The following is a 115343-nucleotide window of genomic DNA, read 5'->3' on the forward strand; positions in this document are numbered from 1 at the left end:
GTATCGAAGGAGCGGTGACGGGCCGCCTCGACCACATCTGCGGCGGTCCAGATCGACTCGTCACCCATGACCGCCATCGACGTCGACCGGAGGAGGGTGGCCGATGCTGCGGCTGACATCCTCGGGAGCGGCTGCTCGACCGCAACCACGCCGAGTGCCGCCAACCCCTCGAACGCGGTTGCCGCCTCCTCGGGGTTCCATCCCTCGTTGGCGTCGACGGTGATCTGGACATCCGGTCCGGCGGCGCTGCGGACCGTGGCCACCCGGGCAATGTCCTCTTCAACCCCGAGCCCCACCTTCACCTTCAGCGTGGTGGCTCCCAGGCCGGCGGCGTCGGCCGCCATGGCCCCCACGGTCTCGACGTCCCGCGCCGGGAGCACCAGCTTGGTGGTGATCCCCGTGCGGTAAGCGCCCCCCAGGAAGGCATGGGCGGGTATTCCGAAGTGGCGTCCGGCCACATCCAGGCAGGCCATCTCGACAGCCGCCCGGAGAAATGGCCGGTTGCTGACCACCCCGTCGATCCGGGCGGATACGTCGGCCCACTGGAGGGGATCGGCGCCGAGGAGGGCCTCTCCCAGAGGACCTCTCAGCAACCTGGAGGTCTCCAGCGCTTCCTCCCCGTTCCATCGTGGGTCGCAGGTGATCTCGCCGAGTCCCGTCCTTCCCGGACTGCACTCGATCTCGAGCACGACATAGCGGCTCGCCTTCACCGATCCGTGCGCGGTCCTGGGCAGGAAGCGGGCCAGCCGGGGAACCTCGACGGGCGTGGCTGTGATCCCGGTTATGCGCAAGAAACCAGCTGTCCGATCCGCTCCGGCGGGCTCAACCGGTGTCTTTGTAACGTTCCAGGGCGTCCCGATCCAGGCGCACACCCAGCCCGGGGCCTTCAGGTGCCACAGCGACGCCCGCTCTCACGTCGAGAGGCTCGGCAATCACATCACCCTCGTAATAGAAGGGGCTGAGGATGTCCGCCGGTACGCGCCGGTCGAATCCGGGGGTCGAGGCTGCGATGTGGATGTGGGCCGCCAGCGCTATGCCGAGTTCCAGGTTGGATCCGATGGTCCACCCGAGACCGAATGACGTGGCCACGGCCGCCACCCGCCTGGCGGCGGCTATCCCGCCGGCCATACCGACATAAACGGACAGGATGTCGCATGACTCGTTCAGCGCGAGCAGCGCCGCGTCCTCCGGTGTACCGGCGGACTCGTCGGCGACCACCGGCATCCTGACCTGCCGCCTTACCTCGGCCATGCCTGCCAGGTCCCGCGCCGGTACCGGCTGTTCCATGAACGAGACGCCCAGCGGGGCGATCTGACCGCCGGCCTGGATGGCCTCGCCGCGGTTCCACCCCCCGTTCGCGTCCACACCCAGTACCACGTCGTCACCGATCGCCGCCCGCACCGCCGCCACCCGGGCCACGTCAGCTCCGACACCGCCCCGCCCGACCTTGACCTTCATGGCCGTGAAGCCCTGCTCCACCGCCCAGGAGGCGACCTCGGCCGCGTGGTCCGGCTCTCGACCGGTCACCGAGAACTTGGTCGGAATCCGGGGCATGACCGGCCCGCCCAGCAACCGATGGACGGGTAGCCCTGCCGCCTTGCCGGCAATGTCCCACAGCGCCATCTCGACCCCGGCTTTGGTGAAGTGATGGCCCGCTATGGCGCCGTCGATCACCGGGTGGAGCGCCTCTGGCGACCGGGGATCGAGGCCGGTGACCGCCGGTCCTATATATGTCTCGATCACGTGCCGGGCGGTTGACGAGTCCTCGCCGCTCCAGACCGGGGTGCAGGACACTTCTCCCAGCCCCACCAGGCCCTCGTCGGTCTCCACCTCGAGGATAAGGAAAGGCGAACGCTGGTGAGTCCCGCTGGCGCCGGCGATTATCCGCTCCTCGACCATAGGCACGGCCACCGCCGTGGAACGTATCCGCTCGATTCTCATACAACGGCCTCCTGGTTCGACTCGTCCTCGAGCCCCAGCACCTGTAGCGCCGGGCGCCGGATGATCCCTTCGATGACCTCCTGAGGGATCGGTGGCCAGCCTGTTCCCGCCGAATCGTTGACCGCACGCAACGCCTCGGCGGTGCCGGACGGCGTGGCGAAAGGGAAGTCGCTTCCGAATAGGAGCTTGCCGGTGACCCGGTACTCCATCGCGGACCGCAACGCCATATACAGTTGGAAGGGCCTGGTGTGCAGGGCGGAGATATCAGCGTACAGGTTGGGGTGCTTGCGGATCACCGCCATCGTCTCCTCGCACCACGGGTGGCCGAGATGGGCGATGAACAGCCGCAGATCCGGACAGGCGCGGGCAACATCGTCTATCAGGAAAGGTCTGGCCCAACGCAGCGGCGCATCCGAGACGAAGGTGGTGCCCTGGTGGCACAGCACCGGCAGTTCGAGCTTCTCGGCGTGACGGAACAGGGCTATGGCTTGGGGGGAGGTGGGATCGAAGTGCTGGTATATGGGTCCCACCTTGAGACCTCTGAGACCCAGTTCCGAGACCGCGAAGGTCAACCGGTCCAAGGCGTCGGGCCGGTTGGGATCGACGCTTGCGAACCCGATCAGCTTGCCCGGCTGGGACGCCACGTACTCGCTGACGTACCGATCGGGCACCACCATCCCCACCGCCGGGGCATCCATCGCCACCACTATCGCCCGGTCGACGTGTTCCATGGCCACCCGGTGCGCATCCAGGTCGTCCTGCGGCCAATTCATCTCGCCCCAGGCCCGGACCATCTCAGCCACGAATCTGGGGCTGAAGTGATCGCGGGAACCGACGTGGGTATGGGCGTCGACGATCATGTTGGGCGGACCTCAGGCAAGCGCGCCACGCCGTGCGGTCACGTATCTGCTCGGAGGGTGCTGAAAAAGGCGGGGATGGACCCTCGATGGCCCGTGGTGCCCTGGCATGCGGTCTTGTTGCCGAGTTTCGGGCCAACCGGACATTTTTCAGTACCCTCCCAGTGTCGCCGCCACGGCCAGGTACACGCGGGCGGAACCGGCCAGATGGTCGATCCAGACCCACTCGTCCGGGGCGTAGTACCAGGCGCCCACGCCGTAGACGACCGTTTCCAATCCGGCCGCCGCCAGATCCGCCGCGTCGGTGACGAACGCCTGGCCGGGCAGTTCGTTGGTCACTCGCGGGGCATGGCCGACGATGGCGGTCTGCGCGGCCGATATGGCATCTACCAAGGCACCCGACGTGGCTCCCAGGAAAGGCTGGTGTAAACCGATGATCCGTACCCGGTGGCCTACGTCGTCCGGCACCACGCTCTGGACGATGTCCAGGATCTCCTGCCTGACCGTGGTCCGGTCCATCCCCGGGACATACCGGAGATCGCCGGTGATGGTCGCCGACTCTGCCACGGCCGCAGGCGAACTGCCGGCCTTGAGTTCCCCGATCAGCAGGCGGGGCAGGTCAGGTAGCCGGGGTTCCGGTTGGTGCGCGAACTCGTGGTCGACGAGCTTGTCGTAAATTGCCGCCGCAGGGCGGAGGGTATCGACGGCCGACTCCATGCGGGACACGTGCGCGGGAGACCCCGTCAGGGTAATCTCGAACTTGAATGCCCCCCCGTTGGCGGTGTGGATGTTCAGATCCGAGGGCTCCCCGCAGATGCCGTAACCCTCGCCGGGTCCTTCGGTGGCCAGCGCGTACTTCGCGCCGAGCCCGATGCCGTCGTGATACATCGTCGCGTGCAGGATCAGGTCACCCGGAAGTCGGCGGAATCCGGCGGCGGCTTCCACGGCAGCCACCATCGCCGCTACCCCTCCGAGCATGTCCGTGATGCCTCCGCCGTACAACCTCCCGCCGGATTCCCAGGGGCTGTGGGCGCTGTGGGTCCAGTCGGAGGGGTACACCCCGGCATCGATGTGACCCTGCAAGACGAGAGGTGGCCTTCTCCCCTCGCCCCTTACCCGCGCTATCACGTTGGGTCGGCCGGCTACGACATCCGCCACGTGAACGTCCGCCCCGGCGCGCTCGAGGGTCTCGGCGATGATCTCGGCTCGCGGACCCTCGGCCTGGGGATCATCCGACGGGACGCTGCACAGTGCTCGAGCGATCTCGACCACCCGCCGCGTCTCGACGGCGGCGGCGGCGCGTTCGAACCGGTGGTTCATGTTCTCTCCCTTTCGTCCGGAGCGCTTGGCGCGCTCGGCGAGCCCTCGTAGAAGTCGATCATGGCAGCGGCCACCGCCTCGGTTCCGACCTTCAGGAATGTGTGGCCCAACTCCTCGGATGCGGCGGCCGGGCTGTCGGTGAATCCCTCGGTCTCCTGCCAGCTTCCCGGACGTTCGACCCGCACCGGCACGTCAATGGAGCCGATCGAGGAGACCCAACCAGGCCGATGGGGTCGGGGTTCCCGCACCAGGGAAGGATCCAATGCCAGCATCAGCGACGTCTCGAAGGCGCCCGCATGGCCCGGCAGGCGTCCGATGTCGCGGGCGCCCGCCGCCGCGAGCTCCTCAGCCGCCAGCTGCCACCACGAGCACGCCGCCACTTCCATGCCCTCCTCCAGTGCGAGATCGCGAGCGGCCAGACCGATTACCTCGTGGTTCCCGCCGTGGCCGTTGACTATGAAGAGGCGGCGGAAGGATGCGTGGGCGATGGACCGCCCGATGTCCATAAGGACTGACAGGAATGTGGATGCCGTGAGCGACAGGGTGCCGCCGAACGGTATGTGGTGGGGAGAGGATCCGTACCAGAGGGTAGGGGCCACCGACACGGGGAACCGGTCCGCCACCATCGCCGCCGCCGAGCGGGCCACGTATTCGGCGCCCATCGAGTCCGTGCCGACCGGCAGGTGTGGTCCGTGCTGCTCGGTGGCGCCCACCGGCAGGACCAGCACACCGTCCCGGGCAATCGTCCGCGACTCGACACGCGTCAACTCGGCGAAGAGCAGTTTCACCGGGAACTCTTAGCTTGGATGGTCAACGTTCGCACCGCTGCCACCCGGAATACTCGGAACGGGTGCATGCCCATCGACCTGGAGCACGCACTCACGACACGACCGGGATACCGAGCCCGGCCGCATGAGGCTTCGACTGGACCGAGGCCGGTCTCTCCCGTTGTAGCCACTCCAGGGCGATGGCAGCCCGGCGTACCTTCTCGCGAGCGTTGGCGATGGCGGTGCCCACGGTATGACCTCCGGATGGGTAGACGCCGCCGGCGTTGGCCAGGCCCATCTTTGCATGCAGCGGAGCCCCTACGGCCACGAAGTCGGCGATCTCGTGCCCGCGGACAACGGGTCCCATGCTGTCCGGGGTCTCTAGATAGAGGTCGATCGGTATGGATGCAGCCGACCTGATTTCCCAGAGTTGCTCCAGCGTCACGTCGGCGGGGATGTTGACCGACCCGGCGCCGATCTCCTCGAGCATGCGGATGGATGCCGGATTCGAGACTCCCATGTAGGCCGAGATCTTCCATACCGTCTCGCTCGGGAGGTCGCCATCACGCTGCATCCGGGTGAGGACCGCCAGCAGGCCCAGGTCACCCACTAGAAAGCTGCGGATCCCGGCTTCGGTAGCCCTGAAGATGTCCGCCGCCGCGTACCGAAGCTGGCGCATGCCTCTGATCTGGGCGAACTGGCTGCGCCCGTCCTCCGACCGGCTGAAGGCCCCCACGTCATAGCCGGCTTTGGGTCCGGTGAACAGGCACACCTCGAGGCCCGTCTCGGCGCCGATTGCGGCCATTTCCCGGATTTCGCCCTCCTCCAGCAGCATGCCCCCGCTGCCCTGAGAGACGCGGTTGACGGTGAGGTCGTAGCGATCGGCCTGTTCAACGACTGCCGCTAGCACCCTGGGGCCCTCGACGCTCGGGATCTCGATCCGATACTCGGCGCCGTCGGGGAAACGGCGGTCACTGTCCACCGGCTTCCGTGCGGCGACCAGTCCCTGCCGGCGGAGCGCTTCTTGTATCTTCATTCAACCCTCCACAGGTGTTGCGCGCGTCGCAACGGCGTTGCGTGGCATGATTATTGGAGAATTGCCTGGTGGCGTCAACCAGGCGCTTGTGAGGCATGCACAGCACCCAACCGCCCGAGGCGTCTCAGGCGGAAGCGGCATGCCCGGAAGGAGGTACACGTGGAGCCCGTCCGCTGTGGCGTGGTGGGTGTCGGGATGATGGGCTCGGTTCATGTCCAGGTCCTCGACGCGCTGCCCGACGCAGATCTGGTCGCATGTTGCGACCTGGATCCGGGCGTTACCGACAGGTTGCCTTCCGGGGTGCGTTTCTACACCGATCTGGATCATCTGCTGGGAGGCGAGAGTCTCGAAGCGGTCTTCGTCTGCACCCCTCAGGAGCATCACCTCGCGGTGGTAGGCCGCTGCCTGGAGGCCGGACTTCCGGTTTTCTGCGAGAAGCCGATCGCTCATGACCTGAACGACGCCGATGCCATAATCGGGATTGCCCGGAAGGCGGGCGGACGGCTGGCGGTGGGACACACGATGCGTTTCGAGCCCGACTACGTCGCTCTGGCCAGGAGCGTGCACAGAGGGGACATCGGGGATCCGGTCAGCTTGAGCGCCCGGCGCAACGTGCCGGCATTCGAGGGGCGCCTCCTGGCACACCGGACGACGCTGCCCGTCGAGGTGGGCGTCCATGACCTCGACCTGCTCCGGTGGCTGGCGGGGGACATCGCTCGGGTTCAGGCCATGCCGGCGTCCACCGCCTCGCTGGGGGAGGGCGCGGTGGACGCGGTCGTGGCAACCCTGCGTTTCGCGGGCGGAGCGGTCGGGTCGGTGGAGTTCAACTGGGTCATGAACCACCGCTCCGGGCTGGCGGGGGACTACCGGCTGGCCGTCTTCGGCACACGCGGGGCCGGATACGTCGAGATGCGCGATCCGGTGACCAGGGTCTATTCCCTCGAGGAGAATAGGTGGCTCAGGACGCACGGTGCGTTCGACGTGGGTGGCACCGTGGCGGGTTCGGTCGCCATCGAAGACCGCCACTTCCTGGGCTGGGCCCGGGGCATCCGGGAGTGGCCGGTGTCCTTGGAGGACGCCAGGGCGGCGCTGGAGGTAGCACTGGCGTTGGACGAGTCTTCACGGAGCGGTGAGCCGGTGGATGTTTCGTAACAGTCGTCCCTGAAAGGAGAAAGCTGTGAACTACTCGGTGAGGGTCCTGAGCGTGGGCGAGTCGCTGATCGCGGGACCCGAGGTCTTCTGGATGAGCCACTGGGACAAGATGTACCCGCTGGGGTTCAACGTGACCTTGATACAAGGGGGAGGGATAACAGCTCTCGTCAACACATCGCCTCCGGACGACACCACGATGGTCGAGGAAGGTTGGCCGAAGATGCGGTACCTCCACGACGCTCCGAAGGGTGATCTGAAGAGGCAGCCGGAGCACTACATGACCGGTGCCCTCAAGACGGTCGGCCTGACGCCCGATGACATCACCCACGTCTTGCTGACCCCGTTGGAGCTCTATACCACCGGGACTCTCCACAAGTTCAGATCGGCCCGGATCTGCATCGCCAAGCGGGGCTGGATCCACTTCCACACCACCCATGACCACCCCCACGACGACCGCTGGCGGTCGATTCCCAGGGACACCCTGGTGGATCTCGTGACCGACAGTTGGGACCGGGTGCGCCTGCTGGAGGACGAGGACCAGCTCGCTCCGGGCCTGCGCACCTGGTGGTCGGGGGCCCATCACCGGGAGTCGATCGTGGTGGAGGTGGACACGGCGGTCGGAATGGTCGCCATCTCCGACTCGTACTTCTTCTACGAGAACGTGGAGGATGGCGAGATGCTGGGGTTGAGCGAGAACATGTACGAGGCGCTCGACTGCTACGCGAGGGTCCGGGCGACGGCTCGGCACATCGTCCCTATCCACGATGTGAAAGTCTTCGACCGCTATCCGGGCGGGGTGATCGCGCCATGAACCCGCCGACGTCCCGGCCGTTACACGGCATGGACCATGGTTGATCGCAAGAGGAGGTGATTCCGTGATAGTCGATGTCCACACCCACATAGGCTGGTACCCGGATCACTGGTCGGAGGAGGCGGCCCAGGAGGCCCTGGCATCCAAGCTGGTCAAGATGAAGCAGTCCGGGGGTGAGGTCCACAGCGCCCACCTCGACCTGCATTCCTACGATTCGCGGCCCGCGGACCATTGGGAGGCTGCGGGACCGGCCGACAAGGTAGTGGTGTTCGGGATACAGGCGGAGCCCACGGGGATCGTCGTCCCCAACCGGCTGATCGCCGAATACGTGGCGACCCATCCGGACAAGTTGATCGGCTGGGCGTCCGTGAACCCGACCGCGCCGGACGCCATCGACCAGTTGACCCACTGCGTGGAGGACCTAGGTTTGGAAGGCCTGAAGCTCGGTCCCACCTACCAGCATTTCGATCCGACCGATCGCGCCTACTGGGACTTCTTCCGCAAGTGTGCGGGATACGGCATCCCGATCATATGGCATCAGGGCACTACCTTTCCCAGCCGCGCCAGGCTCCGTTGGGCCTTGCCCCTTCAGCTGGAGGACGTGGCCATGGCGTTTCCCGAACTGAGGATGATCATCGCCCATCTCGGCCATCCTTGGGAGGAGGATGTCGTCGCCCTGATCCGCAAGTCGCCCAACATGTACGCGGACATCTCGGCTGTCCACTACCGGCCGTGGCGTTACTGGCAGGCGATGGTCACCGCCATGGAGTACGGAGTCGACCACAAGCTGCTACTTGCCTCCGATTACCCCTCCGGCACCATCAACAACGTGATCAACGGCCTCAGACATATCAACGACATCGTCGAAGGCACCCGGCTCCCGACCATTCCCGAGGAGATCCAGGACGCGATCATCTACGAGAACTGGCGACGGCCCTTCCCGGACTGGGAGTGACCGGCCCGAAGGCCGGATTCAACCTTCTGCCGCTGGGGTATCGAGGATCGAGAAGTCGTACATGCCGACCTGGGCATCCTTGACGTCCCTCGGTATCTGGTAGTGCGAGGGTGGGTTCCCGTCCCGCTCCATGGTTCCGGGATCCCGGCCCAGGAAGTCGTGCAGGACGCCGCCCGAACTATGGCGGGGTGGGGGGATGCCGAGCACGTGCGCGATGGTCGGGGCGATGTCCTTGAGCCAGGCGGGACCCAACAGATCCGGATCCCTCCGGTACCCGCGGCCGGCGGGACCTCCCACCATCGCCAGGATCGCCATGTTCGACGAAAGAGAAGTGGAGGCGGTGGGGAGGACGTGGCCGTGGGCGGCGGTCTCCGGTGGGGGATGGTCCGAGAACACCGGCGATGGCGCGTCGCCGTGCCAGTGGGGCGCCACGTCGCTCTCTATCGCCGCGTCGATGATCTCGGAGTCGATGTGGGCTTCCGTGTCCCATACGTAGCCGGATTCCAGGATGACCAGGATGTCACCCGCGTCGGGACCGTACCACCCGAGCAGCGCGGCCTCCCGCTTCGGTAGCGCCAGCGCGATCGGGGTCTTGCCGGTACCGGGATCGACCAGGGTGCGAAGATCCCGGATCACCTCTGCCATCACCGCCCCGGCCTGCTCGGGCTCAAGCGCCGGGTTGAGGCGTATCTCCGGTGCGTTGAGGCGGTCGGGGACGTAGACCTGGGTCCGGTCCCAGTCAGTGTTGCCCTCGTCGATGGAGCCATCCGCGTCCACGAGCACCGTCCGTCCGGTCTCCACGAAGTAGCGGCGGAAGTTGATCATCCGGTCCACGGGCAGGTTGCCGTGGTCGGCAACCAGGATGAGCAGGTCGTCGCCTTGGAGGCCTTCGAGGACGATGCCGAGCGCCTCGTCGATCATGTCCAGAGCGTCGTGGATCACCTCCAGGTGTTCTTCCGCTCCGTCTGCCCGGTAGTGGGGCCACTCGGGGTCCACGTGCCCGAGGTGCAGGTGGTTGACCCAGTCCAGCCAGTGCCAGTGGAATCCCACCAGCGAGCACCCGTGGCGGTCCAGCAGCTCGAGCATGGCGCGGGCGAACCAGCGGATCTGGTAGCGGGCCTCGTCGGCCATGGTTTCGTAGTCGGCCGCGCCCCCGAGCGCGGCGATCTCGCTGACGTGTTCCTGGTAGGGCCCGAGCTGCCGGGTGAGGGCGTCGAGAATCCAACCGGGTTCGGAAGGTCCGTTGACCGGCAGCACCTGGCTGCGCCACAGGTGGAACTCTCCGGTGCGTGGGTCGCAGCGGATCAGCCGTATCCGCGTCCGTCCGTCAACGGAGGCGACCGGGACCACGAACCAGTCGCTCCATTCTCCCGCGGAGGTGGCGGCCAGCAGGTCGTTCCCGTCGCGGGAGAGGCTGAGCACGATGCGGTCGTACCGGTCATCGCCGGTGACGGCGAACGGCACCTCGGTGACGGCGGCGCCCACCTTGGCGACTATCTCCAGCGTGCCGGTCCGGGGCTCCAGACCGCCTCCGAGATTGGTCCATCGGGACTGGGACTCGAAATCGACCCGGCGGGAGATGGGGAGGTAGGCGTCGGTGCAGTATCCCTGACCCGACACCAGTTCGAAGGGGGTCTGGCCGTAGTCGGGCAAAGCGCAGCCGTCGATCACGAAGCCGTTCTCCAGGCGGGACGGCCACGATGCCGGGTAGTGCACCAGCCCGACCTTCAAGCCGGCCCGGTCGGCGGCCTCCCACAAGGTCTCGCTCTTCAGCGCCGAGGAGTGGAAGCTGGTAAGCCATCGGCCATCGGGCAGGGACACCTCCCAGCTGATCACTCCGTGCGCGCCGGGATCCGCCCCAGTGGCGATGGTGGCCCAATTGGTGGGTGTCCAGGCGGGCCAGCAGGGGATGGCTTCTGACACCGCACCTTCACCGTGGAGGACCCGCTCCAGGTTCGGGTAGGTACGCAGGCCCATCAAGTGCTCGGTGAGGGGCAGGATCATCTGGTCGATCCCGAAGAGCAGCACCCGCGTCATCGCACGGCCCGGCGGGCGCGGGAAGGTGAGGTCACGAGAGGAGCCGTTCGAGGACGTTCCGGGTCACCTTCGAGACCTGGTCGTCGACCGCGATCGAGCAGGTGTAGGAGATCGAACCCACCGAGAAGACCTCCCCACCGCTCGCCGTCCGATGATGGACCATCTCCGCTCCGCCGCCGTCGGGATTGGTTCCCTTGGCGATCAGCCTGATTCCGGGCGGGGACGAGGGTGTCCGCTTGTCGGTCTCGTGCCCGGACGCGCCGCCGGGCGCCCGCCGGTCGAGCGACTCCGTGCCGAAAAGGTCACCTTCGGCGAGGCCGGTACCTGCCAGGGCCCAGTGCGACGGGTCGATCACCTGGTAGGGGGCGCCCGTCTCGTAGCCCGTGTGGGTGGTCACCACGCCGGTCAGGTGGGCTTCTGACTCGTGCCGGGTCCCGAACCGGCTCTCGTAACCGGGCGGGCGCTTGCGGTGGTCGTTGTTCCGCACGGTGATCGTTGTCCGGTCCAGGAACTCCACCTCGCAATTGAGGCTGTTGCCCCCCAGCACCATCAGCTTCCCGCCGCCGTCAAACACCCACGACTTCACCTGGTAGTACATCTTGGCCGACCAGTACTCGGGATGGGTGCTGACGATCAGCACCTCGTAATCCTCAAGGGGCATCTCGTCGAAATGCAGCTGCGTCTCGGCGTAGTAGTCGTAGCCGAACCCTTCCCGCTCGAGCCATCCGAGCAGGCGCCATTCGGCGGGCGCGACGTGTTCCTCGCCCCGGCGTTCCATGGGATCGGTGATGGAACCGTGCTCGGATGTCATGTTGAGCGGCTCCGGGCGGTCGAACGACAGCGGGTCGTACTCATCCGCTATCCACGGCTGGAGGGCAGGGTCCGTGTAGTACACCTCCTCCTGGCGGAAGTTGTAGTGAGGCCGGGGAGAGAGCTTGATGGCGGATACGTAGTTGCTGCGCCCGCCGTAGTGGTTGTAGCAGTTCCAGTTGATGTTGGACGCGAGGACGGCGAGCGGGTGCCGCGGTTTCCGGGGGGCCACTATCCACGGGAACGAGAAGAAGGCGCCGGTCGCGTCCTTGGCGTGGAAGTAGTAGAGACCCGATCGCTCGGGCGCCTCCACGTACACCCTGGGGTCGACCTCGGGGAACGAGTAACCGTGGTCGCTCCACTTCACGCCCTTCTGGGTCAGGTCGCCGTCCGGGAGTATCTGGGCATAGGCGCCGCGAGGCTCGTCATCGAAGTGACCCAGCTTCGAGATGAACTCACGCTCCCACCCGTACCGCCAGAGGCTCACCACCGAGTTGTACGGCGAGTGGAGGCGGACCTGACCCACCTCCCCGGATCTCGTCCACTTGGGCCACACGTAACCGCTGAGGTTGTCCGACAGCAGCCGGAAGTGGTGGATCCGGCCCTCCACGACCTCCATGTCGACCCACTTGGGTGTGAAGCCCGGGCAGGTCAGGTAGACGCGGTAGGCGCCGGGTTCCACGCCGGCATGAATCGATCCGGATGCGCGGGAGCGGGCCCTGACCGAGGTCTTACCCCTCGTGAACTCCACATCGACGTTCGGGATCGCGACGTAGAACTCGTCGCTCACGTATCCGACCAGCACCATCCACCTCCGCGGCTCCCACCGGAGCGCCGGCTCCGAGCCCTTCTCATTATGGCGGACAGCGCGCCGGCGGACCCGTCCGGAACGGTCCGGTATTACTGGACAGCTTCGTGTTTCCTGGTCAGGAGTCGGGCCGGGTTGGTGACCAGCAGCTTGTCGATCAACTGGTCGCCGACCTCGTAGGTCAGCTTCATCCTCGGTACGACCCGGGCGAGGACGTGGTTGTAGCCGAACCCGCCATAGCGGAGCAGGTAATGCTTCTTATGCATGTCCTGGGCCATGATCAACTGATCCTCGAAACCGTCCTCGGCCAGGGCGAGCATGGTCTCGAGCTTGGCCTGGTCGCTCTTGGACTTCCAAGTGGGTTCGAAGTAGCCGTCCTGGCCGAAACTGTCGAACCCCACCAGCGGTCCGCGCTCCAAGACGGCCCTGTGGTAGTCGAGATCGGTGATCTCGTCGAGGTGGGAGAGAGAGGTCCGGTCGAGGGGTTGCCCCTCCTCCTCGAGTATGTCGAGGATGCGCAGCACGACCTCCAGCGCAGGAGGGTGGCAGTGCACGTTGATCGCCGTGTCCGTCTCGACCGCGACGCGGGCGGAAGCCCGCAGGACCCGCTCCTCCACGTCGAACAGCGTCTCCGACGTGCCTATCTCTCCGATGATTCCCGGACGGATCGATGTACCTCCTATGCCTTCTGTCACCTCGCGCCGGAGGAACTCGGTCAGGTCGGACACGCTCATATTCTCCACCCACGGGGGATGCAGTGCTCGGACATAGAAGCCGGTACCGGCCACGATGTGGAGATCGAGGTCGGCGGACAACCGGGCCAGGGCCTCGGGCGCCGGGCTGAGGCCGATGGTCGTCAACTCCACGATCGTGCCACCACCCGCCCGCACGTACTCACCGACCTCCTCGGAGATCAACTCGTAGTCGTCATCGGGGCTCTGGACCAGATTCTGCCGGTAGGCCGACTGGTTCCAGCGGCTGATCCCGGCCAGACGCACCTCGAAGGGCCGGTCGGCGGCCTCGGAATCGATTATTTCAGGGGACGGACTCCAGGCATGGCGGGAGTCGACGAAGATGTGCTCGTGGGTCATGGTCGGGCCCAGCCCCGACGGGCTGATGGGCCCCCGGACTGTCATCACGTGCGGCATGGGCACCTCCGACACGGCCATCGTCCGCGCCATCCTATCCGGGGGCGCTCCATCTATGCCGAGGACGATCCTGTCCCGTGGATCGGCGGGCCCGGACATCCGAGCCTCTCAACTCGCGGAGGGTGATGTGAACCCGATGACCGTCCTAGCTAGTAGCGGACCAGGCTCCGGATGCCTTCTCCGATTTCGAACTGGTGGAGAGCGCCGTTGATGTCCTCCTGGTCGATCTCGGCGGTGATCAGTTCGTCCAGCAGGAGTTTGCCGGCCTTGTACAACTCGACATAGCGGGGGATGTCGAAGGCGGGCCGCAGCGAGCCGTAGTAGCAGCCCAAGAGCTTGCGCTCGTCGATCAGAAGGCCCATGTCGACGGTGAGTTCGGACCCGTACGGTGCGACGCCCACCTGCACGGCCGTGCCTCCCCGGCAGAGCGAACGGACCGCAGTGGCCACGGTCTCGGGATCGCCGATCGCCTCCACCGCCAGGTCCACCCCGAGTCCGCCGGTCATGGCGATGAGGGTCTCGGCCGTCTCCACTTCGGAGGCGTTCACCGTATGGGTGGCGCCGAAGCGTCGGGCGGCTTCGAGCTTGTGCTCGGCGATGTCGACTCCGATTATCTTCCCGGCGCCCCGCAGCCGCGCTCCCTGGATGGCGTTGAGTCCGATGCCCCCGCAGCCGATGACGGCGACGCTGTCGCCGAGTTGCACGTTGCCCGTGTTGACGACAGCTCCGACCCCGGTGGAGACGGCGCAGCCGATCACGGCGAGGGGCTCGAGGGGAACACCGTCCGGGACCGGGATCGCTGCCGGAGCCGGCACGGTCACCTCCCGAGAGTAGGTGGACAACATCATGCTGTGGCTGATCGTCTCGCCGTTGCTGCCCGTGAACCGGCTGGTCCAGTCTTGCAACCGCCCCTCCCAGGAGGGTCCGATCGCGGTCATGCACAGCGCAGGGCGTCCTGTGGCGCAGTACCTGCATGTGCCGCACGGCGCAACCCACGAAAGGACCACACGGTCGCCGACCTGGACGGTCGAGGGGCCGGGTCCGACGGCGGCCACGATGCCGGCTCCCTCGTGGCCGCAGATGAGCGGCAGGTTGACGGGAATGTGACCCTGCACCAGATGCAGATCGCTGTGGCACACGCCGCTTGACACCATCCGGACGAGAACCTCGTTGGCCTTGGGTTCTTCCAGTTCGACCTCTTCGACGACCAGCGGAGTGTTGAACTCGCGCAGCACCGCTGCTCTTGTCCTCATCCAGATCCTCCTTGCACGGAGCGCTGCCTGGGGCGTACCTCACGCCGCTGCTTGCGGACCTGAGTGGTCTGTCTGGCAAACGACTTGGCGTGCTCTGCTTGCCATCGACGTCCCTCGCTGCGTTCCGCCTCCTTGACGTACCGCTGCGGGTACGCCTTCGTCGGCGGGCCTTGCGAGGAACGCCGCTGCCGTCGCATTTCGCGCCGCCGCTCACCCGGCAGACCACCGGATAGCCTCCCGCAAGCGTAGGCGATGTCGCATAGCGAGGGAGGACTACTGAATGAGATACGGGATCGGCGCCGTCAACTCACTCCTGATCGATGACTCCACCGCCATGCCCGACATCTACCGGCTGCGGAAGACCGCGGCTACGACTTGCTGACCCTGATCGATCACGTCCTGCTCGCCGACCCGGCCGCTAGCCCCGATTATTCATGGATGGGGGTTTGTGGGGGAGCTCGGAATGGGTGCTTCGTGGTCCTGACCGGGGGCTATAGCCATTTGACAGCCCCATCTTCCGGCCGGGTGTGGAATCAACCGCCGGGTGAAGGGTGGCTGCTCGCGAACGATGTCGTTGAAGTGGCCTGAATCGGGTTGGTGTGCTGGGAACAGGAATAATCAGGACTAGTAAAGGACCAGGCTCCGGATGCCTTCTCCACGGTCGAACTGGTTGAGCGCGTCGTTGATGCCGTCCTGGCCGATCTCGGCGGTGATCAGTTCGTCTACCAGGAGTTTGCCGGCCTGGTACAACTCGACATAGCGGGGGATGTCGAAGGTAGGCCGCAGCGAGCCGTAGTAGCACCCGAGGAGCTTGCGCTCGTCGAGCAGCAGGGTCATGTCGACGGAGACCTCGGTTCCGTATGGCGCTATCCCGACCTGCACGGCCGTGCCGCCCCGGCGAAGCGAACGGACCGCAGTGGCCACGGTCTCGGGATGGCCGATCGCCTCTACCGCCAGGTCCACCCCGAGTCCGCCGGTCATGGCGATGAGCGTTTCCGAGGCCTCCACCTCCGAAGCGTTCACGGTATGGGTGGCGCCGAAACGTCGGGCCGCTTCGAGCTTTTCCTCGCTGATGTCGACTCCGATTATCTTCCCGGCGCCCCGCAGCCGCGCTCCCTGGATGGCGTTGAGTCCGACACCCCCGCAGCCGATGACGGCAACGCTGTCGCCGAGTTGCACATCGCCGGTGTTGACGACAGCTCCGACCCCGGTGGAGACGGCGCATCCGATCACGGCGAGGGGCTCCAGCGGAACATCGTCCGGAACCCTGATCGCGGCCGAAGCCGGCACGGTCACCTCCCGGGAGAAGGTCGACAGCATCAGGTGGTGGCTGATGGTTGTCCCGTCGGGGGCTGTGAAGCGGCTCGTTCCGTCGTAGAGTTGGCCCTCGTAGGAGGGTCCGATGGCGGTCATGCACAGGGCCGGGTTTCCTGTGGCGCAATAGTTGCAGTTGCCGCACGGCGAGACCCAGGAGAGGACCACCCGGTCGCCGACCTGCACGGTGGACGGTCCGGGCCCTACCGCGGTCACGATCCCGGCGCCCTCGTGGCCGCAAATGATCGGCAGGTTCACGGGGATATGGCCCTGCACGATATGCAGATCACTGTGGCATACCCCGCTCGACACCATCTCCACCGAGACCTCGTTGGCCTTGGGTGCTTGCAGCTCGACCTCCTCGACCACCAACGGGGTGTTGAACTCGTGAAGTACCGCCGCTCTCGTTCTCATTCCCGATCCTCCGTCTCCAGTGGTACCCGTACCGGAAGGTAGCCTCCTTAAGGCTACGGGATGCGGACTGGAGGAGCATGCAAAATGAAGTACGGGATAGGCGCCGTCAACTCACTTCTCATCGACGATCCCACCGCCATGCGTGATGTCGCCCAGGCAGCCGAAGGTCTCGGCTACGACTTCCTTACGCTGATCGATCACGTCCTGCTCGCTTACCCGGCCGCGGACGGGACGCCCCGGGCGCACTATCCGGCCCGGACCCCCTACCACGACATCCTGGTTGCTCTCGGGTATCTAGGGGGTGTCACGACCCGGATCGCGCTGCGTTCCGCAGTGGTGATCATGCCTCAGCGGGGTCCCGCGGTCGTCGCCAAGCAGGCGGCCGCTGCGGACAGCCTCTCCGGAGGGCGTCTCGAGCTGGGGCTCGGGATCGGATGGCACCTGGAGGAATACGACGCCCTGGAGGTTCCCTTCACGGAGCGGGGCCGGCGGATGGACGAGGGAATCGAGTTGATGAAGCTGCTCTGGACCCGGGACCGGGTCGACTTCGACGGGCGCTTCTACCGGGTTGACGGCATGGGAATGGAGCCGAAGCCGGTGACCCGGCCTCACCCGCCGTTGTGGTTCGGCGGCACGACCCCACCGGTTTTCCGGCGGGTCGTGGATCACGGTGTGGGCTGGTTGTCGAGGCCTGTCCAGACGGTGGAGGAGATCGGCGCCTGCTGGAAGGAGATCCGGCGTCTCGCCGGCGAGGCGGGTCGGGACGCGGACGCGCTCCGCCTCCACGTCTCGGTGGGCCTGGGTCCGGAGGAGACCACCGATCAGATAGTCGGCAACGTGCGCAGGATGATCTCGGTGGGAGCGACGGATGTCTCGTTCTTCACCAGCTACATGCCCGGCATCGAGTCCGCCGGTGACCACATCGCTCAGCTTGAGCGGGCCATGTCCGACGTTGTGCCGGCGGTGGACGCCGGCCCGTAGCCGCCTCCTCCACTGGTCTCCACCCTGATGATCGACCCGGGTTCCAGAGAGGAGGAGGTCTTCGAGGCTGTCGATACGACCTGCCCATCGGGCCCGAGGATCGTCACCCTGGTGGGGCGGGCGTCATCGCCCCCTCCCACCCCCTCCGGCCGGTGCTCCTCGATGGCCTGCTCGCAGTAGAGGGTGGCGATCTGGGGGACGTCGAGGATCTGGTACTCGCGACAGATCCCCAGGCCGCCGGGCAGCAGGCCCTCTCCGGACGAGTCCTCGACGAGTTCGCTCTTGAGTATGCGGACCGAGTACTCGGTCTCGGCCACCTCGACCGGTAGCAGCGCCACGTTGGACATGTAGGTGTCCACCCCGTCGATTCCCCTTCCGTGGTCATGCGCGCCGGTCCCGCCGCCCACCACCTCCATGAGCACCGCGGTCTCGCCGGTCTGGGGGGATCTGCTGCCGATCTGCAAGCCGAAGAAGGTGACGCTGCTGCTGGCCACTGCCCGGGCCGGCCACAGATCCGAGGCTGTCCGGATGAGGGTGTCGGCGACCACCTGGCAGGTGTTGTGCCGCACGGAGACCGCCGCTGGGAACCGCGGATTCAGGATGGTTCCCGACGGGCACGTGATGGTGACGGGCGCCAGCAAGCCGTCGTTGGAGGGGATGTCCAACCCCACCATGGTGCGGACCAGGTAGGCCACGCATGCCCGGGTGCTAGCCCAGGGCACGTTGAGCGCGCCGTCCACCTGGGGGGACGACCCGGTGAAATCCACGTGCAGCGCCCGGCCGGTCTTGGCGAGCCGCACGCGGATCGGTACGGGGGCGCTGCCGAGTCCGTCATCGTCGAGATGGCCGGTGCGTACGGCTTCTCCATCGTCGAGGTCAGCCAAGGCAGAGGCGGTCTGCCGGGCGGTCCGGTCGAGAATCTCGGCGAACGCGGCGCCCACCTGGTCGGGTCCGTACCGTTCCATCGTGCGCAATAGCGCCCTCTCTCCTGTGAGACAGGAGGCGTGCTGGGCCCGCAGGTCGGCCACCAACCCGCGGGGTTCCCGCACGTTGGCGGCGATCATCCGGACCAGGTCCCGGTTCTCCTCGCCCCCTTGGTAGAGCTTGATGGGCGGGAAGATCAGACCCTCGGCGAACAATTCCCGGTGGTGGGGCGCCAGCGTGCCGGGTGTGGGGCCGCCCAGGTCGACGTGGTGGGCCGTCGATCCGGCCCACCCGACCACCCGGCCGTCCGAGAAGACCGGCATGACCAGGTTCAGGTCCGGCGTATGCATGCATCCCATGTACGGATGGTTGAGCAGGAAGGCGTCGCCCGGCTGCACGTCGCCGGGGTCCGGATACTCGGCTCTGCAGGTCTGGACGGCTAGCGACATCGCTCCCAACTGGGCGGGAATCCGCTCGTCCTGAGCCACCGATTCGCCTCCGGGAGCGAAGATGGCGCAGCTGAAGTCCTCCATCTCCCTGATGATGGGGCTGTGGCTGGAACGCTTGAGGATCATCGCCATCTCGCGAGCGGCGTGGCGGAGCCGGCTGTGGATCAACTCGTAGGTGACCGGATCGAGGTTCTTGCTAGGAGGGTACTGAAAAATGTCCATCTGGCCTGATAGTAGGTAATGAAGACCCAGTTCAGGGGATCACGCGCCAACCTATCCCCGTCTTTTTCAGCACCCTCCTAATCGGCCGCCTCCCGGATGATCAGGTTCTGGTATCGGTCCACGCGGGTGGACTGCCCGTCGAGCACGACGGTCGTGGCGTCCGGTTGCTCGACTACGCACGGCCCCGCCAGCCGGGCGCCGGGACCTAGATCATCGCGCCGGTAGACGGGAACTTCGGCGGGACGAGGCATCTCGCGCAGCTTCATAAGGCGTTTCGCGACCGGCGTGGGGCTGCGGAAGGACTCGCCGGTGGGCCGGTCGGCGCCGACGGCGAGGGATCCGAAGGCGGACATCCGCAGGGTCACGGCCACCACGGGCTCATCCGATGTATGGCCATAAAGCGAGCCGTGGATGTTACGGAACTCCGCGCACACCCCTTCGGGGCTGAGCTCGGTGGACGCGACCGGGACGTTCAACTCGAAGCCCTGCCCCCGGTAGCGGCAGTCGATGGATGGCTCCACGCGGACTTGACGGTCCTCTATCCCGTCCGCCCGGAGCCGGGCACGTAGTGACTCCCCGGTCGTTTCGAACCACCGGGCGATGTCACCGATGGAGGAATTGTCGACGGTGGTCAGCACCGTGGCCGACTCGTCGATCCTGAGGTCCGTCGCCAGCAGGCCCGCCGCGGAGAAGAGGCCGGGGTGCCGTGGGATGACCGCCTCCGGCATGGACAGGTCCCTGATCAGCCGGCCGGCATGGAGCGGCCCGGCCCCGCCGAATGCCACCAGGGCGTACCGCCTGGGATCCTCACCTCGATCTATCGAAACTCTCCGGATGGCGGCCTCGAGATGGGCATTGGCGATGGCCAGCACGCCTTCGGCCGTGGCCTGCGGGTTCAGCCCCAGACCGGCGCCCACTCCGGCGATCGCATCGAGGGCCGCTCCCCGGTCCAGGGTGAGGCTGCCGCCCAGAGCGGTCAGCTCGCCGAGGGTGCCGGCCACCAGGTGCGCGTCGGTGAGGGTGGCGTTCCGACCCCCTCGCCCGTACGCGGCAGGTCCGGGATCCGCTCCGGCGCTCGCCGGACCGACCTTGAGGGCGCCCGACCGGTCGACCGCGACGATGCTCCCGCCTCCGGCTCCAGCCGAATGGATGTCGAGGGACGGGGACAGTATCGGGTGGGATTCGATGTGCCGCATCGGGGACACGGAAGCCAGCCCGTTCCGGATCAGGCAGACATCCGCCGACGTACCACCGATGTCGAGGGACAGCAGGTGCGTCCGCCCGGTGGCCGCTCCCAGGGCCACCGCTCCCGCGACGCCGGCCGCAGGTCCGGAGACCAGGAGCTTGTGAGCCTCGCCCTCCGCCCGCGCCGCCGGCACGCCTCCCCCGTTGGACTGCATAACCAGGAAAGTCCCGGGGATTCCGAGGTCCCGTATCCCATCCTCGGCTCGCTGCAGGTAGTCCCGGACCACCGGACGGAGCCCGGCGTTGACGGCCGTCGTTACGGTCCGGGGATACTCCCGGAACTCGTTTGCCACCTCGGAGGATCGGGAGACCGCCAGGCCCGGACACGCGGCCTCGAGGGCGTCGGCGAGCGTGCGCTCGTGGCTGTCGTCCAGGTAGCTGAACAGGAAGGAGATGGCGACCGCCTCCGGATCCCGTGACGCGACCTCGTTGACGGCTCTGCCGGTCTCCGATGCCGTGAGGGCCCGGACGGTTCCGGTTGCGGTGACACGTTCGTCCACCTCGATCCGATCACCGCGCGGAATGAACTCCCTCGGGCGGCTCTGGCGCAGGTCGTACGCGTCGGGACGGGAACCCGAGCGATAGGTCAATATGTCGCGGAATCCCTTGGTCGTGAGGAGGACAACCCGGGCCAGCATGTCGTTGATGACCGCGTTGGTGGCGATGGTGGTGCCGTGGAACACCAGGGACACCTCCTCGAACGCCATCCCGCGACGGCCGAGAGCCGAGAGGGCGTCGAGCAGGCCCAGTGCCGGATCGGCGGGGACGGTGGGCACCTTGGCCGTGAGCCGCTGCCCGATCCCGTCGTCTGCGACCACGTCGGTGAATGTGCCACCGATGTCGATGGCGACGGTCCATGTCATCCGCAGGAACTCAGACCGGCCAGGCCCTCTCGTTGTAGGCCATGTCCCAGAACATCTGCTCCAGGCGGCTGCTGGTGCGGAAGATGTCCTCGATCCTTGCCAGGTCCGAACTGCTCATGCCCTCGCAGAGTCGTTCGAGCTTGTCCTTGACCTCTTCGAGCGTGTCCCAGTACTCCTGCCCTCCGAAGAACTCGATCCAGGTGCGGTAGACCTGGTGATCCGGAGCATCGGCCAGCCGTTCCCTGCCGATCTCCCCGTAGCTCCAGGCGCAGGGTGTCAGCGAGGCCATGATGTCGGCGGCTCGACCCTCGTAGGCCACGGTCAGCAGGTGGCGGGTGTAGGCCAACGTCCCGGGCTCCATCACCACCTCTTCGGTCGCCCCCGGAACCATCTGGCGGACCTCGTCGAGCAGCTGGCGGTTCTTGGGTAGCTCGAAGTCGACGATGTTGCTCACGATGGCGGCGAAGTCCCGCATGGTGTCCTCATCATCGGCCTTCGCCACACCGAGGGCCATCGCCCTCGCCAGCTCCCTGAGGAAGACGATGTTCTGGCCGATGTAGAAGGCGAACTTCCGCTCCGGAAGGGTGCCGGCGGTCAGTTCATCCACGAACGGATGGCTGTGCAGCTCGTGCCAGATGTCCCTGCAGCTGTCTCGGAGCTTTTCGCAAACGCTGCTCATCGACCGGCACCTCCTCCGATGCGCCGGCCGCCGCCGAAGCCTGCCGGACCGGTCGTGGTGTTGTACTCGTATCCAAGGGCCATGGGCTCCTCCGCCCACGGGCGGTAGAAGTCGAACAGGTACGGCTCGACCTCGAACGCCAACTCGGCCCACCGGGCCCATGGCTCCTCCAGATCGAACAGCCCCCTCGCTATCGCCTCGTTGTACTCGTCCCGGATCTGCTGCTCGTTGATCGTGGTAATCACGCCGTTGTCGAGGACCACCTTCCCGGCGACCAGCACCGTCTCGATGTCCGTGCCGTCGGCCCGGTCCAGGATCACGTCGAGCACCGGGCTCACGTAGAACCGCGCCGGTCTCTCGAACACCCGCTTGCGGTCGAGGATGAGCAGGTCGGCGTCCTTACCCACCGCCAGGCTGCCGATGCGGTCCTCGGCGCGGGCGGCCCGCGCCCCGGACGTGGCCGCGGATCGCAGGAGCGCCTCGGAGTTGAGCCGGCCGTGCTCGGGTTCCGGCCCTCGGGGCAGCCGCTGGAGATAAGCGCCCAGGCGAACCTCCTGGAGCATGTCGTCCCGCTCGGAGAAGGAGATGGCATCGGTACCGAACGCCAGCCCTCCACCTGCGTCAAGGATGTCGCGGACGCGGCACACCCCGGTGCTCAGCCGGAGGTTCGAGCCGGGGTTGCTCGCCGCCACGGCGCCGCTGTCGGCCAGGATCTCGATGTCACGGTCGGTGGCCCACACGAAGTGTGATAGCGACACATCCGGCCCGAGGAGGCCGATGTCATCCAGCCGTTGCATGGCCGTGACGCCGAAGCGCCGGATGTTGTACTGCATCTCCGACCGGGTCTCCAGGCAATGGGTCATGATCCCCGTGTCGTAGTCGGTGGCGATGGCCCGGCAACGGCGGTAGAGGTCGTCGGACACCGCCGGGGTCCAGTCCGGCGCCAGCAGGACGCGAAGCCTGTCGTCCCGGCGGTCCCAGGTCGCGGCTGCATCCTCATAAGCGGCTATGACGTCGTCGCTCGGCAGGGCGTAACCCATCGGTGAGTTACGCACCTCCTCGGCCAGCCCTTCGGGCAGTCGGGCCAGGAAGTCGTCGTTGGCCTCGTGGACGTAGAGGTTCTCATCGCGCAGGGTGATCCCGAGCCCGGTACGCATTCCCAGGTCCTCGTACGCCTGCAGGGCGTTGTCCATGCCGAAGTTCTTAGGACCGGGGCGGCCGTAGAAGGCATCGACCGTGGTCGTGATTCCTCCCCGGACCGCGGTCATGAGCGTGACAAGGATCGCCTTGTACATGATTTCCTCGTCCATCGGCTTGAAGACCGGATGGACGTAGATGTTGGCCCGCTCGAAGAGCATCTCCCAGAGCCCGGGGCCCAGCGCCGACTCGGAGTGGTAGTGGGAGGCCACGAAGCCGGGCATCACGAAGTGGTCCTGCGAGCCGAGGATGCGGTCGAACGGCCCCTTGGTCTCGAGTTCGGCCCTCGGTCCGGACTCCACGATCTTCTTGCCCTCGACGATCAATGCGCCATCGGTGATGAACGCTTCGTCGGCCAGCGTGACCACCGGGTTGCCCACGATGAGATATCGCGACATATGTCCCGTCCTTTCGGCTCGTGCCTCCCCGGGCCTGCACCGGTGAAGCGCTGACGTCTCTCCCGGACCTGCCGATATGGTCCGTCATGGCGAGCTTACTTCGGGCTTGGGAACGGCGTCTTGAGGAGGGTGCCGGAAAAGACGAGCAGGGGTTGGCCCGCGATCCCGCGACCTGGGTTTCGTTGCCGGTGTCGGGCATGGCGGACGGTGCTCGGGTTAGGGTATCGACGTTGCCCGGAGTCCAGAGGAGGGCGCCAATGCAGATCGATATGCACACCCATGTGCTCGCATTGGCGGCCGATCCCGAGTTCTCGGTGGAATACGGCCGGGAGGGTTCGCTCTGCATATACCGCAGTGCGGGGTCCGTGCCGGCGCATCGCATGCCCACGGAGGACGAGTGGGAGGAGAGTGGCTTCTCCCGAAAGGGTTGGCCGATCATCGGTGGCGCCGAATCCATGCGGGACCACCCCGGATTCGACAGGATCGTCCTGCTGTCCGTGTCGCCGCAGTGGCTCGACGGCCGTTTGATAGGAACGGTCGACCCGACGGGCATCAGCGGCGTCGAGGGTCCGCCTCACCCCGAGAAGTGCAACGACTACATAGCCGGGCTCGTGCGGCAGGACCCGGAGACCCTGGTCGGCTTCGCTTCGGTGAACCCCGCCTACCAGGGACCGGAGGCGGCGGTGGAGGAACTCACGCGGGCGGTCCGCGAGCTGGGATTGTCCGGAGTGAAGCTCTACCCGATGTACCAGCACTGGTCGCCCGACGATCGCGAGCTGGCATTTCCCGTCTACCAGTGCGCTCTCGACCTGGGGATCCCGGTGATGTTCCACCAGGCCGGATCAACGCGTATCGACGCCTCCCTCGGCCTGGGGCGGCCCGCGCTCCTCGACGATGTCGGCCGGGAGTTCCGCGACCTGGTGGTGATAATCGCCCACATGGGAATCCCGTGGCAGGACGAGGCGCTCTTCCTGCTCACCAAGCACCCCAACTTCTACGGCGAGCTCTCCTACCTGATCGCGGCCCTCAGCCCGAGGGAGCTGTTCACGTTCCTACACAAGGCAGAGCCCTTCTTCGTTCCCCTGGAGAAGCTGTTCTTCGGATCGGACTATCCCGGGTTCCTCTACGACCCGGTGGTACTGCGCGACAAGCTCCTCACCATCAACGACCATGCCGAACCGCTGGGACTCGATCCCATACCCCGGTACAAGCTCGAGGGCATCATGGGAGACCACGCGGCCGCAGTCCTCGGCTGGTGACGCAGCAGGTACAGCCGGTGGCTCCTCCTGGTTCCTGGCCGTCCGCCGGCTACTTGCTACTGGGTCGGTGGTGGTGTAGTCGGTAGACGCGGCGGGTGTTCTCTCCGAGTATTTGGTCGATTTCGTGTTGGGGGATGCGGTAGCCCAGTTGTTTGGCCCATTCGGGGAGCATGCGGAATTGGTCTACCCATTGTTTGAGGGTTAGGGAGACTTCTATGCCGGCCATGTCGGAGCCGAAGAGGATGCGGTCGGGTCCGATGCGGTCTCTCATCCATACGATTTTGCGGACTAGTTCGTCGGGGGAGATCCAGTGTTGCCATAGGCTCATGTCGAGGTGGACGTTGGTTTTGTAGATGGCGACGGAGATGGCTTCATGCGCCCAGGTTTCGTAGCGGGCGGAGTGGCCGAGGATGAAGCGTAGGTCGGGGAAGTCGGCGGCGGCTGAGTCGACGTAGATGGGGTGTCCGTATTTTGATTTGTGTCGTCCTGCGGAGTGTCCTTGGTGGAGGAGTACGGGTAGGTCTCTTTCGAGGAGGAACCGGTAGAGGGGGTAGACGACGTTTTCGTCGTCGGGGTAGAAGCCGTTGGTGGGATACAGTTTGAGGCCTATGGCGCCCCATTGGTCTACTGCGGTGGTGAGTATTTCGAGGGCGTCGGGGCGTCGGGGGTCTACTCCGCAGAAGGTGTAGAGGCGTCCGGGGTGTCTTTTGGTGGCTTCGGCGCAGAGCCGGTTCTTTTCTGCGATGGGGATGACGCCTTCTTCGCCCAGGCCGACACCGTGGTCCATGGGCATCATCACCGACGCGTCGACCCCGGCCTCGTCCATGCGAGCAACCGCCTTATCACCCGTGATGTCCGTAGCCTCCGCAACCCTCGCATGCAGGTAGGAGGGATCCGACTTGGGCGGGTCGTACCAGCGCACCTGCCTCGCCCATGAGGCATCCATGCCGGACCTCAGGTTGACAGGGTTCCAATCATCACCCCGGATGTGCATGTGGCAATCCACCACGAGAGCCCCGCTCATGCTGTCCATCCACCGTCGACGAGGAGGTTCTGCCCGGTCAGGTAGGAACTCATACCCGATACGAGGAACAGGGCCGCGCCGACCATCTCCTCCGGCCGGGCGATGCGTCCCATGGGCGTCCGCTGGAGGATGGCCGACACGTTGTCCTCGACGGCGAGATAGTCACGGGTCATTTCGGTTCTCACCCAAGCAGGACTGATGCAGTTGAGCCGCACCTTGGGCGCCCAATGGTCGGCGAGCACGGCGCTCATGTGGATCATGGCCGCCTTGCTCGCGCTGTAGGCGACCTGGGCGCCGTCGCTCACCACCCCTGACAGCGATGCAATGTTGACGATCGAGCCTCCATTCCCATCCAGCATGCGGCGACCGACCTCCCTGGTCAGGAAGAAGGCGCCCCGGAGGTTCACGTCGAACAACGCATCCCATTCCGCCGGACTGATCTCCAGCGCGGAGGAGCGGTTCGTGGCCCCGGCGGAGTTGACCAGGCTGTCCAGCCCGCCCTTCCACCGCCACGCCGCCGCTACCGCCGCCGCCGTGGCCTCGAGATCGGCGATGTCCGCAACGAGCGGAAGAAACTCGCCCCCTCCGGCGCGTATCTCGTCCCCGAGATCGTCAAGGGCGTCGGCGGAGCGGGCCAGGCCCACCACAGAGGCGCCGGCCGCGGCCAGACCGATGGCTATGGATCGCCCGATTCCCCTGCTGGCGCCGGCCACCAGCGAGGTGGCCCCCGCTTGATCGGGCCGCAGGGTCTCGAATTGCCCCCAATCCGCCACGAGCGCCCTCCCTGACCTCCGATAAGCTGGGATCGGATCTCAACCAGCGAGGAAAACCCTAATGGCCTTGTTCGACGAGTATGAAGACTACGACGCGCTCGGCCTGGCCGCCCTCATCCGCGACCGCCGGACCACGCCCGGAGAGTTGCTCGACGTGGCGCTGGATCGGGTAGCGACCAGGAATCCCGGCGTCAACGCGGTCATACACCTCATGGAGGACGCGGCCAGGGAGACCATCTCCCGCGGACTTCCTCCCGGGCCGGTATCGGGGGTTCCCTTCATGCTCAAGGATCTTCACGCGCTCTGCGCCGGCGAACCCACTAGCAACGGATCCCGCCTCTACCAGGGGAACGTCGCGGACCATGACAGCACCATCATCGCCCGGTACCGAGAGGCCGGCCTACTCCTCTTCGCCAAGACCAACACGCCCGAGGTCGGGATCAGCGGCACCACCGAGCCGGTTCTGCACGGGCCGACGCTAAACCCATGGGACAGGTCCCGCAGCGCCGGAGGGTCGAGCGGCGGAGGCGCGGCGGCGGTGATCACCGGCATGGTGCCCGTCGCGCAGGCAACCGACGGGGGCGGCTCGATCCGCAGTCCGGCCGCCAACTGCGGGCTGTTCGGTCTGAAACCGACCAAAGCACGGACACCGGCCGGTCCCGACGCGGGGGAGGGATGGAGCGGCCTTGCCACGTACCATGTCGTCTCCCGCACGGTGCGGGACAGTGCCGCCTTCCTCGACGTGGCCCACGGACCGGAACCCGGCGACCCCTACACCGCGCCCGTACCCGATCGCGACTTCCTGGCCGAGGTCGGCAGGGACCCGGGCAGGCTCCGCATCGCTCTGTGGACCGAGGGCCTCTGCGGGGAACCCGTCGACCCGGAGTGCGTGCTGGCTACGGAACGGGTCGCCGGCCAGCTGGCGGAACTCGGTCACACGGTCACCCCCGCCGTGCCTCCGGTCTCGGGGGCCGAATCCCGCCGAGCGATAACCACGATCCTCGTGGGGCATACCGCCAACCACGTCACGCTACGGCTGAATGCGCTGGGCCGTGCCCTCCGGAGCGACGATCTGGAGAACATAACCCGGCTGGCCGCCGAGGAGGGGAACCGTCTGTCGGCGCGTGACTACGCCAACGCCTTGGTGATGGCTCATCGCACCGGCCGTCAGATGGCCGGGTTCTTCGACGAGTACGACATCATCCTGAGCCCCACCCTCGCCGATCCCCCCCTCCCGCTCCGCGGCCTCGACATGATGGGGGACGATCTGGACGTCTACATGGACAGGCTGTGGGGGCACATGGCCTTCACCCCGCTCTACAACCTGAGCGGTTGCCCCGCCGCGAGCCTTCCGATGCATATGACACCTGACGGTCTCCCCGTAGGCGTCCAGATCGGCGCCGCCTTCGGCAACGAGGCCCTACTGTTCCGCCTCGCCGCCCAACTCGAAGAGGCCGACCCGTGGTGGGATCGCCGGCCCCCACCGCTGAACACGGAAAACTGACTCTCCGATCACGGGTAGCCGGTTCTCACCGGCCACCGTTTCTGGTCACCGTCCGCTGTTTCGGTGGTGGTGTAGTCGGTAGACGCGGCGGGTGTTCTCTCCGAGTATTTGGTCGATTTCGTGTTGGGGGATGCGGTAGCCCAGTTGTTTGGCCCATTCGGGGAGCATGCGGAATTGGTCTACCCATTGTTTGAGGGTTAGGGAGACTTCTATGCCGGCCATGTCGGAGCCGAAGAGGATGCGGTCGGGTCCGATGCGGTCTCTCATCCATACGATTTTGCGGACTAGTTCGTCGGGGGAGATCCAGTGTTGCCATAGGCTCATGTCGAGGTGGACGTTGGTTTTGTAGATGGCGACGGAGATGGCTTCATGCGCCCAGGTTTCGTAGCGGGCGGAGTGGCCGAGGATGAAGCGTAGGTCGGGGAAGTCGGCGGCGGCTGAGTCGACGTAGATGGGGTGTCCGTATTTTGATTTGTGTCGTCCTGCGGAGTGTCCTTGGTGGAGGAGTACGGGTAGGTCTCTTTCGAGGAGGAACCGGTAGAGGGGGTAGACGACGTTTTCGTCGTCGGGGTAGAAGCCGTTGGTGGGATACAGTTTGAGGCCTATGGCGCCCCATTGGTCTACTGCGGTGGTGAGTATTTCGAGGGCGTCGGGGCGTCGGGGGTCTACTCCGCAGAAGGTGTAGAGGCGTCCGGGGTGTCTTTTGGTGGCTTCGGCGCAGAGCCGGTTCTTTTCTGCGATGGGGATGACGCCTTCTTCGCCCAGGCCGACACCGTGGTCCATGGGCATCATCACCGACGCGTCGACCCCGGCCTCGTCCATGCGAGCAACCGCCTTATCACCGTTACCGTCGGCGGCCACACTCCAAGCCTTCGCGAAGTACTCGGGGTCGGACTTGGGAGGGTCGTACCAGCGCACCTGCCTAGCCCAGGATTCGGCCATACCCGAGGACACGTTCATCGGGTTCCAATCGGGTTCCATGATGTGCATATGGCAGTCCACCACCAAGGGCATGGTCACTCCTCTCTTGAACCGCTCCCCGTCAGGGGCGGATGCTTGGCGTTGTATACGGCCGCCGGCTCCAACGGTGTCCGGGCCCACGGGCGGTAGAAGTCGAGGACGTAGGGGTCCACCTCCCATCCCAGGCGCACCGACTCCGGGTCTGGGTCGCCTCCCATGATGCGCGCAGCCGCTTCGGTGACGTAGTCATGCACCCGGCTGTGCGGAATGCGGGTGAACTCGCCGTCGTCGAACACGATCTCTCCGGCGACCATGACCGAGGCCACGTCGGCGGAAGAGGCTCGGTCGAGGATCACGTCCAGGGGCGGGGTGGACGCGTAGCGTTCCTCCGGCCAGAACAAGCGGTCGCGGCTCAATACGACCAGGTCGGCTTCCTTGCCGACGCCGAGCGAGCCGAGTTCGGACTCGAAGCGGATCGCCCGGGCGCCGTTCTCCGCCGCGGCTCGCAGGACGGCTTCCGAATCGAGGCGCCCGACCTCGAGCAATCCCGGCGTTCTCTGCAGGTAGGCGGCGAGGCGGAGCTCCTGCAAGAAGTCGCCGGAGTCGGAGAAGGAGATGTTGTCGGTGCCGAAGCACACCCGCCCGCCGCGGTCCATGATGTCCCTCACCCGCGCTATCCCGGTGCTGAGCCGGAGGTTGGAGCCGGGATTGTTGACGGCCACCGCTCCCGTATCGGCGAGTATCGAGATGTCCTCGTCGGTCGCCCAGACGAAATGGGAACACGACACGTCGGGCCCCAGCACCCCGAGATCCGCCAGGCGGCGCATGGCGGTCTTGCCGTCGCTCTCCAGCGCGTACATCATCTCGGAGCGGGTCTCGAGCACGTGCGTCATGATCCCCGTTCCGAACTCATCGGCGAGGCGGCGGTTCCGGACGTAGAGCTCGTCCGAGCACGCCGGCGTCCAGTCCGGGGCGAGCAGTATCCGGATGCGGCCGTCCCGGTGATCCCACCGCGAGACCAGGTCCCGGTAGGTGGCGAACACCTCTCCGGTCGGCCACGCATAACCCATCGCCGATGCGCGCACGCGGGCAGCCAGATCCTCCGGGAGCATGGCGAGGAACGACTCGTCGTCGGCGTGGACCAGGGTGTTCCGGTCCCTCGTCACCACACCGAGGGCCACCCGAACTCCGAGGTCCCGGTAGGCGGCCAGTATGGCGTCGTACCCGAAGTTGGGCAGACCGGACCGGCCGTAGTTGAGGTCGACGAACCCGGTCTGGCCTCCCCGCACGTCGTTCATGACGTTGGCCAGCACCGCGTGGTAGAGGTCCTCCTCGGTGACAGGGGTCCACATGCCATGCAAGTGGACGTTGGCCCGCTCGAAGATGTACTGGGCCATGCCCCTGCTCAGGGCCGAGCCCGAGTGATAATGACCGTTGATGAAGCCCGGAAGGACGGCATGGCGGGGCGATCCGACCCGCCGGTCGAAGGGACCGAGGCCCTCCAGATCGCGCCTCTTCCCGATCCCTACGACGGTCCGATCCTCGACGACGAGCGCGCCGTCCCGGACATAACCCGGGGAAGCATCACCGAGGACGACGAGGGGATCTCCCATCACCAGCGTCCGGCTCACCGTGGTCCTCCCACCCTGGTCCTCCTTGGGTGACCTGACCATAATGCCACCAGAGTGAGGTTGCTGGAACACGAGTCCAAGGCCCGCCTGGCCAGGGCCGGGGTGAGGGTTCCACGGGGCGCCGTCGCCACCACCCCGGAACAGGCCGGGTCTGCCGCGCCGGCTCTGGGCCGCGAGGTCTTCGTCAAGGCGTTGGTCCCGGCGAACCGGCGGTCGAAGAACAACGGCGTGATCGGCCCCATCGGGCCGGACGGCGTGGCGCGAGCGGCGCATGAGCTGCTCGCCTCCCGGATCCTGGGCCATCGGTGCCGGTCGGTATACGTGGAGGAGGCTGTCGCCGTGGCCGGAGAGCTCTATGCCGCCTTCTCGTGGAGTCCTCGCGGCCCCAGGGCCACCGCATCCGCCGCAGGAGGTGTGGACATCGAGAACTCGGGCGGTGCGATGGTCCATCTTGACCTGGAGGGGTTGGCGGACCTACCCCGAGGCGGGGCGGAGCGTCTCTGGGGGCGGGCGCTGGGCGACTCCCGGGTCCCGACTGCGCTGGTCGACCTGACCGTGTCCGCAGCCGGCGTCTTCTTCGACGACGCGCTGCTGGTGGAGCTGAACCCGCTGGCCAGGTCGGCCGACGGGTCGTTCACCGCAGTCGGCGCGCTGATCGAAATGGACGGCAGCGCCCTCTTCAGGCATCCGGAACTCCGATGGCGTCCCGACGGACTCAGCGAGCGGGAGGCCGTCGTGGCAGAGGCCGACCGCCGGCTTCCGGGCGCCTCGGTACGTTACGTGGAGCTCGACGGTGATACGGGGCTGCTGGTGGGCGGCGGCGGCGCCGGGCTGTACCAGCACGATCTGCTGGTCCGAGCGGGGGTGCGACCGGCCAACCACAGCGACCTGGGCGCCGGGGTATCGGCCGAGAAGCTGGACGTGCTGATCGGGGCCGTGCTCGGCCACCCGAACCTCTCGCGCCTGCTGGTCAGCTTCAACATCCTCCAGCTGGCCCCGTGCGACCTCATCATGGAGAGACTCCTGGCGGGCCTGGACAGGATGCGAGGCCGGGACGGCCCGATCCCGGTGGTGGTCCGGCTCGAGGGCCTCAACGCCGAGCGGGCCCGGAGGCTGGCGGCAGGACGCGCCGGTTTGCGGTACCTTCCCTCCGGAGCGAGCCTGGGAGAGGCCGTGGACACCCTGGTCAGGATCAGCCGGTGATCGTCCGAGCCGACATGGCGTCGATCGTCTGGCGGATAACCGTCGGCGAAGGCGAACGGGTGCGAGCCGGGCAGGAGCTCCTCATCCTCGAGTCGATGAAGATGGAGATGCCCGTCCTCGCTCCGGTGGCCGGGATGGTGGCCGATATCCCGGTGGCTGAGGGCGACGTCATCGAGGCCGGTGACGAGCTGGTGCGGATCGAACGCAGCCGGTGAGCATCCTGGTCGACGAGCGGACCCGGATCCTGGTCCAGGGCATAACCGGCTCCGTAGGCCGGGTGGATACCCGGCTATGCCTCGACTACGGATCCCGGATCGTGGCCGGCGTCACGCCCGGACGGGGTGGGGAATCGGTCTCGGGGGTTCCGGTCTTCGATACGGTGGCCGAAGCAGTCGAGCGGACCGGGGCCACCGCGGCGGTTCAGTACGTGCCGGCCCGCCATGCGGCCGACGCGGTGGTGGAGGCGGCCGCATCCGGCCTGTCGCCGATCGTGGCCATTGCGGAGAACCTGCCCCGGCATGATGCCTGGCGGGCCGCCGTGGCCGCCAGGGGCGCCGGTTCGGTCCTGATCGGGTTCAATACCAACGGCATCATCTCACCGGGAAGGACGAAGCTGGGGGGTATCGGCGGGCCGAGGCCCGACGACCTGTTCCGCGCCGGAACCGTGGGTGTCTGCTCCCGGTCGGGGGGAATGTCCGCCGAGATCGCCCGCTCGCTGGCCAGGGCCGGCAGCGGCGTCTCGACCTGCGTCTCGATGGGAGGGGAGTCGATCACCGGAAGAACCATGGCCGAGTACGCCCGCTGGTTCGAGGCGGACGAAGCCACCCGCAGCATCGTGGTCTTCGGAGAGCCGGGATCGGAGCATGAGGCACTGCTGGCCGCGGCCATGGAGCGCGGCGAGGTCACCAAACCGGTCGTGGCGATGATCGTGGGCCAGTTCCAGGATGCCTACCCGGCCGGATCCTCGTTCGGCCATCTATCGGCGATGGTGCGGCTCGAGACCGACCGTGCGGTGGTGAAGCGTGACATGCTGGCCGCTGCCGGAGCGCTTATAGCGGAGCGCGTCGAGGACATCCCCGACCTGATTACCGTCATGGATGCGGGATGATCTGGGACCCAGAACTCGAGGAGATGGAGCGCCGGAAGGCGTTCGCGCTCTCGATGGGCGGGGACGAGGCCGTGGCGCGCCAGCACGACGCCGGCCGGCTCACCGCCAGGGACAGGATCGCTCTCCTGCTCGACGAGGGCACCTGGCAGGAGATCGGGACCTACACCGGTGCGGCCACCTATGACGCGGAGGGCCGGCTCGTCAGCGTGAAGCCGGCCAACACCATCATCGGAACAGGCCGGGTCCGCGGCCGTCGGGTGGCCGTCGAAGCCGACGATTACACGATCAGGGGAGGCTCGACGGAAGCGCAGATCTCGGAGAAGTGGGAGTTCATCAACCGGTACGCGCTGGAGATGCGGATGCCGATGATCCGTCTCGTGGAGAACGTCGGGGGAAGTGTCCGCCTGCTCGAGAAGATGGGGCGGACCAAGATCCCCGGATACCGCATGTGGCCCCTCGCCGGGATGCTCGGCTACGTGCCCGTAGTGGCCTTGGTGCTGGGTCCGTCAGCGGGTCTCGGTCCTATGAAGGCCGCCAGCAGCCACTTCTCGGTGATGGTCCGCGGTACCAGCCAGGTGTTCGCCGCCGGCCCTCCGGTGGCGCGGGTCGCCCTGGGCAGGGACATCGACAAGGAGGAGCTGGGAGGCGCCCACATCCACACCGAGCAGAGCGGAGTGATCGACAACGCGGCCGACTCGGAGGAGGAGGCGATCTGCCTGGCGCGCCGGTTCCTGTCCTACCTTCCGCAGAGCGTGTTCGAGATGCCTCTCCACCGCCCGTCCGACGATGCGCCCGACCGCGCCGAGGAGGAGTTGGCTTCGATCATCCCGCGTAACCAGCGCCGGGTCTACGACTCGCGGAGGCTCCTGGCGCTGGTCTTCGACCGTGGCACGCTCTTCGAGATCGCGCCGGCCTACGGTCCCTCATCTATCACGATGCTGGCCCGCCTCAACGGTTACCCGGTTGGGGTGATCGCCAACGATCCCTACCGGTTCGGGGGCGGTCTGACCCGCGCCGCCGCCGAGAAGGTCGAGACGTTCGTGGATCTGTGCGACACCTTCCACGTTCCGATCGTGAACTTCGTGGACCAGCCCGGCACCGTGATCGGGCTGGAAGCCGAGCGCGAAGGAGCTGTGCGGGGGACCATCCGCCTCATCTCCGCCATCGAGCAGTCGAGGGTTCCGTGGTGCGGCATGATCGTGCGGCGGCTCTTCGGTCTGGCGGGCACCAGCTACGGCCGGCTGCAGGGGCTGAACCTTCACTATGCCTGGCCGTCTGCCCGGTGGGGTTCGATCCCGATCCAGGGAGGGGTGAGAGCCGCCTTCCGCCGGGAACTCGACGCCCTGCCCCCCGACGAGGCGGCGGAAAGGCTGGCACGGCTGGAGGAGCAATACGACGGGCTGTCGTCACCCTTCCGGACGGCGGAGGCCTTCGGGGTTCCGGAGATCATCGATCCCCGCCGGACCAGACCCGTCCTGTGCCAGTGGATCGAGGACGCCTATGCCGTGCTCCCCGAGCAACTGGGGCCGACAGCCCGTACCATGCGCAGGTAGCCGGAACGAGGAGATGCTCCGGCGCCGACCGCGCCATCCACCGATTACCCGAGACCTGGAAGCGCCCACTGCGAAAGCGAGGAGAAAGTGTCTGATCGGATCATCATCGAGAACGCTGCCATCGTGACGATGAACGAAGAGGACGATGTGATCTTCGACGGGTCGATGGTCATCGAGGGCAACCGGATCGTCGCCGTCGGGGGCTCGGAGGCGGTGTCCGGATACGACCGCGCCGGTGCGAAGGTCATCGACGCCGGCGGGAAGGCGGCCCTACCGGGGTTCGTCGACCTCCACTACCACACCGCCATAGGTAAGGGATACTGCGACCATCTGGATCTGTGGGAGATCCTGCAGGCGTTCTGGTATCCGATGATCCGGGCCCTCAATCCCGAAGAGGCCTACTGGGCGGCCATGGCCAGCTACAGCGAGTCGTTGAAGGCCGGCGTCACCACCGCCAACGACATGTTCCGCCAACTCCCGGCCCTGGCGCGGGCGGCGGTCGACAGCGGGATCCGGGTGGTTCTCTCCAACGACATAGCCGACCCGGAGCACGATCTCGACCTGATCGAGGACAACGAGTCGGCCTACCACGAGTGCCACGGGATGGGCGACGGGCGGGTGGAGGTCTACGTGGGTATCGAGTGGCTACCCCTCGCCTCCGAGCAACTGCTGGTGGACTGCCGGGCGCTGGCCGACCAGTTGGGGACCGGTATCCACATCCACCTGAACGAGTCCCTCGGCGAGGTCGAGATATCTAAGCAGGCCTTCGGCGGGCGTCGGCCCACCGAGGTGGCTTACGACACCGGGATCCTGGGACCTGATTGCGTGGCCGCCCACTGCGTGCATCTGTCGGACCGGGAGATCGGGCTCATGAGCGAGACAGGAACCCACATCTCCCACAATCCCACCTCCAACGCCAAGCTCGGCAACGGTATCGCCCGGCTGCCCGAGATTCTGGAGGCGGGGATCAATGTCGGTCTGGGCCATGACTCGGCGGAAGGAACCAACAGCTGCGACCTGTTCCAGGTGATGAAGTGGGCGTCGCTGGTGCATCGGGCCGAGCGCAAGGACGCCACGATCCTTCAGGCGCCAACCATCCTGCGAATGGCGACCAGGAACGGCGCGCGTGCCCTAGGCCACGAGACGGGCGAGTTGAGCGTCGGGAAGGTGGCGGACGTGATCCTGGTCAACCTCCAGAACCACCATTTCACTCCTTTCGTGCCGGGTAACAAGATCCATCTCATGTCACATCTGGTCTACAGCGCGGAGAGCGCCGCGGTCGACACCACCATCGTGGACGGCACGATCGTGATGGAAGGGCGCGAGTTCGTGGCCTTCGACGAGGAGGAAGTGCTGGCGAAGGCGACCGAGAGCTTCTTCACCTGCACCGACCGGATGGAGGTCCCCGAGGAATACGCCGGGCTTCTCGACCGCTAGGTCATTAGTTGCTAGTTGCTAGTTGCTAGTTGCTAGTTGTATTGGGTGATCATTGACAACAAACCCTTGGAACTAGCTATCTCGCGTCTCCACGAGTTCTACGAGCAGGCCGTCGAACTCGCGGGGATGGACGAATGCGATCATGGTGCCCATCCCGCCGGGGCGGGGCTGCTCGTCGATGAGTTGAACGCCCAGGCTGCGGAGCCGCCGGAGATACTCCCCGATGTCCTGCACCTCGAAGGCGATGTGGTGTAGGGCCGAGCCACGCTTGTCCACGAACTTGCCGACCACCCCGGGTCCGGTCGCCTCGAGGGTCTGGACGAAGCCGTCCCCGACAGGGAGCATCCTCTCGGTGAATCCCGGTCCGCCCTCCTCGTGGCAGACCGGGACGCCCAGCAACTCGGCGAACCGGTCGTGCGGCGCGGACGTAGGGGTATGCGCGAAGGCGACGTGGTGGATCCTGAGCGGGGGTGGCCACGCGGGAGGGATCGGTTCCTGGACCATTACAGACGGGAGAAGACCCTCGCGAACGCCTCGACCGTTTCCCGGCGCCGGGAACCGAGCGGGAACACGGTCACCGAATCCACTCCCAGATCGGCCAGGGTCCGGAGATGGGCCAGGGCTTGGTCGCTGTCGCCGGCGAAGGCCATCTTCTCCACGAACTCCCTGGGCATGATCGAGGCCGCGGCGAGTGCCTCCTGGAACTCGCCTCCCGCGTAACGAGCCTTGACGTCGGCCGAAATGGCGGGGTCCAGGCCGGCCAGTTCGCAGTAGACCGGCGCGGTCTGCGGAAACCAGGCGGCGATGGAGCGGGCGGCCTGCAAGGCGCCGGCGGGATCATCGTCGTCGATCACGCCGTAGCCGAACACCGACACGTGGGGGCGGGACCGCCCTGCCCGCTCGGCGCCCCGGTCGATGTGCTCCAACCCGTAGGCGACCCCGTCCCGGAACAGGCCGCCCAGGAAAATGACCCCGTCCGCTATCTCGCCGGCCAACTCCAGGGTCTTGGGCCCGCTCGCCGAGATGAACACGGGAATCCGGTAGGAGGCTTCGAACCGCAGATGGGCGTCGTCCATCGTGAATCCTGCCCCTTCGTAGGTCACATGTTCGCCAGCAAGTAGCCGCCTGATCACCTCTATCGACTGCCGCATCTCCAGGAGCCGGGCCGGCCGCAGGCCGAGCGAGCGGAGCGGACGATCACCGGCGCCGATACCGAGAACGGTCCTTCCGGGCGCCAGCTCCTCGAGGCTGGCCGCGTTGACGGCGACGATGCCGGGATGGCGGGTCTGCGGGTTGGTCACCGCGGTTCCCAGCACCATGCGGGTGGTCAACCGGGCGGCCAGGGTGAGGTGCATGTAGGGGTTCCGGGTGTGGAGGGAGGAGTCGGTGAGCCAGAGGTAGTCGTACCCGCACCGGTCCACCACCCGGACCATGTCCTCGAATACGTGGGGAGGGTAACGACCCTGTAGGGCTACACCGGTCTGCATACGATCATCCTGCCTTCCTGTCGTACCGGACGATGGTATCGGCCAGGGCTGCGAGCCCGGTTCCGATCGGTTCGGTCTCAATCCATTCCCCGGGGGTGTGCTCGCCGGATCCGAAGGTGATGCCGATAGTGACCGCCGGGATCCCCGCCGCGTAGGCGGCGTTGGCGTCGGTACTGGCTGCGACGTGTTCCGGATCGATCCCGACGGCGGCCAGGGCGGCGTCGGCGGCCGCCACCAGAGGATGCGTCTCCGCGATCGATCCCGCAGGTCGCTTGCCCAGTTCCTTGCAGGTGGTCGCCAGTTGTGTTTCGGAGTCCACCACGCGGCGCGCCGCGGAATCGAGATCGACGAGGACCGTCGGGTCGGCGGACCGGATGTCGACCCGAAGGGCGGCGCGGCGGGCGCGGGCGTTGATCGACTCGCCGCCCTCGATGTGTCCTACGTTGAGGGAACACCGCGCCCGGCTCCTGGCGCCCGGTAGCAGGCGTTCCAGACCCACGATGATCCTCGCCAGGTCGTGGATGGCGCTGGGAGCGTCGGCGGCCTCCCAGGAGTGCCCTCCCGGACCCTCGAGCTCGACCAGGTGGCGGACCGATCCGACACCGACGGTCACCACCCGTCCGAGGTAGTTGCCCTCCAGGGCGATGAGAGCGCCCATCCCGGCGGGAGGATGCTCCACTAGGTGGAGCGCTCCGGCGAGGTTGCCCAGGCCCTCCTCGGCGGTGGTGGCCGCTATCCACACCGGCCGCGACAGGTCCTTCGGAAGGAGGCGGTCGAGCAGGGACAGGGCTGCGACGGCCACGGTGTTATCACCGACCCCGACGCCATAGAGCCGGCCGCCCCGCTGCTCGGTTCCATGGGGGATGTCCCGGCCGAAGACCGTGTCGAGGTGGGCGGCTACGAACGTTGCCGGACCTTCGCCCATCCGGAGCCGGGCGACAACGTTCCCCACCCCGTCAACCCGCGGTCGCAGCCCGTCCGCGCGCCACCATCCGGCCACGACCTCCGCCCGGTCGGCCTCGTCGAGGGGAGGCGCCGGGACCGCCGCCAACTCGACGGTACGCGCTAGCACGACCGCAGCTGCATCGGTCATCCCGGCTCGGCCGCTATCCCGCCTGCGATGAGGGCATCGACGTCGGCCGGCTCCATTCCGGCCTGGAGGAGCGAATCCCGCGTGTGCTGGCCGAGGAGGGGCGCAGGCCCGGGGATCGGCAGGGGTTCGCGGTCGATCCGGAGCGGCAGGCCGATCGCAGGGTAGGCGCCCGCCAAGTCGTGCACCAGCGTCTGGACCGAGCCGAGCGCCCGCGCCTGGGACCCGTCCAGCACTCCGCCGATGTCGTTGATGCGGTCCGCGGGCACCTGAGCTTCTGCGAACAGGGCCAGCCACTCCGCGACGTCCTTCCGGGTGGTGATCGACTCGATCTCGGCGGTCAGTTCATCACGAGCCGCCACCCGGGAGGCGTTGTCGGCGAAGCGGGGGTCTTCTAGCAGGTGCGCGGCACCGAGCGTCTCGCAGAAGCGGCGCCACAGCGCCTCCGATCCGGCGCCGGCTGCCACGAAGTGTCCGTCGCGGGCACGGAATGCTCCGTAGGGAGCGAAGGTGGGGGAGTGGCTGCCCAGCAGGCCCGGCAGCTCGCCGTTCACGAGGTACGCCGTCGCAACCGTGGCCAGCGCGGCCAGCGAGAACTCGAGCAGCGACGTGGAGACCTGGCGCCCGCGGCCGGTTCGTTCCCGTTCCGCCAGCGCGGCGAGCACCCCGACGACGCAGGCGAGACCGGCGCCGATGTCGGTGACCGGGACCCCGATCTTGGCGGGGCCGGTGGATTGATGGCCGGTGACGCTCATCAGGCCGCCGGACGCCTGGAGAATGAGATCGAACCCACCCTTCCCGGCGTCGGGACCCACGTCCCCGAAGCCGGAGACCGACCCGTAGACGAGGGAGGGGAAACGGGCGTGGACAGATGGGTAGTCGAGCCCGTACTTGGCGAGGCTGCCCGGCCGTCCGTTCTCCAGCAGGACATCCGCGGAGGCCAGCAGCGCATCCATGGCGGGCCGGGCATCCTCCGCCCGGAAGTCGAGAGCGATGCTCTTCTTGGCGCTGTTGAGGGTCATGAACAGCACCGACTCGTCCCCCACGCGTGCCGTTCCCTGGTTCCGGTAGGGGTCGCCCCCGGACGGGCCCTCGATCTTGAGAACCTCCGCGCCCAGGGTCGCCAGGATGAAGGAGGCGTACGCCCCCGAGACGAATCTGGTCAGGTCCACCACCCGGAGACCGTCCAGCATGCCCCCTCCGCTCACCAGGGGCTCGGTTCCCGGAACTCGCCGAACTCGTCCCGCATCACGTCGCTCATCTCACCCAGCGTCACTCCGCCCCGCGCGCAGTCCAAGATCGGGGGCATGACGTTGGTTCCATTGCGCAGAGCCTTCCGCAGGGCCGCGAGCGTCGCCGCGGCCGCCGGCTCGTCCCGGGCGGCCTTTCTCCGTTCCGTCCGAGCGATCTGGAGATCCCCGATCTCGGGATCCAGCGTGAACAGGCGGGGCTCGTGCTGTGTCTGCGAGTCGTCCACGTAACGGTTCACGCCCACCCGTACCCTGGATCCGTCGGCGATCTCCCTCTCCGTCCGGTAGGCCTCCGCCGCTATCCACCGTTGGGGTGTTCCCGACTCCAGTGCCTTGACCGCTCCTCCCAGTTGCTCGACGGCCGTCATGACCTCGCGGGCGCGGCGCTCCACCTCGTCGGTGAGAGACTCGACGTAATAGGAACCCGCCAAGGCGTCGACCGTATCGGCGACACCGGACTCGTGCGCCACGATCTGCTGCGTCCGCAGGGAGAGCGTGACGGCCTCCTCGGTGGGTAGTTCGTAGGCCTCGTCATAGCCCATCACGTGTATGGACTGGGCGCCCCCCAGCACCGCGCCCAGGCATTGGATGGTCGAGCGGATGATGTTGTTGAGAGGCTGCGCGGCGGTGAGAGTGGTACCCGAGTTCCCGGAGAAGAAGCGAAGCCGTGCCGAGCGGGGGTCCGTGGCGCCGAAGCGGATGGTGGCCGTGTCGTGCCAGAGTCGCCGGGCCGCCCTCAGCTTGGCGACTTCCTCGAACAGGTTCATGGTGGTGGCGAAGTGGAACGAGAACCGGGGCGCGAAGGAGTCGAACGGGAGTCCTCGGGCCTGCAGTTCCTCGGCGTAGGCGATGGCGGATGACATGGTCAGGCCCAGTTCCTGGACGGCATTGCAACCGGCCTCCCTGGCGTGATACCCGGTCACGGAGATCGGGTTGAAGCGGGGCAGGTGTTCGGACGACCATTCGACGATGTCCGCCACCAGGCGCATGGACGCTGCCGGTGGAAAGATGAATGCCTTGCGGGCCAGGAACTCCTTGAGCAGGTCGTTCTGGAGCGTTCCCGACAGGTCCGCATAGGATGCGCCCTGGCGCTCGGCCGTCACCAGGTAGAAGGCCAGGATGATCGGCGCCGTGGCGTTGATGGTGAAGTTCACCGAGAGCTTGTCGAGGGGCAGACCTTCGAACAACCCCGCCATGTCGTCGGCGGTGTCGATGGCCACTCCCACCCGGCCGACCTCGGCGCGGGCCATGGGATGCGAGGAGTCGTAGCCGAGTTGGGTCGGGAGGTCGAAGGCGACCGAGAGCGCGGTCTGGCCCTGTTCCAGCAGGAAGCGGAAGCGATCGTTGGCGTCCTCGGCGCTGCCGTAGCCGGCGAACTGGCGCATCGTCCAGAGGCGCCCCCGGTACATCGTCTCGTACGGCCCCCTGGTGAAGGGCGGGTGGCCCGGGAGCCCCAGATGTTCACCGGGCCGGAATCCCTCCAGATCGTCCTGCGTGTAGACGGGAGCGACCGGGATGCCCGAGTCGGTACGGCGCTCGCCTGTCATGGCGCGACGGCGGCGGAGGCCTCGCGGAATATCCCGTCCACCACCTCATCCAGGGGGGATCCGACCGGGAAGACCCGGGAGATCCCGATCTCCCTCAGGGCGTCGGCGTCGGCCTCGGGAATGGTCCCGCCGATGACGATCGGGACATCAGCAAAGCCGGCCTTGCCTCGTTCCTCCACCAGCTGGCGGCCTAGAGCGAGGTGGGCTCCGGAGAGCACCGAGATGCCGATTACGTCGGCGCTCTCCTCGATCGCCGCGGTGATAATCCGCTCCGGTGATTGCCGGAGGCCGAGAAAGATCACCTCGGCGCCGGCATCCCGGAGGGCCATCGCGATGACCTTCACGCCGCGGTCGTGGCCGTCGAGACCGGGCTTGGCCAGGAGGATCCGGGGCCGGCTCATCCCGGCAACTCTCCATCGCTGATCACCACCTCGCCGTCGATCTCGAGTGTGGCGGCGGCCATCACGCAGTCCAGATGGGCGGTTGCGTCGACCGTCCCCCCGTAGGCGATGGAGTTGCCGAGGGCAATGTGGGCCGTCCCCAGCGCCGACTCGGTCTCCATGGGGACCCCGCAAATGGTTCCCAGCGGGTTGAGACCCATGGACACCTCGGCCAGGTTGCTCATCCGGTCGTCGTCACAGCGGGCGATCATCTCGAGGAGCCGGTTCCTGTGGGTGCCGTCGGTGCCCACCATCCGTCCGTTCTCGAAGTGCATCACGACCGGCTCGGGGAGGGGTCCCCTGCCCATGAAGAGCAGGTCACCGTCGATCACGGCGGTTCCCGAGGTGGTCTCCTCGACCGGCGCGGTGCCGGCCTCGATGTCGGGCGGCGCCATGTACTGGCCGTCGGCCCTGGCTATCCCGTCCAGCACCCGCCCGGCCCGGTTCTCGATCGAGCCTTGCAGATCGGTCCCGGCAGGGCTGGTGAGCCTGAACCCGGAACCGCGGTCCCAAGCGGTTCCCACCTTGACGGCGACGGCGCGCTGGGAGTCGAAGTCGACCGTTAGGGGGCCACCGGAGCGGAAGGTGTCCAGCTCGACGCCGGGCATCGCCAGGTACCTGACCCCGGCCGCCGAGGCGCGCTGGCGTGCCCGACTCGATCCGATGAACAGGCTGGTCAGCTCGATCGCGGCGCCGGCCGACAGGAGGGCGCCCGCCACGGCCGTGGGTGGCTCCGCGCCGGGTATGAAGGGCATGGGCATGGCGGCTATGACCGGGACGGCCCTCCGGGACGACACCCCCTCCACGAACCGGGCCACGACCTGCGTGTCTGTTCCCTCGTCGGTCAGCAGCAGCACTTCCTCGCCGGGCCGTACTCGCAGGCACGAGTCGAGCACGGTGTCGAAACCCGGGTACTTCATGCCGAGAGAGCCAATGCTGCGAACGCGGCGTAAACCTTGGCGGCGTCGTGTATGTCCTCGACGGAGAGGTTCTCGTCGGCCGCGTAGACGGGTTCCCCGCCCGGACCGAAGATCACCGTCTCGACCAGCGGCCCGAAGCTGGACGTGTCGCCCAGCCAACCCTCGACCCGCATCGACGGCTCCTGTCCCGGCCGGGCGGCCCGGACAGCCTCCCGAATCAGGGTCACCACCTCCGAATCCCGATCCACAAGATGGCCAGGCTTCTCGTCGGCGAGCACCACCTCGGCTCTGAAACGGGGATCCTTCTCCGCGGCGGCGGCCAGGGCCCGTTCGATCTCGGCCCGGACCGTCGCCTTGCTGACGCCCGGCTGGGGCCGGCAGTCGACCCTGATCACGCACTCGTCGGGGATCATGGACGGGCCGCCCGGCGGTAGCCCGCCGTAGATCCGCCCGGGTGACATGAACGTCTCGCTCCCGAACATCTCCGCTACCCAGGGCTCCAAGTGCGGCTCCAGCCGGGAGGCGTCCAACTCGATGACCGCCAGCGCAGCCAGATAATTTGCGTTCACGGCGTCGTGCTTGTGGCAGGTATGGGCGGACCGCCCGTAGACGTGGATGTCGAAGTAGTACCGGCCCCGGTGACCCAGGCAGATGGTGCTCTCGCTCAACTCTCCCAGAACGCACAGGTCGGCCGGATAGGCCTCGAAGTAGGCGATCGACCCCCGCTGGTCTCCCATGTGGTCCGACACCGCCGCGAAGGCCGCTGTACCGGAGAGCGGGAGGTCGGCATCCTTCAGTCCTGCCAGCGCCGCGATCTGGCAGGCGAGGGCCCCCTTCATGTCCATGATCCCGTGGCCGTACACGCGGTCATTCACGAGATCGCCCGAGTACGGTTCGGCGACCGTCCAGCCATGCGAGACCGGCTTGGTGTCCAGGTGGCCGGTGAGCACCACCCGCCGGCCCGGACCGAACGAGAGCTCCCCGATGGCGTTGGACCGGTCGGCCAGGACGGGCTGGAGTTTCACCTTCTCGAACCCGAGGTCCCGGAGCGTGCCGGCGATGAACTCCGCCAGGGGTCCCTCCGCGCCCAGGACGCTCGGGATGCGCGACACCTCCCGGCAGAGCTCGACGGCCAGATCGAGGTCCACCGAATCGATCGCCGTCAGGGCTATGCCGTCAGCGCCCACCCGGCTCCTCTCCCGCCGGCAGACCGCTTCGGATCATCCGGACGACGGGTCCTCGAGGGGCAAGGAAGGGTCATTCGTCCACTCGCCCATCGAGGCGTCGTAGATCGAGACCTGCTCGGCACCGAGGAGGGAGAGAGCGAAGGCCGTGCTGGCGGCGGAGATGCCGCCTCCGCAGTAGGCGATCTTGCGGCTGGGCTCGGTCTCGAGTGCGGGGGCGGCCCGGCTTCGCAGTTCGTCGATGCCGGCATAGGCGTGGGTGTCGGGATCGACGAGGGAACCGGCCGGTACGTTGACGGCGGTCGGGATGTGGCCGCGACGCCGGTAGAACTGCATCGTCCCGTTGTAGTGGGCCGCCGGCAGCGCGTCCACCAGGGTGGTGCCGTCGTCCTCGATCGCCGCGAGCACCTCCTCCTTGCCGACGAAGGTGCCCGGTCGGGGCCGGACGGTGAATGCGGCCCTCGGGTGCCGCGGTGCAGGATCACTGGTTACACGCCGGCCCTCCGACTTCCAGCGCCTCAGCCCGCCATCGAGGATCCCGGCCTCGTCGAAGCCCATGGAGTGGAGCATCCACCATACCCTGGCGGCCCACATGTTGATGTCGAAGTCGTACAGGACGACCCTCGTTCCCTCGCCGACGCCGACCGACTCCATGACGGACACGAACTGATCGGTGGACGGCATCATGAACAGGGTTTCCGCGGTCTGGTCGGCGAGTTCGGTCATGAGGTCGACATGGACACTGCCGGGTATGTGCTCCCTGTCCCATCTGGGTCTGCCGCTTTCGATGTTGAGCACGCCCCCAGGTCTCTCGAAGACCACCGAGCAGTCGAGGATGCGTAGATCGGGGGCCGACAGGTTCTCTTCGAGCCAGCCAGGTTGTACGAGCTTTTCCACCCCGAGCCTCCTTGTCCGCGGTCGTCAGGAACGATAGATGATCACCCTGTCGGGCGTCCCCGCGTGCTCAGCCCGTCGAGCCAGCCGGCCGCGCGGCCTCGGGGTCAGCGCGAGATGCCCTGTCCCTGGGTCGGGATCACCGCCTCCGTGTCTATCCAGATCGACTTGGCCTGGAGGTACGCGTCCAGCGCCTCCTCGCCCAGCTCACGTCCCCCGAAGCCCGACATCTTCTGGCCTCCGAACGGAACCGCCACGTCGAACATGCCGTAGGTGTTGATCCACACCGTGCCGGCGCGCACCGCGTCGGCGAACTTGAGCGCCTTGTTGACGTCGGATGTCCACACCCCGGAGGCGAGGCCGTAGCTGACGTCGTTCGCCAGCGAGATGAGCTCGTCCCAATCGGAGAAACGCAGGATCGACACCACGGGTCCGAAGATCTCCTCCTGGGCCACGGTCATGTCGTTGGTGACCCGGTCGATCACCGTGGGTTCCAGGAAGTACCCGCTCTCGAGACCCTCAACGGTGGCGTCGCGCCCGCCCGCCACGATGTCGGCGCCCTCGTCGCCGGCGACGGTGACGAAGCCCCTCACCGTCTCCCGGTGGGACGCCGACACCAGGGGACCCATCTGGGAGTCGGGGTTCAGGCCCTGGCCGAGGCGCACGCCCTTGGCCTTCTCGGTCAACTCCTCGGCGAATTCGTCGGCGATCGAGTCCTCCACGAACAGCCGGGACCCGGCCACGCAGGCCTGCCCCTGGTTGAAGAAGGCCCCTCCGAAGGCGCCCGCCATGGCGGCTTCCCGGTGGGCGTCAGCGAAGACCACGTTCGGGCTCTTCCCGCCGAGTTCCAGCGAAACACGTTTGAGGGTGGGGATGGCCTGCTTGAGGATCTCCTGGCCGGTGCTGGTCTGACCGGTGAAGGCCACCTTGTCGATCCCCGGATGGGACACCAGTGCTCCTCCGACCTCGGGACCGGGACCGGTCACGATGTTGATCACTCCCGGCGGGATTCCGGCCTCGTTCACCAGCTCCGCGAAACGCAGTGTGGTGAGCGGTGTCCAGGTGGCGGGCTTCCCCACGACGGTGCATCCGGCTGCCAGCGCCGGCCCGAGCTTGTAGATGATCTCGAGCAGCGGGAAGTTCCAGGGTGCTATGGCCGCCACGACGCCGATCGGCTCCCGCTTGCGAATGCTGACCAACCCGGGAATGCTGTTCGGGAGCAGGTCACCGTGGATCTTGGTGGCCCAACCCGCGTAGTAGCGGAGTATCTCGATCGACAGAGCGATGTCGACCAACTCCGCCTCCCACAGGGGCTTTCCGTTGTCGAGGACCTCGAGCACGGCGAACTCGTCCTTGTGCTCGTCCAGCAGGTCGCCCAGACCCCAGATGAGCCGTTGGCGCTCCGTGGGCGCCATGTCGCGCCAACCGTTCTCGAAGGCTTGCGTCGCCGCCTCCACGGCCTGGTCGACCTGGTCCGGGCCGGCGACCGGTATCTCGGCCAGTACCTCGCCGGTGGCGGGGTCGGTCGTCTCGAAAGTATCGACTCCGTCCACCCATTCGCCACCGATGAAGAGGCGCTTGGGTCGGGTCAGGAAGTCGAGGCTGGGGCGTTCTATGACGGTCATGTTCCGGTTGCTCCCCTCTTAGGCGGGTGCTGAAAGAGACGAGGATGGGTTGGTCCGTGACGTCTTGATCTGGGGTTTCGTCTCCGGATATCGGGCCAACTGGACATTTTCAGTACCCTCCTAGGCCAGGGCGAGGATCTGGCGGCCGAGCACCCGCCGTTGCCTCAGGTTCTCCAGTGCTTCGCTCGCTTCGCCGAGCGGGTAGGTGGCGGCCACCGGTACCGAGATGTGCCCGTCCGCGGCCAGGCGGATGGCGTCGGCCAGGTCGCGGACCGTGGCGGCGACGGTTGAGACCCATACGGTCTCGGGCAGGATGAACTCGATCGGATGGACCTCCAGCGACTCGCCCGTGTACCCGGTGGAAACGAACCGGCCGTGCTTGGCCAGGGAGCGGAGGCCGGCCAGCATGGTCTTGGTCGTTCCGACCAGCTCGAAGAAGAGGTCCGTACCACGACCTCCCGTCAACTCACGGATCCGGTCGGGCAGGTCGTCGTAGCCCGCGGCGTCGGGCACCACGACCCCTCCGGAGGCGCCCAACGACTTGGCCATCTCCAGCTTGTCCTCGGTGTCGGCGACGGCGAGGACCCGGGCGCCGGCCAGGACGGCGACCTGGAGGACCATCGAGCCGACGCCGCCGATACCGTTCACCACGGCCGTCTCGCCGACGCTCATGTTCGAGAGGCGGGCCGCATGGACCGCGGTCATACCGGCGCATGCCAGGACGGAGGCGGTTCCGAAGTCCACGTTGTCGGGAAGCGCCACCAGGTTGCGGGCCGGAGCGGTGATGTACTCCGCATACCCACCGTCCAGGTTGAAGCCGAACTGCCCGGGCTCGTTGTCGCAGATGTTCTGGCGACCGACCAGGCACTGCTCGCACGCGCCGCAGAAGATCTTGTTGTAGACAGCTACCCGGTCGCCGACCGACACGGTCGATCCGTCGCCGACCTCGACCACCACTCCGGCCGCCTCATGTCCCACAGTCATCGGGTACTCGTCGGGCTGGATCATCCCTTCGAGAACATGCAGGTCGGTGGCGCACACCCCCGCCGCATGGAGCCGGACCAGGGCCTCGCCGGGTCCCGGAGATCGTCTCTCCACATCGTTCACGTTCAGGTTCAGGTCTTCGTGAACCTGCGCGGCCTTCATCGTTGGCATTCTGCTGACCTCCGTACGTCCTGGTGGGATGAATCCTCCACTGTGCCCCGGACCTGCCGTCCGAGCCGAGCGCGCCAAGGCTCGGCCCCTGCCTCGATCACCTAAGTTAGCTGCATCCGGGTTCGCCCTGCGGCCGGTTGCCGACCTTCTTCCCACGGATCCCCGCACGGGTATCCGGGTTCACCCGACACCATTCGTGGTGGCGCGATGTGTTCGCAGGATTGCTGATAGATCACCGATCTCCGGCTACCGGCTACTCCCGAGGCCGCCAGCCGATCCGTACGTTGACAACCCCGCGAACACGCCCTTCCAGGCTTCTCGCAAGACCCAGGTCAGAGGTGCCGGCGCCAGGTGGTAGGGCACGATCGCGCTCCACCGCGCATACGGGGGATTCGACATCGAGGCGGTCGACGATGAGGATGCTCCGGGATCGATCGGCGCGGGGACCCGCTCGGGATCCGGCAGTCCCCCAGCCTGCCGAGGAAGTCCGGGAAGCCGGAGCGGGTCCGCCGCGACGATTAGTCGATCAGGCCAGTTCTACGTTCAGCGGTACCGGGTTGCTGAGCGTGTGCCCGACCGGGGAGCTGTTGACGACCTTGTCGTGGAGGGCGGCAAGCTGCTCGTCCGTGGCGTCTGAGTCCAGGTGGACCTTCACCGACAGGCCGCCGTAGCCGGCGTGGCCGGGCTTCAGACCCAGGAAGGTATGCAGGTCCAGATCGCCGCTGACCTCGATCTTGAGGTCGTTGATCTCGACTCCGGCCGCCGAGGCGTTGGCGGCGTATCCGACCGCCAAGCAGTTGCCCAGCGCTCCGAGCACCTGCTCCGCCGGATTGGGGGCGGTGTCGGTTCCGCCGAGCCCGGCCGGCTCGTCGGACGGGATCGGGTCGAAGTCCCGGATCGAGACCTCGGAGCGGAAAGCGCCCGTCCAGTTCACCGTGGCCTGCCATTCGGTCTGGCCCTGCTCCGGGTCGTCCGCCACGGCGGCGACCAGGGCGCCGACCGCCTGCAGGTCTACGTCATTGAGTTGCTGTTCGGTTTTGGTAGTCATCGATGGCCCTTTCGTTGTCGTACCCGTCCGGGTGCGCGTTTGCGACACCGGATGGGCGGATTCCTGACGCCGGGTTTGCTCTCGGGTGCTGGCGATCAGCAGGACAGGACGAGCTGTCCCGGGCTATTCACCCGAGAGCACGAACACGCGCGGTTGACCCAAGCGGGGAAGGCGCGGGCCGGCATCGGGCCGAAGGGGGTTCCGTGAAGGTACATGGGCAGCGGTTCTCCTTTGTCGTTACGCGCTCCGTAGTGAGCGCCGACAGCGGAGTCCGCCGCAGGCTGCCTCATCGATCAGGCATTGGCACCGAACGAATCGGTTGCCGCGGTTTCGTAGGGCCTGTCCCTCCACCGCTCTTGATAAGCGCGTTGTTGGGGAATGTTTGCACCCGACCGTGCTGGTGTCAAGGTGACAGCCGAGTCTGTGCCGAGAGTCACGAGAAAACGCCGAGGCCTACCAAGCCGGCCTTGTCCTGAAGACGGGTCGTCACACCTTCAACTCGCTACGCAGCACGAACATCCATGTCAGGAGGCCCGACAGCAGGATCAGGACCAACGAAGTGATGCCCACCTCGGCGAAGAACCCGTCCTCTGCTGCGTTCCATATCCTCGTGGCCAGCGTCTCGAACCCGATCGGGGCGAGTAGCAGCGTGGCCGGCAGTTCCTTGAGGGTGGACAGCAGGACCAGGCCTCCTCCGGTCACGAGACCCGGTGTTACCAGCGGCAGGTCGATGGTGAGGAAACGGCGGCGGGCGGAGACTCCGAGAGTGCGGGCGGCGTCCTCGTAGCGCGGGGGCACGTCGTTGATCGCCGCCTGGGAAGCCCTCATCGACTGGGCGCCGAAGTGGAGCACGTAGGCCAGTACCAGCAAGGGGAAGGTCTGGTACACGGCCGCCAGCGGGCCGGGCGCCCGGATGGCCCAGAAGACGATCGCCAGAGCGACCACCAGCCCGGGTAGGGCGAACACGGAGGTCACCGACGCGGCGGCTGAACCCGACAACCAGTTCCGCCGTCTCGCGGCCGCGTATGCCACGGGCAGTGTGACGGCCACCGCGCACACTCCGGCGGTGACCGATGCAACGGCCGAGTTGAGGATGGGCCGGATGAGAAATCCGAGCCCGTCCCCGATGCCCGAGTAGCCGACCCCGACCGTGGTCGAGCCGCGGATCACCCAGAGCAGGAACACCGCGATGGGAGCTACCAGCGCCAGCCCGGCCACTCCGCCTGCGAGCACTGCGGCCGGGGCCGCCGACCTGCGTAGCCGGTACCGCACCTGCGCCCTCCCGATTCCCTTCCCGGGTTGGCGGCCTGGAGCGGCTGCGCGCTCGATCAGCGCCACGATCAGTGCCAGGACGGCCAGCACCAGCCCGAGCGTCAGAGAGGTGGCCCGGTCGAACAGGCGAGAGGAGAAGATGGCCCGGGTGATGGTGTCGTAGCGCATCAGCGCCACCGCACCGAAGTCGCTCAGTCCGTAGAGGAAGACCAGCATGGTTCCGGCGGCCACCGTGTCGCGTATGTTCGGTATGACCACGCGGATCAGCGTGCGTCCCGGATGGCTGCCCAAGAGCCGAGCGGCCTCTTCCAGCGTCGGGACCGTGGTGGAGAGCCGTGCCAGGACGGGGAGGTAGACGTAGGGATAGCTGAGCGCCGTCAGGACGATGAATGCCCCCCAGAACCCTTCGATTCTGGGGAGGAAGGGCACCAATCCTCCCCGACCGAAGGCCGATAGCAGGGCGGTGGCGCCCACGAATGAGGGGATCACCAGCGGAAGCGGCAGCACCACACGCCAGAACCGGCGTGCCACCAGGTCGGTCCTGGCCACGAGCCAGGCAAGGGTCGTTCCGAGGAACATGCACGACACGGCCGTAGCGGAGGCGATCAATAGCGAGTTACGCAGAGGTCGCAGGGTGCGCTCGGTGGCGACAGTCGCCCAGAAGTCCCCGCCGAGGCTCAGGGTTCCCCACGCCAGGTAACCGATCGGGAAGAGGAAGAGAAGGCCCGATAGCGCCACCGCCACCCGGAGACCGGGGTGGCGGTTCTGGCGACGGGCTATGGCCGGAGCCGACGTGTCAGGAGGTCTCGAGCCCGCTTTCATCGATCAGTTCCTTGGTCCGCTCCAGCCCGCCTCCGAGCCGATCGAAATCGTAGGTGGCAACACCTATGCTCGAGAGGGGGGGCAGTACGGAGGATGGTGCCACACCGGCCGCCAACGGGTACTCGAAGGTCTGCTCGCTATAAAAGCTCTGCGCCTCTTCTCCGAGCATGAACTCGACGAGTTGATCGGCCAACTCGGGTACGTCGCTGTTGGAGAGCACCCCGATCGCCGTGACGATCAGCAGGGAGCCGATGTCGCGGTCGGGGAAGTAGTAGTTCTCCGAGGCGACACCAGGATCCTCGGCCTTGGCCCGGAAGTTGTAGTAGTGGTTCACGAGGCCTATGGGGACATCGCCACGGCCCACGGCCTGGACAATGGCCGTATTACCGGCGTAGGCACGGGCGTCGTTGGCCTCCAATCCCCTGAGCCACTCCAGCGTCGCCTCGTCGCCGTGGACCTCCCGCATCGCGGTCACGAAGTCTTGGAACGAACTGTTGGCGGGCGCCACCGCAACTCTTCCCCGGAATCGCTCGTCGGTCAACTCGAAGACCGACGCGGGCAGTTCGGCAGCATCCACGAGATCGCGGTTGTAGACGATGACGCGGACCCGTCCCGACATCCCCACCCAGAGGCCTCCGGCATTCCGGAACTCTTGGGGGACCGCCTGGAGAACGTCCGGATCGATGGGCCGGAGGTGGCCCTCGCCGGCCAGGAAACCCACGGCGCCCGGGCTCTGGGAGATGAACACGTCTGCCGGGGTCCGGTCCCCTTCCTCGTCGATGAGCAGGGCCAGGTCGGCCGACTTGCCGTAGCGGACCTCGACCTCAATTCCGGTGGCTTCGGTGAAGTCCTCGAGGATCGGCCCGATCAGATTCTCGGTACGACCCGAGTACACCGTTATCGTCTCGTCCCCTCCACCGCAGGAGGCCCCCACCAATCCAAGGACTACCGCCAACACCGCGACCGCACATCGCCTCACGTCTGTCCCTTCCGTCTCCGGGTTCCAGCGAGCAGCCGGCTCGCCAACTCGGGAGAGAGTAGGCGGGCTATAGGATGATTGTCAAGCTACCCGATGCTACAAGCTTAGGGTACCCTAATTACCCGCAGTTGGAGGCGGACTCGCACGCTGTTCAATTTGCTCGACGGATGTCTCCCCCCGGCTAGTGCCTCGACGATCATGTGAATCGAGCGCCTAGCTGGCGCATCATTTCGAACGTGTTCTCGCATTGGACATTCAAGAAGCTACAAACGTTTGGAATCTTTAACTTCCTTCTAGAGTTAGAAGGGACCCCTTGTGTCACAACCACACATCCCGAGTAGGCGGCGGCGCCGATAAGGAACGGATCGGCTCGACTCAAGATGTCGGCGATGGCGTGGTTCCGGTAGTTCAGCGACCGTGCCCAGGTAGCGATTGAATTCACGTGAGCCGCTACCGGGGAAGGGTCCGACTTGATATGGAAGATAAGGTCCTCTCGTTCCCTCACCCAGTCAGCAAGGTCGTCCCCGCCGTATATTTGAGAGCCGGAGTGGATTTCAACTCTCACCAGAGATCACCCGTTACAGCCTCGGGGGTGCGCTGGGAAAGTGAGAGATCAGGCTAGTGCCAGAGGATGCTGATAGGAGCGGCCCAGATTCGGTCGGTCCCTTGGCTTCGGATGTTGCTGATGTGGGTGCCGGTAGTGAGGACCAGTCCCAGCCTGAACCGGTCACCGACCTTTTGGGATAGCCACTCGATGTGGCGGGTGTCACCGGGCCGGTGCCGGTTGGCCGACTTGACTTCGATGGCCACGATGCCGCCGTCCTCGGTCTCGATCACGGCGTCGATCTCGCGGGCGCCTTGGTGGGTGCGGAGGTGGCTCAGCGCATCTCGCCTGCCCATTGCTTCTAGTTCGGCGCGGATCTGGTTGAGGGCGAACGTCTCGAGGACCCGGCCGTAGAGGTCGCCGTTCAGTTTCAGGCGGGCCAGGGGCACGTTCATCGCCGCGATCAGCAACCCGGTGTCGCTGAACAGCATCTTGGGGGACTTGGCGAGATTGGGGATGTCCTCGCTGATGAATGCGGGCACTTCGACGGTCATGTCCATGTCGAGGAGGATGTGCCGGTAGTCGCGGTGGGTTCCGGGGTTGACGCGGGCGGCGTTTCGCAGGCTTCCGTCTTCGGGTGAGCGTGCGGTGTGGAGGGCGGCGGCGGTGAGGTATCGGCGGAAGAGGGAGGCTGAGCGGCGTGTTCCGAACAGGGGCAGGTCTCGTCGCAGCAGAACGCTCAGGTAGTCATGGCTCCATTGCTGCGAGTGCTCCGCGGAGCCTTCTGGAGCGCACTCGGGGAAGCCGCCGACCGCGGCCATGTCCAGGTATCCGAATATGTCGGGTGTGTGCGCCGGCGGGGCTTGGGGTGGAGTTCCCGCCAGCAACCCGGCGACTGTCGGGGCATGGCGCGGATCCGCAACCCGCTCGCTCAGCTCCCTCATGTTCATCGGGTTGAGCCGCACGACCGCCGCCCGTCCGGTCAGCGCCTGGAACTCGGACCGGCTCTGCGGGTCGGGCGAGCCGGTGAGGACGAATCGTCCGGGCCTTCGGTCCCGGTCGACGGTTCGTTTGATCGCCAGCACGACCTCGGGGGCCAGTTGCCACTCGTCCACCAGCAGCGGCTCCCGATACTGGGAGAGGGCGGCCTCGGGGTTGTCCCAGAACACGGTGCGGGTGGCCGAGTCGTCGAGAAACGCGCTAGACCTCGCCGACTGGATGGCCGTGGTGGTCTTGCCCACGCCCCTGGCGCCGGTCACCAGCACGACGGGATGGGTGCTACGAGCTCGCGCCAGCTTTGCGTCCACAAGGCGGGGGATGTATCTCACGTACCGCAGCGTAGCAGTGTTCGGAGGAATAGTGTAGCAGTATTCTGGACAACAGCATAATAGTTCAAAGGGCTACAGCGTAGCAGTGTTAGCTAATCGGGGCTCCGAAAAACCGGGGCGAAGCAGACTCCGGCGCCTCTGGGACGCAAGGGCCTCCTACCGAGGTCAAGCGAGCAGCTTTAGTCCTCCACAACACGCTGATCGAGGAGGCTCAGCAGCTTGGTGGTCGTCCTCCAGTTTCGGATGGTCATGCTCTGATAGAGCGGGCTGCGGGCGATCCGGCTCATCCGGCTCTGCGACAACCGCTTGCTGAGGCGTGAGAAGTAGAGCACCCCTTCACCTGGCCAGACCTGGTCAACGCCGTCACGCGGATCTACGACCCGCATGGCTTCGTCGCTCGACAGCGGCGCCTTCAGGAAGATCACATCCGAGTGATAGATGTCCGGCGCGGCGCCGAACCCGGACGGCGCCCTGTCGACCACGTCGCGGTACTGCCGATGCGAACGCACCACTACGACCACCGACAGCCCGAATCTGTCAGCGAGCACCCTCTCGATGTCGGACTCCAACGACGTCGGGGGTGTGGCGGACTCGAACAGCACGTTGCCGGATTGGATGTAGGTTCCGACCGCCGCGTACCCGGCGTCTTCGAAGGCGGCGCGCAAATCGGCCATGCGGACGATGTTCCTGCCGCCCACATTGATCCCCCTCAGCAACGCCACAAATCCGGCTCCCGCCATGCCCGGGACCCTAGTGACGGTCTCTCCGGCCGGAAGGAACCGATCCGGTCCGCGCCATCCGCGACCTCTGCCGTGTCCTACAAGAGGTCGTCAGTTAGAGATATCGCTTCTCAAGTGTTCACCACCTCGAGAGCGCTGTGCCGGGCGATGGTGTCGAAGTCGCGGTCGGCGTGGAGGATCGGCGTATCGTTCCGGAGCGCAACCGCGGCGATCAGGCAGTCGATCAGCTTGCGAACCGTCTCGCCGCCGCGCCGGCACGAGCGGTACAGGAGTGCAGCGTCCTCGTAGTCGGACGGCCTGGTCGGCAGGGTTACGGCTCTTGCCAGCAGGCGCCGAAGGGACTGCAGGTGCTGCTCGTCACGGGCGCCGGCCAGCACCTCCATGCGTATCGCGTCGCAGACGGCTATCTCACCATCCAGAAGTTCCTCCACGCGATTGCACACGGGGCTTCCTGTCCCGCGCAAGAAATCCACCCAGGCGGACGTGTCGATGACGATCACAGACGGCGGGAGGCCCGCATCTCGTCGAGATCGCCGTCCCAGCCTGAACCACGCATCGCACGGGCCTCTGCCAACGTGAGAGGCTCGGCGGCCAGGGTCCGCAGCGCCAGGTTCACGGCCTCACGCTTGGTATCCAGCCGGTAACGCCGCATTACTGATGCGCATGCCGCGTCGTCGATGTCGATGTTGGTACGAGCCATACACCTATGATACACCAATCGGGCCGGGCATGATGCGGCGACCCTCATGCCGCAGGGCCCACGTACGGCCGGGTAGGGTCGGGTTTGTGTTCTATGTTTGCGGCTACCGGAGTACGGCCTGGCTGTCCGTCCCGTCTCGGGGTCCGGCCGGGTTGGTGGGGGACGGGCTCCGCCCATGATCGGGTGGATACTGGGGATCCTGTTGGCGCTGTGGATCCTTGTTCTGCTCGGGGTGATACTGCTGGGTGCCTGGACACTGATCAAGAAGTGGCGTAGCAAGCGGCGACAGGAGTGAGGCGCTGATCGCATCTGCCTGGAGTTCCGGGTCCGGGCTACAGTGACACGCCGAGGGCAGACCGGGTGAGGGCTGGATGGGCAAGAAGATGAAGATCGTGCGGATCAACGGCTTCCGTATCCCGGGTTTGAAGTACCCGAGCAAGCCGCTGCCCGACCTGCTGGAGTTGAAGAACGACGACACCGAGCTGGAGGTCCGGGACGCTCCCGACGCCTTCGTTCACTTCGTGGAGCAGAACTACGAGAACGAGATGGTGGCGGTGCTCCATGCCCGGGAGGCGTGGAAGGTCGAGAGCGAGGGGGACGCGGACGCCATGATCATCCGCTGCAACGGCGAGCCGGGTGTCAAGGCGGCCCGGGAGTTGTGCGACACGCTGGTGATGGGATCGGCATGCGCGGTCCAGCACGTCGCCTCGATGCTGGGTCGCAAGTTCTCCTACGTGATAGCCGGCAAGGAGGAGGGCGATGACGGGATCGACATCGACCACACGAAGGACACGCTGATCACCGCCGCCCAGCACTACGGCCTCGAGCACAAGCTGGCCTCGATCCGCAATGTCAACGTGCCGCCCACCGGTTTCAACGAGTTGATCGCCACCGACGAGGAGCTGGAGCCGGTGTTCACCGCGGCCCTGGAAGAGGCCAAGAAGGCGGTCTTCGAGGACGGCGCCGACGTGATCATCGGGTACGGCGGCCCCCGCCTCCACGACTACCTGGTGAAGCACCTGTCTCCCTACGGGGTTCCGGTGCTGAGCACCGACCAAACCCTGCTCAAGGTGACGGAGATGCTGGTGCAGCTCGGCCTGTCCCAGAGCAAGCGGACCTATCCGAAGCCCCGCCAGATCTACGACTTCCACGTGACGGCCGAGGTGGTCAGTCCCGACCTGCCCGCCTGACATCACAGGAGCCCGAGGTGGCTACGACGCTATCGGCGCTATCGGAGGAGATCGCTTCCTGGGACGGGAAGTCCTCCGCCATCTTGCAGTTGACATATCAGTGCCATAGCGATGAAGACGGTTTTCTTGCCACGGTCCTGGAGCATATTTCAGATGTCGCACTGCAACGGGCGGCAACCTGGCTGCTGAAGAGACATCTTGAGGACGGGAACTCACTGTCCGTTGCGGCGTGCCGTGCGGTCTTCCGCGGACTCTCCGTGCAGGAGCACTGGGAAGCCAAACTGCACATCCTCCAGTGCCTGCCCTATGTGGACATTCCCGAGGACGACATTGTCGGTCTAGAGCAGTTCCTGGATGCGTGTCTCGAGAGCGAGCGCAAGTTCGTCAGGGCATGGGCCTACAACGGATTCAACGAGCTGGCGCTCCGCTTCCCCCGATACCGGGAAGAGGTAGACGCCATGCTGGCCCGGGCCGGCGAATCGGAATCTGCGTCGGTCCGGGCAAGGATTCGCAACATGCGGAAAGGACGATGACTCGTCCGGCTCATCTCGTATTGGCGGGGAGCGACGGCGGCGAGTAGGTCCTGTATGGGTCTGCCTGTGTAGGGGAGACCCGGTACGTCACTCCTCTAGGACGGCCGTCATAAGGACGTGGATGATCATCCCGAAGCCGAGGTCGACCAGGTGGGTGTTCCGGGCCGGCCGGTCCCCGTCATCGGGGAACATCTTCAGCCACTCGTCGTTGACGAGTGAGCGGTAGGCGTTGTCCTTGATGTTGAAGATCACCAGGCCGATGTCGTCGGTGGAGCCGCCGGCGTTCTCGACGATGGTGCGCATGTGCTGGAAGACCAACTCGACCTGGCGCCTAGGGTCGTCCGGGATGGCCCCGGTCTCGGGGTCCATGGCGTGGATGCCGCTTGAGAAGACCATGTTGCCGACCTTGGTGGCCATGGGGATGGGCATGTTGCCGTGGCTGACCCCCGGCACGTCGATGTTGACTCTTCTCGCCATGGCGCTCCTTCCGGACCTCCGTTGTCAGACCGCGACCAGGTCCCGGCTGTAGGCGTTCAGGCACTCGGCCCCTCCGGGCCGGCAGACGAACATGTCCTCCACCCGCACCCCCACGGTGCCCGGCCAGAAGATCGACGGCTCGATGGTGAACGTCATGCCCTCCTCGAGGACGGTGGTGTCCTCCTCGGAGATGAAGGGCCGTTCGTGGGTGTCGAGGCCGATGCAGTGGCCGGTCCGGTGGCGGAACCAGTCGCCGTACCCGGCATCGTCGATGACCGCCCTGGTGGCCGCGTTGACCTCCGACGCGGTCGCCCCGGGTACGGCGGCCCGGCGGCCCGCCTCCTGGGCGGCCACCACCAGGCCGTAGGCCTCCCGGTAGCGGTCGTCGGGCTCGCCGATGTGGACGGTGCGGCCGAAGTCCGAGCAATACCCGTCCACCACGGTCCCGAAGTCGAACGACACCCCCAACCCCTCCACCAGGGGTTCGGCGGTCAGGCGGGTGGACGCGTCCCGGTCCAGGGCAGGACCCATGGCGAACACGCCCGTGTCGAACGAGGGGTACTTCCCGCCGTGCTTCCTCATCAGGTACTCGACCCGGCTGGAGATCTCGAACTCGGTGACCCCCGCCGCCACCGAGGAGGTGATCTCGCCCATTGTCAGGTCGCAGATCCGCCCCGACCGGCGCATGGCGTCCAGTTCCACCGGTTCCTTGACCCGCCGCAGGGCGTTGATCTCGTCGTCGAGGTCCACCAGTTCCGCCCCGCCGGTCAACTCCACCATGCGTACCGCGGTCCGTGAGAACGTCCGGGCCGACAGGCCGATCCGCCGGATGCGGCCGAACCGGGCCAGGGTGCGGGCGAACACCTCCACGCCGTCGTCCAGGTTGCGGACCTGCACCACGTCCCCCTCCACGCCGCCGGGCAGGTTGAAGGAGGAGTAACCCTGGGGGACCACGAAGACCGGCTCGCCCTCAGGACGCAACAGGGCCCCCGTGGTCCACTGGTGCGCGTACTCGATGTTGCCGAACGAGGGCGCCCGGCGGGGGAAGCCGGTCAGGTACTCCAGGTCACCGGAAGGAAGGCACATGGCGACATCGACGGACAACTCGGCGAGCCGAGCCTGGAAGCGGGCCCGCCGGGAGTCGTGATCGAAGCCGCTCACGCAGGACCGGCGGCGCCGGTTCCCTCCCAACGGGTGAAGACCTTCTCGGCGTTGCGGTAGAAGACGGCGTCCTTCTGATCCTCGGACAGGAAGTCGATGCTGTCGATCACCGGGCCCAGATCGTCCATGTACTTGCCGGTCTTGCGGTCGATTCCCGACCCGATGCCCGGGGTCTCGGTGCCGAACAGGCAGTGCTCGGGCCCGACGATCTTGAACAGCAGTTCAAGCGAATCCTTGTTGTAGAGCACAGTGTCGAACCACAGCTTCCGGAGGTCCTCCTCGAAGTCCACCTTGCCCTTCTGGACCCGCTGAGCCTGCCAGCGCCCGTACTGGTAGGGGACCGAGCCACCCCCGTGGGAGATGATCAGCTTCAGGCTCGGGAAGTCCTCGAACACATGGGAGTCCATCAGCGACATGACCGCGATGCCCTCCTCGGTGATGAAGTGGTTCGAGTAGGACTCCCGCGGGTTCTGGCAGGACGTGGCGTGGACCAGGCCGGGCACGTCGAGTTCAACCATCTTCTCCCACAGCGGGTACCACCACTCGTCGCCAAGTCCCGGCGTGGCGTTGTCACCCTCGCCGGGATCGGGGTTGACCACGCAACCCACGAAACCGAGCTCGGTCACGCAGCGCTCCAGTTCCTCCACCGCGTTGGCCGGGCTGACCCCGGCGCTCTGCGGAAGGCCGGCGACTCCCACGAAAGCTTCGGGGTACTCCGCCACCTGGGCGGCGATGATGTCGTTGACCGTCTCGATGAACCAGTGGACGATTATCTCCGGCTTGCGGGAGTGCATCATCGAGTAGGGCCGAGGCGAGATGAACTGCCTGTCGATGCCGTGGCTCCGGAGGCGGTCGATGTGCCAGAGGCACGATTCGAGGATCTCCTCCTTGGTCGCCCGGATCTTGCCCTTGCCGTGGAACTTCCCTGCGGCGATCAGGCCTGCCTGGTAGGCGTATAGGGCTAGTGGTGCTGTTACGTGGCCGTGGACGTCTATGAAAGGCATAGGCCGCAAGATACGACGGGCATCGCCCGACCGTCAAACCGGATTCGGAATGTTCATGTTATATCGGTGGAGCCGATGGATCGATTCGGAAATCATCGTTGGACACCTGCTCGCATTTCCCTTACCTTCGGGCTACGACCACTAATGGAACGGGCCAGGAGCCCTGGCCTTCACCGATCAGGAGGCTGTTGAAACCGTGATCCGCACCGGCGCCCAGTACATCGAGGGTCTCGAGGCCCCCCGCGAAGCGTACGTCGACGGCGAACGCGTCGAGGACGTGACCAAGTTCCCCGCGTTCCGCCGTCCCATCGAATCGTACGCCCGGGTATACGACATGAAGCACATGGACGAGTTCCAGGACCGCATGACCTACGTGGAGGACGGGGAGCGATTCGATCTCAGCTTCCTCGTTCCCAAGACCCACGACGAGCTCCGTGCCAAGGGTCTGGCATACAAGACCTTCTCGGAGGCCTCCTACGGATGCCTCGGTCGGGGGCCCGAGTCGATGGCGGCCCTGGTGGCGGGCCTGAGCGTCAGTGCCGACTGGTTCGACCAGTTCGAGAAGGGTGGTTCGCAGAGGATCACCGACTACTACAACCACGTCAAGGACAATGACCTCTTCGTCACCCACGCCCTCGGCAATCCCCAGTCGGACCGTTCCAAGCCCTCCCACCAGCAGGAGAACCCCTACCTGCACCTGCGCATCAAGGAGAAGACCTCCAAGGGTCTGGTGGTCCGGGGCGCCAAGCAGCTGGCCACCGCGGCGCCCTTCGCCGACGAGGTGCTCGTCTTCCCCAACGGGCGCCAGTTCGTCCCCGGCGACGAGGCCTACTGCCTGTGCTTCAGCATCCCCACCACCACCCCCGGCCTCAAGCTGCTCTGCCGGGAACCGCTGGTGAAGGACGACCGGCTCAACGTCTACGACTCGCCCCTGAGTGCCCGCTACGAGGAGATCGACGCGCTCCTGGTCTTCGACGACGTGCTGGTCCCCTGGGACCGGGTCTTCTTCCACAGCAGCAAGGAGGCGGCCAACAACATGCGGTTCATGACCGCGGTCGCCGCTTTCTCGGGCCACCTGTCGATCCAGAGGGCCATCGTGCGCTCCGGCCTGACGGTGGCGGTGGCCATGGCGTTGTGCGCCTCCGTCAAGACCAACGTGTTCCCCAACGTGGGCGAGAAGTTGGGGCGGATCGCCGCCATGCACAAGGCCGCCGAGGCCTTGCTGTTCAGGGCCGAGGAGGAGCCGCGGGTGGGGGATGACGGGGTCTACTACCTGAACGCCGACGCCCTCACCGCCCACGGCCTGCTCTTCCCCGACTTCTACAACACCATGCTGGAGACCATCAAGCGGACCGGTGCGGCCGGTTTGATGCTCACCCCCACGGCAGGTGAGTTCCGCGGCGAGGTGGCCGACTTCGCCAACACCTACTTCGCAGGGGCCGACAACATGCCCGGCGAGGAGCGCGTGCAGATCGCCAAGCTGGCCTGGGAACTGGCCGGGGGTCCTATCGGCCAGCGCCTCGCCCACTACGAGCGCTTCTACATCGGCGAGCCCATGTTCGTGGCCTCCTTCTTCGCCCGGGCGGTCCAGATGGGCGACGGCCAGGCCCTGCTCGACCGCCTGATCGAGGAAGGCCGCCGGTACCTGGACGAGGGCCCCTTCGGGCTGTGAGCCTGCCGGACGGTCCATGGACGGCATGAATCCGGCTCTGCAGACGGACGCCCGGCTCACGGCTCTGGACGCCGCCGACCCGCGCGCCTACCGGGACACGATGGGCCTGTTCGCCACCGGGGTGACGGTCATCACGATGGCGTCCGGCGACGAGTACCACGGGATGACGGCCAACGCGGTCATGTCCGTGTCCCTGACGCCTCCTCTGGTGGCCGTGTCGATCGCCCTCGACACTTTCAGCAACCGGTTCATAAGGAAGGCGCGGGGGTTCTCGGTGAACATCCTCGGACAGGACGACGTGGGCGTGGCGCTCGGATTCGCCCGCCCGGCGGCCCGGGGGAAGGAGTTGTTCGGAGCGGAAGTCGTGCTCGGACCCACGGGCGACCCCGTTCTGGAGGGTTCCATCGGCCACGTGGGCTGCTCGCTGCGGTCGGTCTACGAAGAGGGGGACCACGCCATCGTCGTCGGCCACGTCGATGCCCTGCTACGGGACGAACGGTCGCCTCGCCCGCTCGTGTTCTTCGGGGGCCGCTTCTCGTCGACGACCTGCCACGCGTGCGTGGTGGACGGCGATCTGACCGAAGTACTCCACTCGCTGCACCTGGTCTGAAGGGGGTGTGATGGTCACAGCTGAGACGATCGGCCGCAGGCGTTCCACCTGGTGTCTACCGATAAGATCAGCCGGCGGCGTAGCGGCACGACGGGAGAGCTAGAGATGGCGGAACTGGTACTGGGGCTCGGTGTCTCGCACACTCCCCAGATGAGCATGTCCAGCGACCACTGGGCGGAGTACGCGTCGAGGGACGCCACCGCGTTCCCCCTCATCTGGAAGCGCAAGCGGTGGGACTACGAGGACCTGGTGGAGGCGCGGGCCTCCGAGGGTGTCGCCGAGCAGGTCAACGGCGAGGTCTGGGCCGAGAAGTACGAGCGGATCAACGCGGGCGTGGCTCGCCTGGCGGCCGCCCTGGCCGAGGCCCGGCCCGACGTGGTGGTGATCGTGGGGGACGACCACCACGAGCTCTTCTCCCCCCAAAGCATGCCCACCATCGCCGTCTACTGGGGAGAGACCATCGACGCCTTCCCGCCCGAGTGGATCTTCCCGGCGGTGGAACCCGCCGCGTGGGCACTGTTCGGGGAGCGGCCCGAGACCTACCCGTGCGACTCCCAGCTGGGAGAGTTCCTCATCACCGACCTCAACGGCCGCGGGTTCGACGTGGCCCAGGTGAACGCGGCGCCCGAGGGGCAGTCGGCCGGCCATCCCTTCATCGCCATCCGCAACCGCCTGATGGACCGTGACCGGGATCCGATCCCCATGGTCCCGGTGGTCCTGAACACCTACTTCCCGCCCAACACCCCCACGCCGGTCCGGTGCTGGGAGCTCGGTAAGGCGTTGGCGGCGTCGATCGCCGCCTACCCGGAGGACATCCGGGTGGCGGTGGTCGCTTCGGGGGGGCTGAGCCACTTCGTGATCGACGAGTCGATAGACCGCCGCATGCTCGAGGCCGTGGCTTCGGGGGACGACAGCCGGATCGCCGAGCTCGAGGCCGAGGACTTCGTGTCCGGGACGTCGGAGGGTCTGTGCTGGATCGCGGTCGGCGGCGCCTGCGAGGGTCTCGACATGGAACTGGTGGCCTACGTGCCGGGCTACCGCACCGAGGCGGGCACCGGCACCGCCATGTGCGCCACCATCTGGAGCTGATCCGTGGCCCGTTCGATGCTGGTGATCAGTGCCCACGCCGCCGACTTCGTGTGGCGTGCCTCGGGGGTCGTCGCCGCGCACACCGCGGCCGGCGGTAGGGCCACCGTGGTCTCTCTCTCCTACGGGGAGCGCGGGGAGTCCGGCGCCCTCTGGAGCCGGCCCGGCCAGACTGTGGAGGCGGTGCGGCGGATACGGCGCGAGGAGGCCATCGCGGCGGCGTCGGTCCTCGATGCCGACTTCGTGGCTCTCGACCTGGGCGACTACCCGCTGGTGATCGACGAGCAGGCCACGCAGCGCCTGGTGGACGTGTTCATCGAGACCGTTCCCGACATCGCGCTGATCCATGCTCCGAACGATCCCTTCAACCCCGACCACCCGGTCGCCTCACAGGTCTCGCAGCGGGTCCGGTTGCTCGCCATGGGCGCCGGCGGGGTACCGGCCGCTTTCCCCACCATCCCCCCGCCCGCCATGTACGCGTTCGAGCCCCATCAGCCCGACCTGTGCGACTTCAAGCCCGACACCTTCGTCGACATCACCCCCGTGTGGCCTGTGAAGGCCAAGGCCATGGACACGATGGGCGCCCAGACCTACCTGCGGGACCACTACACGGAGCGGGCCCGCCAGCGGGCGTTCCAGGCTCGTTATATCGGCGCCGGCCCGGAGGTGGAGTACGTGGAGGCCTTCCAGCGCCTGACGCCCGAGATGAGGGGCTCCCTGTGAGCGGGCCCGCCTCCGATCCGGGCGTGCGCGTGGCCGTCGACATAGGCGGCACCTTCACCGACGCCGTCGCCACCTGGCCCGACGGGAGGACCGAGAGCGCCAAGGCGCTCTCCATCCCCGGCGCCCAGGATGCCGGGGTCATGCAGGCCGTCTCGCTCATGGAAGTGTCCCTTCCCGAGGTGAGGGACTTCATCCACGGGACCACCACCGCCCTGAACGCACTGCTCCAGCGGAACGGCGCCTCGATGGCCCTGGTCGTCACAGGCGGATTCCGCGACGTGTACGAGATCGGTCGGGCCAGCCGGCCCGAGATGTACAACATCCACTACCGGCGCCCCGAGATGCTTCTCCGGCGCCGGGACATATTCGAGGTGGAGGAGCGGACGCTGGCCGACGGGACGATCCGTACCGCGCTGGACAGCGCCGGGATCCGTGAACTGGCCGAGCGGTTGCGCGGGCGCTACGAATCGGTGGCGGTCTGCTTCATCCACTCGTTCCGGTGGCCCGCTCATGAGCAGGAGGCCGCCGCCATCCTGCGGGAAGCCCTTCCCGGCGCCAGCGTGGTGGCCTCCCACGAGGTCACAGCCGAGTGGAGGGAGTACGAGCGCTGGTCCACCACCCTGGTTTCCGCCTACGTGACCCCCAGGATCAGGGACTACCTGGAGGCCCTGGAGATGCGTCTGGCCGAAGGCGGGCTCAGGTCGCCGCTCCATGTGATGCAGTCGAACGGCGGGGTGATGACCGCCCAGACCGGGCTCCGAAGAGCCGCCCAGACCTTGTTCTCCGGTCCGGTGGGCGGCACGGTGGCCTCGGAGGCGATCGGTGGGGCCATCGAATCTGATCAGTTGATCTGTGTCGACATGGGCGGGACCTCCTTCGATGTCTCGCTGGTGGTCGACGGCCGCGCCGATATCGAGAGCGAGGTGGAGATAGAGGGCCACCCGGTGCTCACCCCTTCGGTGGCCATCCACTCCCTCGGCGCAGGCGGGGGATCCAAAATCTGGGTCGAGGCGGGCGGTCTCCGGGTGGGACCCGCGTCGGCCGGCGCCATGCCCGGCCCGGCGTGCTACGGGCACGGCGGGGTGAGCGCGACCGTCACCGACGCCAACGCTCTGCTCGGGCGGATACCCGAGATAGCGAGGTTCGCCGGTGCGCTCGAGCTGGACCTCGAGGCGGCCGAGGCCGCGCTGGAGAAGGTCGCGGCCGAACTGGGACTCGACGCCCGCGAGCTGGCCCTGGGTGCCATAGACGTCGTCAACGCCATGATGGCCGACGGCATCCGCGAGCTCACCGTGGGGCGGGGTATCGACCCTCGTGACTTCGACCTGCTGGCCTTCGGCGGGGCAGGACCGCTCCACGCCGCCGCCCTGGCCGAGGAGATGGGCATGTCCCGGGTGATCGTGCCCCATGCTCCGGGGGTTCTGTCGGCGTGGGGGATGCTCCAGGCGGACGTGCGCCATGACCTGGCGCGGTCCCTATACGGACGCTTCGACTCCCTCGACCACGAGGCGGTCGGGTCCGCCTTCGGGGATCTGCGCGCCGAAGGCCGGGAGTTGCTTGCCGAGGACGGGGTCGACGTCTCCGACATGGACTTCCGGCCATCGGTCGACCTGCGTTACTTCGGGCAGGAGTACACGCTGACCGTGCCGATCAACGATGCCGCGGGGCTCGATGACCCGGCCCGGGTGGCGGCCGACTTCCATGCCGCCTACCAGGCCAGATACGGGCACTCCAACCCGGGGGAGACCGTGGAACTCGTGAGCGTCCGGATCTCGGCGGTCGGCCTACGCCGCCCCACCGATCTTCCCCTCCTGGCCGGGTCGTCTCCCGCCCGGGCTTTGACCACCCTCCGGGCCGACTTCGGCGACGGACCGGAGCCGACGGACGTGTACCGGCGGGCCGACATCGCCCGTAGCCAGGAGATCGACGGTCCCGCCATCGTGCTGGAGTCGGGTTGCACCACGCTGGTACCGCCCGGATGGCGGGCCGCCACTTCGGAACGGGGCCACCTGGTGATGGAGAGGGGCGGCAGCTGATGGAACGCAGGACGGACCTGCTCGGCGGCCCGGTCGGTTCTTCCGATCGCGAGTTGGTCGATCCGGTGACCGTGGAGGTCATCCGCAACGCCTTCCTGTCGATCGCCCGCCAGATGAACAAGAACCTGTTCCGATCCGCCTACACCCCGATCATCTACGAGATGAAGGACTGCTCGGTGGGCATCTTCGACCGCCGGGGCCGCCTGCTGGGCCAGTCGCCGGGCCTCCCGATGTTCCTGGGCAACCTGGAACTCGGCATCAAGGTCACCACGGAGTTCCTCGGCGGGCCGGAGGGTTACGCGCCCGGCGACGTGTACATGGTCAACGATCCGTACCTGGTGGGTAGCCACACCTACGACGTCAACATCTTCTCCCCGGTATTCCTCGAGGACAAGCTGATCGGTTTCGGGGCCACCAAGGCTCACTGGCTGGACATCGGGGCCAAGGAGGCGGGCCGGCCGGTGGACACCACCGAGATATACCAGGAGGGCTACCGCTTCGGACCCACGGCCGTCTACCGGGCCGGCGAGCCCGTGCGGGAGGTCATCGACTACATAACCCGCAACAGCCGCCTGCCTCGCTCGGTCTGGGGCGACCTCCATGCCCAGATCGCCGCCTGCCGCACTGGCGAGCACCAGCTGGTGGCCCTGCACGAGCGCTTCGGGACCGAGACCGTGGAGCGGGCCGCCGACCAGATCTTCGCCCAGTGCGAACACCTGGACCGCGAGGCGGTGCAGGCCATTCCCGACGGTGTCTACCGGGCCGCCGCCCACATGGACTCCGGAGGACCCGGTCTCCCGCCGGTCGACGTGTGCGTGGCGGTGCGGATCGAGGGTGACCGGATGACCATCGACCTCGACGGGTCGAGCGGTCCGACGCACGGGCCGGTCAACTCGCCGATGCCCGGAACCCTCGCCGGGGCGCGTCTCGCCTACAAGTGCCTCATCAACCCCGACGTGCCGGTGACGGGCGGGACCTTCCGGAATCTGGAGGTCGCGGCGCCCGAGAACACCGTGTTCAACGTCTCCGAGCCCCACGGGACCATCTACTACTACCCGCCCCTAGGCCTGATGATCGACCTCGTCATCAGGGCGCTGGCCGACGTGCTTCCCGACGAGGTGGTGGCGGGCCAGACGGCCGACCCGATGAATGTCACCTTCGTGGGGCGCCGCGAGGACGGCTCGCAGTTCGTCACCGCCGACGCCACCGCGGTCGGTTGGGGCGCATCATCCCGGTCCGACGGCGCCAACGGGATGATCAACTACGGCGCCGGGGACCTCAAGAACATCCCGGTGGAGGTGGTGGAGACCAAGTACCCCCTGATGGTCCGGCGCTACGGCCTCAGGGAGGATTCGGGCGGTAGGGGCAAGCACCGCGGAGGGCTCGGGATCGTCCGCGAGTACGAGACCCTGGCTGACGGGATGAACCTGACCCTGTGGCTGGAGCGGTCGCAGGTGCCGGCCTGGGGACTGCACGGAGGGCGCCCCGGCCAGGCCACCACGGGCACGCTGACGATCGGCGGCACGTCCGAGACGGTCCTCAAGACGCCGCCGCGCCGGCTTCCGGTTCACAGCGTGCTGGTGGTGGAGACCGGTGGGGGCGGGGGTTACGGGGATCCGTCCGAGCGCGAGGCGGAGGCGGTGGCGGACGACCTCACCGACGGCTATTTCTCATCCTGGATGGATGTGCAAGAATGAGCAGGCCGGACAGCTCGATGCGGCACCGACCCTGCCCGGATCCCTAGCAGGATCAAGAAAGCGGTACAGGACACCCCGCCGCGTCATTCGCGTCGGGCAATCGAACAGGGAGGACAGAACATGAAGATAGGCACTTACCGGCTCAGGCCTCTCAAGTGGGTGGCGATCCTGGCCGTGCTCGCCATGGTCGCCACGGCATGCGGCGCCGATGACGGGGACGAGGCGCCGGTTACCCAGGCGACCCAGGCACCCGCCACCGAGGCCACCCAGGCCGCGACCACCACCGAAGCCATGATGGAAGAGCCCGACGAGGAGATGGCCGAGGAGGACGCCACCGAGGAGATGGACGAGGAGGAACCGGAGTCCACTCTCGCTACGGAGGGCACCACCACCACCGTGGCGCCGGGACTGGTGCGGCCCCAGGTCCTCGAGGACATACCGTTCGTGTTCTCGAACATCGCCCAGACCGCCAGCCTCGACCCGGCCGTCGCCTGGTCGTCCGACGGAATGCTGTTCGTCCGCAGTGCCTACGACACGCTGCTCGAGTACCCGCCCGGCTCCCAGCCGGCCATCGTCCAGCCTGCGCTGGCCAGCGAGTGGTCGACGGAGGACGGTCTCACCTATACCTTCACCCTGCGTGACGACGTGAACTTCCACGACGGCAACCCCTTCGACTCCACCGACGTGGTGAAGAGCCTGGAGCGGATCCAAGCCATCGGTCAGGGTCCATCCACCCCGCTGCGGAACGTGGTCAGCTACGAGGCGACCGGGCCCTACGAGGTCCAGATCACCCTCGGCCAGCCCGACACGTTCTTCACCGGTCTGTTGCCGAAGGTGCCGATCGTCTCGGCCGAGGCCATCGAGGCCAACGCCACCGCCGACGATCCGTGGGCCGAAGCGTGGTTCGCCGAGAACGAGGCGGGCTCCGGTCCCTACGTGCTCGACACGCTGGCGGCGGACATGATCACCCTCAACGGATTCACCGACTACTGGCGGCCGTTCGAGCCGGGCACGCCCACGAGGATCACCCTCCGGACCGACCCGGACGCCTCGACAGCCGTGCTGCTCATGTGCCAGGGCGAGGTCGACTCGATCGGCGGTATCGGCCCCGACCTCGTGGACCAGGCGGTGGCCTGCGATGGCGTCAAGGCGCTGATCCAGCCCCGCTTCGGTCTGGGGACGGTGGTCTTCAACCAGCTGGCGGACGGGCCGATCTCCGACGTGCGGGTTCGCAAGGCCATCGCGCTGGCCATCGACTATGACGGGTGGATCGCCTACCTCAACGGAAGGGCCGAGCCCACCACCGGGCCCCTGCCCCCCAACGCCGAGATAGGACCGGTTCCCGATGTGATCCGCCAGGATCTCGACCAGGCCAAGGCACTGCTGGCTGAGGCCGGTTATGGGGGCGGCGGTCCCGACAACATCCTGTTCACTATCAGCTACGCCGGCCTCGCGTTCCTGTCCTACGAGGCGTTTTTCGGGACGCTGCTCACGGAGAACCTGAAGGAGCTCGGCATCGGGGTGGACGTGCAACTGGTCGGATGGCCGGAGCTGGTCCAGCTGACCAAGAGCCCCGAGACGACCACCGACCTGGCATACCTGATTCTCAACATGACGTCGACGGACCCGTCCACGGTGCTCAAGTCGGCGTACGTGACCGAGTCCTGGGCGGACCAGGGCGGTTACAACTGGGCCTACTACTCGAACGAGATGGTGGACGAGTTGACCGCCGGCGTGTCGGGCATCACCGACGATGAGGAGCGGGGGCTCGTTCTGCGTCAGATCTCGGACCAGATCATCGCCGACCAGGTGGCCATCTGGATGCCGCAGCCGATCATCTACCAGCCTGTTCTGGAGAAGTGGGACCTGCTGTTCGAGCCGCTCGACTTCGTGGTCCAGACCCGGTTCTTCCACGCTCGCAACACTGAAATGGGCGGGTGACGCAAGGGCGTTACCCCGAGATAACAGGACCGGCGCCGGGGCCTCGCTTCGGCGCCGGTCGCTTGGCGCGGTTCGCCAAGGGGGTCGTCTGGCTGCTCGTGGTCGTCCTCGTGGCGGTTTCCATCACCTTCGCCCTCTCCAGGATCGTGCCCGCCGATCCCGCCCGGTTGGCGGCGGGGCTCGAAGCGGGTCCGGAGCAGGTGGAGCGGGTGCGCCAGGACATGGGCCTGGACGATCCGGTGATGGTGCAATACGTGCGCTACATAACTGGTCTGGTCAGGGGGGACTTCGGCGACTCCATCCGGACCCGGGGGCCGATCCTCGATGACGTAGTCGAGGCCCTACCCGCCTCGATCGAGCTCATCGTGGTGTCCTTCACGATCTTCGCCGCGCTGGGCATCCTGGCGGGCGCCGCCTGGGCCTACTGGCCGAGAGGCGTCCATGCCATCCTGCTGCGGGTCGTTGCGGTGGCCGGCTCCGCCGTGCCCGTCTTCTGGGTCGGGCTGTTGCTGCAGATATTTCTCGCCGCCCGGCCCGACTGGTTCCCGCTCGTCGCGCGCCTCGACTTCCCGGTGGCCGGGAACCTCAACCATCAGGCGGCCGGGATCGCCGAGGTCACCGGCGCCGGCCTGCTGGACGCGTTGATCGCCCGGAGCCCTTCGGCCATGTGGGAGGCGGCCCGGGTGCTGTTCCTCCCCGTTATGACCATCGTGATCCACAACATCGCCCTCACCATCGCGCTCACGCGTTCGTCCCTCGCCGACCAACTCGACCGGGAGTACGTGCGCGCGGCGCGGGCCCGGGGCCTGTCCGAGTGGCGGGTGGTGGTGGTCGACGCCTTGCGCAATGCTCTCAACCCGGTGGTGACCATGCTCGGTCTGCAGCTGGGATGGCTCCTGGGCGGGGTGGTGATCGTGGAAGTGATCTTCTCGTGGCCGGGGATCGGCCTCTACGCCTTCAGCTCCTTCCAGTCGTTCGACTACAACGCCATCATGGCCATAACCGTGCTGGCCACGGCCGGGTTCGTCCTGGTCAACGCGCTGGTCGGCCAGATCTACCCGCTGCTCGATCCCCGCATCAAGGAAGCCCGATGACCGTCGCCGAGCTTCCGGCCGCACCCGAAGCGGCATCCCGGACCCGAAAGGCGGGGCGAGGCGTCATGTGGTGGTCGGTGGCCACTGTCGTGGTCCTGGCGGCCCTGGTGCTCATCCCCGGCCTGCTGGCTCCCGGCGACCCGTACAAGCTGGACATCATCAACCGCTTCACCCCTCCGAATGCCGACAACCTGTTCGGCACCGACGACTCCGGTCGTGACATACTGTCCCGGGTCATCCACGGAGCCCGTTACTCGATCGGCTCCGCCGTGCTGATCATCACGGTCGCGGCGCTGGTGGGGACGATCTACGGGTCGCTGGCCGCCTGGTACGGGGGCATTCTCGACCGCCTGTTGATGAGGACCGTAGACGTTTTCCTGGCCTTCCCCTACCTGGTGTTCGCGATGGCGGTGGCGGCATCGATGGGGCGAGGTCTCACCTCCACGATCGTGGCCCTGTCGCTGCTGTGGTGGCCGAGCTACGCCCGGATGATCCGGGGTCAGGTCAAGTCGATCCTCAACGACTACCACATAAGGGCGGCCACCACGCTGGGTGCGCGACGTGGCCAGATACTGCGCTGGCACGTCATCCCCCACACCTACAACCAGCTTCTCGTCCGCTTCACCCTCGACATCGGCAACGCGCTGGTGGCGCTGACCGGACTGGCCTTCCTCGGGCTGGGCGCTACCCCGCCCCTGCCGGAATGGGGACGCATGGTGGCCGACTCCAAGCAGTTCGCCCTACTGGCCTGGTGGTACGCGGTGTTCCCGGGCGTGGTTATCTTCGTCACCGTGCTCAACTTCGTGCTGCTGGGCGAAGCGCTGCGGAAGCGGTCGACCACGTGAGCCTGCTCGCCGTCGAGGACCTCACCGTCACCTATCCGGGCGGCCGGCGCCCGGCGGTCAAGGGCGTGTCGCTGGAGATCGAGTCCGGTCGCACCCTGGCGGTGGTGGGGGAGTCGGGAAGTGGGAAGACCACCCTGGCCCTGGCCCTCGCCGGGTTGCTTGACCGCCGGGCGCGGAGACGCGCCTCCCGGCTGGAAATAAACGGCGAGAACCTGCTCGCGGCGGGAACGCGGAGGTGGAGGCAGCTGCGGCGTACCGACATCTCGTTCATCTTCCAGTCCCCGATCAACTCGTGGAATCCCACCCGGACGATGATCGCCCAGGTTCGGGACGCGATGTCGGCGGCGGGTCATGCCGGGCGGATGCCCGAGTTGATGGACCTGCTGGCGCGGGTGGGCTTCGAGGATCCCGAGAGACGCCTGGCGGATCTACCCCACCAGCTCAGCGGCGGGATGTTGCAGAGGGTATCGATCGCCGTCGCGGTCATCATCGAGCCGGCGCTTCTCATCGCCGACGAACCGACCAGCGCCCTCGACAGCACCGTTCAGTCCGAGATCCTGGCCATCCTGGGGGAACTGCGGTCCGAAGCGGACCTGGCGATGCTGATCATCAGCCACGACCTGAGCGTGGTGGCCCGCGTGGCGGACTACGTGATGGTTCTCTACGGGGGGAAGGTGGTGGAGCAGGGCGCCCGCGCCGCCGTCCTCGGCTCGGCTGTCCACCCCTACACCCGGGGGTTGCTGGACTCGGTACCGCGTCTCGACGGCGAGCGCAAGATACTGCTGCCGTCGATGGAGCCGGGGCATCTCCCTGCCTCCGGATGTCCCTTCGCTCCCAGGTGCAGCCTGGTGGTGGACGACTGCCGTCGGGTCGAACCGGATCTGGTACCGATCAATGACACCCTGGCGGCCTGCCCTCCCGCCGCATCCTCCGCGCTGATAACGACATGACCTCCCTGCTCGAACTGACCGGAGTGGACAAGACGTTCGTCACCGACCGCGGCCCGGTCCGCGCCGTTCGGAGGATGTCGATGACGATCGGTGAGGGCGAGGTGGTCGGCCTCGTAGGGGAGTCGGGGTCCGGGAAGTCCACCATCGCCAACCTGGTGCTCGGCCTGGAACAGGCCGACGCGGGCCGGATCAGCTTCCGGGGCCGCGACGTGGGGGAGTGGCTGGACGTAGAGGAGGCCGGATACCGGCAGGCCGTGCAGGCGGTCTTCCAGCACCCCTTCCAGGCGCTCGACAGCCGCAAGCGGGTGGGGTGGCTGGTCGCCGAGCCCCTCGTGATCCACCGCCGCGGCAACTCCCGGGAGCGCGCCGCGCGGGTGCGGGACTTGATGGCGGATGTCCACCTCGACCCCTCCCTGGTGGACCGCTACCCCCACCAGTTGTCGGGAGGTCAGGCGCAACGGGTCAACATCGCCAGAGCTCTCGCGCTAGAACCCTCGCTGCTGGTCTGTGACGAGCCCGTGTCGGCCCTCGACGTGTCGGTCCAGGCCCAGATACTCAACCTGCTGCTCGAGATAAACCGGGAGCGGTCGATGGCCATGCTGTTCATCAGCCACTCGCTACCCGTGGTCCGCCACCTCTCCGACCGGATCGTGGTCATGTACGCCGGTACGGCGGTCGAGGAGGGTCCGGGCGGCGAAGTCTCCGACCGGCCCACCCATCCATACACGCAGTTGCTCGTATCGGCGGCGTCGGTCATCACCGGCGACGGCGGGCGGGCGCAGGGCACGATGCGGGAGGCGATCCCGTCGGTGGGATGCCGCTTCGTCCCACGCTGCCCGGTGGCCATCGACCGGTGCTCGACGGAAGAGCCGTCCCTGGATGAGCTCCAGGAAGGCCACTCGTCGCGCTGCTGGCTCGCCTCGGATCTGTCGCTGCGCGGGGCAGGGGGATGAGAGAAGGACCGTCCCGGGGCCTCCGGAGACAGGGGCATCGATGGACCGGAGGCCTGAGCGCCGTCGCGTTGGTGGTGGTCGTCACTCTGGTGATACCGCCCGCCGCCGCGTACGGCGCGCCTGCAGATGGGTCGATTCCGGTGGCCCAGGAGGAGCGGGATCGTCTGGCGAGGGAGTTCTCGGCCGTACTCTCCCTTCGGGAGGCTCCCGACTCGATGTGCCTGTCGGTGATCCTCGATGGTGAGTCGCTTGTGGAGTTCGCGATCCCGCACCCGTCTCGTCCCTGCATCGTTGATGAAGGTGGCGACCGCCGCGGCCGCCTTCGAGGTGATGAGCCCGGACGAGGTCTTCACGACGGAAGTGTTTGCTCGTACTGAGGACCTCGAGTCGGTCACCAACGGTGTGCTGACGGGCGACGTATACCTCGTCGGGCAGGGTGACCCCGTGCTGTCCACGCCCCGCTACGTCAATCGATACGCGGAGCCCGTGGCGCATACCGACATCACGGGCCTGGCAAACCAGGTGATGGCCGCCCTCTCCGCCCGTGGCATCAGGAGGATCGAAGGCCGGATCGTGGGAGACGAGTCCTGGTATCCCGACAAGGAACGCGAATATTCGGGGGAGGTCCTGGCCGGAAAGACGGACCCGGTGTGGAGACGCTCCTTCGTGACCGCCAACCATTCCGGACCGCTGTCGGCCCTGCTCCTCAACAGCGGCTTTTCGCGGTATGCCAGCTCGGTGTTCTCTCAGGGCCGCCGCCAGAGCGTGCGAGCAGCGGTGCCCGCCCAGCACGCCGCCTCGGTGTTCGACGACTTCCTCGAGGCGCGGCGGATGGTGATCACGCGGAGGCCGGTAGCGGGCGTGGCGCCGGTTCCGAGCGAGCGGACCATGCTGGGGGCGGTCGACTCTCCGCCCTTGTCCGAGATCGTGGGTCGCATGCTGACCCGCTCCGACAACACGATCGCCGAGATGCTCCTCAAGGAGATCGGCCGCCGGGGTGAGGGATCGGACCGCGCCTCTGCGGTGGCCACCGTTCACGCCCTCCTGCGCGGCAAGCTCGGCTCGGCGGCGGACGGTTTGCTGATCGCCGATGGCTCGGGCCTGTCCTACCACAACCGCCTCACCTGCGGCGCGGTGGCCGGACTGCTGGAGGAGGCCGGTCCCGGCTCGCCGCTGGTGGAGGGCCTGGCCGTAGCGGGCCGGACGGGAACTCTGAGAAACTGCCACCCGGCCCGGTCGAGGGGAAACGAGGACCAGCTCCTTACCGTCAAGGGTAAGACGGGCTCGCTGGACCACGTGATCTCCCTGGCCGGGACGGCCGTGGCTGCCGGCGGCGAGACGATCACTTTCTCGATGATCGCGAACCAGCCAAACATCATTCTCCTCGGATCCTGCAACCGTCTCCGCAGGACGCTCCTGAACGCCGCCGCCAACTACACGTACGGTCCCGCCCCGGCGGGTACTCCTGTCCATGCGGGAGATCGCGCCGCGCTCGCCGCGCTGTTCGACAGTACGGGCGGGGACGGATGGTTCAACATGTGGAGTTGGAAGACGGGCGCGCCCCTGAGCCGGTGGCACGGTGTGACCACGGATTCTGCCGGGCGGGTCACCGGGATCGACCTGAGCGGCCCGTTCGGTAACGGCCTGACAGGATCGATACCCGAGGAGCTCGGCCGGCTGAGCGAACTCGTCCGCCTCGATCTCTCCGGCAACGACCTGTGCGTGCCCCGGTCCATGGTCGAGAGCCTTCCGAGCACCGGGGTCGGCACCTGTTCCGTGTTCGTCGACGCGATGGGGAACACTCATGAGGCCGCGCTGGAAGCCCTGGCCGGAAGGGGGATCCTGGACGGCACCGAATGCGCGGCTGGCATCTGTCCCAACGATGCGATCAAGCGATGGACCATGGCGGTGTGGCTGGTGCGGGCGATCGACGGCCGCGAGCCACCCGCGGTCTCCACGTCGAGGTTCGCCGACGTGGACACGGATGATTGGTGGCTTCCCTACGTGGAGCGGCTTGCGGAACTCCGCATCACCGCGGGATGCGCTGTCCAGCCATTCCGTTTCTGCCCTGACCGCGCGGTCTCGCGGGAGGAGATGGCGTCGTTCCTGAAGAGAGCATTTGCCCTCGATCCCGCCCCTCCGGCGGGATTCCGCGACACCGGCGGGAGCGTCCACAAGGCGGCGATCGACGCCCTATGGGCGGCCGGGATCACCGCTGGCTGCCAGACGAACCCGCCGCTCTACTGCCCCAGCCGTCTGGTTACCCGAGCCGAGATGGCAACGTTCCTCGCCCGATCTCTCCGCCTCAATTGAGCCCAACCGGAGCCGTCCGGTGAAGCGAGAGCGCCACACCGCTCGCGGCCGGGTCCATGGCCTGCGCGGCAGGACCGCGAACGTTCGGTACCCTCCTGTCAGCCCGGACGACGAACAACCCAGGGAGGGCGGATGACCGGACTAACCGGCGACGGCAAGGTCGGACGATGGCGGGGGTGAGGGACATCGTGCCCGAGGGCATCATCGACGCCCGGTCCCGTCCGCCCATCCGTGCCTTCATCGAGGACCGTACCTACACCAACCTTCCCCGGACCCTGCGAAATGTGGCCGCACGGGGCTGGACGATCACGCCGGCCATGCGGCAGGCTGACCTCGACGGCTATCTGGACGAGACACGCGCAGCCGGGATCGTGCGGGCCGGCGTACCTGCCCGCGTTCCCAACAGATGGTGGGGTGGCAAGGGCAACGACCCGGTCTTCGAGGCCGCGGAGCAGAACTCCGACCTCTTCTACGTGTACGCGGCGGTCGATCCGATGAAGGAGAACGCCGCCGGATCGGTTCAGCCGCTGGTCGACCGGGGCGCCCGGGGCATAGTGCTCGAGCCGGGGATCTGCGACACGCCCACCTACGTGGACGATCCCATCATCAACCCCGTCTACGAAGCCTGCGTCGCCGCCGGTGTGCCCGCCCTGGTCATGGGAGGCGGCGAGACCGGACCTGACCTGAGCTTCTCGGACCCGGCGAGGATCGACCGGGTCGCCGTTCGTTTCCCCGAGCTGACCGTGGTCAACGTCCACGGAGGTTGGCCCCACGCGCAGGCGGCCCTCGGGGTGGCCTTCCGCCGCGCCAACGTCTGGATGCTCCCCGACGTGTACTTCCCGGGCCTGCCGGGTGAGGCCGACTACGTGAAGGGAATCGCCACCTTCCTACAGGATCGGTTCCTGTTCGCCACCGGATACCCGTTCTGTCCGATCCAGGAGACTATTGACCGCTATCTCGGGTTCGGACTCTCCGACGAGGTGCTGGTGAAGGTTATGCGCCGCAACGCCCTGCGCCTGTTCCGTCTGGACGAATCGTGACCGGCATGCCCGGGGGATTGGTGGTGGTCACCGGGGCCGCCAGCGGGATCGGGCGTGCCGCGGCGGTGGCGTTCCACCGTCAGGGAGCCACGGTGGTGGCCACGGACGTGAACCCCGCCGGACTGGCCGACCTGCGCTCCGAGCTGGACGATCCGACCCGGTGCGTGACGGCCGTCGCCGACATAGCTTCGGGTCCCGAGGTCGTGTCCGTGTTCTCGCGGGCGGAGCGGATGGGGGGATGCGAGGTGCTGGTCAACGCGGCCGGCATCGGCGTCTCCCTGCCCCTGATCGACCACACCGACGAGGACTGGGACCGGGTACTCGACATCAACACCCGCGGCACCTTCCTCTGCCTGAGGGAGGCGGCCCGGCAGATGACGGAGCAGGGCGGGGGAGCGATCGTCAACGTCGCTTCGGTTGTGGGTCTCTACCCGTCGCCGATACCCGAGATCGCTTACGACACCAGCAAGGGCGCAGTCGTCCAGATGACCCGGTCGGCAGCCCGGGAACTGGCGCCCCACGGTGTGCGGGTGAACGGCGTGGCGCCGGGACCGGTGCCGACCAACCTCTACGGCACCCCGCCGGAGCAGCCCGAAGTACCGATGCCGCTCGGTCATGGCACCGTGGACGACGTGGTTGACGCCATCCTGTTCCTTGCTTCCGGCAAGGCCCGTTGGATAACGGGCCAGACGCTGGTCGTGGACGGGGGATGGTTGCTCAGGTGAGCGGAGTCGCCATCGTCTCGGGTGGAGGACGCGGCATCGGGGCCGCAGTCTGCCTGAAGCTCGCCGATCGGTTCCGAGCCGTCGGGGTCATCGACCGTGATAGGGGTCCGGCCGAGCAGGTCGCGACGGAACTGCGGGCGGCGGGGAGGGTCGCGGAGGTGCGTGTCGTCGATGTCACCAACGTCGACGCGGTCGGGCAGGCGGTGGACAGCCTGGTGGCCGAGATGGGAGGCCTGGACACGGTGGTGGCGGCAGCGGGCAACCAGGTCGGCGCAGACGTGGCGGATATGTCCGTTGCGGTCTGGTCCTCCGTCCTGGATGTCCACCTGACGGGATCCTTCGCCCTGGTCAGGGCCTCGCTTCCCGCCTTGCGAAAGTCGGCGAATCCGAGCGTGGTGCTGATCGCCTCGATCGCCGCCCGCGGGATAGCCGGACATGCCAACTACGGAGCGGCCAAGGCGGGCATCATGGGTCTCACCCGTTCCCTCGCGAGGGAACTCGGGCCCGAGGGTATCCGGGTCAACGCCGTGGCGCCCGGCTTCATCGACACCCGCATGACCCGGGATGGGGCCGGACGCCGAGGTCTGAGCTGGGAGGAGTTCGCAGGGGCTGCAGCGGCCGCCTCCGCCCTGGGTCGGATCGGCCAACCGGAGGAGGTGGCCTCGGTTGTCGACTTCCTGGCAAGCCCGGACAGCAGCTACATGACCGGCCAGATCGTGTACGCCACCGGTGGGCCGTAAGGGGAACCCGAGTGCCCGTCCGGCTCCCCTCTATCCGGCTGGGTAGCCGGTCGGTTGTTACAGCCCGGTTCCATCGGGTTCCGCCGGCTGCGTGTCCGGCAGCACGGGGCAGAAGTCAAGGCCTACCAGCAACAGGTCCTCGCCGGCGAGGTCCAGCGATTGCCAACCGGCGGGGAGGCATCCGCTCAGCTGGTTACCCGCCAGGTAAAGATGGGTGAGGCCGGTCAGATCACCCAACCCGGCAGGAACGTCACCCGTCAGGCGGTTGCGGCTGAGGTCCAACTCCTCGAGTCCGGTCAAGTGACCTATCTCGGCAGGGATCCCACCCCTGAAGCCGTTGCCGCCCAGGTGCAGGCGTACCAGGTTGGTCAGCTCCCCGAGTTCTTCGGGTATCTCACCCCATAGGGCATTGTGCTCGAGGTTGAGCGTCGTGAGGTTGATAAGCTCGCCGAGTTCTTCCGGTATCCGTCTATCCAGCCGGTTGCTGCCGAGGTTGAGCTCGATCAGGTTGGTGAGGTTGCCCAGTTGGCTCGGTATGTGTTCGGTCAGTTCGTTGTGGTAGAGGTCCAGATGCTCGAGACCGGTGAGCCGACCGAGTTCGGCGGGTATCTCACCCCACAACCAGTTGTTGGAGAGGTCCAGGTGTACGAGGCTGGTGAGCCGGCCGAGTTCGGCGGGAATTTCGCCGGCCAGGTAATTGTTTCCGAGCGACAGGGTGGTCAGCTTCGAGAGTTCCCCCAGTTCGGCGGGTATCTCACCGGACAACCGGTTGCCTTCGAGGCGGAGATGAACCAGGTTTTCCAGCCGGCCGATGGCGGCAGGTATAGGGCCGGACAGCTCATTGCCGGCGAGACTCAGCCGGCTCAGGTTGGGTAGGTTGCCGCGGTCCGGGATCGGACCCGACAGCCGGTTGTTGCCGAGATCGACGTCTTCCAGCCGGCTCAGGGAGGCCAATTCAAACGGTATCTTCCCCGAGAGGCGGTTGTCGTTCAGATGGAGTCGCTCCAGCCTGGTGAGGCTGGCCAGCGATGCGGGTATCTCACCCGAGAGTCGGTTGCCCCCGAGCAACAACCGTTCCAGACTCACCAGCCCGGCCAGTTCGTCGGGCATTGTTCCCGACAGGTCGTTGCCGCCCAGATCCAACTGCTCGAGGGCTTCCAGGTTCCCCAGTTCTCGGGGAATCCGACCAGTGAGGTTGTTGTTCCCCAGGTTGAGCACCCAGAGCTTCGAGAGGCTGCCGAGTTCATGCGGGATCCCCCCGGAGAACTCGTTGGTCCCCAGGTTGAGTTGTGTCAGGTTGTCGAGATCACCCAGCCAGGCAGGTATCTCACCGGAAAGCAGGTTGTTGGAGAGCCACAGCCGCTCCAGCTTGGTGAGGTTGCGGAGCTCGGACGGTATCTTCCCCGAAAACAGGTTGTTCTGGAGATAGACCCTCTCCAGCTCGGAGAGTTCACCCAGCCAGGCGGGTACCTCACCGGAAAGCCGGTTGCCCTGAAGCCACAGCACTCTCAGGTCGGTGAGGTTCGCGAGTTCGGGGGGTATCTCCCCGGAGAGATCGTTCTGATCGAGATCCAGCCGCCTCAGGTTCGTGAGCCGACCCAACTCGGGTGGTATCTCCCCGGACAGACCGTTTCTCCAGAGATTCAGTATCCGCAGTTTCCGCAGGTCACCGAGTTCGGATGGGATCTCCCCTCCCAATTGGTTGAGTCGAAGGTTCAGTATTCTCAGGTTGTCCAGCTTTCCGAGCTCGGACGGAATCTCGCCCGACAGTTCGTTGGCGCTCAGGTAAAGCACGGTGAGATCGCTCAACCCGCCGAGTTCAGCCGGTATGCCGCCCGAGAGTCGGTTGAAGCTGAGGTCCAGCCATGTGAGGTTTCCGAGTTCTCCGAGCACCGGTGGGACAGGTCCCGATAGTCCGTTGCTGCGCAACAACAGATGGGTCAGGTCTTTCAGCATTCCTAACTCGACCGGAACCGATCCGGAGAATTCGTTGTTTCGCAGGTCCACGACCCTGAGCCTGCCGAGCGACCCCAAGAAGGCCGGCACCGGTCCCGAGAGCCTGTTGAAATGCAGGTTCAGATCGGTCAGCTCGGTCAGCCGCTCGAACTCGACCGGAAGCGGGCCGGACAGCAGATTGTCCCCCAAGTTCAAGACTCGTAGCCCGGTGAGATGGCCGACTCCGGGCGGTAGGCCGCCGGACAGGTAGTTGTCCTCGAGATCAAGGACCTGCAGCTCGCTCAGAAGACCCAGCTCGGCCGGAAGCTCACCCGTCAGCCCGTTTGATGGAAGAACCAGTCCGATGACCCGACCTGCATCGTCGGTCTTCACACCCTCCCACTCACCGATCGGCGTGTCCTCCAGCCAGTTGCGGGCCTTCGCCCATCCCGGGCCGTGCGTGGCGTGGTACAGCGTCACCAGGGCGTGACGATCCATGGACGCATCCGCCGAAGCCACCGCTGCGATCCCGGATGCCGCATGAGCCCACGGCGAACCGCCGGGCAACGAGACGACGAGGAACAGTGCCAGGCTCGCAGCCACCGCGGCGATCCGGGGGCGGACCTGCCCGGGACTCCCCGTGGAGCGACACAGCGGCATCTGACGGAATGGCATCTTTAGGTGCTCCTTGAGTCAGGGGACGGTTTCGTACCCTGAAGAGGTTGAAGCCCTTTGCGAGGCCGGCGACACAACCCGCATAGCCAGCGATCAGCGCGAAGTGTCGTGTGGATGAGCGCCCCCTTGTCGTATGGATCAACCCCGGTTGGGGAGCATAGGCACGGTGACTCGGGTGCACGGACCAATCCGGTACCCGGCCGCCCTCCTGAGATAGCGCGTAAGGGTGTCCGGTAGAGCCCGCGTAGCCGTTTGGGCCAGGGTTGATTCGTGGAGGGTGCCCATAACCTCAGCCGGACCGAGGCCGGGCTGCTAAACCGCCGGCAGCGAAGGGTTGAGCGCACCGTCCTAAGCTCGGCCCATCTTCGGATAGCGAGGGGAGGCGACCTGCCGGACCGCATCTTGTTCATCCATCCGATGGGCACGGACATGTACAACGAGTGGACGCATGAGGTGCTTGGCCCTGCCGCGGCTCCGGGTACCGAGATCGGGGTGCGCCACCTGCCCGGTCTGCCCGAGACGCCCTTCGTCCCCGAAGCCGACGTGTGGCGGGACGAGTTCTTCCAAGCCGTGGTTGCGGCCGAGAGGGACGGGTTCGACGTGGTCGCCACGGCGTGCACCTCCGATCCGCTGGTCCGGGAAGCCAAGCGTCTGGTCGGCATCCCGGTCACCGGGCCGTTCGAGGCGCTATCCCACACTGCTCCGGCGATGGGGTCGCTGACCATCATCGCCAGCGGGTACAAGATCGAGACCTGGGCGCCCCGGGCCGTCGCCCACGGTTTCGCCCCCGGCGCGGTGAACGTCCGGATGGCGGACTTCTCCCACCCGGATCCCGAGACCGCCGAGAGGCTGTTCTCCACCGACGTCGGGAAGCTGTTCGACATCGTCATGGCGGAGATGGAGCGGGCGCTCGTCGAGGACGGAGTCGAGCAAGCCCGGCGAGCGGTGGTAGAGGATGGGGCGGCCTCGGTGTTCTTCGCCTGCTCCCTCTGGTCCGGGATGCTAGGTCGGGTAGCCGATCAGGTCCCGGCCGTGGCGGTACTGGATCCGCTGGTGATGCCTCTGAAGTACGCCGAGTACCTGGCCGGCACGTACAAGCTGTTCCGCTAAAACATTTCTACCCCGACAGCCAGAAACTCTCCGACAAGCCATCTCTATCCATCCGAATGGCCTATACTCTATATCGTAGCAACCGATGGAAAGGAGGTTCCGGTGACACGCAAGAGGATTCTGACGGCGACCTTGGTCGCTGCGTTGGTTGGCAGTGCGGTGGCGGTCGCGGCCAGCAGCCGGCGCGAACGGAGCGAGTGATCATGCGGGCCGGCTTAGTCGGCCCGTCGGTCGGTGGGGAACTCCCCAGCTTCTTCGATGGTCACCCCCGAGGGGTCACCTACACGCTGCAGCCGGACGGTTCGTCGGTGATCCTGTGGGCATCGTCGGGGGACGGTCTCGAAGAGGGTGACACCGCACTGTGGGTTGGCCCGTTGACGGCTGACGAGCTGGCCGCAGCTTCCTGGCAGGTTCCGGTGGTGGGCCTACGGCGTCATCGCCGGATCCTGCCGTTTGCGCGGTGTGGGATGATCCGCCCGTATCCGATTTCGCATTCGACGTGATCGAGGGTACCGGCTATCACGGGCGCTCCGGCCTGTGGCGGCGGCACAAGCTGGTCGGCTCTGACCTGTTCACAAACCGCTAACTACCGAACGGCGGGTGACGTTGCAGTAGGGCAAGGAACCGTTCGATCAGGTCGGCACGGACCGAGTCGGAGCGGTAGAGAGCGATCAGCACCCTCCGCGGTATCACCGGTTCGTCGATCTCGAGCACTGCAACCCCGGCCTCCTGAGCCATCGTCACGGCTCTCGGAACGAGGCTGATCCCCAGGCCCAGTTCGACACAGCGGACGGCCGTCGCCAGCCAGCCGGTCTCGATGGTGGGTTCGACGCTGATCCCGGCCCGGGCGAAGGCCTCGTCGATGACCATCCGGAGGGCGTAGGGTCTGGGGAACAGGATCAGAGGTTCGTTGCGGATCCGATCCAGCGATACGGCTTGGTGCCCGGCCAGTTCGTGGTCGGTCGGAGCGAGTATCACCCAGTCCTCCTCGGCGAGGACCACGGACTCGATGCCGGTCCCGAGAGCGCTATGGAAGGACCGATCGAGGACGCTCAGTATGCCCAGGTCGAGCTCCCCGAGCCCGATCTGGAGGAGGGCCTCGGCTGTCGGGATGTCCCGGAGCAGCACCGTCAGTCCCACCTCCTCCTCCTGGAGGCGGTGCAACACCTCGGGTAGCCGTACGAAGAGGGGTCCCAGCGTGGCGCCGACCCGCAGGACGGGTCCTCCCTGCTCGCCCATCGGGGCCTGCCGCTCGATGTCTGCGGCCATCCTGAGGAGTTGCTGGGCGGGTTCGAGCAGGCGCCGGCCGGAATCCGTCAGGTGTGCGCCGTGGCGGCCCCGTTCGAACAGGCGCGTGCCGAGCTCCTTCTCGAGGGCGGCGATCTGTTCGCTGATGGTGGACTGGGTGAGGCGCAGCGCGTCGGCGCCGGCCGTGAAGCTACCCCTGGCGGCGATCTCCACGAAGGCACGGAAGTGACGGAACTCTGCCATACCGTCCATGCTGGCCGAACCCCGGCGCGGATGCAATCGGCGCCCGGAGGCCTACCTTGGCGGTCGAGAGATCGGATTCCCCTCCCGGCACTCCGTTCAGAGGTCGGGAACGGCGAAGATCGCTCCCCCGAACAGGATGGTGGCCACCAGCAACGTCCAGACGATGTTGGCGCCCTGCCCAAGCAGGAAGGCGGCGGCAGGGCGGCCCTGCTCCATCGACACCAGGTCGCGGAAGCGGGTCTCGATGCCGATGCAGGTGAACGCGAGAGCGAACCACCAGGTGCGCAACTCCTTCATAAGAGCACCGGTCGAGTCGACCAGACCACCGCCGAGGACGAACGAGAACAGCAGCGACGCGGCGATGAATCCCAGGACGAACTTGGGGAACCGGTCCCAGATCACCCGGGCCGTCGGTCTCGTATCGCTCTCCTCACGGCCCCGGAGCGCCCACCAGAGCGAGATGGCGAAGGCGGCCACGCCGAGCAGAGCGTTCTGGGAGAACTTGACGATCACCGCCGCGTTCAGAGCCGAATCCCCCAGTATCTCCCCGGCCGCGACGACCGCTCCCGACGTGTCGATGGTCCCGCCCAGCCAGGCGCCTCCCACGATGGCGGGGATACCGAGGAGCTCCACCACCCAAGGCATGAGAACCGTCATCGGCACCGCCACGATGAGCACCAGCGAGGTGACGTAGGAGAGCTTTTTCCGGTCTCCGGCTATGGCGCCGCACGTGGCGATGGCGGCGGACACCCCGCAGATGGAAACCGCCGATGCGAGCATGGTCGCGAACTCGTCGTCCACCCGCAGCCGCCTCGATATGCGGTAGCAGAGGTACCACACCACCACGACCACGAGCAGGGCTTGGGCCACGCCGAGCAGGCCGGCCTGGAGTATCTCGCCGAAGACGATGCCGGTCCCGAGGATCACCAGTCCCGTCTTGATGTAGTACTCGGTGCGGATTGCCTCCCGCATCCAGGGCGGAACGGCCCCCAGGTTGGAGATGACCAGACCGGCGGCCAGGGCCACGATCACGTAGCTGATGCCCCATTGCTTCAGCGCGCCGTTTCCGGCCACCATCCGGGCTGCCCAGGCGAGGACGAACACGGCCGGGAAGCCGATCAGATACTCCCGCGTGCTCCTTCCCATCACGCGGATCCCCGCGGCCGATACCGCCATGAGCAGGAGTCCGGTCAGCACGGCGGCGGCCACGTCGCCCCACGAGAACGCATCCGCGATGCGTCCGGCGGCCCAGGAGAAGTCCGGGATGGCAGGTCTGACACCCACCAGGACCAGGAGGATGAGGGCACAGCCCTGCCAGACCGAGACCCAATCCTCGGAAGCGAGCCCGGCCGAGCCGTCCCGGTAATCGGTCATCGGGCGTTGCCTCCTAACTGCACGCGGCCGCCGCCGGCGGTGCCGGAAAGCAAGGCTACCCTCGCTCTTCGATGCCCTCCTCTGCCGGCCGATCGGGCCGGCCTCCCATCTTCTCCACGGCGCGGGGATCGCAGCCCGGCGCCTTCGGACCGGTCGAGTGGGCACTGCTCGCCGGTGTGGCCCTCATCTGGGGATCGTCATACCTGCTCATCGAGATCGGGCTCGACTCCCTGGCGCCGGCTGTGGTCACCTGGGTGAGGTTGACCCTTGGCTTCCTGGTGATGACCGGCCTCCCTGCCGCCCGCCGCCCCGTAGACCGGACGGATTGGCCGAGGATCGCGGCTCTCGCGCTGGTGTGGACCAGCTTCCCGTTCCTGCTCAGTCCCATCTCGCAGCAACACATCGACTCCGCCCTGGCGGGAATGATCAATTCCCTCATCCCGATCTTCGCCGCGTCCATCGCCATGGTGTTCTTGCGGTCGCTACCCGGCATCCGCCAGGTGTCGGGACTCCTACTCGGGCTGGTGGGGGCGATCAGCCTCGGGCTTCCCGCCGCGTCCGAATCGCCGGCGGCCGCCTGGGGAGTCTGGGTGGCCGTGGTGGCTGCGGCCTTCTACGGACTGGGACTCTCCCAGGCGGTGCCCCTGCAGCAGCGGTACGGGGCCGCAGCGCTGATGTCGCGCGCCATGGGTATATCGTCGGTCGTGGTCGCTCCCTTCGCCATTGCCGGCTTGGGGGACTCCGCCTGGGAGACGGGGCCGGTGGTGGCGGTCACGGTGCTGGGAGTCGTGAACACCGGGGTGGGTTTCCTGCTCATGTTGCTTTTCGCGGGACGGGTGGGTCCGACTCGTGGGGGAGTGGCGATCTACTTCATTCCGATCGTCGCCATCCTGCTCGGCACGGTTTTTCGCTCCGAGATCGTGCTCCCGATCCAGTGGATCGGAACCGCAGTGGTGCTGTCGGGCGCCTGGTTGACCAGCCGCCGCGAGTCCTGACCGGGATCGCTGCGCCGTAGCCGGCCGGGCCTCCGGCCTAGGCCCGCCCCGGTACCCTCGTTGCTCCCATGCCATCCCGAGCCTCCCGAAGTTCCGGTCGCAGACCCGTGCTGCTCACCACCCACGGATCGCAACTCGGGCCGTTCGGCCTGGTCGAATGGGCCTTGCTCACCGGGGTGGCCCTCATATGGGGTTCCTCCTACCTGCTCATCGAGATCGGCCTGGAGTCGCTGGCGCCGCCGACCATCGGCTGGGTGAGGATGACGCTGGGTTTCCTGGTGCTGGTGGCACTTCCTGCGGCCCGGAGGAGGGTGGAACGGAGGGACCATCCCCGCGTGGCGTTGCTGGGGTTCACCTGGGTCGCCGTGCCCTTTCTCCTGTTCCCGGTCGCCCAGCAGCACATCGACTCCGCCCTGGCGGGAATGCTGAACGCCCTGGTGCCCATCTTCAGCACCTGCACCGCGATCGTGCTGATGCGTTCCCTGCCCCGGCGCCGCATTGCGGTCGGCATCATCCTCGGCTTCGCCGGCGCGATCATCATCAGCATCCCCGCTATCCGTGACTCGACCGTAGGCGCGTGGGGGGTCTTCCTGGTGGTCCTCGCCACCTTCCTGTACGGCATATCCCTCAACCTGGCGGTCCCGCTCCAGCAGCGTTACGGGGCTCCCGCCGTGATGATGAGGGCGATCGGGGTGGCGGCGGTCGCCACCGCGCCTTTCGGCCTGGCCGGCCTGGCCGGCTCGCAATGGAGGATCGGGCCGGGGCTCGCGGTGATCGTGCTGGGGGTGCTGAACACCGGTGTGGCGTACGTGATCATGGCCTCCTTCGTGGGACGGGTGGGTCCGACCCGTGGGGGAGTGGCGATCTACTTCCTGCCGATCGTCGCCATAGTGCTGGGAGTGGCGTTCCGTTCGGAGGTGGTGCTCCCGGTCCAATGGGCCGGTACGGGGGTGGTGCTGTTCGGTGCGTGGCTAGCCAGCCGCCGCGAGGCCTAACCGGGGTTATGGCCACGTAGCTGGTGGCTAGTCGTCCCGTCCTTGCCAGCCATCCCAGTGCGTGAACTCCGCGGCCGGGATCCTGGTGACGGGCTTGAAGTCGTCGGCGGGATACCCGAGCGGGATCAGGGCGATGATCTGGGTCTCCTCCGGCATCCCCAGCGCGATCTTGGCGTCCTCCTCGAGGATGTTGAGGGCCGTGGTGAGGCAGGTACCGAGGCCGAGGTCACGGGCCGCCAGCATCAGGTTCTGGACGCAGGGCATGATGGATGTGTAGACCGCCTCGGTGCGGATGGCCTTGAGGACGCCGTATCGGGGCAGGTTGTGCTTGTCGAGGTTCATGGCCACGACCATGAGCACCGGGCTCTCCTCGAGGTGGTCGCGCAGGTAGACCGACTTCCTGATCATGGTCTTCTCGAAGGTGCGCTCGTCGACCTCCGTACGACCCTGGCGGAGAGGGTGGTCCAGCAGGAACTGCAGGCCCTCCCGGTAGAGGTCGGCGAGTCGCTTCTTGAGTTCCGGGTCCTTGACCACGATGAACTCCCACGGCTGAGCGTTGTGGCCATTGGGCGCCCAGGTGGCCGCGGTCAGGATGGTGCGGATGTCATCGTCGGACACCGGGTCCGGCTTGAAGCGCTTGACGCTCCGTTGCGTCCGCATCGCCTCTAATACGTCCACGTCATCCTCCTCTCGGTCGCTCGACGCCCCCAGCACCCGCAACCTTAGGTTGAGAGCGAGGCCCAGCGCGCCAGGAGCCTGAGGTTGAGAGCGAGGTCCAGCGCGCCAGGAGCCTTAGGTTGAGAGCGAGGTCCAGTGTGTCAGCACCCTCCTAGGTTGGGAGTGTGGCCGTGTAGCGACCCGGCGAGGTGGTTATGGAGTCCCATCGAGAACGGCGTTGAGGAACTCGTGCATCCTATCCCGGGCGGCTCTGCCGTAGGCGTTGTCGTACAGGTCGAAGGCGTGCAGGGCGCCGGGCCAGATGTCTAGCCGGGCGGAATTGCCGGCGGCCTTCCAGCGGGCGGCCATGAACAGCGAGTCGTCCAGCAGCGGGTCCAGGGTTCCCACGGTGAACAGCGCCGCCGGCAGTTCCCGGAGGTCGGCCCAGATGGGGGAGATGTCCGGGTTCTCGAGGTCCTCGTCACCGGCGAACAACTCCACGAACCAGTCGATGGAGGACGTGTTCAGAATCATCGGCCGATCGCCGAAGGCTCTCATCGACGGCGTCCCGCGCAGGTCGAAGGCCCCGTAGGTGAGCAGCGCCGCCCGGAAGGGGGTCAGGCCGTGGCGGTCCCGCAGCCGCAGGCAGGTGACGGCAGTCAGGTGCCCGCCCGCCGACTCCCCTCCGATCGCGACCAGCTCGTGCCCGAGGGCGTCAGCGGCGTTCCGGTGCAGCCAGAGGGCCGCGGCCTCGCAGTCGTCGGGGCCGGCCGGGTAGGGATGCTCGGGGGCCAGGCGGTAGGAGGTGGACACCGAGACGAGGCCGGTGGCGTCGGCGAGGGCCGTCATCTGAGGGTCGTGATGATGGGGTCCGCTCCATACCCATCCTCCCCCGTGGATGTGCAAGAAGATGCCCCGGGCCGCCCTACCCTCCGGGTGGATGACCCGCAGCCGGATGGGTCCGCCGGGCCCGTCGATCGTGCGCACCGAGGCCCGCGGCGAGAGGCGGGGAGGACCGATCAGCGATCTGCCCTCCTCCCTGGCCTGGCGGCCCGCCGCGGCGCCCACCTCCCACACCGGTGGCGCGTGGCGCGTCTGGTCGGCCACCCACTGGTTGAAGGCCAGAACCTCGGCGGGTGCATCCGAAGGTATGCCGGTCATCGGCGTAGCTCAGGCATGTGGTCACATCCAGGATTTGAGATCGCAACGTTAACGCGATGGGCCGGGGATCCGGCGCCCGCCAGGACGGACCGTCCGCATGTGACTTGGCCGTCCCGGGCTCAGACGATCCGCCTCCGGCTCGCCCAGTTGGCGAGCTCGTAGCGGTTGCTCAGCTGGAGTTTCCTGAGCACCGCCGAGACATGCGACTCGACCGTCTTGTGGCTTATGTACAGCCGGTGCGCCACCTGCTTGTACGAGAAGCCGCGGGCGATCAGGCGCAGTACCTCCTGCTCGCGGGTGGTCAGCTGATCCAGCTCGGGGTCCTCGGGGGCCGGGATGGTGGCGGCGAAGGTGTCGAGCACGAATCCGGCCAGCATGGGGGAGAAGACCGCATCGCCCGCATGGACCCGCCTGATCGCGTCGACCAGGGCCTCGGGGCGGATCGACTTCGTGACGTATCCACGGGCCCCGGCCCTGATCATGGCGATGACGTCCTCGGCCGCGTCCGACACGGACAGGGCGAGGAACTTGACCTGTGGGTGGGTCTGGAGCACGTTCTCCAGGATCGCGAGGCCTCCACCTCCAGGCATGTGGACGTCCACCAGCGCCACGTCGGGGGGATCGAGCCGCAGGGCGTCGATGGCGTCGTCCACATCGCCGGCGGAGCCGATGAGTTCTATGTCGCGCGGATCGGACAGTTCCGTTCTGACCCCGGAGAGGAACAGCCGGTGGTCATCCACCAGAAAGACGCGGATCATCGTGGCTCTCCTCCCAGATACAGATGGACCTCGGTGCCTTCACCCGGCACCGACGTGATGGTGGCAGTGCCGCCCTTGCTCTCCATCCGGCCGAGTATGGAGGCGGCGATTCCGTGCCGGTCGCCGGCCACCGCGGTGGGGTCGAAACCGACGCCGTGGTCGGAGATCCAGACATCCGTTGCGTCCCTTCCCACCTCGGAGTAGACGGAGATCCGGTCGGTGCCCGAGTGCCGGGCGGCGTTGTTCAGCGACTCGCCCGTCGCCGCGATGATCGCCCTGACGTCATCATCCACGGGGCGGTCCCCCACCGTGACCAGTTGGACCCGAACGTCGAACGTGTGCTCGACACGATCGGCTTCCTCCTGCAGCGCGGCCGAGAGCAGCTCCGGTCCGTCGGCCGGGTTCGTGTCGTAGAGCCAGCGTCGTAGCTCCCTCTCCTGGACCCGGGCCAGCGTCACCATCCTTCGCGAGTCGTCGGTCCGCTGGATAAGGGCCAGGGTCTGGAGAACGGAGTCATGGAGGTGGGCGGCCATGTCGGCCCGTTCCTCCTGGCGGATGCGCTGGCGGCGCTCCGCCCCCAGATCGGCCACGAGTTTCCATACCCACGGTCCGAACAGCACCACCATGCCAACCCCGGTGATCAGCACCGCCAGCAGTACGGTTCCGACGGCCGGAGCGGCCACGTTGGCGAGGATCGACACACCGATGACCGCCAGCACGATCCCGATCGCCGTGCGCGCCCGGAACCGCCCGCTCTGCGGATCGAACAGTCCCAGGATGGCAGTGCGGGGATCGATGTCACCCCTGTCCATCAGGAAGGCGATGCCGAAGCTCAGGGCCAGGCCCGGCCAGACCCAACCGTCTCCGCTCCAGATCCCCAGGCTGCGGAGCAGCAGCAGCGCGCCGATGAACATCAGGGCGTAAGCCGCTCGCCGCTCCCCGTCCGCCTCCGGAGCAGGTTCCTGGCGGGCGGTCTTGTCCAGGGTCAGTGCCCACAGCACCAGGTAGAGGAATATTCCCAGTCCCCATACGAGCGCGAGAACCAGGAAGGCGGCGCGGACATAGAGATCGGGGATGCCTAGTTGGTCGGCGATCCCCCCGGCCACGCCGGCCACCAGGCGGTTCCGTTCCCGCCGTGCCGGCATTGCCGTGCGCTCTCGTGCGGTATGGCTTCGCATGAGGCTTATGTTGGCATCGTCCGGTTGCCGTTCGGGCTCGGAACCGGTGATATACCCATGACCTGGGGCCGGTTTGGGGGATGTTTCAGGGTGATACCCCACGGACTCGGGGTCCGGAATGATGGATGATATGGGTATGACGAATAGCAGCCACGCATCACTCCACAGACCCGGCGAGGGCCGCTGGATTGCAGGGGTGGCGCTAGGAATCGCCCACCGCCTAGGCATCGAGGCTTGGATCGTCCGGGTGGCCTTCATCGTCCTCGTGACCGTCGGTGGCGTCGGCATCTTCCTCTACGCGGCAGGCTGGATCCTGATTCCGGATGAGGGCGAGACCGAGTCGATAGCCCGGGGCTGGTCCGGCAGACCCTCGGCGCGCCGATGGGTGGGCGTCATCCTTATCGCTCTCGCGGCGATCGTGCTGCTCGCCGAGACCAGGTGGGTGAGGGGTGAGCTTGTATTTGCCCTCTTCCTCCTGGGGATCGGAGTGTTGCTGTATCGCGGCGACCTGAGTTCGCCGGAACAGCAGAGCCCGGACGCCGGAAATGTCCCGCAGGCGGCGCCTGCCGACCAGGTCGAAGAGCCTGAGGCCGGCCCCCCCTCCTCCTCCTTGCCCGCCGGCCCCGAGCCGGCGCCGCCGCGGGACCAGTCCTACCTCGGTCGCGTGACGGTCGGAGCCGCCTTGATCTCGCTGGGATTACTCGGGTTCCTCGACGGCGTGGTACCCGGGTTCAATCCGGCCTTCCGTCACTACATGGCGTTGCTGGTAGCGGTGGTGGGTCTCGGGCTGGTGGTAGGCGCCTGGTTCGGCCGGATCGGCGGTCTAGTTGCTCTGGGTATCGTGCTCGTGCCGGTGGTGCTGGTGTCGCTCGTGTCGGACGCGGTCGAGTTCAGGACGATCGATAACGGACCGGTGGTGCTGGTGTCGCTCTCATCGGACACGGCTGAGTTCAGCACGTCCGCCGGAGACGGATACCACCGTCCGGCCGGAGTGGACGAGATCCCCGATGCCTACCGTCTCGGTGTCGGGAGCCTGCTGGTCGACATGAGGCAGGTCGACTTCACGGGCAGGGTGGTCCAAGTCAAGGCCGAGGTCGGCATCGGTGAACTGACCATCTACCTGCCCCAGGATGTCGCGGCCGACGTATCCGGACGGGTGGGGATCGGGTCGATACGCACCTGGGACCATCTCGGAAGCACCTCCAGGCAAGGGATCGGAATAACGTCCGACTATGTCTGGGAAGGCGCCCACGGAATGATCATCCTTGATGCCAGCGTGGGGATAGGTGAGATCCAGGTCCGGACGTTGCCCGGCGCGATCAAGCCGTCGACAACGGTCACCGTGGGGGACAGCCGATGAAGCGCCACCCTTTCAACGTGTTCTCGCTCGGGTTCGGGGTGGTGCTGATCCTGCTCGCGGTCGGGTTGGTGGTCCCCGCCGAACTCAGCGATGAGTTCAGCCAATTCGCCACTGTCCGGTGGCTCCTTCCCCCGGCGATGGTGCTGGTGGGGGTCTCGATGCTGAGCTCTCTCTTCCGCCGCCGCGAGAGCGGGGCCGAGCCCGATCCGGTAGAGGCCGCAACCGGAACGCACGGCGAGTCTGAGCCCGAAGCAGAAGCCGAGACGGAGTCCGCTTCCGGCTGAACCGGCCGGATCCCGCCGGGCTGATCCGGTCCGGATCTCACAACCGCTCGCGCTGCCAGCCGAGGTTGGACAGGAGCACGATCCCGGTCCCGACAAGCAGAGCCTGGGGGTTGGCTATGGAGACGTCGGCGAACAGCCACAGCCAGAGCATCTGGAGGACCGGCGAGAAGAACATGATCCTCTGGACGCCCAGGCTCGAGGTCACGTAGAGCGAGTACCGGTGGCTGAGGGCGCCGGCCGCGTTGAACACTCCGGTCGCGGTCAGCAGGCCCACCATGGTCCACGTGACTTCGAAGTTGTCGCCGGACGGGGGGAAGAACAGGAAGCCCCCCGCCAGGGTCAGGGGTAGGGCGAGAACACGTCCGGCCACCGCGGCGAATGTGGCGTTCCAGACCAGGTCGTGGGGATTGCGGGTTGGCCACCCCATCATCCGTCCGATCGAGACCGTGCCCCAGAGACTTCCCACGGCAGTGGCGGTGCCCAAGAACGCCACGCCTATGCCCAGCCAGTTCAGGGTGCTGACCGTGGCCGTCTCCGACCAGATGACCAGGGCGGCGCCCAGGAAGGAGAGGAACATGAGCGCCCAGTGCTTGCCGCCGATGACGTGCGGGGATGCTCGCTGCCCGCCGGAGATCTTCCTACCCAGCCGGGCTGCCATCCAGACCATCCCGATCAGCATCAGCTGGAAGATGATGGTCACCACCAGCGGATCGATCAGAGTCGCCGCCCATACCCAGGAGGCCAGGTCGAGGGCGAAGCAGATTGCCATCCACAGGAGCGGCGTTCGAAGTATGTCCAGTGCGTTCCGTACCCGGACGGGCTCCCCGCCTTCTCCCCAGTAGGACAGCAGCCGCCGGGTGTTCTCCAGCCAGCGCTTGTTCTCGGCCGGGACCAGGAAGAACACCGGGAGCAGCATGAGGACCTGGAAGACCAGTAGCCACGAGCGCCACACGAACGGGTCGTTGCTGACGTGGGTGTAGAGGTAGAACAGCGGCAGCCACGAGCCGGTCAGGACCGCGGACACAGCCCACAACATCCCCTTGGTGGTCGGGTTCACCGGTCGAACGATCCTGTTCCGTGTGCCTGGTTTAGCAGGGGTCGCCGAGGCGGATAACCCTGGAGCGGCGACCGGCGACGAGGCCGGGCCGTACCCCGGAGGCTACCCGCCCGTGTCCGTAGCCCTAATCCTTCATGTTTCCCGCCACACCGGTGGACATCAGGCATGTCACTTCACGACTCGATGGCTGCCACTCCACACCCCTACAAACCCCCGATCCATGAAGAATTGGGGCTAGTGGTCTGTCTGCGAGACAACCGGGTGTTCTGGCGGTCATCGGTGTCCCGTCGCTGCGTTCCGCTTCCTCGACGTACCCTGCGGGTATGCCTTCGTCAGCGGGCCTTGCGAGCAACACCGCTGCCGACGCCATACCACACCGCCATTCCACAGACAGACGCGATAGTGGTCTGTCTGCGAGACAACCGGGTGTTCTGGCGGTCATCGGTGTCCCGTCGCTGCGTTCCGCTTCCTCGACGTACCCTGCGGGTATGCCTTCGTCAGCGGGCCTTGCGAGCAACACCGCTGCCGACGCCATACCACACCGCCATTCCACAGACAGACCACTAGACGTGGCAGCACGGATGATCCGGGGCTCAGGCGGATTCGATCCGGGCCGCGCCTTCCAGTCCGAGTTCGCCGATGGACACCTCGCGCATCTCGACCTTGCGGATCTTGCCGGTGGCGGTCATCGGGAAGCCGTCGACGAACTTCACGTATCTGGGGACCTTGAAGTGGGCGATCCGGCCCCGGCAGAAGCCCTTGATGTCCTCGCCGGTCGCCTCGGCGCCCTCCCGCAGCTTCACCCATGCCATGACCTGCTCGCCATACTTGACGTCCGGTACGCCGATCACCTGCACGTCCTCGATGGCCGGATGGCCGTAGAGGTACTCCTCGATCTCTCTCGGGTAGATGTTCTCGCCGCCCCGGATGATCATGTCCTTGATCCGTCCCACGATGTTCACGTATCCGTCCGGGTCCATCGTGGCGAGGTCACCGGAGTGCATCCACCCGTCTGCGTCGATGGATTCCTCCGTCCGCTGCGGGTCGTTCCAGTACCCGAGCATGATCGAGTAGCCGCGGGTGCATAACTCACCGTCCTGTCCCCGCTCCACGGTCTCGCCGCTCTCGGGGTCGATGATCTTGATCTCGACATGCGGATGCACCCGGCCCACCGTGGACACCCGTCGATCGATCGTGTCGGTGGTCATCGTCTGGGTGGACACCGGAGAGGTCTCGGTCATGCCGTAGGCGATGGTCACGTCGCTCATGTACATGTCGGAGATCACCTGCTTCATCACCTCCACCGGGCAGGGTGAGCCGGCCATGATCCCGGTGCGGAGCGAGGACAGGTCGAAGCTCTCCAGGTCGGGTTGGGCGAGTTCGGCGATGAACATCGTCGGCACCCCGTAGAGACTGGTGCAGCCCTCCTGCTGGATCGTGGTGAGGACCTGGCCAGGATCGAAACCGGGGCCCGGCAGCACGATGGCGGAACCGTGCGTGGTGCATGCCAGGGTTCCGAGCACCATCCCGAAGCAGTGGTAGAGGGGGACCGGGAGGCAGACCCGGTCTTCGTCGGTGTAGGCGCAGGCCTCGCCGACGAAGAAACCGTTGTTGAGGATGTTGGAGTGGCTGAGCGTGGCGCCCTTCGGGAACCCGGTGGTGCCCGACGTGTACTGGATGTTGATGGCGTCGTCAGGATGGAGCGTGGAGGCGCGCTCGGCCAGCACGGTGTCCATACCGTCTTCCGACACTGTCATGAGGTCGTCCCACTCGGGCGTGCCGAGGAAGATCACCCGCTCCAGGTCGGGCAGCTCGTCCTCCACCTCCGCCACCATCTCCTGGTAGTTCGAGGAAAGATAGGTCTGAGCGGACACCAGCACCCGGCAACCGGACTGCGCCAGTGCATAACGGAGCTCGTGGGTCCGGTAGGCGGGGTTGATGTTGACCAGGATCACCCCGACCTTGGCGGTGGCGTACTGGAGCCACACCCATTCCGCGCAGTTGGGACTCCAGATACCGACCCGGTCACCGGCCTCGAGTCCGAGCCGGAGCAACCCTATGGCAAGCAGGTCCACCGAGCCGTTGAAGGCCCGGTAGGTCTGGCGGATGCCTTGGTGCACCGAGATGAGGGCGTCCCGGTCGGGGAACCGGGCAACGGTCGTTTCCAGGTTCCGGCCGATGGTCTCCTGTAACAACGGTGTCGACCGGTCGCCGCTCGCATAGGCCGGATGGGGCATTCGGGCTCCTTGTATTACACGAATTCGTCGCGGTTTCACTGTATCAGCCTGCACATAGCGTCCACGTGCCCATGCCTCGACAATGGTCCCGAATGGTCCGGACGGGCCGCGCTCCTCTTAGGAACTCGCTGAGAAATACGGGGATAGCGGCTCGATGTTCGCGGACAACTGGATTTCGGCACCACCCGTCCGGCCTTCGGGACGCTTCTCGGTACCTTCCTAGGATGGCGAGGTGAGCCTGCGGATCACCAACCAACGGATCTGGGTGATCCTCGGGATCATCAGCCTGTCGTGGGGCACCGCTCCGATCGCCGGAAGGATCGGCATCGCGGAGGGCATCGGTCCGTCGACCATGGCTGCCGGAGGGTCACTGGTCGCCGCCGTGTCGGTCTGGCTGATGATCGGCCTCATGGGCCGCAGGAACCTGGTGGGTCCGGCCGAGCTTCGCATCGGCCTGGTGCTGGCCTTCCTGGCGGTGCTGCTGCCCCAGCAGGCTCGATACGTGGCGTTGGCAAACGCCTCTGCCGGATTCGTCACCCTGGTGAACGCCCTGATCCCGCTGGGAACGGCCCTGATGGCCCATTTCATGCTGGCCGACGAGCGCCTCAACGTGGGAACCACATTCGGACTGCTGCTCGGCCTGGCGGGTACTGCTGCTCTCATCCTGATCGGGGACTCCGGGATCATCGGGGGCGGCGACCCGACAACGGCGGGCGTGATGGGCCTGGCCGCCGTGGTGTCCATCTCTCTCACGGGCGTCTACGCGAAGCGCTACGCCGGGCAATACTCGGTGCTGGGCGTTACGGGGGTTCAGCTCGCGGTCGGGAGCGCCGCCCAGTGGGCGCTGGCCCTGACGATCGATGGGTTGCCGCTCGGCCATAGCACCACTGGCCTCCTGGCGATTCTGTACGCCGGCACTATCGGGATGTTCGTTCCGCTCAGCCTCTACTACTTCCTGATCCGCCATGTCCCGGTGGTCTTCTCATCGGTCATCTCCTACCTGATCCCGCTGGTGGCTGTCAGTGCCGGAGTTCTGCTCCTCGACGAGGTGGTCCAGCCGGGCATCCTCTTGGGCGGGGCGCTGGTGCTGTCGGGGGTGGTGGTGACCGACCTCGTCCGCCTTAGGGAAGTGCGCCGGCACAGGGCTTGACCCGGCCCCTCCGGTTAACCCGGTGATTCATGGATGGGGGTTTGTACGGGTCAAGGCCATGGGTGCTCCGTCCTCCTGACCTGGGGTTATAGCCATCTGACAGCCCCATCCTGCGGCCGGGGGTGAAGTCAGCCGTCGGGTGATGGTGGCCGCTTCGCAAATGATGTGGTTGAGATGGCGTGATCCGCGGCGGTGTGCTGGGAACATGAACGATCAGGGCTACCATCCGGTCGGTATCCCGTCCCGGCGCCCATGAAGCGCCCCGGCCCGGCAACCGGAAAGGTCCCGGTGAAAGCGGCAGTCATCACAGGACCCGGCCAGGTGGAGCTTCGCACCGAGCCATGCCCCACCCCTGGTCCCGATCAGGTGCTGGTCGAGCTCGCCGCCTGCGGTGTCTGCACCTTCGAGAGGAGGCTGTTCGCCGGCGACAAGCGTTGGTATCCCGTCTCTCCAGGACACGAGATATCCGGGGTGGTGGTGGAGGTGGGCTCCGCCGTGGACTCCCTGGAGGGTTCCCCGCAGGTCGGGGAGGCCGTGACGGTCGATCTGCTCACCCGATGCCTGACCTGCGGACCGTGCCGGCGGGGCAGGACCGCTCTGTGCCGGTACCGCCAGGGTCGCTCCCTGTCGGACGGGACGTTCAGCTTCGGGGGGTTGGTCGAGACCATCTCGGTCGACGCCAAGTCGACCTACCCGGTCGGGAGCGCCCCCATGCTCCATGCCGCCATGGGCGAGCCCATCGCCTGCACGGTTCACTCCTTGCGTAGGGCCGGTTTCATGGCCGGGGAGCGGGTGGCCATCATCGGTGGGGGGTTCATGGGCCGGCTCCATATGGCTCTGGTCCGCATCGAGGGCGCCACGGCCGTCGGAGTGGTGGACATATCGGAGGAGAGGCGCCGGGAAGCCGATGAGGCCGGCGCCGACTGGGTGGCGCGGCCCCGGAGAGCCCGCCAGGTCGGTGGTCTCCAGGACGTGGTGTTCGTGACCGCCATGGGAGGTCTGGAGCTCGCGGTCGAGATGGTGGCGCCTGGCGGTTCGGTCGTCCTGTACAGCACCTTCGACCCCGAGGCCACGGTCGGCGTGGCCGCTGAGCGGGCTCACCGCGACGAGATATCGATCGTGGGCGTGTACAGCCAGGAGCCCGAGGATTGGAAGCGGGCGGCGGCCGTCATCCGCTCGGGCGTCATCGCCGATGACCTCAACCGCCTGGTAACGGCCCGGTTCCCGTTGACCCGGGCGCACGACGCCCTCACCCTCGTAACCTCACAGCCCACTTACCGGGTGTTTGTAGAGAACGGGCCGGGCTGATGGCAGGCCAGGTTGTCGTCGGTGTGGACATCGGGACCGGCGCGGTTAGAGCGGTAGCCCTCGACCGGACCGGGAGGGTCCTGGCCGGCTCCGAGGCATGGTTCGCTCCGATGCATCTCCCCCGGGGCGAGGCGGACCCCTTCCGGTGGCTGGAAGGGCTGGTTCGAGCGGTTGAGCAACTGGATGCCGGTCCGCCTGTGGCGCTCGGGATCGGCGGCCAGGGGCCCACCACCGTGATGGCGTCGGCGCGGCGGGCACTTACCTACCAGCACCCGGCCGGCGCTTCTTCCGACTTTGCCGGCCAGCATCTGGCGCAGGCGGAGGAGATGTCGAGGCTGTTCGGAGGCGCCGACCGGCCCCGCCAGATGTGGGATTACCTGGCGGCCGAACTCGGTGGTTCACCCGGCACCCAGGCGGTTTGGCCGGGCCAGCAACCGCTGGAGGGGTTCGGAGATCCGATCCCGGTCGGGTCGGCCGCAGGGGTCACGGCGGGGGAATCCGGGTTGCCTGGGGGGATCGTGCTGGCTCCCGGCGCCAACGACGCCTTCCTCACCGCCTGGGCCGCTGCCATCGACCGGCCCGGCAAGGGCTTCGACCCGGGTGGCCGGACAGGGGGTCTCGGCGTTGCCGCCACCCGAGGCGACGACCCGTCGGTCTCCGAGCACGGTATCCCCGGTCACGTCCCCGGTGTCTACCTGGTCGGTGGCCCGGCGGCCTCCCACGGCGCCATGCTGGACTGGTGGTCCTCGATGACCGGCCGGACGGTTCCCGACCTGATCGAGGCGGCCGCCGCGGTTGAACCGGGCTCGGGCGGGGTGATGGTCCTACCGTTTCTCGAGGGGGAGAGGGCGCCGCGCTGGGTACCGGAACTGCGGGCCGAGATCCACGGGCTCGGTGCGGCCTCCGACCAGGGCGTGGTGGCGCGCGCCGTCATGGAAGCCTCCGCCTACGGCTTGGCTCACATCGCCCGTGACCTCGCCCGGTACGGCATTACCATGAACCGGATGGTGAGCTCGGGTGCCCCGTCGCGTAGCAATCTGTGGGTTTCCATCAAGGCATCGGTGCTAGGCGTGCCGGTCGATGTCCCGAGTTGTCCCGAGATGGCGGCCTACGGAGCGGCCCTGGCTGCGGGATCCGCCGTCGGGTGGTGGCCCCGGCCGGGCGCGGGGCAAGCAGGAGACTGGCCGGCGCCTGCGTTCACCACGTTCGAGCCGGACACCGTCACAGCCTACGAAGAGGGGCTGGAGCGCTTCATCGCGCTTGGTGATGCGGCCGCCCGGCGGCTCCGGCAGGGGGTCTGAGGCATGGCGTCCGTGGCCTCGGCAGTAGGCGCCGGCAAGACCCGGCGTACCCGCCGCTTCGTCGGCAGGGACGGACGCGCGGTGCTGGTCGCCATCGACATGCAGCTGGCCACGGGGTCCGGCCCGGCCCTGGACGTGGTGGAGGAGGTGGCCGAGGGGCGACCTGACGGCATCCTGGTCACCTGGCAGATCGCCCGCCGCTACCCCGCGACCTTCGCGCAGTGCGGTTTGATCCTCCGGATGGACGGTGCAGCTACCCATCTCGACCGGAATCCGGACGGCGACGGCCTCTCGCTGATGTATCGAGCCGAGCAGGCGGCGATGATCGGCGCGGACGCGGTCATCCTTATGGTCTACCCGGGTATGCGCGAGGAGAAGCGTTCGCTGCGCCGGTTGGCTGCTCTGGTCGGGGAGTGCGAGCGGATCGGCATGCCGGTCCTGGCCGAGTCCATCCCGGGAGGGTGGAATCAGGAGGTGCCATGGGACACGGAGAACATCGCTCGGAGCGCGCGCATATGCGTGGAGATCGGGGCCGATGCGGTCAAGACCATGGCTCCGGCGCAGGTGGAGGACCTCGGCGAGGTGGTGGAAGGATGCGAGGCGCCGCTGTTCGTGCTGGGTGGTCCCAAGAGGGAGAGCGAGGACGAGGTGGTCGCGTACGCGGCCGCCGTCGTGGTGTCGGGTGCGTCGGGCGTCTGCTTCGGGCGAAACGTCTGGGGAGCCTCCGACCCCGGGAAGATGGTAAGGCGCCTCGGCCGAGCGGTCCACGGTACCGGGCGGGGCTCATGAAGGGCTCCCGGGTCTGGCCCGTGCTCGGCTTCCTGGCGGTGTTGGCGGTTGCGTCGGCCTGCGCCGATTCCGGGGACGCCCCAGGGGAGACGCCTTCGACGGAGTGGGGCGCGGCGGACTTCAACGGCGACGGATCGGTCCGCATCGCGGTGGTCACCGAGGGCTCGCGAGACGATGGCGCCTACTACCAGGCCCTCGTTGAGCGGGTAGAGGAGATCTCGGCGGCTGCGGGGTACGAGTCGCCGCTGATCGTGGACCAGGTCGCCCCGGCCGACGCGCGCGCCGAGTTGAACAACGTGGTCGCCCAGGGCGCGGACATCATCGCCATCGGCTCGAGCAACCTGGCGGATGGCAACGAGGACCTTTTCCTGGAGCATGAGGAGATCTTCTGGTACTGCAACTGCGGGTCGGGCTACCAGGACACCCCCGGTTTGCTCCGGAGCGCCGACAGCGGGGCCGAACTGGGCATCTCGGCCGGGTATGCGACCGGTTTGCTCCTGGAGGCCCGCGGCGCCGACCGGGCGGTGTTCCTGGGATGCTGCGATCTCAACTTCGAGGTGGAGTCCTTCCTGGCCTTCCGGCTCGGTCTTCATCGGGTGGATGAGTCGTTCGACGCCATCTACGTGCCCACCGGCAACTTCCCCTTCGACTTCAACAACACCGCCGGAGCCACCGAGGCCTACAACGCCGCGGTCGCCGAAGGCGTGGGGGCGGTCTACCCGTTCCTGGGCGGCGCCCACGAGCCGATCACCCGTCTCGCCAACGAGGACGGGCTGATCGTCATGACCGCCGGTTCGTCCAGAGGATGCGAGCGAGAAGACCTGGACTACGACATAGAGGTGATGTTCGACGCCGGCGACTTCCTGACGCCGATCTTCGACGAGATCATCGCCGGCACCGCCGTGGAAGGGGGCGCCCGGCGCTTCACGGTGGGAGTCGATCCCGAGGTGGGGGCCAATCTGTGCGACGGAACGCCCGAGCAGGATCAGGCGCTCACCGATCTGAACGCCCGGATCGGGGCCGGCCAGTTCGAGGAGGAGATCTCAAGGATCCTCGCCGAGGCTTACGGCTTCTGAGTGCCCGCTCCGGTCCGACTGTCCTGTACCGCGCGTGGCCTGATCCAACCACTGGCCGGTTACATCCGAGAACGCGAAAATCGCGGAGAGCGCATCCTCCCGCTGGGCCCACCCCCGCCTCCACCACGCCGGTCTCGGGGCGCGCTCCACCAGTTGGGCCGGTGGCGTAGCCTCCGAAGTCTTGACCTGCCGCCGAGCCGACGTCATAGCTCCCAGCAGCGCAGGTGTTTAGCCATTCGAGTATGCCGAGGGGGTGTGACAACTTCCGCCAAGCCGGGTTGTCGCCGTATCAGCCGGGAGACCGGATGATCGAAGACTTCGGGTTCGAGCCCCCGGTTCTCGAGGTGGACGGCCTCACCAAGCATTTCGGTTCGGTGGTCGCCTGCGAGGAGGTCGATCTGGCCCTCCGAGCGGGCGAGATACACGGCATTCTCGGGGAGAATGGCGCCGGCAAATCCACCCTCATGCGCATGATCTTCGGCCTGGTGGATCCCGACCACGGGTTGATCAGGATCGACGGCCAGGCGACCCGCATCGCGGATCCGTCCGATGCGGTCCGGCTCGGGATCGGCATGGTCCACCAGCACTACAGCCTGGTCGACGCGCTTACGGTGTGGGAGAACGTTGCCCTCGGCGAGGTCGGGCCGCTGGATCCCGACCGGACCAGGGCCCGGGTCCGCAGGATCTCCTGGCGCTACGGCCTGTCGGTCGATCCCGACGCCACCGTGCGCGACCTGTCGGCCGGAATCCGCCAGAGGGTCGAGATCATCAAGTGCCTGGGGCGCCGGCCCCGCACGATCATCCTTGACGAGCCGACATCGGCACTGACGCCGGCCGAATCCCAGTACCTGTTCGACGTTCTACTGACCGGCGTGCGGACTCAGGGGTGGGCGGTGGCGCTGGTCAGCCACAAGCTCGACGAGATACTCCGGGCTACCGACCGGATCACGGTGATGCGGCAGGGGAGGGTGGTGGACCGCCTGCTGACCGCGGAAGCCCGGGTTCCCTCCCTCGCCCGGGCGATGGTGGGTCGTCCGGTACCGCTCCGCACGGTCACCGCCTCGTTCGAGCGGGATCAGGTTGCCCGGGAGCTGGTCGATGCCGACCCGATGGACGAAGAAGGATCGGACCGGGCCGCCGAGACCGGCGCAGCAACGGTTCCGGTCTTGGAAGTGGAGAGCGCGTCGGTGAAGGGTGCTGACGGGCGCGTGCTGCTGGACGGCCTGTCGCTCGCGGTGGGCGCGAGCGAGATCGTCGGGGTGGCGGGCGTGGAGGGCAACGGCCAGACCGCCATCGCCGACCTGCTGGCCGGTCTCCTCCGCCTCGATGACGGGACGGTCCGGGTGAAGGGCCGGACGGTTTCCACCGGGGTGGCCGGCGCCATGACCGGGGCCGGCATCGCGGTCGTACCGGCTGATCGACATCGGGCCGGATGCGTGCTGGACATGACGGTGGCCGAGAACCTGATGATTCCCTCCATGCGCAGGATGCGCCGCTGGGGTCTTCTCCGCCTGGACGCCATCCGGCGCCACGCCCTCCGGCTGATCGACGAGTACGACATCCGGACGTCGGGACCCGACGCCTCGCTCGGTGACCTCTCGGGCGGGAACCAGCAGCGGACGGTGATCGCTCGTGCCCTGTCCGCATCCCCCGAGGTCATGGTGGCCCACCAGCCCACCAGAGGTCTCGATGTGGGGGCGATCGAATACGTGGCGGATCGGATCAGGCAGGCGGCGGACCGGGGGATCGGGGTGCTGCTGCTCTCGACCGACCTCCACGAGATACTGTCGCTGGCCGACCGGCTGGTGGTTCTCCATCGTGGAAGCATCGTGGGCGAGATGTCTCGTGAGGAGTTCGACCTGCCCCGGCTGGGCTTGCTGATGGGAGGGACGGACGAGGAGGAGAAAGCGTCTTGAGCACCGATCCTGCGGCACCGCCGACCGACGCTCCCGATCTCGGGGGACGGGACGGGGGTCTGTACGTGCTCTTGCTGTACCTGGTCAGCGTCGGGTTCGCGCTGGTGATCTCGGCCGGGCTGGTGGCGGTCTCCGGGAACGCCTGGAGCAGCGTCGCCGGCGCGCTGGCGGAAGGCGCATTCCTCGCGCCCGGACGGTGGGGCGAGACGCTGGCGGTCGCCACGCCCATCCTGCTGGTGTCCCTCGGCATGGTGGTGGGCGTCAGGGCGGGTTTCTTCAACATCGGGCAGGAGGGCCAGCTCTTGATGGGTGCGCTGGCGATGGCCCTCATCGGCACCAGGGTGGCCGGGACCGGCCCCCTCCTTCTCGTGGGCGGGCTGGCCCTGGGGGCGGTGGCCGGGGGCCTCTACGCCGGCGTGGCGGCCTTGATGAGGTTCCGCCGGGGAGTCCCGGAAGTCATATCCACCCTGCTCCTGGTGTTCGTGGCGTTCCAGATAGTCGGTTTCGCCATCACCACCGACTGGTTCCTGCGGGATCTCGACCCGAACCGGCCCAGCCAGGCCGTGACCAGCGCCGCCCTGCCCGGCTCCGTACGCCTGCCGGTCCTGACGGTCTGGGGTAATGAGGTCAACATCGGATTCTTCCTGGCCCTGCTGGGAGCCGGGCTGGCGGCATTCGTCCTGACCCGGACCGTGTTCGGGTTCAAGCTCCGCCTGCTTGGGAGCAATCCCAAGGTGGCTCAGCAGGCGGGAGTGTCATTCGGGCGGGCCGGCGCAACGGCTCTATTCATCTCCGGCGCCGCGGCCGGCCTGGCAGGCGCCCTGATGCTGGCGGCCGGGGCATCGAGCGCCCGCCTGACCGCCGGATTCTCCAACGAGATCGGATGGCAGGGGCTGCTCGTGGCCCTACTGGCGCGCAACCGACCACTTCTCTGCATCCCGGTGGCGATCCTGTTTGCCGCTCTCCGAACCGGGGCCGGGTTCCTGGCTGCCACCGGGGTGGACCGGACCGTGGTCGAGGTGGTACAGGCCCTGCTGGTGCTGGCCCTGCTGGTCCCGCCGGCCGTGGAGTTCATGCGGGACCGGCGCCGGGTCTCGGTGGCGGCCCAGGTGGCGGAACAGGTATGAACGACATACTCGGCGCTCTGGGCGACATCTTCACCAGTCCCGCCATGTACGGGAGCGCGGTCAGGCTCGGGGTGTTCCTGGCCTTCGCTGCGCTGGGCGAACTGGTGGCCGAGAAGGCGGGAACCATCAACATCTCGGTGGAAGGCTCCCTGCTGGCGGGCGCGCTGGGCGGGACGATGGCCTACGACGTGTCCGGATCGACCGTCCTCGGCCTGGTGGCGGGAGCGGTGGCCGGAGTGTCGGTGGCGATGGTGGCGGCCAACATGAGCCACCGGCTCACCGCCGATCAGTTCGTGGTGGGAATCACGGTCAACGTTCTCGTGCTGGGCCTGGCCGGGTTCCTGGACGCGACCGCCGGCCCCCTCGGAGGGCGCGCCGCGGTGGTCACCATCCCGTTCCTGTCGCGGATACCCGTGATCGGTCAGGCGCTGTTCAGCCAGACCTGGCCCACGTACCTGCTGTTCGGGCTGATTCCGCTGACCTGGTGGCTCCTCTATCGGACTCGGTGGGGTCTGGAGGTAAGGTCCGCGGGCGAGAACCCCCAGGCCGCCGACGTCTCCGGGGTCGACGTCAACGGGCGCCGCCGCCAGGCCGTCTACTACGGCGGAATCCTGTCCGGCCTGGGAGGGGCGTTCCTGATCCTGGGCCAGGTGGGAAGTTTCGACGTGGGCGTGGTCGGCGGCCGGGGCTTCATCGCCATAGCAGCCGTCTACTTCGGTGGCTGGACGCTTCGAGGCACGCTGGTCGGGGCGCTCCTGTTCGGGATGGCGGACGCCTTCCGCCTGGCGGTGCCGGTGCTCGGTTACCAGGTGAACGCCCAACTCCTGGCAGCTCTGCCCTATCTCCTGACCCTGGTCGTCATGTACTTCATCACCAAGCGGTTCGTCCAGCCGGCCGCGCTGGCCAGACCGTTCGTGAGAGGCCTCCGCTAGTTGCTAGTTGCTAGTAGATGTATATGTTAGATGCCACTGACCACTAACCGCTGGCCGGGCACCTTGGAACCACGGGTCCTTGAAGTCCACACGAGGCCCTGTCCGGTGCCGTATCCTCGGCAGGATGTTCTCGTACCACCACCAGGTGCTGGCCAGGTTCCCGACCATCCGGGCCGGGGTGGTCCATGCCGATGGGCTGGTCAACGGCCCGAGTCCCGAGCCTCTCCGGAAGGCGTTTCAGGAGCAGCAATCCGTCTCGCTGGCCCGATTCCGTGGCACGCCCATGGCGGAGGTCCCTTCGGTCGTGGCGTGGAGGAGGACCTTCTCGGCCTTCGGGGTACAGCCGACCCGCTACCGCAACGCCGCCGAGGCGCTGATCCGGCGGCTCACCAAGGCGGGTGACGTCCCGTCGATCAATTGTCTGGTGGACATCGCCAACCTGGTATCGATCCGGTACGGGCTGCCGGTCGCGGCGATGGATCAGGCCCGGGTCGCGGGCGCGACCACCGTTCGTTTTGCCGCCGGAGACGAACGTTTCAACGATCTGGGCAGTTCCAGGACCACCTCTCCCGAGGTCGGGGAGGTCGTATTCGTCGACCGGGTGGGCGCGGTGTCGGCGCGCCGATGGTGCTGGCGGCAAAGTGCTCAGAGCGCCACCGGCCCGGACACGGTGGAAGCCCTGTTCACGGTGGAGGGCCATCACGAGGGTGCCGGGGAGGACGTCGCGTCCGCCACCAGGGTCCTGGTGGCGTTGCTGGAGGCCCATCAGCCGCAGGCCCGTATGGAATCGGCCTTGCTCTCGCCATCCCGGCCACGGTACGAGCCTGCCGGATGACCCTCTAGTGGTCTGTCTGTGTAATGGCGGTGTGGTATGGCCGCCAGAGCACCCGGTTGTTTCGCAGACAGACCACTAGGAACCGACGGCCGTCCCGGTCAAGTCGGCGCGTTCTCAGGCGCCGCTCCACTCGGTAGGATTCTCCGTACACGAGCATCGAACGGAGCGCACGATGGCACTAGCCGAACGGATGGAGAGGGCACTCAACGATCAGATCACCCGCGAGATCAGCGCCTCTCTCGCCTACCTCCAGATGGCCGCCCATTTCGAGGCGGAGGAGCGCCCCGGCATGGCCTCCTGGATGGCCGCGCAGTCCGAGGAGGAGGCCGGCCACGCCCGGATGTTCATCGACTATGTCGTGGACCGGGACGGGCGGGTTGAGATCGGCGCCATCGACGCTCCTGTCTCCAAGTTCGACAGCCCTCTGCACGTGTTCGAGGAGGCCCTTCGCCACGAGCAATCCGTGACCGCGGAAATACGGAATCTCTACCGGCTGGCCACCGAGTTGGGCGACCTGGAGAGCCTGCCCTTCCTGCAGGGCTTCCTGGCCGAGCAGGTGGAGGAAGAGGCGTTGATCTCGGGGATACGCGAGCGTATCGGTCGCCTCGAGGGCAACGAGGTCGGCCTGGCCCTGATCGAGGCCGAGTTGGGCGGACGTCCCGGAGCCGGCGAGGAGTAAGGGGCCGGATAGCTCGAGCGCCGTACTACGCTCGCTCTCTGGTGGTCGCCGAAGGCCGTGCGGCTCCCTGTCCGTGCGGCCGGTGGTCTGTCCGTGCTGTCTCGTAGTAGTACCACCGAAAGTTAAGCGTCGGGCCTGATACCGCGCGGCTCGGCAGTAGTCGACAGGACGTTCATCCATGAAAGAGATCATCCACGCGACCGGACTGGTCAAGCGTTACGGGGAGGTGGTGGCCCTCGACGGCCTGGACCTGTCGGTGCGGGAGGGGACCATCGTCGCCCTGCTCGGGCCGAACGGGGCCGGCAAGACCACCGCGGTATCGGTCCTCACCACCCTGATCGAGCCCGACGAGGGCGCCGCCACGGTGGCGGGTATCGACGTGCTGAGCGATCCGGCGGAGGTCCGCAAGCTGATCGGCCTTTCCGGCCAGTACGCCGCGGTCGACCAGGACCTGACCGGCTTCGAGAACCTGGACATGATCGGGTGTCTCTACCACCTCGGCCGTAAGAAGGCCAGGGCCCGGGCCCGGGAGCTCCTGGACAGGTTCGATCTGGCCGACGCGGCCGACCGGCCCGTCAAGACCTATTCGGGAGGCATGAGGCGGCGACTCGACCTGGCCGGGGCGCTGGTGGCGGAGTCGCCGGTGCTGTTCCTGGACGAGCCCACAACCGGCCTGGACCTCATCAGCCGCAGGGAGCTGTGGGGGCTGATCCGCACCCTGGTCGATCAGGGAGCCACGCTGCTCCTCACCACCCAGTACCTGGAGGAAGCCGACCGGCTGGCCGATGACGTCCTGGTCATCGACAAGGGCAAGACCATCGCCCACGGAACGGTTGACGATCTGAAGGACATGGTGGGCGGTGAGCGGATCGCGATCAAGGTGACCGACCGGGATGACCTGCCGGTGGCCCACGAGATACTGGGTCGGTCGGCGGTCGGAGAGCTACAGGGCGACGAGCGGTCCCGCACGGTGGTCGCCCCTGTATCGGGTGGCACCCGTGAGCTGGCCGGGGTGCTGGAAGAATTCGAGAACCACCGGGTGCGGATCAGCGAGGTGGTACTCCGCCGGCCGACTCTCGACGACGTGTTCCTGGCGCTGACGGGTGCTTCCGCCGAGTCCGGTGAGGAGACGTCGGCGCCTGCCAAGCCGGGCCGGAGGGGAAGGGGATCGCGATGAACTTCCTGTCAGCCCTCGGCGACGGCCTGGTCATCGCCCGCCGCAACCTCATCAAGCTCAAGCGGGTGCCGGACGTGCTGGTGTTCGTGCTGCTCTCCCCGATCATGTTCGTCCTGCTTTTCGCCTACGTGTTCGGAAGCGCCATCGACATCCCGGGAGGGTCCTACCGGGAGTTCCTCATGGGTGGGATCTTCGGCCAGACCGTGGTGTTCGGCGCGACGTTCACCGGCGCGGGTCTCGCCGAGGACATGCAGAAGGGCATCATCGACCGGTTCCGTTCGCTGCCCATGTCGAGGGCGGCGGTGGTTTTCGGACGGACCGCCAGCGATGTGGTCTACAACATCATCACGCTGACCGTGATGGCCATTACCGGACTCATCGTGGGATGGCGCATCAGGGGGAGCCTGCTCGACGCTCTGGCCGGCTTCCTGCTGCTCCTCCTGTTCGCCTACTCCGTCTCCTGGATAATGGCCCTGCTCGGCCTGTCGGTACCCAGCCCGGAGGTGCTCAACAACGCCTCCTTCATCGTCATCTTCCCGATGACGTTCATCGCCAACACGTTCGTGCCGGCCGAGAGCCTCCCGAGCGTGCTGAGGGTGTTCGCCGAGTGGAACCCGATCTCGTCCCTGGTCCAAGCGGTCAGAGAGCTGTTCGGGAACATCCCGCCGGGAGCCCCCGAACCGGCGTCCTGGCCCCTGCAGAACCCGGTTATCTACACCGTGTTCTGGGCCTGCCTGATCATCGCCGTCTTCGCCCCCCTGGCAGTACGCCGCTACATCCGGGTGGCCAAGAAGAGCTGAGGGATCCGTCCGGCCTCCGGTGGACCGTAAGCGCGCCGGGAGACCGATCCGGGCCGGATGGCGGGTTTGGTGCGATGCCGCCACCTGGTGATACTGGCCGATGATGCGGGACTCGACGCCTCTGGCGGCCATCGACGTGGGGACCAACTCCGTGCATATGGTGATTGCCCGGCCGGTGGATGGCGGGACTCCGGAGGTTCTGGCCCGGGAGAAGGTCTCGGTGCGTCTCGGGCAGGGCGCCACCGACATGAAGCACTTGCACCGTGACGCGATCGAGCGGGCGGTGGCGGCCCTCACCGAGTTCCGGCACATCGCCGACGCTTACGGCGCCGAGGTGGTGGCAGTGGCCACCAGCGCCGTCCGGGAGGCCGAGAACCGGACCGACTTCCAACGACGGGTACGGGACGAGACCGGGGTGGCCGTCGAGGTGATCTCGGGGGTGGAGGAGGCGCGCCTCATCCATCTCGGGGCGCTGAGCGCGGTGCCGGCGGCCGGACGGCCCCACCTGGTCCTCGACATCGGCGGGGGATCGACCGAGCTGATCGTTTCCACCGGTACCGAGCCCCACCTGGTCCGTAGCGTCAAGCTGGGGCACATCCGGCTCACCGACCGGTTCTTCCCGGGCGGGATCATTCGCGCCGGGGCGGTGGAGGAGTGTCGCCGGCACATCCGGTCCTTCGTGGCGCCCGAGGCACGCCGGGCCAGGGCTGTCGGCTTCGAGCTTGCCATCGGATGCTCGGGGACAATCGCCGCACTGGCGTCCATGGCCGCATCGGACCGCGGCAAGCGGCGGACCCGCAGGGTTGCCAACACGTCGATCGACCGCAAGGAACTCGACAGGACCGTGGCGGAGGTCCTGGCCCGTCCCCATCCGGACGACCGCAGGGACCTCACCGGTCTGGAACGCGCCCGCCGGGATGTGATCGTGGGAGGGGCCGTCCTCCTGAGCCAACTGTTCGAGGACCTGGGAATCGAGTCTCTCGTGATCTCGTCGGGCGCCCTCCGCGAGGGGGTCCTCCTCGACAGGTTCAGCCGGCGGGAGGAGACACCCGCAGATGGGCTCCACCACCTCGGGGACCTGCGCAGGAGCAGCATCCTGGCCCTGGCCCGGAGTTACCACGAGGACCTCATCCATGCCGAGCACGCCACGGAACTGGCCCTGCAGCTATTCGATGAGACCCAGCACGTTCACGGTCTGGGCGAGAGCGACAGCGAGGTGCTGGAGGCGGCCGGTTTGCTCCACAACATCGGGCGTTTCGTCGCCAGTTCGGCCCATCACCGCCACTCCTACTATCTGATCCGCAACAGCGAGCGCCTGTCCGGATTCACGGCAGGCGAGCTCGAGCTGATCGCCCTGGTAGCCCGCTATCACCGCAAGAGCGCTCCCCGCAAGAGGCACTCGAGCTTCCGCGCCTTGAGCCGGTCCGACCGGCTCAAGGTCCGGCTGCTGGCCGGGATGCTGCGGGTGGGGATCGCGCTGGACCGCACCTACAGGCGGGCGGTGGAGTGCGTCCATGCCCGGTTCACCGGCGAAGCCCTTACCATCGATGTCGAGGCGGCGGACGGCATGGATGTCGAGATCGAGGTGTTCAGCGCCCGGGCCCGTGCCAGCCTGCTGGCCGATGCTCTGGGCCGGCCGGTGGAGTTCAGGATGCGGGAGCCATGCGGAGCCCCGGGCGGCAGGGCGGGGGCCAGGCAACGCCATCCGTCGGCGCGCGTCGCCGGAGGAATGGGCTAGTGGTCTGTCTGCGAAACAACCGGGTGCTCTGGCGGCCATGGGCGTCCCGTCGCTGCGTTCCGCTTCCTCAACGTACCCTGCGGGTACGCCTTCGTCAGCGGGCCTTGCGAGGAACACCGCTGCCGACGCCATACCACACCGCTATTACACAGACAGACCACTAGTAGCCCCCGAGCCGGTTGATCCCGTCTAGTGAGGCGGTCGTGTACGCCTCGGCAAGGGTGGGATAACCGATGACCGACTCCACGAAGTAATCGATGGTTCCTCCATAGGCGATGACCGCCTGGCCGATGTGGATCAGTTCGGCGGCGTTCTCGCCCACGATGTGCACCCCGAGCAGTTCCCGGGTCTTCAGATGGAACAGCAGCTTGAGGAAGCCGACATCGTCACCCCGCATCAGGCTGCTCTCCGTCTCCTGGTATCGGGCCTTGCCGACCTCGTAGGGGACGCCTTCGTCGGTGAGTTGGTCCTCGGTCTTGCCCACCATGGCCACCTCGGGGATCGTCTTGATGGTGTAGGGGAGGAGGTCCTGGAAGTCGCTCCGCTCGATCCCGAACGCATGGCGGGCCGCCAGTCGGCCCTGCATCCGGGATGTAGATACCAGGTCCGGGAACCCGATCACGCCACCCACGGCGTAGACGCCCTCGACGCTGGTCTGGTAGTTCTCATCGACGCTGAGGCGGCCCCGTGCGTCCGCTTCCAGCCCGATCGCATCGAGGTTGAGCGACGCCGTGCATCCTGTCCGTCCCACGCAGTACATGACGGCGTCGCTGATGATCTGCTTGCCGCTCTCGAGCTGCACCCGCACCCGGTCGCCCACCTCGTCCCTCATGTAGTCGATGTCGAACACCACCTCGGTCAGGCGCAGGGTCACCCCGGTCTGGCGCATGTGGTAGGCGAGCGTGTCGGCGAGTTCCTCGTCGGCGAAGGTGAGCAGCCGATGGTTCCGGTCCACGAGGGTCACCCGCGTGCCCAGGGCGGCGAACGTGCTGGTGTACTCCAGGCCGATGGCGCCCGCTCCGACGATGGTCAGTGTCCTAGGCAGCTTCGGCAGGCTGAGCATGTGATCGCTCACGAAGACCAGCCGCCCATCTGCGTAGACGACCGGTGGCTCGGTGGAGTAGGAACCTACCGCGATCACGACCTTGTCGGCGGTGATGGTGCGTTCGGTCCGGTCCTCCTCGGACCTCACCTTGAGGGTGTGGCGGTCGACGAAGGATCCCTCGCCGATGATCGTCTCCACCCGGTTGCGCCCGAGCTGGCTCTGGAGGATGTCCGATTGCTGCTGGATGACGTAGCGGGTGCGCACCATCAGGTCGTTCATCGTGATGTTCTGCTTCACGGCGTAGGACTGGCCGTAGATGTTGCGTTCCCGGTAACCCGTGAGGTAGAGGACCGCATCCCGCATCGTCTTGCTCACCGTGCCGGCGTAGATGTTGATGCCGCCGATACGGGGTTCCTTCTCGAGGATGACGGTGCGCTTCCCGAGCTTCGAGGCCTGGATGGCGGTCCGCTGACCGGCAGGCCCCGATCCGATGATCACTAGGTCGTAGTCATAGCCCGGCATTGCCGATCCTTTCGCTCACCCGTGGCCCGCGGGTTCGGGTTACGCCATCTGTCTGTGAGGTCCGAGGCTCCGAGCATCCATCAGCCTCGACCGTTGAGGGTAGCGCGCCGACCTCGGGAGATGCCTGATCCGGCACCGGGCCTACTCGACGTGCAAGCGAGACCGCTGCCGAACTACTAGAGCTCGAGGAGGGCCTGCTCCACGACCTCGGGGAGGGTCGGATGGATGTAGTACTGGCCACGGGCCATCTGGTCGACGGTCAGGTCGAAGTGCATCCCCTGGATCAGCTGCTGGATGAGGGTGGGCGCCTGGGGGCCGATGATGTGGGCCCCGAGCAGCCGGCGGCTGTCGCGGTGGGCGATGACCTTGGCGACGCTCTCGGTGTCCTCCATGGCCCATCCGTATCCGGCGGCCGAGTAGGGCTGGACATGGGACACGTAGGGGAGGCCCTGTGCTCGGCACTCGCGCTCGGTCAATCCCACTGCGGCGACCTGGGGCTGGCCGAACACGGCATGGGGGATGTAACGGTGATCCACGGCGATCGGGGAGTCCGGATTGACCAGGTTGTGGCGCACCACCCGGGCTTCGTGGTTGGCGACGTGCTTGAGCTGGATGGGGTTGGTGATGTCGCCCAGCGCCCAAACACCGTCCACGTTGGTCCGGAGGTGATCGTCCGTGATCACCTGGCCCCGATCTGCCACGGCGAGTCCACCGGCGGCCGCGTCCACCAGGTCCGAATTGGGCTTCCGCCCCGTCGCGACCAGGAGCTCGTCACCCCGCAGGTCCGTGGCGACCCCATCCCGGTCCGCTACCTGCAACACCACCTCGTCATCTTCCCGGCGGGCTCCGAGAATCCGGGTATGGGTACGCACATCGAAACGGCGCGTGTAGGAGTCGGTGAAGCGGCGGCTGATCTCCTCATCCTCCCGCCGCAGGAACCTGTCTCCCCTCAGCAGGAACGTCACCCTCGACCCCAGCGCGCCCATGACACCGCCCATCTCTGCGGCGATGTAGCCGGCCCCGATCACCAGCAGGCGCTCGGGCAGCCGCTCCAGGCGCATGATCGTGTCGGAGGTGTGGTAGCCGACGCCTTCCAGGCCGGGTACGGGCGGAGCTACGGCCCGGGCGCCCGCCGCCAGCACGACCCGGTCGGCCGTGATCACCTCGTCCCCGACCGCCAACTGCTTGGGGGCCACGAAGCGTCCGGTGACCGGGTAGACGGTGACGTTGGGTAGTCCCTCCCGGTAGTCACGGCCGGCCTCGGCGATCGGGTCGATCCGCCCGAAGATGCGATCCCTCACGGCGGGCCAGTCCGCGCCGTTGAAGCTGGTGTGAACGCCCAGGCGCTCGCCGGCGGCTGCCAACTCGGCGACCTCGGCCGTGTAGACATACATCTTGGACGGGAGGCAGCCCACGTTCAGGCAGGTCCCGCCGAACGGGCCGTGCTCCACCATGGCGATCTCCCAGTCGTCGTGTTCGGGCCCGATCACCGAATTGCCCGAGCCTGCGCCGATTACCAGCAGGTCGAAACTGCGCACGTGTCCTCATCTCTCCGGGTAGATGCCAATGTAGACGCGGTGGCGCGGCAGTACATCCGGATCACTCGAACTCGGCCGGCGAGGCGCGGGCGGTCACGGTGACCGTTATCCCGCCGGCGGGAGCGAACATCCGCATGAGGGTCAGCGGGACCGTCTCGGTTATCTGCACCACTATCTCCGACTCGCTCGATTCAGGGGAGAGGTTCATCGAGTCGTCCCAGTCCGGCTGGTCCTCGGCGAACCGGCGGGCAGCCTCCTCGGCGAGATCCGGATCCAGCACCACCCTGTTCCGGTACAGATCGGACTCGACCACCTGGGCGGCCCCCGCTACGGCCGACTTGTAGGCGATGCCGGCCAAGGTGCCGTGCCGGGAGAGCACCCGCCACAGGTCGAGGGCCAGCCCGCCCGCGAACAGCAGCATCAGCAGGAGTCCCAGGCTCCACAGCACGACAGCGCCTCGCTCACCGGCCGGTCCGGATCGGCCGGACGGCTGGACCCGCCACCTCATGGGCGCGGAATGCTCCGGTACGGCTCCATCTGCTCCCGGTAGCTGCTGGTGAAGGTCCACGAGCCCAGCGTCCAGGATCCCATCACGTTGATGGCCGGCGCATCGAGCGACACGCGGGCGCTCACCACCCCGCCCGGAGCCCAGGAGTCCCGGCAGTCGATCGTAAGGTCGGGCGTACCGGAAGCCAGGCTGCGCTCGGCCAGGATCCGGCGGGCCACGGCCTCGGCCCGGTCCTGTCCCGTGTCCGGGTCGAAGGCGGTGGCACAGGCTCGTACCGCTTCCCGGGCGGCGGCGTCCGTCATGGAGCGATATTCCATCCGGATGGGGAAGCTGAGCAGCAGCATGGCGAACGGGATCAGGATGAAGGCCGACACCAGCACCAGGTCGATGGCGCCCGCGCCGCGCTCGTCCGCTATGTGCGCGCGGAGGTAGGCGGGGCGCGTCACGGGACCGGCTCGGTGACGCTGGTGGCCCGCATCGTGAAGCTCCAGGAGGGTCCCAGGGAGGGGAAGACGGGCCGGAGCCGGGCGGCGATCTCTGCCGTGGTGAGCGCCTCCTGGCGGTCGCAGTCCACCTCGGCGGATTCCTGGTAGAGGTTGGCCAGGCCGGAGATGATCCGCTCGGCGGTGTCCTCGCAGATCGGTCCGGTCCCGCCGGAGAGGGCACCGGCCCGGGCGCCCGAATCGGCCGCGTACTGGATCACCGAGCGCGTGTAGAGCATCAGCAGGCCGTTCATCAGGAAGGCGGCCGTGATCAAGGCCATGCCCATCGCCATGAGGGTCTCGATGACGGCGGCGCCGGACTCATCGCCGAGCGACCGGGCGCCCGAACGCTTCCGGCCCCGGCGGCCGGTGTCAAAGCAGCGGTAGTTACAATTCGGTATCCTGAACGACATGGATCGGCCGTCAACCTAGCGCAAAACAATGCTGAACTGCCGGAGTAACCCGAGACCTTTTTTCTCATTCTGAACCAAATAGGGCGGGCCGCCTGGAGATGTCCCGGAAGTCCGGGCCACCATTAGGCTGGTCGGGATGACTCCAGTGGTGGTCGACACCAGACGGCGCCCCGTTCGTGATCTGCGGCTCTCGGTGACCGACAGGTGCAATTTCCGGTGCCGCTATTGCATGCCGGCCGAGATCTTCAACCGCGAATACGTGTTCCTGAAGCGAGACCTGCTGCTCAGCTTCGAGGAGATAGTCACCCTGGCCCGCGCCTTTGAGCGGCTGGGGGTGGAGAAGATACGGCTCACCGGCGGCGAGCCCCTCCTGCGCAGGGGCATCGAGCGGCTGATTGCCATGCTCACCGGCGCCACCGGATGCGAGGTGACCCTCACTACCAACGGCTCGCTGCTGGCCCGCAAGGCCGAGGCGCTGGTATCGGCCGGGTTGGCTCGGGTCACGGTCTCGCTCGACTCGGTCGACGAGGCCACCTTCATGGCGATGAACGACGTGGGCTTCCCGGTGGCGGCCGTACTGGACGGGATCGAGGCGGCATCGGCCGCGGGCCTGCCGGTCAAGGTGAATGCGGTGGTGAAGCGGGGAGTGAACGATGGAGGCGTGGTGGACATGGCCCGCCATTTCCGGGGCACCGGCTACATCCTCCGCTTCATCGAGTACATGGACGTGGGCGTAACCAACGGCTGGAGGATGGACGACGTGGTGCCGGCCGCCGAGCTGATCCGCGCCATAGACGCCGCGTTCCCGATCGAGCCGGTGGCTCCCAACTACCGGGGTGAGGTGGCCAGGCGCTGGCGGTATGTAGACGGCGCCGGCGAGATCGGCTTCATC

Annotated in this window: 102 protein-coding genes and 1 riboswitch (2 of these 103 running past the window's edge); of the genes, 48 read left to right on the forward strand and 54 right to left on the reverse strand. The window is 67.0% G+C overall.

The window, feature by feature from the left end:
* The 6 genes from OXM57_06910 to OXM57_06935 all read right to left on the reverse strand — a co-directional run.
* A protein-coding gene (locus OXM57_06910) for a mandelate racemase/muconate lactonizing protein (GenBank protein ID MDE0352405.1) crosses the window boundary here: on the reverse strand, nucleotides 1–791 show its 5' portion. 334 nt of this gene lie to the left of the window's left edge; 791 of the gene's 1125 nt are visible here — the first part of the coding sequence; it begins with the start codon at nucleotides 789–791; its stop codon lies beyond the left edge, outside the window.
* A gap of 31 nt (nucleotides 792–822) precedes the next feature.
* Nucleotides 823–1941, reverse strand: a complete 1119-nt coding sequence (locus OXM57_06915; protein ID MDE0352406.1) for a hypothetical protein — start codon at nucleotides 1939–1941, stop codon at nucleotides 823–825.
* A complete protein-coding gene (locus tag OXM57_06920) occupies nucleotides 1938–2801 on the reverse strand; it encodes an amidohydrolase family protein (protein ID MDE0352407.1) in 864 nt (287 codons plus the stop codon). The genes OXM57_06915 and OXM57_06920 overlap by 4 nt, the downstream gene beginning before the upstream one ends.
* A 147-nt stretch (nucleotides 2802–2948) precedes the next feature.
* On the reverse strand, nucleotides 2949–4118 hold the full coding sequence (locus OXM57_06925) for a M20/M25/M40 family metallo-hydrolase (protein ID MDE0352408.1): 1170 nt from the start codon (nucleotides 4116–4118) through the stop codon (nucleotides 2949–2951).
* Nucleotides 4115–4906, reverse strand: coding sequence for a creatininase family protein (locus OXM57_06930; protein ID MDE0352409.1), 792 nt, complete (start codon nucleotides 4904–4906; stop codon nucleotides 4115–4117). Before OXM57_06930 ends, OXM57_06925 begins: the two co-directional genes overlap by 4 nt.
* 91 nt (nucleotides 4907–4997) lie before the next feature.
* On the reverse strand, nucleotides 4998–5921 hold the full coding sequence (locus OXM57_06935; GenBank protein ID MDE0352410.1) for a U32 family peptidase: 924 nt from the start codon (nucleotides 5919–5921) through the stop codon (nucleotides 4998–5000).
* 159 nt (nucleotides 5922–6080) lie between these two features.
* Between OXM57_06935 and OXM57_06940 the strand changes: the two genes are divergently transcribed.
* The 3 genes from OXM57_06940 to OXM57_06950 all read left to right on the forward strand — a co-directional run bounded on the left by OXM57_06940 (nucleotide 6081) and on the right by OXM57_06950 (nucleotide 8839).
* Nucleotides 6081–7073, forward strand: a complete 993-nt coding sequence (locus OXM57_06940; protein MDE0352411.1) for a Gfo/Idh/MocA family oxidoreductase — start codon at nucleotides 6081–6083, stop codon at nucleotides 7071–7073.
* Nucleotides 7074–7098: 25 nt separating this feature from the next.
* Nucleotides 7099–7884 carry a hypothetical protein gene (locus OXM57_06945; protein ID MDE0352412.1) on the forward strand — a complete coding sequence of 262 codons (786 nt, stop codon included), beginning with the start codon at nucleotides 7099–7101 and terminating at the stop codon, nucleotides 7882–7884.
* Between the two features lie 64 nt (nucleotides 7885–7948).
* The gene (locus OXM57_06950) at nucleotides 7949–8839 is read left to right on the forward strand and encodes an amidohydrolase family protein (protein MDE0352413.1); all 891 of its coding nucleotides are present in this window, start codon (nucleotides 7949–7951) and stop codon (nucleotides 8837–8839) included.
* Between the two features lie 18 nt (nucleotides 8840–8857).
* Here the strand turns inward: OXM57_06950 and OXM57_06955 are convergent, their stop codons facing one another.
* The 5 genes from OXM57_06955 to OXM57_06975 form a co-directional block, all read right to left on the reverse strand.
* Nucleotides 8858–10876 (reverse strand): alkaline phosphatase family protein, encoded by a 2019-nt coding sequence (locus tag OXM57_06955; GenBank protein ID MDE0352414.1) that lies wholly within the window; start codon nucleotides 10874–10876, stop codon nucleotides 8858–8860.
* Between the two features lie 31 nt (nucleotides 10877–10907).
* On the reverse strand, nucleotides 10908–12494 hold the full coding sequence (locus OXM57_06960; GenBank protein ID MDE0352415.1) for a carboxypeptidase-like regulatory domain-containing protein: 1587 nt from the start codon (nucleotides 12492–12494) through the stop codon (nucleotides 10908–10910).
* A gap of 92 nt (nucleotides 12495–12586) precedes the next feature.
* On the reverse strand, nucleotides 12587–13663 hold the full coding sequence (locus OXM57_06965; protein ID MDE0352416.1) for a hypothetical protein: 1077 nt from the start codon (nucleotides 13661–13663) through the stop codon (nucleotides 12587–12589).
* Nucleotides 13664–13791: 128 nt separating this feature from the next.
* On the reverse strand, nucleotides 13792–14895 hold the full coding sequence (locus OXM57_06970; protein ID MDE0352417.1) for a Zn-dependent alcohol dehydrogenase: 1104 nt from the start codon (nucleotides 14893–14895) through the stop codon (nucleotides 13792–13794).
* Between the two features lie 624 nt (nucleotides 14896–15519).
* Nucleotides 15520–16623 carry a Zn-dependent alcohol dehydrogenase gene (locus tag OXM57_06975; protein ID MDE0352418.1) on the reverse strand — a complete coding sequence of 368 codons (1104 nt, stop codon included), beginning with the start codon at nucleotides 16621–16623 and terminating at the stop codon, nucleotides 15520–15522.
* 84 nt (nucleotides 16624–16707) lie between these two features.
* Here OXM57_06975 and OXM57_06980 point away from each other — a divergent pair, with 84 nt between their 5' ends.
* Nucleotides 16708–17604, forward strand: coding sequence for a TIGR03619 family F420-dependent LLM class oxidoreductase (locus OXM57_06980; GenBank protein MDE0352419.1), 897 nt, complete (start codon nucleotides 16708–16710; stop codon nucleotides 17602–17604).
* On the opposite strand, the gene OXM57_06985 is transcribed toward OXM57_06980, so the two are convergent.
* The 4 genes from OXM57_06985 to OXM57_07000 form a co-directional block, all read right to left on the reverse strand.
* Nucleotides 17550–19199 (reverse strand): hydantoinase B/oxoprolinase family protein, encoded by a 1650-nt coding sequence (locus OXM57_06985; GenBank protein MDE0352420.1) that lies wholly within the window; start codon nucleotides 19197–19199, stop codon nucleotides 17550–17552. The two genes, OXM57_06980 and OXM57_06985, sit on opposite strands and share 55 nt — an antisense overlap.
* Nucleotides 19200–19276: 77 nt before the next feature.
* A complete protein-coding gene (locus OXM57_06990) occupies nucleotides 19277–21307 on the reverse strand; it encodes a hydantoinase/oxoprolinase family protein (GenBank protein ID MDE0352421.1) in 2031 nt (676 codons plus the stop codon).
* Between the two features lie 10 nt (nucleotides 21308–21317).
* Nucleotides 21318–21986 (reverse strand): thiaminase II, encoded by a 669-nt coding sequence (gene tenA, locus OXM57_06995; GenBank protein MDE0352422.1) that lies wholly within the window; start codon nucleotides 21984–21986, stop codon nucleotides 21318–21320.
* A complete protein-coding gene (locus tag OXM57_07000) occupies nucleotides 21983–23581 on the reverse strand; it encodes an amidohydrolase family protein (GenBank protein ID MDE0352423.1) in 1599 nt (532 codons plus the stop codon). Before OXM57_07000 ends, tenA begins: the two co-directional genes overlap by 4 nt.
* A gap of 257 nt (nucleotides 23582–23838) precedes the next feature.
* Between OXM57_07000 and OXM57_07005 the strand changes: the two genes are divergently transcribed.
* Nucleotides 23839–24840, forward strand: a complete 1002-nt coding sequence (locus OXM57_07005) for an amidohydrolase family protein (protein MDE0352424.1) — start codon at nucleotides 23839–23841, stop codon at nucleotides 24838–24840.
* A gap of 49 nt (nucleotides 24841–24889) precedes the next feature.
* Here OXM57_07005 and OXM57_07010 read toward each other — a convergent pair whose 3' ends face one another.
* Complete coding sequence (locus OXM57_07010) at nucleotides 24890–25864, reverse strand: amidohydrolase family protein (GenBank protein ID MDE0352425.1); 975 nt, start codon at nucleotides 25862–25864, stop codon at nucleotides 24890–24892.
* Nucleotides 25861–26637, reverse strand: a complete 777-nt coding sequence (locus OXM57_07015) for an SDR family oxidoreductase (GenBank protein MDE0352426.1) — start codon at nucleotides 26635–26637, stop codon at nucleotides 25861–25863. Before OXM57_07015 ends, OXM57_07010 begins: the two co-directional genes overlap by 4 nt.
* Before the next feature lie 61 nt (nucleotides 26638–26698).
* On the opposite strand from OXM57_07015, the gene OXM57_07020 reads away from it, so the two are divergent.
* Nucleotides 26699–28141, forward strand: coding sequence for an amidase (locus OXM57_07020; protein ID MDE0352427.1), 1443 nt, complete (start codon nucleotides 26699–26701; stop codon nucleotides 28139–28141).
* 45 nt (nucleotides 28142–28186) lie between these two features.
* On the opposite strand, the gene OXM57_07025 is transcribed toward OXM57_07020, so the two are convergent.
* Together OXM57_07025 and OXM57_07030 are read right to left on the reverse strand one after the other, a co-directional pair.
* Nucleotides 28187–29155 (reverse strand): amidohydrolase family protein, encoded by a 969-nt coding sequence (locus OXM57_07025; protein MDE0352428.1) that lies wholly within the window; start codon nucleotides 29153–29155, stop codon nucleotides 28187–28189.
* A gap of 2 nt (nucleotides 29156–29157) precedes the next feature.
* Nucleotides 29158–30732, reverse strand: coding sequence for an amidohydrolase family protein (locus OXM57_07030; GenBank protein ID MDE0352429.1), 1575 nt, complete (start codon nucleotides 30730–30732; stop codon nucleotides 29158–29160).
* A gap of 54 nt (nucleotides 30733–30786) precedes the next feature.
* Here OXM57_07030 and OXM57_07035 point away from each other — a divergent pair, with 54 nt between their 5' ends.
* From OXM57_07035 to OXM57_07055, 5 genes are all read left to right on the forward strand, one after another.
* Nucleotides 30787–31935, forward strand: a complete 1149-nt coding sequence (locus OXM57_07035) for a hypothetical protein (GenBank protein ID MDE0352430.1) — start codon at nucleotides 30787–30789, stop codon at nucleotides 31933–31935.
* Nucleotides 31932–32150: a biotin/lipoyl-binding carrier protein gene (locus OXM57_07040; GenBank protein ID MDE0352431.1), complete on the forward strand. Its 219-nt coding sequence runs from the start codon at nucleotides 31932–31934 to the stop codon at nucleotides 32148–32150. Before OXM57_07035 ends, OXM57_07040 begins: the two co-directional genes overlap by 4 nt.
* Nucleotides 32147–33043 carry a succinate--CoA ligase subunit alpha gene (locus OXM57_07045; GenBank protein ID MDE0352432.1) on the forward strand — a complete coding sequence of 299 codons (897 nt, stop codon included), beginning with the start codon at nucleotides 32147–32149 and terminating at the stop codon, nucleotides 33041–33043. The genes OXM57_07040 and OXM57_07045 overlap by 4 nt, the downstream gene beginning before the upstream one ends.
* A complete protein-coding gene (locus tag OXM57_07050; protein MDE0352433.1) occupies nucleotides 33040–34596 on the forward strand; it encodes a propionyl-CoA carboxylase in 1557 nt (518 codons plus the stop codon). Before OXM57_07045 ends, OXM57_07050 begins: the two co-directional genes overlap by 4 nt.
* An 87-nt stretch (nucleotides 34597–34683) precedes the next feature.
* Entirely contained in the window at nucleotides 34684–36033 is a 1350-nt protein-coding gene (locus OXM57_07055) for an amidohydrolase (protein MDE0352434.1), read from the forward strand.
* Nucleotides 36034–36105: 72 nt separating this feature from the next.
* Here the strand turns inward: OXM57_07055 and OXM57_07060 are convergent, their stop codons facing one another.
* The 18 genes from OXM57_07060 to OXM57_07145 all read right to left on the reverse strand — a co-directional run bounded on the left by OXM57_07060 (nucleotide 36106) and on the right by OXM57_07145 (nucleotide 55058).
* Nucleotides 36106–36537, reverse strand: a complete 432-nt coding sequence (locus OXM57_07060) for a VOC family protein (protein ID MDE0352435.1) — start codon at nucleotides 36535–36537, stop codon at nucleotides 36106–36108.
* Nucleotides 36537–37520: an LLM class flavin-dependent oxidoreductase gene (locus tag OXM57_07065; protein MDE0352436.1), complete on the reverse strand. Its 984-nt coding sequence runs from the start codon at nucleotides 37518–37520 to the stop codon at nucleotides 36537–36539. The genes OXM57_07060 and OXM57_07065 overlap by 1 nt, the downstream gene beginning before the upstream one ends.
* Nucleotides 37521–37524: 4 nt before the next feature.
* Entirely contained in the window at nucleotides 37525–38613 is a 1089-nt protein-coding gene (locus tag OXM57_07070) for a M20/M25/M40 family metallo-hydrolase (GenBank protein ID MDE0352437.1), read from the reverse strand.
* Nucleotides 38610–39818, reverse strand: coding sequence for a CoA transferase (locus OXM57_07075; GenBank protein ID MDE0352438.1), 1209 nt, complete (start codon nucleotides 39816–39818; stop codon nucleotides 38610–38612). The genes OXM57_07070 and OXM57_07075 overlap by 4 nt, the downstream gene beginning before the upstream one ends.
* Nucleotides 39815–41407, reverse strand: coding sequence for a methylmalonyl-CoA mutase family protein (locus OXM57_07080; protein MDE0352439.1), 1593 nt, complete (start codon nucleotides 41405–41407; stop codon nucleotides 39815–39817). Before OXM57_07080 ends, OXM57_07075 begins: the two co-directional genes overlap by 4 nt.
* Nucleotides 41404–41808 (reverse strand): cobalamin-dependent protein, encoded by a 405-nt coding sequence (locus tag OXM57_07085; GenBank protein MDE0352440.1) that lies wholly within the window; start codon nucleotides 41806–41808, stop codon nucleotides 41404–41406. Before OXM57_07085 ends, OXM57_07080 begins: the two co-directional genes overlap by 4 nt.
* Nucleotides 41805–42767, reverse strand: coding sequence for a hypothetical protein (locus tag OXM57_07090; GenBank protein MDE0352441.1), 963 nt, complete (start codon nucleotides 42765–42767; stop codon nucleotides 41805–41807). The genes OXM57_07085 and OXM57_07090 overlap by 4 nt, the downstream gene beginning before the upstream one ends.
* Nucleotides 42764–43954, reverse strand: coding sequence for a M20/M25/M40 family metallo-hydrolase (locus OXM57_07095; GenBank protein MDE0352442.1), 1191 nt, complete (start codon nucleotides 43952–43954; stop codon nucleotides 42764–42766). The genes OXM57_07090 and OXM57_07095 overlap by 4 nt, the downstream gene beginning before the upstream one ends.
* Before the next feature lie 33 nt (nucleotides 43955–43987).
* The gene (locus OXM57_07100) at nucleotides 43988–44848 is read right to left on the reverse strand and encodes a sulfurtransferase (protein ID MDE0352443.1); all 861 of its coding nucleotides are present in this window, start codon (nucleotides 44846–44848) and stop codon (nucleotides 43988–43990) included.
* Nucleotides 44849–44952: 104 nt separating this feature from the next.
* Nucleotides 44953–46470: an aldehyde dehydrogenase family protein gene (locus OXM57_07105; protein ID MDE0352444.1), complete on the reverse strand. Its 1518-nt coding sequence runs from the start codon at nucleotides 46468–46470 to the stop codon at nucleotides 44953–44955.
* A gap of 120 nt (nucleotides 46471–46590) precedes the next feature.
* Nucleotides 46591–47616: an alcohol dehydrogenase catalytic domain-containing protein gene (locus OXM57_07110; GenBank protein ID MDE0352445.1), complete on the reverse strand. Its 1026-nt coding sequence runs from the start codon at nucleotides 47614–47616 to the stop codon at nucleotides 46591–46593.
* A gap of 535 nt (nucleotides 47617–48151) precedes the next feature.
* The gene (locus OXM57_07115) at nucleotides 48152–48673 is read right to left on the reverse strand and encodes an OsmC family protein (protein MDE0352446.1); all 522 of its coding nucleotides are present in this window, start codon (nucleotides 48671–48673) and stop codon (nucleotides 48152–48154) included.
* A 283-nt stretch (nucleotides 48674–48956) separates the two neighbouring features.
* Nucleotides 48957–49039, reverse strand: a riboswitch (SAM riboswitch).
* A 120-nt stretch (nucleotides 49040–49159) separates the two neighbouring features.
* Nucleotides 49160–50767 (reverse strand): iron ABC transporter permease, encoded by a 1608-nt coding sequence (locus OXM57_07120; GenBank protein ID MDE0352447.1) that lies wholly within the window; start codon nucleotides 50765–50767, stop codon nucleotides 49160–49162.
* The gene (locus OXM57_07125) at nucleotides 50742–51722 is read right to left on the reverse strand and encodes an iron ABC transporter substrate-binding protein (protein MDE0352448.1); all 981 of its coding nucleotides are present in this window, start codon (nucleotides 51720–51722) and stop codon (nucleotides 50742–50744) included. The genes OXM57_07120 and OXM57_07125 overlap by 26 nt, the downstream gene beginning before the upstream one ends.
* A gap of 642 nt (nucleotides 51723–52364) precedes the next feature.
* Nucleotides 52365–53618, reverse strand: coding sequence for a DUF4143 domain-containing protein (locus tag OXM57_07130; protein ID MDE0352449.1), 1254 nt, complete (start codon nucleotides 53616–53618; stop codon nucleotides 52365–52367).
* Between the two features lie 179 nt (nucleotides 53619–53797).
* On the reverse strand, nucleotides 53798–54358 hold the full coding sequence (locus OXM57_07135; protein ID MDE0352450.1) for a DUF1697 domain-containing protein: 561 nt from the start codon (nucleotides 54356–54358) through the stop codon (nucleotides 53798–53800).
* Between the two features lie 110 nt (nucleotides 54359–54468).
* Nucleotides 54469–54858, reverse strand: coding sequence for a PIN domain nuclease (locus OXM57_07140; protein ID MDE0352451.1), 390 nt, complete (start codon nucleotides 54856–54858; stop codon nucleotides 54469–54471).
* A complete protein-coding gene (locus tag OXM57_07145; protein MDE0352452.1) occupies nucleotides 54855–55058 on the reverse strand; it encodes a type II toxin-antitoxin system VapB family antitoxin in 204 nt (67 codons plus the stop codon). Before OXM57_07145 ends, OXM57_07140 begins: the two co-directional genes overlap by 4 nt.
* Before the next feature lie 371 nt (nucleotides 55059–55429).
* Between OXM57_07145 and OXM57_07150 the strand changes: the two genes are divergently transcribed.
* Both OXM57_07150 and OXM57_07155 read left to right on the forward strand, forming a co-directional pair.
* Nucleotides 55430–56248 carry an aspartate/glutamate racemase family protein gene (locus tag OXM57_07150; protein MDE0352453.1) on the forward strand — a complete coding sequence of 273 codons (819 nt, stop codon included), beginning with the start codon at nucleotides 55430–55432 and terminating at the stop codon, nucleotides 56246–56248.
* Between the two features lie 17 nt (nucleotides 56249–56265).
* Complete coding sequence (locus OXM57_07155) at nucleotides 56266–56781, forward strand: hypothetical protein (GenBank protein MDE0352454.1); 516 nt, start codon at nucleotides 56266–56268, stop codon at nucleotides 56779–56781.
* Between the two features lie 87 nt (nucleotides 56782–56868).
* Here OXM57_07155 and OXM57_07160 read toward each other — a convergent pair whose 3' ends face one another.
* From OXM57_07160 to OXM57_07170, 3 genes are read right to left on the reverse strand one after another with little or no spacing between them, the layout of a single operon-like run.
* Entirely contained in the window at nucleotides 56869–57258 is a 390-nt protein-coding gene (locus OXM57_07160; GenBank protein MDE0352455.1) for a Rid family hydrolase, read from the reverse strand.
* A 24-nt stretch (nucleotides 57259–57282) separates the two neighbouring features.
* A complete protein-coding gene (locus OXM57_07165; GenBank protein MDE0352456.1) occupies nucleotides 57283–58419 on the reverse strand; it encodes a Xaa-Pro peptidase family protein in 1137 nt (378 codons plus the stop codon).
* Nucleotides 58416–59423: an amidohydrolase family protein gene (locus OXM57_07170; protein ID MDE0352457.1), complete on the reverse strand. Its 1008-nt coding sequence runs from the start codon at nucleotides 59421–59423 to the stop codon at nucleotides 58416–58418. Before OXM57_07170 ends, OXM57_07165 begins: the two co-directional genes overlap by 4 nt.
* A gap of 196 nt (nucleotides 59424–59619) precedes the next feature.
* Between OXM57_07170 and OXM57_07175 the strand changes: the two genes are divergently transcribed.
* From OXM57_07175 to OXM57_07245, 15 genes are all read left to right on the forward strand, one after another.
* Complete coding sequence (locus OXM57_07175) at nucleotides 59620–61095, forward strand: 4-hydroxyphenylacetate 3-hydroxylase (GenBank protein MDE0352458.1); 1476 nt, start codon at nucleotides 59620–59622, stop codon at nucleotides 61093–61095.
* A 25-nt stretch (nucleotides 61096–61120) separates the two neighbouring features.
* A complete protein-coding gene (locus OXM57_07180; GenBank protein ID MDE0352459.1) occupies nucleotides 61121–61705 on the forward strand; it encodes a flavin reductase family protein in 585 nt (194 codons plus the stop codon).
* A gap of 51 nt (nucleotides 61706–61756) precedes the next feature.
* Nucleotides 61757–62794, forward strand: a complete 1038-nt coding sequence (locus OXM57_07185; protein ID MDE0352460.1) for a hypothetical protein — start codon at nucleotides 61757–61759, stop codon at nucleotides 62792–62794.
* Nucleotides 62795–62797: 3 nt separating this feature from the next.
* On the forward strand, nucleotides 62798–63514 hold the full coding sequence (locus OXM57_07190) for a PIG-L family deacetylase (protein ID MDE0352461.1): 717 nt from the start codon (nucleotides 62798–62800) through the stop codon (nucleotides 63512–63514).
* Nucleotides 63511–65550, forward strand: a complete 2040-nt coding sequence (locus OXM57_07195; protein ID MDE0352462.1) for a hydantoinase/oxoprolinase family protein — start codon at nucleotides 63511–63513, stop codon at nucleotides 65548–65550. The genes OXM57_07190 and OXM57_07195 overlap by 4 nt, the downstream gene beginning before the upstream one ends.
* Nucleotides 65550–67247: a hydantoinase B/oxoprolinase family protein gene (locus tag OXM57_07200; protein MDE0352463.1), complete on the forward strand. Its 1698-nt coding sequence runs from the start codon at nucleotides 65550–65552 to the stop codon at nucleotides 67245–67247. The genes OXM57_07195 and OXM57_07200 overlap by 1 nt, the downstream gene beginning before the upstream one ends.
* A gap of 120 nt (nucleotides 67248–67367) precedes the next feature.
* Complete coding sequence (locus OXM57_07205; protein ID MDE0352464.1) at nucleotides 67368–69188, forward strand: ABC transporter substrate-binding protein; 1821 nt, start codon at nucleotides 67368–67370, stop codon at nucleotides 69186–69188.
* A complete protein-coding gene (locus OXM57_07210; GenBank protein ID MDE0352465.1) occupies nucleotides 69185–70282 on the forward strand; it encodes an ABC transporter permease in 1098 nt (365 codons plus the stop codon). Before OXM57_07205 ends, OXM57_07210 begins: the two co-directional genes overlap by 4 nt.
* Nucleotides 70279–71127 carry an ABC transporter permease gene (locus OXM57_07215; GenBank protein ID MDE0352466.1) on the forward strand — a complete coding sequence of 283 codons (849 nt, stop codon included), beginning with the start codon at nucleotides 70279–70281 and terminating at the stop codon, nucleotides 71125–71127. The genes OXM57_07210 and OXM57_07215 overlap by 4 nt, the downstream gene beginning before the upstream one ends.
* On the forward strand, nucleotides 71124–72077 hold the full coding sequence (locus OXM57_07220) for an ABC transporter ATP-binding protein (protein MDE0352467.1): 954 nt from the start codon (nucleotides 71124–71126) through the stop codon (nucleotides 72075–72077). The genes OXM57_07215 and OXM57_07220 overlap by 4 nt, the downstream gene beginning before the upstream one ends.
* Complete coding sequence (locus OXM57_07225; GenBank protein MDE0352468.1) at nucleotides 72074–73030, forward strand: ABC transporter ATP-binding protein; 957 nt, start codon at nucleotides 72074–72076, stop codon at nucleotides 73028–73030. The genes OXM57_07220 and OXM57_07225 overlap by 4 nt, the downstream gene beginning before the upstream one ends.
* Before the next feature lie 237 nt (nucleotides 73031–73267).
* Complete coding sequence (locus OXM57_07230; GenBank protein MDE0352469.1) at nucleotides 73268–75343, forward strand: D-alanyl-D-alanine carboxypeptidase; 2076 nt, start codon at nucleotides 73268–73270, stop codon at nucleotides 75341–75343.
* Between the two features lie 176 nt (nucleotides 75344–75519).
* Nucleotides 75520–76383, forward strand: coding sequence for an amidohydrolase family protein (locus OXM57_07235; protein MDE0352470.1), 864 nt, complete (start codon nucleotides 75520–75522; stop codon nucleotides 76381–76383).
* A gap of 5 nt (nucleotides 76384–76388) precedes the next feature.
* On the forward strand, nucleotides 76389–77108 hold the full coding sequence (locus OXM57_07240) for an SDR family NAD(P)-dependent oxidoreductase (protein ID MDE0352471.1): 720 nt from the start codon (nucleotides 76389–76391) through the stop codon (nucleotides 77106–77108).
* Nucleotides 77105–77848: an SDR family NAD(P)-dependent oxidoreductase gene (locus OXM57_07245; protein ID MDE0352472.1), complete on the forward strand. Its 744-nt coding sequence runs from the start codon at nucleotides 77105–77107 to the stop codon at nucleotides 77846–77848. Before OXM57_07240 ends, OXM57_07245 begins: the two co-directional genes overlap by 4 nt.
* Nucleotides 77849–77905: 57 nt before the next feature.
* Here OXM57_07245 and OXM57_07250 read toward each other — a convergent pair whose 3' ends face one another.
* A complete protein-coding gene (locus tag OXM57_07250) occupies nucleotides 77906–80458 on the reverse strand; it encodes a leucine-rich repeat domain-containing protein (GenBank protein MDE0352473.1) in 2553 nt (850 codons plus the stop codon).
* Nucleotides 80459–80860: 402 nt separating this feature from the next.
* On the opposite strand from OXM57_07250, the gene OXM57_07255 reads away from it, so the two are divergent.
* Both OXM57_07255 and OXM57_07260 read left to right on the forward strand, forming a co-directional pair.
* Complete coding sequence (locus OXM57_07255; GenBank protein ID MDE0352474.1) at nucleotides 80861–81568, forward strand: aspartate/glutamate racemase family protein; 708 nt, start codon at nucleotides 80861–80863, stop codon at nucleotides 81566–81568.
* A 203-nt stretch (nucleotides 81569–81771) separates the two neighbouring features.
* Nucleotides 81772–82071 (forward strand): hypothetical protein, encoded by a 300-nt coding sequence (locus OXM57_07260; protein ID MDE0352475.1) that lies wholly within the window; start codon nucleotides 81772–81774, stop codon nucleotides 82069–82071.
* A 79-nt stretch (nucleotides 82072–82150) separates the two neighbouring features.
* On the opposite strand, the gene OXM57_07265 is transcribed toward OXM57_07260, so the two are convergent.
* Together OXM57_07265 and OXM57_07270 are read right to left on the reverse strand one after the other, a co-directional pair.
* Nucleotides 82151–83059: a LysR family transcriptional regulator gene (locus tag OXM57_07265; protein ID MDE0352476.1), complete on the reverse strand. Its 909-nt coding sequence runs from the start codon at nucleotides 83057–83059 to the stop codon at nucleotides 82151–82153.
* 96 nt (nucleotides 83060–83155) lie between these two features.
* Nucleotides 83156–84433 carry a putative sulfate exporter family transporter gene (locus OXM57_07270; protein ID MDE0352477.1) on the reverse strand — a complete coding sequence of 426 codons (1278 nt, stop codon included), beginning with the start codon at nucleotides 84431–84433 and terminating at the stop codon, nucleotides 83156–83158.
* A gap of 71 nt (nucleotides 84434–84504) precedes the next feature.
* On the opposite strand from OXM57_07270, the gene OXM57_07275 reads away from it, so the two are divergent.
* Together OXM57_07275 and OXM57_07280 are read left to right on the forward strand one after the other, a co-directional pair.
* The gene (locus OXM57_07275) at nucleotides 84505–85428 is read left to right on the forward strand and encodes a DMT family transporter (protein ID MDE0352478.1); all 924 of its coding nucleotides are present in this window, start codon (nucleotides 84505–84507) and stop codon (nucleotides 85426–85428) included.
* Nucleotides 85429–85535: 107 nt separating this feature from the next.
* The gene (locus OXM57_07280; protein ID MDE0352479.1) at nucleotides 85536–86423 is read left to right on the forward strand and encodes a DMT family transporter; all 888 of its coding nucleotides are present in this window, start codon (nucleotides 85536–85538) and stop codon (nucleotides 86421–86423) included.
* Between the two features lie 27 nt (nucleotides 86424–86450).
* Here OXM57_07280 and OXM57_07285 read toward each other — a convergent pair whose 3' ends face one another.
* From OXM57_07285 to OXM57_07300, 4 genes are all read right to left on the reverse strand, one after another.
* Nucleotides 86451–87101 carry a nitroreductase family protein gene (locus OXM57_07285; protein MDE0352480.1) on the reverse strand — a complete coding sequence of 217 codons (651 nt, stop codon included), beginning with the start codon at nucleotides 87099–87101 and terminating at the stop codon, nucleotides 86451–86453.
* 192 nt (nucleotides 87102–87293) lie between these two features.
* The gene (locus OXM57_07290) at nucleotides 87294–88241 is read right to left on the reverse strand and encodes an alpha/beta hydrolase (protein ID MDE0352481.1); all 948 of its coding nucleotides are present in this window, start codon (nucleotides 88239–88241) and stop codon (nucleotides 87294–87296) included.
* A gap of 119 nt (nucleotides 88242–88360) precedes the next feature.
* Nucleotides 88361–88999: a response regulator transcription factor gene (locus tag OXM57_07295; protein MDE0352482.1), complete on the reverse strand. Its 639-nt coding sequence runs from the start codon at nucleotides 88997–88999 to the stop codon at nucleotides 88361–88363.
* Nucleotides 88996–90144 (reverse strand): PspC domain-containing protein, encoded by a 1149-nt coding sequence (locus tag OXM57_07300; GenBank protein MDE0352483.1) that lies wholly within the window; start codon nucleotides 90142–90144, stop codon nucleotides 88996–88998. Before OXM57_07300 ends, OXM57_07295 begins: the two co-directional genes overlap by 4 nt.
* A gap of 169 nt (nucleotides 90145–90313) precedes the next feature.
* Here OXM57_07300 and OXM57_07305 point away from each other — a divergent pair, with 169 nt between their 5' ends.
* Together OXM57_07305 and OXM57_07310 are read left to right on the forward strand one after the other, a co-directional pair.
* On the forward strand, nucleotides 90314–91537 hold the full coding sequence (locus OXM57_07305) for a PspC domain-containing protein (GenBank protein MDE0352484.1): 1224 nt from the start codon (nucleotides 90314–90316) through the stop codon (nucleotides 91535–91537).
* On the forward strand, nucleotides 91534–91821 hold the full coding sequence (locus tag OXM57_07310; GenBank protein ID MDE0352485.1) for a hypothetical protein: 288 nt from the start codon (nucleotides 91534–91536) through the stop codon (nucleotides 91819–91821). The genes OXM57_07305 and OXM57_07310 overlap by 4 nt, the downstream gene beginning before the upstream one ends.
* Nucleotides 91822–91858: 37 nt before the next feature.
* Here the strand turns inward: OXM57_07310 and OXM57_07315 are convergent, their stop codons facing one another.
* Entirely contained in the window at nucleotides 91859–92878 is a 1020-nt protein-coding gene (locus tag OXM57_07315) for a hypothetical protein (protein ID MDE0352486.1), read from the reverse strand.
* Nucleotides 92879–93471: 593 nt separating this feature from the next.
* The gene (locus tag OXM57_07320; protein ID MDE0352487.1) at nucleotides 93472–95115 is read right to left on the reverse strand and encodes an AMP-binding protein; all 1644 of its coding nucleotides are present in this window, start codon (nucleotides 95113–95115) and stop codon (nucleotides 93472–93474) included.
* Nucleotides 95116–95347: 232 nt separating this feature from the next.
* Between OXM57_07320 and OXM57_07325 the strand changes: the two genes are divergently transcribed.
* The 13 genes from OXM57_07325 (at nucleotide 95348) to OXM57_07385 (ending at nucleotide 109943) form a co-directional block, all read left to right on the forward strand.
* On the forward strand, nucleotides 95348–96265 hold the full coding sequence (locus OXM57_07325; GenBank protein MDE0352488.1) for a DMT family transporter: 918 nt from the start codon (nucleotides 95348–95350) through the stop codon (nucleotides 96263–96265).
* A 288-nt stretch (nucleotides 96266–96553) separates the two neighbouring features.
* Nucleotides 96554–97573, forward strand: coding sequence for an alcohol dehydrogenase catalytic domain-containing protein (locus OXM57_07330; GenBank protein ID MDE0352489.1), 1020 nt, complete (start codon nucleotides 96554–96556; stop codon nucleotides 97571–97573).
* The gene (locus tag OXM57_07335; GenBank protein ID MDE0352490.1) at nucleotides 97573–98874 is read left to right on the forward strand and encodes an FGGY-family carbohydrate kinase; all 1302 of its coding nucleotides are present in this window, start codon (nucleotides 97573–97575) and stop codon (nucleotides 98872–98874) included. Before OXM57_07330 ends, OXM57_07335 begins: the two co-directional genes overlap by 1 nt.
* Before the next feature lie 12 nt (nucleotides 98875–98886).
* On the forward strand, nucleotides 98887–99663 hold the full coding sequence (locus OXM57_07340) for a hypothetical protein (protein MDE0352491.1): 777 nt from the start codon (nucleotides 98887–98889) through the stop codon (nucleotides 99661–99663).
* Nucleotides 99660–100739, forward strand: a complete 1080-nt coding sequence (locus tag OXM57_07345; GenBank protein ID MDE0352492.1) for a hypothetical protein — start codon at nucleotides 99660–99662, stop codon at nucleotides 100737–100739. The genes OXM57_07340 and OXM57_07345 overlap by 4 nt, the downstream gene beginning before the upstream one ends.
* Before the next feature lie 305 nt (nucleotides 100740–101044).
* Nucleotides 101045–102655, forward strand: coding sequence for an ABC transporter ATP-binding protein (locus OXM57_07350; protein ID MDE0352493.1), 1611 nt, complete (start codon nucleotides 101045–101047; stop codon nucleotides 102653–102655).
* Complete coding sequence (locus tag OXM57_07355) at nucleotides 102652–103782, forward strand: ABC transporter permease (GenBank protein ID MDE0352494.1); 1131 nt, start codon at nucleotides 102652–102654, stop codon at nucleotides 103780–103782. The genes OXM57_07350 and OXM57_07355 overlap by 4 nt, the downstream gene beginning before the upstream one ends.
* A complete protein-coding gene (locus tag OXM57_07360; protein ID MDE0352495.1) occupies nucleotides 103779–104714 on the forward strand; it encodes an ABC transporter permease in 936 nt (311 codons plus the stop codon). Before OXM57_07355 ends, OXM57_07360 begins: the two co-directional genes overlap by 4 nt.
* 124 nt (nucleotides 104715–104838) lie before the next feature.
* The gene (locus OXM57_07365; protein ID MDE0352496.1) at nucleotides 104839–105549 is read left to right on the forward strand and encodes a phenylalanine--tRNA ligase beta subunit-related protein; all 711 of its coding nucleotides are present in this window, start codon (nucleotides 104839–104841) and stop codon (nucleotides 105547–105549) included.
* A 172-nt stretch (nucleotides 105550–105721) separates the two neighbouring features.
* Entirely contained in the window at nucleotides 105722–106228 is a 507-nt protein-coding gene (locus tag OXM57_07370; protein ID MDE0352497.1) for a ferritin, read from the forward strand.
* Between the two features lie 178 nt (nucleotides 106229–106406).
* Nucleotides 106407–107405: an ATP-binding cassette domain-containing protein gene (locus tag OXM57_07375; GenBank protein MDE0352498.1), complete on the forward strand. Its 999-nt coding sequence runs from the start codon at nucleotides 106407–106409 to the stop codon at nucleotides 107403–107405.
* Nucleotides 107402–108205, forward strand: a complete 804-nt coding sequence (locus OXM57_07380) for an ABC transporter permease (protein ID MDE0352499.1) — start codon at nucleotides 107402–107404, stop codon at nucleotides 108203–108205. The genes OXM57_07375 and OXM57_07380 overlap by 4 nt, the downstream gene beginning before the upstream one ends.
* A gap of 100 nt (nucleotides 108206–108305) precedes the next feature.
* Complete coding sequence (locus OXM57_07385; GenBank protein ID MDE0352500.1) at nucleotides 108306–109943, forward strand: Ppx/GppA phosphatase family protein; 1638 nt, start codon at nucleotides 108306–108308, stop codon at nucleotides 109941–109943.
* 160 nt (nucleotides 109944–110103) lie between these two features.
* On the opposite strand, the gene sthA is transcribed toward OXM57_07385, so the two are convergent.
* The 5 genes from sthA to OXM57_07410 form a co-directional block, all read right to left on the reverse strand.
* A complete protein-coding gene (sthA, locus tag OXM57_07390) occupies nucleotides 110104–111510 on the reverse strand; it encodes a Si-specific NAD(P)(+) transhydrogenase (protein ID MDE0352501.1) in 1407 nt (468 codons plus the stop codon).
* A 176-nt stretch (nucleotides 111511–111686) separates the two neighbouring features.
* Complete coding sequence (locus tag OXM57_07395) at nucleotides 111687–113048, reverse strand: mycothione reductase (protein ID MDE0352502.1); 1362 nt, start codon at nucleotides 113046–113048, stop codon at nucleotides 111687–111689.
* Between the two features lie 61 nt (nucleotides 113049–113109).
* Nucleotides 113110–113556, reverse strand: coding sequence for a hypothetical protein (locus OXM57_07400; protein MDE0352503.1), 447 nt, complete (start codon nucleotides 113554–113556; stop codon nucleotides 113110–113112).
* Nucleotides 113553–114002, reverse strand: coding sequence for a hypothetical protein (locus OXM57_07405; protein ID MDE0352504.1), 450 nt, complete (start codon nucleotides 114000–114002; stop codon nucleotides 113553–113555). The genes OXM57_07400 and OXM57_07405 overlap by 4 nt, the downstream gene beginning before the upstream one ends.
* Entirely contained in the window at nucleotides 113999–114451 is a 453-nt protein-coding gene (locus tag OXM57_07410; protein MDE0352505.1) for a hypothetical protein, read from the reverse strand. The genes OXM57_07405 and OXM57_07410 overlap by 4 nt, the downstream gene beginning before the upstream one ends.
* A 136-nt stretch (nucleotides 114452–114587) precedes the next feature.
* Here OXM57_07410 and moaA point away from each other — a divergent pair, with 136 nt between their 5' ends.
* A protein-coding gene (gene moaA / locus OXM57_07415; protein MDE0352506.1) for a GTP 3',8-cyclase MoaA crosses the window boundary here: on the forward strand, nucleotides 114588–115343 show its 5' portion. 252 nt of this gene lie beyond the right edge of the window; 756 of the gene's 1008 nt are visible here — the first part of the coding sequence; the start codon lies at nucleotides 114588–114590; its stop codon lies beyond the right edge, outside the window.

Source organism: bacterium (genome assembly GCA_028820935.1).
In the GTDB taxonomy this organism is placed as follows: domain Bacteria; phylum Actinomycetota; class Acidimicrobiia; order Spongiisociales; family Spongiisociaceae; genus Spongiisocius.

What these genes read in the sequence shown, in the direction of transcription:
- OXM57_07320 (MDE0352487.1), bottom strand. Translation starts at nt 95,115, where the DNA reads ATGCCCCATCCGGCCTATGCGAGCGGCGACCGGTCGACACCGTTGTTA.
- OXM57_07345 (MDE0352492.1), top strand. Translation starts at nt 99,660, where the DNA reads ATGAAGGGCTCCCGGGTCTGGCCCGTGCTCGGCTTCCTGGCGGTGTTG.
- OXM57_07070 (MDE0352437.1), bottom strand. Translation starts at nt 38,613, where the DNA reads ATGACCGATGCAGCTGCGGTCGTGCTAGCGCGTACCGTCGAGTTGGCG.
- OXM57_07290 (MDE0352481.1), bottom strand. Translation starts at nt 88,241, where the DNA reads ATGACCGGCATACCTTCGGATGCACCCGCCGAGGTTCTGGCCTTCAAC.
- OXM57_07230 (MDE0352469.1), top strand. Translation starts at nt 73,268, where the DNA reads ATGGTGAGTCGCTTGTGGAGTTCGCGATCCCGCACCCGTCTCGTCCCT.
- OXM57_07305 (MDE0352484.1), top strand. Translation starts at nt 90,314, where the DNA reads ATGACGAATAGCAGCCACGCATCACTCCACAGACCCGGCGAGGGCCGC.
- OXM57_07025 (MDE0352428.1), bottom strand. Translation starts at nt 29,155, where the DNA reads ATGCCCTTGGTGGTGGACTGCCATATGCACATCATGGAACCCGATTGG.
- OXM57_07085 (MDE0352440.1), bottom strand. Translation starts at nt 41,808, where the DNA reads ATGAGCCGGCCCCGGATCCTCCTGGCCAAGCCCGGTCTCGACGGCCAC.
- OXM57_06960 (MDE0352415.1), bottom strand. Translation starts at nt 12,494, where the DNA reads ATGGTGCTGGTCGGATACGTGAGCGACGAGTTCTACGTCGCGATCCCG.
- OXM57_07370 (MDE0352497.1), top strand. Translation starts at nt 105,722, where the DNA reads ATGGCACTAGCCGAACGGATGGAGAGGGCACTCAACGATCAGATCACC.
- OXM57_06920 (MDE0352407.1), bottom strand. Translation starts at nt 2,801, where the DNA reads ATGATCGTCGACGCCCATACCCACGTCGGTTCCCGCGATCACTTCAGC.
- OXM57_07335 (MDE0352490.1), top strand. Translation starts at nt 97,573, where the DNA reads ATGGCAGGCCAGGTTGTCGTCGGTGTGGACATCGGGACCGGCGCGGTT.
- OXM57_07050 (MDE0352433.1), top strand. Translation starts at nt 33,040, where the DNA reads ATGATCTGGGACCCAGAACTCGAGGAGATGGAGCGCCGGAAGGCGTTC.
- OXM57_07300 (MDE0352483.1), bottom strand. Translation starts at nt 90,144, where the DNA reads ATGCCGGCACGGCGGGAACGGAACCGCCTGGTGGCCGGCGTGGCCGGG.
- OXM57_07020 (MDE0352427.1), top strand. Translation starts at nt 26,699, where the DNA reads ATGGCCTTGTTCGACGAGTATGAAGACTACGACGCGCTCGGCCTGGCC.
- OXM57_07000 (MDE0352423.1), bottom strand. Translation starts at nt 23,581, where the DNA reads ATGTCGCGATATCTCATCGTGGGCAACCCGGTGGTCACGCTGGCCGAC.
- OXM57_06975 (MDE0352418.1), bottom strand. Translation starts at nt 16,623, where the DNA reads ATGAGAACGAGAGCGGCGGTACTTCACGAGTTCAACACCCCGTTGGTG.
- OXM57_07365 (MDE0352496.1), top strand. Translation starts at nt 104,839, where the DNA reads ATGTTCTCGTACCACCACCAGGTGCTGGCCAGGTTCCCGACCATCCGG.
- OXM57_07105 (MDE0352444.1), bottom strand. Translation starts at nt 46,470, where the DNA reads ATGACCGTCATAGAACGCCCCAGCCTCGACTTCCTGACCCGACCCAAG.
- OXM57_06935 (MDE0352410.1), bottom strand. Translation starts at nt 5,921, where the DNA reads ATGAAGATACAAGAAGCGCTCCGCCGGCAGGGACTGGTCGCCGCACGG.
- OXM57_07240 (MDE0352471.1), top strand. Translation starts at nt 76,389, where the DNA reads ATGCCCGGGGGATTGGTGGTGGTCACCGGGGCCGCCAGCGGGATCGGG.
- OXM57_07205 (MDE0352464.1), top strand. Translation starts at nt 67,368, where the DNA reads ATGAAGATAGGCACTTACCGGCTCAGGCCTCTCAAGTGGGTGGCGATC.
- OXM57_07060 (MDE0352435.1), bottom strand. Translation starts at nt 36,537, where the DNA reads ATGGTCCAGGAACCGATCCCTCCCGCGTGGCCACCCCCGCTCAGGATC.
- tenA (MDE0352422.1), bottom strand. Translation starts at nt 21,986, where the DNA reads ATGAGCAGCGTTTGCGAAAAGCTCCGAGACAGCTGCAGGGACATCTGG.
- OXM57_07225 (MDE0352468.1), top strand. Translation starts at nt 72,074, where the DNA reads ATGACCTCCCTGCTCGAACTGACCGGAGTGGACAAGACGTTCGTCACC.
- OXM57_07375 (MDE0352498.1), top strand. Translation starts at nt 106,407, where the DNA reads ATGAAAGAGATCATCCACGCGACCGGACTGGTCAAGCGTTACGGGGAG.
- OXM57_07380 (MDE0352499.1), top strand. Translation starts at nt 107,402, where the DNA reads ATGAACTTCCTGTCAGCCCTCGGCGACGGCCTGGTCATCGCCCGCCGC.
- OXM57_06915 (MDE0352406.1), bottom strand. Translation starts at nt 1,941, where the DNA reads ATGAGAATCGAGCGGATACGTTCCACGGCGGTGGCCGTGCCTATGGTC.
- OXM57_07265 (MDE0352476.1), bottom strand. Translation starts at nt 83,059, where the DNA reads ATGGCAGAGTTCCGTCACTTCCGTGCCTTCGTGGAGATCGCCGCCAGG.
- OXM57_07145 (MDE0352452.1), bottom strand. Translation starts at nt 55,058, where the DNA reads ATGGCTCGTACCAACATCGACATCGACGACGCGGCATGCGCATCAGTA.
- OXM57_07180 (MDE0352459.1), top strand. Translation starts at nt 61,121, where the DNA reads ATGAATCCGGCTCTGCAGACGGACGCCCGGCTCACGGCTCTGGACGCC.
- OXM57_06985 (MDE0352420.1), bottom strand. Translation starts at nt 19,199, where the DNA reads ATGGACATTTTTCAGTACCCTCCTAGCAAGAACCTCGATCCGGTCACC.
- OXM57_07110 (MDE0352445.1), bottom strand. Translation starts at nt 47,616, where the DNA reads ATGAAGGCCGCGCAGGTTCACGAAGACCTGAACCTGAACGTGAACGAT.
- OXM57_07410 (MDE0352505.1), bottom strand. Translation starts at nt 114,451, where the DNA reads ATGTCGTTCAGGATACCGAATTGTAACTACCGCTGCTTTGACACCGGC.
- OXM57_07120 (MDE0352447.1), bottom strand. Translation starts at nt 50,767, where the DNA reads ATGAAAGCGGGCTCGAGACCTCCTGACACGTCGGCTCCGGCCATAGCC.
- OXM57_07260 (MDE0352475.1), top strand. Translation starts at nt 81,772, where the DNA reads ATGCGGGCCGGCTTAGTCGGCCCGTCGGTCGGTGGGGAACTCCCCAGC.
- OXM57_07295 (MDE0352482.1), bottom strand. Translation starts at nt 88,999, where the DNA reads ATGATCCGCGTCTTTCTGGTGGATGACCACCGGCTGTTCCTCTCCGGG.
- sthA (MDE0352501.1), bottom strand. Translation starts at nt 111,510, where the DNA reads ATGCCGGGCTATGACTACGACCTAGTGATCATCGGATCGGGGCCTGCC.
- OXM57_07310 (MDE0352485.1), top strand. Translation starts at nt 91,534, where the DNA reads ATGAAGCGCCACCCTTTCAACGTGTTCTCGCTCGGGTTCGGGGTGGTG.
- OXM57_07215 (MDE0352466.1), top strand. Translation starts at nt 70,279, where the DNA reads ATGACCGTCGCCGAGCTTCCGGCCGCACCCGAAGCGGCATCCCGGACC.
- OXM57_07090 (MDE0352441.1), bottom strand. Translation starts at nt 42,767, where the DNA reads ATGAAGTACCCGGGTTTCGACACCGTGCTCGACTCGTGCCTGCGAGTA.
- OXM57_07115 (MDE0352446.1), bottom strand. Translation starts at nt 48,673, where the DNA reads ATGACTACCAAAACCGAACAGCAACTCAATGACGTAGACCTGCAGGCG.
- OXM57_07350 (MDE0352493.1), top strand. Translation starts at nt 101,045, where the DNA reads ATGATCGAAGACTTCGGGTTCGAGCCCCCGGTTCTCGAGGTGGACGGC.
- OXM57_07250 (MDE0352473.1), bottom strand. Translation starts at nt 80,458, where the DNA reads ATGCCATTCCGTCAGATGCCGCTGTGTCGCTCCACGGGGAGTCCCGGG.
- OXM57_07200 (MDE0352463.1), top strand. Translation starts at nt 65,550, where the DNA reads ATGGAACGCAGGACGGACCTGCTCGGCGGCCCGGTCGGTTCTTCCGAT.
- OXM57_06925 (MDE0352408.1), bottom strand. Translation starts at nt 4,118, where the DNA reads ATGAACCACCGGTTCGAACGCGCCGCCGCCGCCGTCGAGACGCGGCGG.
- OXM57_07270 (MDE0352477.1), bottom strand. Translation starts at nt 84,433, where the DNA reads ATGACCGATTACCGGGACGGCTCGGCCGGGCTCGCTTCCGAGGATTGG.
- OXM57_07275 (MDE0352478.1), top strand. Translation starts at nt 84,505, where the DNA reads ATGCCCTCCTCTGCCGGCCGATCGGGCCGGCCTCCCATCTTCTCCACG.
- OXM57_07080 (MDE0352439.1), bottom strand. Translation starts at nt 41,407, where the DNA reads ATGACAGGCGAGCGCCGTACCGACTCGGGCATCCCGGTCGCTCCCGTC.
- OXM57_07135 (MDE0352450.1), bottom strand. Translation starts at nt 54,358, where the DNA reads ATGGCGGGAGCCGGATTTGTGGCGTTGCTGAGGGGGATCAATGTGGGC.
- OXM57_07160 (MDE0352455.1), bottom strand. Translation starts at nt 57,258, where the DNA reads ATGGCGAGAAGAGTCAACATCGACGTGCCGGGGGTCAGCCACGGCAAC.
- OXM57_06990 (MDE0352421.1), bottom strand. Translation starts at nt 21,307, where the DNA reads ATGACATGGACCGTCGCCATCGACATCGGTGGCACATTCACCGACGTG.
- OXM57_07005 (MDE0352424.1), top strand. Translation starts at nt 23,839, where the DNA reads ATGCAGATCGATATGCACACCCATGTGCTCGCATTGGCGGCCGATCCC.
- OXM57_06955 (MDE0352414.1), bottom strand. Translation starts at nt 10,876, where the DNA reads ATGACGCGGGTGCTGCTCTTCGGGATCGACCAGATGATCCTGCCCCTC.
- OXM57_06970 (MDE0352417.1), bottom strand. Translation starts at nt 14,895, where the DNA reads ATGAGGACAAGAGCAGCGGTGCTGCGCGAGTTCAACACTCCGCTGGTC.
- OXM57_07360 (MDE0352495.1), top strand. Translation starts at nt 103,779, where the DNA reads ATGAACGACATACTCGGCGCTCTGGGCGACATCTTCACCAGTCCCGCC.
- OXM57_07385 (MDE0352500.1), top strand. Translation starts at nt 108,306, where the DNA reads ATGATGCGGGACTCGACGCCTCTGGCGGCCATCGACGTGGGGACCAAC.
- OXM57_07065 (MDE0352436.1), bottom strand. Translation starts at nt 37,520, where the DNA reads ATGCAGACCGGTGTAGCCCTACAGGGTCGTTACCCTCCCCACGTATTC.
- OXM57_07400 (MDE0352503.1), bottom strand. Translation starts at nt 113,556, where the DNA reads ATGAGGTGGCGGGTCCAGCCGTCCGGCCGATCCGGACCGGCCGGTGAG.
- OXM57_07170 (MDE0352457.1), bottom strand. Translation starts at nt 59,423, where the DNA reads ATGCCTTTCATAGACGTCCACGGCCACGTAACAGCACCACTAGCCCTA.
- OXM57_06965 (MDE0352416.1), bottom strand. Translation starts at nt 13,663, where the DNA reads ATGGCCGTGTCGGAGGTGCCCATGCCGCACGTGATGACAGTCCGGGGG.
- OXM57_07010 (MDE0352425.1), bottom strand. Translation starts at nt 25,864, where the DNA reads ATGAGCGGGGCTCTCGTGGTGGATTGCCACATGCACATCCGGGGTGAT.
- OXM57_07150 (MDE0352453.1), top strand. Translation starts at nt 55,430, where the DNA reads ATGGGCAAGAAGATGAAGATCGTGCGGATCAACGGCTTCCGTATCCCG.
- OXM57_06980 (MDE0352419.1), top strand. Translation starts at nt 16,708, where the DNA reads ATGAAGTACGGGATAGGCGCCGTCAACTCACTTCTCATCGACGATCCC.